This window comes from Mesorhizobium sp. PL10 (assembly GCF_053714315.1).
This window is the reverse complement of record NZ_JBSKBR010000010.1, coordinates 1-111,019: the sequence shown is the minus strand read 5'-3', so window position 1 is coordinate 111,019 and position 111,019 is coordinate 1. Positions and strand designations below refer to the sequence as shown.

Sequence of the window (111,019 nt, the reverse complement as noted above, 5' to 3'; positions counted from 1 at the left end):
GCGTCGGCTGCCGGTTGCAGATGGGCGGCTCGGACCAGTGGGGCAACATTGTCAACGGCATCGACCTCGGGCACCGCATGGAGGGCGTGCAGCTCTTCGCCATGACGACGCCGCTGCTCACCACCTCGTCCGGCGCCAAGATGGGCAAATCCGCCTCGGGCGCGATCTGGCTCGATAGCGACATGCTCTCGCCTTACGAGTTCTGGCAGTACTGGCGCAACACCGAGGACGCCGATGTCGGCCGCTTCCTGAAACTCTACACGACGCTGCCTCTGGACGAGGTGGCGCGCCTGGCGAAGCTCGGCGGCTCGGAGATCAACGAGGCGAAGAAGATCCTCGCCACCGAGATCACCGCCATGCTGCATGGCCGCGGCGCGGCCGAGACTGCCAGCGAGACGGCGCGCAAGACGTTCGAGGAGGGCGTGACCGCCGAAACCCTGCCGACAGTCGAGGTGGACGGCGCGGCGCTGGAGACCGGCATCGGCATTCTGTCGCTGCTGGTCACCGCAGGCCTTGCCGGGTCCAACGGCGAGGCGCGCCGGCACATACAGGGTGGCGCCGTGCGCCTCAACGATCAGCCGGTTGCGGACGACCGGCGGATGGTGACGCCTCAGGATCTGAGTCCGGAAAACGTCGCAAAGCTGTCATTGGGCAAGAAAAAGCACGTTCTGGTGCGCCCGGCCTGACCGGACAACATCAGGCGGAAACATAAGGTCGGCCGTAACGACATTTGGCTGAAACACATCTCTTGCTACTTCCTGCCGCCGAAGCGCGACCGGATCGCGCGCAGGAGGCATCCTCATGGATCAGACGGCCGTTGTCATTCGTCGCGCGACGGAGCGGGACCACCAGGCAATTCGTGCCTTGGTGCGCTCCGAACGCCTGAACCCAACCGGCATCAATTGGCCAAACTTTATGGTAGCGGTAGCCAAGGACCGTGTCATTGGTGCGGTGCAGATCCGCAAACATACCGATGGCTCGCGCGAACTCGGCTCGCTCGTCGTCACCAAGGAAGCGCGAAGCCATGGGATCGCTTCGCGGCTGATCGATACGCTGCTTGCCGACGATCAGAAGCCCATTTGGCTGATCACGGCCGTGCCCAACGCCAACGCCTATTCACGATGGGGGTTTGAGCAAATCCAGGTACGGGAGGCCCCAGCGAAGATACGACGCAACCATCTGATGGGAAGCATGGCGCGCATCATCTCCTTCTTCAAGCGGCGACCGATGCAACAACTGGTGATCCTGGAACGTCGCCCGATAGACGGACGGATGACTGCGCGAAAATCCGCACCGGGCCTCAGGCGCGAACGCGGTCAGGGCGAACGTGCACCCGCCTAGAATCTAGTTCGGTCTTTCGGCGACTGTTCGTGCTAGCGATATTCGAAGATCGACCGGAAAATGCCCGGGGCGATCACCGATAGCGGGTTGATGTCCAGAACCGGCTTGTTGGCGTTGCCCTTGAGCCGGTAGGTGACGCCGATCAGGCCGCGGTCGCGGCCATTGCCGAGCAGAGCGCCGACCAGCGGCAATTCACCGAAGATGCGGTTGAGGCCATAGGCCGGCATGAACGTGCCGGTCATGTCCATATTGTTGTTCTGATCGTAGAGCGTGCCCTGGAAAGTGGTGCCGATGCGCGGGCCGCGCAGTACACCATTGGCCAGCTTCAGGTAACCGGGTCCCTTGTCGATCTCGGTAAAGCCGCGCTCGAATTTCACGCGCGAGGTGTCGATCTTGCCTTTGACCGCTTCGTTCAGGCTGCGGCTGTCGCCCACCGGCGTGGTGGAGACGATCGAGGCGAGCTTCGGTTCATTGACGATGAAGAAGTTGCTGGAATCGACCTGACCCCGCATCGGCCCGTCGGCCGCGCCGCTGAGCGCCAGCGTGATCGAGCCGCCTTCCATGTGTTCGTAGATGTTGAGGAAGCGCAATATGGCGCCAGCGTCTGCCGACTTCATGTTGAGCGCCCGTGCGCCGTTGCCCGCGGTGTTGCTGATGGTGATGGCAGCACCTGAACTTGCCGTCGCGCTGACCTTGAGCCCGTTCACCCTGGACCCGGCGGCGCTGTAGTCGAGCTTCAGATTGGACAGGACCTCGTCGTGGAACCCGGTCAGCGAATTGATATCGGCGCTGACCGAAACCGCATCCGTGCCGGTGGTCTTGGTGGCGGTGTCGACGTCGGAGGTGAACTGCTTGATCAGCGCGCGGGCATCGAGCGCATTGCCGCTGACGTCGACGGCAAAGCCCTTGCCCGACCGCTTCACCGTCACGGCAACGTCGTCGCCCCGGTTCAAAGCGACCTTGCTGAAGCGGGCCGAGGACAGCGCGCCCTTGACCAGGACGACATCGCCGTTGACCGAAAAACTCTTTCCATCGAGGTCGAAGTCGGACAGCGTTGTCGTATCGCCGGACTTGGCCATGGTGAAAGTGGCTTTGGCAGGGATGCCCGACCCCTTGCTCCAGCCGGCCCAGGGAATGTCGAGCCTGGCGCTGGTCAGGTCGACCGCGACGTTCTGGCTGCCGCCTTCACCGCTCTTGTCGATCGCCACCTTGATGGTGCCGGAAATCAGCGGCGACAGGCCGGGCATGGCGACGGCACGCGTCTTGTCGTCAAGCACAAGCGCCACTTTGCGGCTGCGCGGCGGTCCGTCATCCCTGAGCGGCTCGACCAGATCGAGCTCGGCCGGAATGCCGTTCAGCTTCGCGTCGGCCGAGATCACCGCCTTGTCGGGCCCGACCTCGATCGAGCCGTCGGCATCGGTCACTGTCTGGTCCTCAAAGGGCTTGGCGAGCGACAGGTTTTGATAGTCGAGCGACACCAGCCAATCGAGCTTCGAAGTGTCTACGCCAGACTGCAGCGGGATGTCGGCCTTGACGTGGCCGGTCACCGTGCCGGACAGGTCGTCAGGCGCAATGCCGACATGGCGCATGGCGTTGATCGGCTCATAGGAAGCGAGCTCGGCGATGGCCGGCGCTTCGCCGGCGACGTCGATTTCGAGCGCGCCGATCACCGGCGGGTGGTTCGCCGCCTTCACCGCCAGCGTGCCATTGCTTGCCGCCACGGTGCGGCCGCTCGGCATATAGACGCTGCCCGAGGACAGCGCGATGTCGACATCGTTGCCGTGGAAGGAGACCACGCCAATGGCATCGCGGATCGGCGGGATGCGCCCGGCGGTGTCGAAGCGCGAGCCCTCGACCTGGAACCTGCCGAAGACCTCGTCAGCCGAAAGCGGCACGCCGTTGCCGAGCCGCCCCGGCGCGACCTGGAACTGCAGGTTGGCGTCGACGACGCGGCCGCCAAACAGGTTCCGCAACACCCACAGCCGGGCATTCTTGGCTGAAAACCAGGGCCACAATTGCTTGACATGCGAGACCGGCATGTCGTGGACATTGAGCGACAGCGAAATGCCCGGCGGCCCGTTGTCGATGAAGGCAAGTGCGGCTGTGCCCAGCACCTCGCTGCCCGATCCCGACCTGACGCCGATCTGCTCGGCGACGAGCTTGCGGCTTTTGACCTGATAGACGCCGGCGATGCGGGCGAAGAAATTCAGCGCCGGCTCGGGCGATTCCGCCGGCGCCATCGTCGAGCCGTCGCTGGTGAGGTCGTAGCGGTAAGAAGGCTCCTCACCGGCCGCACCGGTCGGCGGCTTTGGCCCGATCGAGCCGGCGAAATTGAAAGTTGAGCGCCCGGTCTTCAAAACCAGCCTGCCGACATCGATCTTGTTGGAGCCGGAGACAAGCGTGGCGTCGACATCGACATCGGCCGGCAACAGCCCGCGTGTGCCGAGGTCGAGCACCGAGCCGGTTAGCGACAATGAGGCCGTCAGTCGGGAATCGCTCTCGCCCGAGCCTTCTGTCCCCGTCAGCCTCAAAGCGATCGCGCCGGTTTTCCCACCGGCCTCTGGCGTTGTCTCTGGGATGGCCGCCATGTCGATGGCCGCATTCAACGCAGTGACCCGCAGGGAGGTCGTATCGCGGGTAGCGGTGGCGGTGACCGTGAGTGCCCGGCCATCGATATCCGCGTTGGACGAGAACTCCATCCTGCCCGGGCCCGACTGCAGCACGGTGGCATTGGCAATGTTGACCAGCTTGACCGAGCCAGCCTCGGGCAGTTCGAACTGGACATTTTTGAGGTCGATGCGGCGCATCGAATCCTCGCGCACGGCATCGAGCGCATGGTTGACGTGGCCGAAGACAGCGGCGGCCAGCTTTTCCGGATCGATGAGGCCGTCTTGATTGCGCAGCGCGGCCGTCCAGTCGCCGCCCGACGGCATTGCCGCGGTGACAATATGGGCATCGGAAATCCTGGCGCTGGTCAGCCGCACCTCGCCCGAAAACAACGGGATCAGCCGGATGCCGAAACGGACGCGCCCGGCATCGGCCATTGGCTTGCCGTCGGCGGTCTTGACGCTGACGTCCTTGACCTGCAGCGCAATGAAGCTCGACCCGTCCAGTGTCAGGCGGGCCGGGCCGACGGCGACATTGACGTCGAAACCGGCGAGTTTCTCGATCGCCGTTTCGGCTTCCGCCCGCAGCCGCTCGCTGCCGATGCCGGTGGCGCCGATGACATAGACGACGGCGGCGGCCAGCAGCACCAGGGCCGCGACGCCGGCAAACAGGCGGGCAAGGATGCGAAAGCCGCGGCCGATGCGTGCCTTGCCCAGCGGCGGCACGCGGCAGGCAGACGGGAAAGTCCCCAGGTCGGTGATCTCGTCACGCCTGAACCGGATTTTCTCGTGCTGCGGTTCTTCCTGATCCACGCAATTTTCCGTTGTACGAATTCGATCGTGGACGAGTCCCCGCTCGACACTATAACGATGCAGCCTAGAGCATGATGCCGAAAAGTGTGATGCGGTTTTCTCGGACAAACGGTTTCCGTTTGTCCAGGCATCATGCTCTATCTCTTTGATTCAGGGCCGCGTAACCTCAAACAAGGGCATCGATATGGCTGATCTCGACATTGGCGACGCTGCTCCGCAATTCGACCTTCCGCGCGATGGCGGCGGCTCGCTCAGCCTTGCCGCGTTGCGCGGAAAACCCGTCGTACTTTACTTCTATCCGCAGGACGACACCACAAGTTGCACCAACGAGGCGATCAGCTTTTCGCAGCTGAAGCCGGAGTTCGAGAAGGCCGGCGCCGTCGTGATCGGCCTGTCGCCGGACAGCGTCAAAAAACACGACAAGTTCAAAACCAAATACGATCTCACGGTCGACCTGGTTGCTGACGAGGAGCGCAAGGTGATCGAGGCCTACAGTCTGTGGGTCGAGAAAACGATGTATGGCCGCAACTATATGGGCGTCGAACGGGCAACGTTCCTGATCGGCAAGGACGGCCGGATTGCCGGCATCTGGCGCAAGGTCCGCGTGAAGGGCCACGCCGAAGCGGTGCTGGAGGCGGTGCGCGCGCTCTGATGCACCGCGATCTCGCCGCTCGTCTTACGCAATCCCTGCCGGCCCGACGCCCACGGCAAAACTTTGTTAACCCTAATAATGTGTAATCGGGCTTCGTTGGTGTCGTAACGAAAGCTTGGTCCCGTGAACCCAACCGGTCAGTCAGCGGTCTTCGGCAGGCGCAAGGAGCCCCACACCGTCATCATTGCGCGGGGCAATGAAATACGACATTTCACCATCCGTCCGTGGCTTGTCGCGTTTCTCGGCTCGGCACTGGCGGCAATCGCCATCGGCTACCTGATGGCGACCTCCTATCTGGTGCTGCGCGACGATCTGATCGGCGCCACCACGGCCAGACAGGCGCGCATGCAGCAGGCCTATGAGGATCGCATCTCGGCATTGCGAGCGCAGGTCGACCGGATCACCAGCCGCCAGCTTCTCGATCAGAAACTGATGGAAACCAAGGTCAGCGAATTGCTCGAGCGACAGAGCCAGCTCAGCCAGCGCCATGGCCGCCTCGGCCCGATTCTGGAACGGGCCGAAAATGAAGTCGGGACGCCGCCCGCCGCGGATGTGGCGGCAAAGCCCGACGAGCATGCCGAACTGACCGGCGGCGAGCCTCTGGCCTATTCGGTCGCCAGCCTCGGCTCAGGCGACACCAGGCCGTTCTCGCTGTGGTCGACCCGCTCCGATCCGCAGCCCAGCGAAACGGCGGCCGACCGTGCCGACAAACTGTTCGTCTCGATCAACGAATCGCTGAAGAATATCGAGACACAGCAGCTCACCCGCATCGCCACGCTTGCCGACAATGCCTACAAGAACGCCGATGCCATCACCCAGGCGCTTGAGGCGGCCGGCCTGCCGGTCGACAGCGATTTCGGCAAAAACGAAAGCGATGTCGGCGGGCCGCTGATCCCGCTGGACTCCTCGATGATGTTCGACAGCAAGGTCAAGGAACTCGACGAGGCGCTGGATACGCTCGACCAGTTGAAGAAAGAGGCACGGCGCCTGCCCCTCGCCAATCCCGCGCCCGGCCACTCCGTCACCAGCCCGTTCGGCGTGCGCACCGACCCCATTCTCGGCACCGCCGCCCTGCATTCGGGCATGGATTTCCGCGCGCCGGTCGGCATGGCGGCCAAGGTCACGGCTGCGGGTGTTGTCACCAAAGCCGGCTGGAACGGCGGCTATGGCCGCATGGTCGAGGTCGACCACGGCAACGGCTTTGCCACCCGCTATGGGCATTTGAGCGAAATCGATGTGGCCGTCGGCCAGAAGCTCGCGGCCGGAGAGATCGTCGGCAAGACCGGCAGCAGCGGCCGCTCGACAGGTCCGCATCTGCACTACGAAGTCCGCCACAATGGCGAAGCCATCGACCCGCTGCGCTTCCTGACGGTCGGCAAGAAGGTCGAGCAGTATCTGTAGGTTGGCACCCTATTCTCACCTGAAACGTTCCCGTCCCGACTGATTCCTGCGACCCGGCTTATCCCTGCGCCAGACGGACCACCCGTGGTGAATGCACACACGAGCGTAACGCGCCCGCAACCACTCCCCTCTGAACTGCCCACCGCTCGCGGCAGAGCCTCATTGATTCTCATATAGTTGTAGGATGATATGTATCACCCTATAGCCCTACCTCGTTTGACGGCCACTAATGACTATCCACGCCCTTTCGCCAGACATTCTCAGCGCTCTGCAAGGTGCTGTCGGAACGAATGGCGTCACCGTCGATGCCGCCGGCATGGCGAAATATCTCGGCGACTGGTCGGGCGATCATCATGGCGCAGCGCTTGCCGTGCTGAGGCCGGCTTCGGTGACCGAGGTTCAGGCGGTGGTGCGGCTGTGCGCCTCGCTGGGACTCGGCATCATCCCGCAAGGCGGCAATACCGGCCTGGTGGCCGGCGCGATCGACATCGACACCGCGAACTCCGTGGTCGTCAGCCTCGAGCGGCTGAACACCATCCGTCGGATCGACACCGACAATTTCGTGCTGCAGGCCGATGCCGGCTGCATTCTGCAAACCATCAAGGATGCAGCCGACGCGCAGGATTGCCTGTTCCCTCTGGCGCTCGGCGCGCAAGGCAGCTGCCAGATCGGCGGCAATGCGGCGAGCAACGCCGGCGGCATCAATGTGCTGCGCTATGGCATGGCGCGCGACCTCATGCTCGGCCTCGAAGTGGTGCTGCCGGACGGCGAGTTGTGGAACGGCTTTTCCGGCCTGCGCAAGAACAACACCGGCTATGATCTGAAGCAGATCTTCATCGGCTCGGAAGGCACGCTCGGCATCATCACCGGCGTCGAACTAAAGCTGTTTCCAAAACCCGTGCGGACCGAGACGGCCTATATCGGCGTTGCCTCGTTTGAGGCGGCGATTGCGCTGTTTCGGCAGGCGCGCCGCGCCTCGGCCGATCTGATGTCGGCCTTCGAGATCATCGGGTCGGAATGCATGGCATTGGCCCGTCTGATCGACGCCAACACGGTGTCGCCGGTCGAGGCTCCCGTGCATGTGCTGATCGAACTATCGGCCAGCGCGGCGATCGACCTGCGCACCCATCTGGTCGATTTCCTCGCCGAGGCCATCGGGAGCGGCCAGGTCATCGATGCCGTGCTTGCCGAAAGCAGCGCGCAAGCAAAATCCTTCTGGGCCATCCGCGAAGGGCTGGTTGAGGGCCAGGCCAAGCGCGGCTACCATGTACGCACCGATCTTTCGGTGCGGATTTCGGACATCCCTGCCCTCATCGATCGGGCGCGCCGCTTTGTCGCGCAGGAGTATCAAGGATGGCTGCCGCTGGCCTATGGCCACGCCGGTGATGGCAACATTCATTTCAACGTGTTGCCGCCGCAAGGGCTCGACGAGCGCGAGCACCGCACCCGGGGCACAGAGATCACCGCCGGGCTCTACCGGATTGCCAATTCGCTCGGCGGCTCGATCAGCGCCGAGCATGGCATCGGCCGCACCCGCCACCGCACCTTCATGGCAGGTCTGGCGCCTGCCCATCGCCGGCTCATCGGCACGTTGAAGAATGCCCTCGACCCGCAGGGCCTGATGAACCCCGGCTGCCTTCTGCCGGCAACGGAGACCGCTCCATGAAGCAAAGATTGGCCGCCATCGGCACTGTCGAAACGCTGCCGCACCGTGTCGCGACCTTCCTCGGCCGCGAGATCGAATCGGGCGATCTCAGCCCTGGCACGCGGCTGCCGACGGAACAGGAGCTGTCCGAAAAATTCGGCGTCAGCCGCAATGTGGTGCGCGAGGCGATCGCGCAGCTGCGGGCCGACGGCATGATCGAGGCGCGGCAGGGCATCGGCGCCTTCGTGCTGGCGCCGGAGCAGCGGGCCTCGATCCGCATCGACGGCGAGGCGCTCCGGGAAGGCCAGAACATGGAGCGGCTGTTCGAGTTGCGCTGCATCCTCGAAGCCGAGTCCGCCGCGCTTGCCGCCGTACGGCGCGACCAGGACCATCTCGACGCCATCAAGGCCGCACTCGACCGCATGAGCGGCGAGGAGCGCTGGGAGGAAGGCAGCATCGACGCCGATCTCCTATTCCACCGCGAGATCGCGCGCGCCACCGGCAACAGCTACATCCACACCTTCATCTCCTTCGTCTGCGAGCAGATCCGCCGCTCGATCTATTACGCGCGGCAGACCAACCCGCTGCACGATCTGGTTGAGATCAATGTCGGCGAGCATGTGCGCATCTACGAGGCGCTGGTCGCCGGCGATGCCGCAGCCGCAGAGGCGGCGATGCGCGCCCACATCATCGGCGCGGCCGAGCGCGTCGGCGTCAAGCTGCCGGCGGCGCGGCGCATGCCGGCCAGCAAAGGAATATAACCATGCCGCTCGGTGGCGCCTACGCGATTTCGGATGTCTGCCTGCTGGTCAAGGACATCGGACGGACCATCGATTTCTATGTCGACAAACTCGGCTTCCGGCTGCGCCGCCGCGCCGAAGGCTTTGCCGATTTCCATGGCGAGGGCGTGACGCTGGCAGCGTGGGAGATCGATCACATCAACCAGCATACCGGTGTGTCGAAGCTCAGATCGCCACGCCATGCGCACAAGGTCTGCGTGGCAGTAAGGCTCGACAAGCCGGCTGACATCGACCGTCTGCATGGCGAGCTCAGCGCCAGGGGCGTGCCGTTCTACGGGCCGCCGGATAACTATGTCTGGAACGCGCGTTGCGCCTATTTCACCGACCCGGACGACACACTCTGGGAATTATACGCCTGGCTCGACGGCGGCCCCGGCGACTACCACGACGAACAGCCGTAGACGACCCGCGCCGTCGGGAGCGGCGCGCAATGAACAGAGAAACTCTTGCAACAGGAGCGAACAATGAGTGGGAATTTCGATATGAACCGCCGCAGCTTTGTGAAATCCGGCATCGCCGCCGTGGCAGCTGCATCCACTGGCATGCAGTTGGTGCTGACGCCGGGCGCCAAGGCAGCCGGCAAGGTCGTCATCCAATATGACTGGCTGATGTCGAACGGCCAGATCGGCGACATTGCCGCTGTCGCCAATGGCTACTTCAAGGATGCCGGCCTCGAGGTGGAGTTCAGCCCCGGCGGGCCGAATTCCGCCACCGTGCCGCCGGTCGTCTCGGGTTCGGCGCAGCTCGGCCAGTTCTCCGAGACACCGCAGCTTTATGCGGCGCGGGCCAGCGGCGTGCCGGTGAAAATCATTGCCTGCGGTTTCCGCACCGGCCCCTATGCCTTCACCTCCAAGCCGGCCAAGCCGATCCGAAGCGCAGCCGACCTCAAGGGCAAGAAGATCGGCATCCAGCCGACGGCGCGTTTCGTCATCGACGAAATCCTGTCGAAGAACGGCATCGATCCAGCAGATGTCACCGTCGTCAATGTCGGTTTCGACAAGGCGCCGCTGGTGCGTGGCGACGTCGACGCCATTGGCGGTTGGATCACCAATACGCAGGCGTTGAGCGTCGTCGGCGACGACCGCATCGACCTTCTGGTGCGCGATCTCGGGCTGAATTCCTATGCCGATGTCTATTTCGCCACCGATGCGGCGATCGAGAAGGATGCGGACACGCTGGCAAAATTCATCGGCGCTGTCGGCAAGGGCTGGGGTTGGGTGCATGCCAACCCGCAGGAAGCAGTGAAGAAAATGGTCGCCGCCTACCCCGAAATGGACCAGGGCTGGGAAGAAAAGACCGTCAATCTGATCCTGAAACTGTCCTTCGACGGCGCAACGGCCAAGGACGGCTGGGGAACCTTCGACCCGGCGTCGATCGAAGAGCAGCTGGCGCTGCTCGACAAGGTCGGCCAGTACCCCAATGGACGGCCGGCCGCGGCTGACGTCTACACGACGAAAATCCTCGAACTGTCGGCCGCCGACCGGCCGAAGCTCGACGCGCCCGCCGCCTAGAGCATGATCCCAAAAAGTGGGAACCGGTTTTTGGAAAAGATCATGCTCCAGCAAAAAGTTAGATCAACATGACGATCAAACGTCATGCTGATCTGATGGCGAACGCGATCGAGGCAAACAGGCTCGATGTCGGCTATGGCGGCCGGCATCAGGCCGTCAAGGTGCTTGCGGGCCTCGACCTCACCGTCGCGGCCGGCTCGTTCCTGTCGATCCTTGGACCGTCGGGCTGCGGCAAGTCGACCTTGCTCCGGGTGGTGGCCGATCTGCTGGACCCGCTCGGCGGTACGATCAGCGTGCTCGGTGACACGCCGCATGCGGTGCGCTCGCGCCGCGATGTCGGTTTCGTCTTCCAGGATTCGACGCTGCTGCCCTGGCGTACGGTGCGCGACAATGTGCGGCTGCCGCTCGGCGTCGGGCAAGGCAGCCTGACGCGCCAGATCGAAGACCGCTCGGAAGAATTGCTGGAACTGATGGGGCTTGGCGGTTTTGGCGAGCGACTGCCGCACCAGCTTTCCGGCGGCCAGCGGCAGCGCGTGGCGATCGCCCGCGCGCTGCTCGGACAGCCGAAGCTGCTGTTGATGGACGAGCCGTTCGGCGCCCTGGACGAAATCACCCGCGACCGCCTCAATGACGAGCTTCTGGCGCTGTGGCGACGCACCGGCACCACCATCCTGTTCGTCACCCATTCCATCGCCGAGGCCGCCTATCTCGGCGAGCGCGTGATCGTGCTCGCCGCCAACCCGGGACGGCTGGTCAAGGATCTCGACATGCGGCCGTTCAAGCAGGACAGCAACCGCTGCAAGCGCGAGGACCCGGCAATCGTGGCCGCCATGGCGGAACTGCGTATTGCGCTGGAGCAGGCTTCATGAGACAGGCGCCCTTGCCGCCAATGCTCGCGATCGCGTTGCCCATTCTGGGCGCGGCCTCGATCGTGGTGACCTGGCAGTTCCTGCTTCCATGGCTCGGCGTGCCGGCCTATATCGTGCCGACGCCGACCGCGATTTTTGGCGTGTTCCAGAAAAGCTTCTCGCTGCTGCTCGGCAATCTCTGGCCGACGCTGATCGAGGCGCTGTCGGGCTTCGTCATCGGCAATCTTGCCGGCGTGCTTCTGGCGGTGCTGTTCGTGCACAACCGCGTGCTGCAGGCTGCCTATTTCCCGATCGTGCTGTTCTTCAACACCATTCCGATCCTGGCGCTGTCGCCGATCATCATGCTGATCTTCGGGCTGGGCATGACGCCGAAGATCGTCATTGCCGCCGTGATCTGTTTCTTCCCGACGCTGGTCAACATGATCCGCGGCCTGGATTCGGCCAACAGCAACGAGCACGAGCTGTTTCGCGTGCTGTCGGCGACGCGCTGGGAGGTGTTCTGGAGCCTGCGCCTGCCGCGCGCGCTGCCGATGCTGTTCTCTTCGCTGCGCATCGCCTCGGCCACCGCCGTCATCGGCGCCATTGTCGGCGAATGGATCGGCTCCGACAAAGGGCTCGGCGCGCTGATCATCCAGGCGAGCTTCAACTACCAGTCGGACCGGCTCTATGCGGCGATCGTGCTGTCGTCGGGCCTGTCGATCGCCCTGTTCTGCGTCGTGGTGCTGATCGAACGGCGGATCATCAAGTACTGAGCGTTTCGAAGCTCGGGATGGCGGGGCTGATGGCGGCGGATCTCGATTATCCGGTTGAGAGTGCCGGCACCAATATCGGTCGCGGCAGTCACGGCTGACCAGTCAGGATTTGACATGGATGTCTCGCGGGAATTTCGTCAGCGTCTCGTTGCCGGTCTCGGTCACCAGGATGGTCTCGCTGACCTCGATGCCCCAGCCGTCCATCCACATGCCGAGAATGGAATGGACGACATTGCCTGATAGCAGCACCGTCTTGTCGCCGGGTCTCAGGCTAATCGTATGCTCGCCCCAATCCGGCGGATAGGCGACGCCGATGGAATAGCCGATGCGCGATTCCTTCTTCAGCCCATAGCGCTGGATGACCTTGCGCCAGGCGGCTTCGACCGCTTCGGCAGTGGTGCCTGGCCGGACCGCATCGAGCACCGCATCCATGCCTTCGATGACCGCCTTTGCGGTGTCGGCGACACGCGTCGGCGTCTTGCCGAGCTGCATGGTCCTGGCGAGGCCGGCGGCATAGCGGCGGCAGACGCCGGCGAGTTCGAGCGCGATCGTCTCGTCCTTGCCGAAGCGGCGGTCGCTCCACATGATGTGTGGCGCGGACGCGTTTTCACCGCCAAGGATTGTCGGCGGCAGCGCCGTGATATCGCCGGCAAAGTCCGGGCTGCCGGCGATCTGCGCCGCCTGGATGGCGGCGATCGCATCGCATTCGCGCACCCCAGGCGCGATGACTTCGAAGGCCCGTGCGACAGCCGCTTCTGCCAAGGTCGACGCCTTGCGCAGATAGGCGATCTCGGGCGCAGATTTGACCGCACGGATCCAGTTCACCAACAGATCGGCATCGTGCCATCTCGCATTGGGCAGGCCGGTGACGAGCCGCGCATGGGCCTTCGGCGAGAAATAGTACGCTTCAAGCTCGATGCCGATATGTCGGGCACCCCAGCCCTTGGCGACGATCCAGGCCGCGATCCAGTCCATCGGATGACGGTCCGCACGCTGGACATGGTCTTCCGGGAAGCCGACGACATTCTCCGGCTTCATCCAGGCGGTCAGCAGACCGCCGGCGGCGTCCATGGCGCGGCCGATCCAGACCGGCTCGGCCTCCTGCTCAATCGCAACCAGCACCATCTGCGGCGTGTAGAACGACCAGCCGTCATAGCCGGTGATGTAGTGCTGGTTGGCGACGTCGTTGACGACAAGCAGTTCGAGCCCACGCTTGCCCATCTCGGCGCGAATTTTCTTGAGCCGCTGCTGGTACTCGTCGCGCGCAAAAGGCAGTTCGATCATCGTTTTTCCCTGCTGAACTGTCGGCCGGGCGAGCCTCGCGCCCGCCTGATGTCATGCACCATTGCGGTGGTTTCAGCTCGACCGCAATCGGCCAGCGCGGCGCATGGGACAGGTCCTGCACCGCGGTCCGGAACCGTCACAAATTATTTTTGAATTCCATTTGACTGAATAAATTGCCTATGCAAGTCTCACCTCTCCCAGGGAGAGGGAAATGGCACTGCGAGGGACCAATCAGGAGTTCGGGCGGCCTTACAATCGGCGCATCGTGCTGGAGTCCATCCGTCTGCACGGGCCTATTGCCCGCGGCGACATTGCCAGCCGCGTCGGCCTCACCGTCCAGACCGTGTCGACCATCGTTCGCGAGTTGGAAGAACACGGCTATGTGCTGTCGCTGCGCGAAGAGCCGCGCGGGCGCGGCCTGCCACCGGCGACGCTCCGGATCAATCCTGAAGGCGGCTATGCCGTCGGGATCCACCTCACCCCGCTCGGCATCGACGCTGCGCTGATCAATCTTAGCGGCGACGTCATCGAGAGCACGCACCGCGAGGCGCCGCACGCGACGCCCGACCATGCCTTCGAGCTGATCGGCGCCATCGTGCCGGAATTGACCGCGTTGCGTCCCGGCGGCCGCGTGCTCGGCATCGGCATGGCGCTGCCTGGGCCGTTCGGCGTGGAATCGATGAGTTTTGTTGGCCCCACGACCATGGCCGGCTGGAAGGATGTGGCGCTGCCGGAACGGCTGACGGCATCGACCGGGCTGCCGGCCTTCTTCGAAACCGACATGGCGGCGGCCGCCATGGGCGAGCGCCTCTATGGTCTCGGCGCCGGCTATTCCGAATATTACTACCTCTATTTCGGCGTCGGCCTTGGCGGCGTCATCGTCCATGACGGCGCAGTGATGCGCGGTGCATGGGGCAATGCAGGCGAAATCGGACACATCCCAGCTGTCCCCGGCGGCGAACTCTGTCCCTGCGGCAATCATGGTTGCCTCGAACGCTATCTTTCACTTGAAGCGCTGCGCCGCCGCAACATCGGCGAAGCGGCCTGGGTGGCCGAAGTCGCGCCGATCTTCCGCAACGCCATCGTCACCATCGAGAATATGTTCGACCCCGAAACCGTCGTCCTCGGCGGGCTCGCCCCTACCGACCTCCTTGAAAGACTGGTCGGCGCGGCGGCGCAGCTTCCCAATTCGATCTCGGCGCGGCGCGACCGCAAGACCCCGCGCGTGATGGTAGCAACCGGTGGCCAGCATTCGGTGCTGCGCGGTGCCGCCGCATTGGCCGTGTCCGGTGTGCTGTCGCCGCGCTTCGGCCAGATGTTCATCGCCGAGCGCGAGCGCCGGTCAGATCTCATGCAGAGCAAAGGAGTGGCGGCATGACCGAACCGCTGCTGGTACTCGAAAACGTCACCAAGAATTACGGCGCCATCCAGGCGTTGCGCGGCATCAGCTTCTCGATCGGCAAGGGCGAGGTCGTGGCGCTGCTCGGAGACAATGGCGCCGGCAAGTCGACGCTGGTCAAGATCATTGCCGGCGGCCTCGAGCCGAGCTCGGGCCGCATGCTGTTCGAGGGCAAGGAGTTTCTGGCGAAATCGCCGGCCGAGGCCAAGGCGGCGGGGATCGAGACCGTCTACCAGGACCTGTCGCTGTGCACCAATGTCGACGTCGTCGCCAATTTCTTCATGGGCCGCGAGATCACCAGGAAAGTGCTCGGCATTCCGATCCTCGATGAGCGCGCCATGGAAGCCGTCGTCGGCAAGGCGCTGGCAAGCGCGGGCACCCGCATCCCGTCGCTGCGCACCAATGTCGAGCACCTCTCGGGCGGCCAGCGCCAGGCGATCGAGCTCAACCGCTTCGTGCATTGGGGCGGCAAGCTCGTCCTGCTCGACGAGCCGTTCGCGGCCCTTGGCGTCGAGCAGACCAGGCGTGGTCTCGATATGATCCGCCAGGTCGCCAACCAGGGCATTGGCGTCGTCATCATCACCCACATCATGCAACAGGCTTTTCAGGTCGCCGACAGGATCGTGGTGATCCGCCACGGCGTCGTGGCCGGCGATGTCGCGCGCAACAAAACAAGTCCCGATGCGGTGATCAACATGATCACCGGTGAGACGCTTGCCGGTGCCGGACCGGCAAGTTGAGGGACAAAAGAGGGGTCCGGTATAAAAGAGGAGCGAACGACATGAAGCGAATACTAGTTCTTGTCTTCGGTATCCTGGCACTGGCCTTTGCCTCGCTCGCGCCGGCATGGGCCCAGACCAAGGGCACCGTCTATTATATGGTCCCTACCCTGCTCGATGAATTCCAGACCGGCTCGGTGAGCGCGCTGGAGCTGTTCCTCAAGCAGGTCGGCTATGAGGTGAAGACACTCAACGCCGACAACAAGACCGATGCGCAGCAATCGCAGATGAACGACGTCATTGCGCTGAAGCCTGCGGCGATCATCCTGGCCGCCGTCGATTTCAACGCGCTGAAGCCGTCCATCGAAGCCGCTCGCGCCGCCGGCATTCCGGTGGTGGAGTTCGACCGCCAGATCACCTCGACCCCGTCGGACTTCACCTCGGTGGCAGGCACCGTCGAGATCGGCTACGTCGCCGCCGACCAGGCTGAAAAGCTTCTGAAAGCCAAGAACGGTTCGGTGAAGGGCAAGGTGCTGCAGGTGCTGGGCGATCCCGGCGACCCCTACACGCTCGACATCCAGAAGGGTTTCGAGGAGAAGATGAAGGCGTTTCCGGACGTCAAGATCATCTCGCTGCCGGCCATGCAATGGGCGGCGGATGCAGCCGGGACCATCGTCAACGACCAGATACTTGCGAACCCCGACATCGACCTGATCTTCAGCCATGCAGCGCACCTCTCGGTTGCCGCCGTCGCCTCGCTCGAGGCCGCCGGCAAGAAGCCGGGCGACGTCATGCTGATGAGCTCGAACGGCGCTCCGGTCGGTCTCGACCTGATCCGCAAGGGCTGGCTCAACGTCGAAGTCGAGCAACCGCTCTACGCGCAAGCCGCGGCCGTCGCCATGTTCATGGACAAGGTCGTCAAGAAGGAAGAAATCAAGCCCGGCGAGTATGACGTGCTCGGCTTGAAGTCGACCGTGACCAAGGAAGCCTGGGGCCCCAACATCAAGATCCCCGGCGCGGCCATCACCAAGGAAAACGTCGACAATCCGGCCTTCTGGGGCAACCAGAAGCCGCCGACGGACACGATCAAGTCTGTCGAATAGTCGCTTGGCGAAGCGCTCCGGGCCATTGCGGCCCGGAGCCTGACCTTCACAACGCCGCGTCCGACAAGGACGCCTTGGCGAATTTAGAACCGCGCCTGAACCCGACGAAATCGAGTTGATTTCGCAGGGGGCGCCAACCGGATCAGCCCATGAACCCGCGCACCCGCAAAGCCCTGGAGTTCGTCCTCGACAACCTCGTCTGGTTCATGCTGGTCTTTGTGTTGATCGTCTTTTCCATCTTCGTCCCGAACTATTTCCAGCTCGGTATCTTCGCCAACATCATCGAGGCCTCGAGCGTGCTCGGCGTGATGTCGATCGGCCTGTCGCTGGTCATCATTGCCGGCCATATGGACCTGTCGGTGGAATCGGTGGCCGCACTCAGCGCCATGACAGTCGGCATCCTGTTCTGCTCATCGGGCATCGGCATGGGCATTCAGCTCAATCCACAATGGTTGATGGTTCCGGTTTCGCTGCTGATCGCTCTGGCCGTCGGCGGCATCATCGGTGCCTTCAACGGCTATCTCGTGGTCAAGGTGAAGATGAGCGCCTTCATCATAACGCTGGCGTCCTACATCTGGGTGCGCGGCCTGGTGCTGGTGATCTCCGGCGGCCGCTCGGCGCAGGATCTGGCGCCGGCCATCCGCTGGTTCGGCATCCAGCGCCTCGCCGGTCTGCCGCTGACCGCCTGGATCGCCGTCGCCTGTTTCGTCCTGTTCTCGCTGATCATGGCCAAGACGCCGTTCGGCCGGCACTTGATCATGATCGGCGGCAATGAAACCGCGACTTTCCGTGCCGGCATCCGCGTCAACCGCAATTTGATCATTGCCTTTGTGCTTGCCGGCGCTATTGCCGGCCTCGCCGGCTGGCTGCTCGCCATCCGCACTTCGGGCGCAACCGCCAATCTCGGCGTCGGGCTGCTGTTCAACGCCTTTGCCGCCGTCGTCATTGGCGGCGTCAGCCTGAAAGGCGGCGTCGGCACCCTGCCCGGCGTCTATGCCGGCGTGCTCCTGCTCTCCTCCATCAACACCGCGATCAATCTGATGGGCCTGCCGGCCAATTTCACCCAGGTGATCCACGGCCTGCTGGTGTTGGCCGCCGTGCTGCTCGACGCCTTCAAGCAAACCATTCGCCAAAGACTCGCATGAGAGGACGACTCGCATGACCGGACGGCTGCAAGACAAGGTCGCGCTGATCGTCGGCAGCGCACGCGGCATCGGTAAAGGCATTGCGCAGCGCTTTGCCGAAGAAGGTGCAAGGCTGGTGCTGGCCGACAGCGAAACCGAGGCCGGACAAGCGACCGCGGAAGAGTTTGGCGCTGCCTTCATCCGCACCGACATCTCGCAAATGGCGGACGCCGAGGCCGCGGTGGCGCTGGCGCTGAGCCGCCACGGCCGCCTCGACATCGTCGTGCAGAATGCCGGCATCTATCCCTGGCAACTGATCGAAAACACCAGCCCGGACGACTGGGACCGGGTGATGGCGGTCAATCTGCGCGGCACCTTCAACGCCACGCTGGCGGCACTCGCGCCGATGAAGGCGCAGGGTTACGGGCGCATGCTCTACACCTCGTCGATCACCGGCCCGCGCGTCTCAAGCCCCGGCCACGGCCATTACAGCGCCAGCAAGGCCGGCATCAACGGCTTCATCCGCTCGGCAGCGCTCGAATTTTCCGGCTACGGCATTACCGTCAACGGCGTCGAGCCGGGCAACATCCTGACCGAAGCGATCGAGCTGCATCGGGGTGCGGCCTATATCAAGAACATGGAGGATTCGATCCCGCTCGGCCGCCTCGGCAGCCCGCGCGACGTGGCCAACGCCTTTCTGTTCCTGGCCTCCGACGATGCCAGCTACATCACCGGCACCACCATTGTCGTCGACGGCGGGCAATTGCTGCCCGAAGGCAAGGATTTCCGGCTGCTGCCACCTTGAGCCTGCGGTCAGCGCCGATCAGCCGGACTTCTTGTATAGCAGGAGTTCGGGCCGATATTCGAAGTGCATGGTGTCGTAGTGGTACCAGCGCCCGCCCCAGATGAAGCCGTTTTTCTCAAACAGTTCGACCACCTCGAGCGGGATCCGGTTCTTGAATGGTATGTTTGCCTTCGGGTTGGTCTTGTTTCTGTTGTTGTACCAATAGTCGGAGAAACCGACATTGATATCGAAGGCCGCTCCAAAAGAGTGCACGCTCAACCGGTCCGTGCCGGCGATGGGTCGCCAGACAAAGCCGCCGCCGGGCTTGAGCCCGTAACGGCTCAACTCCGCGGGCATCGCCTCCAGGGCATCGGAGACTTTGGCCAGCCGGTCGTTGATGCCGAAAACCCTGGTGACCTGCGCGGTTTTCTTGCCGAGTTTCGGCAGCCATTTGACGTTGGCGATGTGCTTGCCGACCTCCGCGGCACTTGCCCCGTAAAGCTTCTCGAAGAAGGCTTCGTTGCGGATACGGCCGGGATCGAAATCCTCCGCCGGGATCAAAACGCCTTCCGCTGCCGTCGGGTAGACGTAGCGAAACATGTCTTCGATGTCTGGGCTCTCCAGCAGCGCTTCGGCGTCGCGTAGCTTGCCGTCGTCCCACACCATGGTGGTGCCGTCGCTCCAGGTCAGGACATTGCCCTTGATGGTGAAAAGTCCGGGATAGGCCTTGAGCAGGGCCGCTTTAGCCGCCGGCTGGTCGACGCCATCGCCGGCGTCCGTCGCATAGGCGAAACGCCCAGCGCCGCAGATTGCCAGCAAGATTGCCAGCGGCAACAGCCAGCGCCCTGAATGGTCGATCATTTCTTGCCTCTCCCCAAGAGCCCAGTACGACGTTGCTACCGAAGACCCTTATCAAATCCAAATGGTGGCAGCAGCTCCCTGCCCCATGTCTGGATCTCGTCCCCGTCATGGTGCCTGCCTTGCGATGGCTTTCATTCATCGTGCATTTAGCCAGGCTGCTATAGGATAGCTCGCGTGAATCATAAGGGAGACAAATCGTGTCAAAAACCTCCAACGCCCTGATCCGGATGGCGCTCACAGTCATCTGCCTGGTTGGCCTGGCCTCGGCCGCTTCCGTTCTTTTCCCCGCCACGGCGTCAGCTCAGCGCATGCAGCGATGCGCTGATGAAGGCGGCATCTGCCGCCTGCCCTATCCAGCCGAAGTGGTCTATGGCGCGCGCGGACAGACCACCTCGCGCTTTTTCGATCGTCCTGCCGTGCCCTGCTCGAACCGTGTCTTCGGCGATCCCGCGCCCGGCCGTGACAAGGCTTGCTATATCGTGAGGCGCGGCGGCGGTAACGATTATGGCGACAATGACGACAACTACGGCGACGACAATTACGGCGATGACGACTACGGCCAGGGTCGCGGCAGATGGGTGGCCTGCGCCAGGGAGAATCAGTACTGCGATTTCCGTGGACGCAAAATGGTGAGATACGGTGCGCGGGGCCGGTTCACACAAGGCGTTTTCCGGAATGGCGTGCGTTGCAACAACGACTCCTTCGACGAGGATCCCGCTCCTCGTGCCAAGAAGACCTGCTTCGTCAGGCAGTAAACTGGTGCCGGTATGAAAGTCGGGTGCGGCCGGTCATGGCCGCGCCCGGCATTCCGGGATCTTGGTGGGCCGGGATCTTGGTGGGCCGGGATCTTGGTGGGCGATGACGGGCTCGAACCGCCGACATCTTCGGTGTAAACGAAGCGCTCTACCAACTGAGCTAATCGCCCGCTCCGGCCGGACCTTTAAGCGGTCGCAACCGGCTTCGCAAGGCCAAATGATCAGGGATGAGTTTAGCCGCATACCGGTTTTCGGGGCCAAATTGCCGCCGGTCAAAAAACCTTCTCCTGTTTGCGTTTAAGCTGCGCAGCTGCGCTTGACACCCGGTGGCGAACCCCTTATCCACCGCCCCAACGACGAACACGGCTGACACGTGCTCGTCAATGCGCGGGTGTAGCTCAGTTGGTTAGAGTGCCGGCCTGTCACGCCGGAGGTCGCGGGTTCGAGCCCCGTCACTCGCGCCATTTCTCTTCAAGGGTCACGATCCTTGGTGCTGGAGAAATGTCGACGTTGATGTCAAAGATGTCTCCTTGAATGCGTTAGTTCAGATCGATCCCTTGCAGCGATCAATGCTGCGCCGGGTGTAGATCAGCCGGCTAGAGTGCAGGCTTGTCACGCCGGAGGTCGCCGGCTCGAGCCCCACTCGCACCATTTCCCTCGATGCCTTCCGATTCCCGCCTGTAGATCAGGCGGACGACGAGGCCGAGGTATCCAAGCTGAAGAATAACCATTGCAAGAACAGTCCAGCCGAGCGCCTTCCAGATGGATCCAGTTGCCATTTCGGCCCAGATCGCAACGATGAACGACGTTGCGAACATGCCCACCAGAAACTGCGGAAAATACATAATGGCCCAGCACCCAATGTTTCGGCTATTCAGGCGGCAGCTAAGAGCCCGCCGCTTCATTTTTAGAAGCGACGGGCCCCAATCGCCCCCCGGCTTGCCAGGAGCGACCGATGCCCCCGGCATTGCTGACAATGCAATTGCGGTGCCAGACGCGGCGGCCCATTACGGGACACCTATGCCAAAGGCGCAAGACCGGATCGCCGATTAACATTATCTGTTGCTAATGTGCCACCTTGGTCGGGAAGGGACCAAGGCGGCGAGGTTTTTGACAGGCTTGTAGGCAGCGACGCTGGTGGCGTCGGCAGGCCGATGCTGGTCCAACGGCACCAACAAGCAGATCTCCGAAGACGCATTGAGAACGATCAGCGCCCAGATGTATTCCGGCATCCTGAGCCAGGAATGCATGCACGGACGGCGCTACCCGCAAAGCCGCATCGAGAACGGTTTCAAAAGGCACTTCGAGGAAATGAGGCTGCGGTTGATCGCGGATGGGTACACGATCGTGCCCAATGTGACAGAGAGCGCCTCACAGTGGGCTCATTCGGAGATGGCTTTTTAACGCCAAACGGCGGCTTGGCATCCCACGCCGATTCGGTTGCCTTCGTGCATATTGGCCCGACAACGATCCAGACTGGTAAGGTTCCAATGGGACGTGGTCGAGATCAAACCTTCGCCAGCAGCGCCTCGACCTCTTGCAGCGTCGGCATGGATGGCGCCGTGCCTGGCCGCGTCACCGAAATGCCGGCGACGGCGCAGGCGAAGCGCACGGCTTGCAGCGGCTCCACGCCCTTGGCAAGTGCGGCGGCCAGGCCGCCATTGAAGGCATCGCCCGCACCGGTGGTTTCGACCACGGGGCCGGCACTGACCACGGGAACATGATCGGACCGATCCGCCGTGTGCAGAAGCGCACCTTTTTCGCCAAGCGTGATGATGACCGAACCGACACCTTTCCCGAGCAGGCTGTCGGCGGCGCGGCGGGCGTCGTCGATGGAGGTAACCTTGATATCGGTCAGTTCCTCGGCCTCGGTCTCGTTGGGGGTGACATAGTCGCAAAGCGCGTAGATGCGATCCGGCAGTTTTGCCGCCGGCGCCGGATTGAGGATGGTGGTCACCCCTGCCCCGCGCGCGATCTCGAGGGCGCGTAGCGCCGCATCGATCGGCTGCTCGAGCTGGGTGACGAAGACGCCGGCCGAACCGATCAGGCCGGCATTGGCCTCGATGTCTTCAGGCGAGATCAGCATCGCTGCACCCGGGCTGACGATGATGGCGTTGTTGCCGGTGGTTTCCTCGATGAAGATATAGGCGGCACCCGTATAGCTCTCGGGCGTATCGATGACGGCTGATTTCACGCCAGCATCTTTCCAGGTCGCCTTGGCCATATCGGCAAAAGCATCCACGCCGAGCCGGGTCAGGAAGGTGACGTCGGCGCCAAGCTTGCCGGCCGCCACCGCCTGGTTCGAGCCCTTGCCGCCCGGCCCCAGCTTGAAGGAATTGCCAAGGATGGTCTCGCCCATGCGCGGCTGCCGATCGGCACGATAGGCGGTGTCGGCGACAAAGACGCCCAATATGACGACAGGCTTGCCGGATGCCATTGTGCTACTCCGCATCCGGCGGCACCACGCCCTTGCGGAAGGCAAAGCAGCCATAGAAGCGAAGCTCGCCAGTCTGGATGACGCAATAGGCTTTCTTGGCGCGCTCGTAGAAGGCGTAGCGCTCGACCGAGATCATCGGCCAGGCTTTGCCCTCGGCCTTATCAATCTGTTTTTGCACCTCTTTTTGTACCGGCGGAATGTCGGCCGGCTTGCCGACGATCTCCATGCGGGCGGCAGCGTCATCGACGAACGTGTCCAGCGGATAGAGCGACAGCACCGCCTTGACCACATCGGCCGCCGGCGCGTCGATGCGCAGGAGCTTGCCGAGCACGGTCTGCTTTGCAACCGAATCGGCCGGGAAATTGGTGTCACAGATGATCAGGTCGTCGCCGTGTCCCATTGCCCGCAACGCCTGAAGCACATCGGCGTTGAGCAATGGGTTGATCCCTTTGAGCATGGCAGTCCTCGTCAAACAGGTTTGGTCAAAAGTCGGTTGGAGAATCAGAGCCGGTTGCCGGTCTCCGCGTCGAAGAGATGGACTTGGTCGAGACGCGGCTTCAGATGCAGCGTGTCACCCGGCTTGAAGTCGTGACGTTCGCGAAACAGCGCCACCATTTCGCCGTCGCCGAAGCGCAGGAAGACCAGCGTTTCGGAACCGGTCGGCTCGACCACCGAGATTTTCGCCGGCACGCCGTCGGCGTGGATTTCGAGGTGCTCGGGCCGCACGCCGTAGACCACTGCCTGGCCCTCCCTGGCGGCGCTGCCGGCAGCGATCGGGAACAGCGTGCCCGCTATCTCGACCTTGTCGCCCTTCCGCACCACGCCCTTGAGCAGGTTCATCGACGGCGAGCCGATGAAGCCGGCGACAAACAGGTTGGCCGGCCGGTCGAACAGTTCCAGCGGCGCGCCGACCTGCTCGATACGGCCATCGCGCATGACGACGATCTTGTCAGCCATGGTCATGGCCTCGATCTGGTCGTGGGTGACGTAGATGGTGGTGGTCTTCAGCCGCTGGTGCAGTTCCTTGATCTCGGTGCGCATCTGCACACGCAACTTGGCATCGAGATTGGACAGTGGCTCGTCGAACAGGAACACTTGCGGATTGCGCACAATGGCGCGGCCCATGGCGACGCGCTGGCGCTGGCCGCCGGAGAGCTGGCGCGGATAGCGCTTGAGGTAGGGATTGAGGTCGAGGATGTCGGCGGCGCGCTTGACCCGTTCGGCGACCACGGCCGGGTCGGTGCCGCGCAGCTTCAGCGCGAATGCCATGTTCTGCTCCACCGTCTTGTGCGGATAGAGCGCATAGTTCTGGAACACCATGGCGATGTCGCGTTTGGCCGGCGGCAGATTGTTGACGATGCGCTCACCGATGGCGATCGTGCCGCCCGAAACGGTTTCCAGCCCGGCCACCATTCTGAGCAGCGTGGACTTGCCGCAGCCCGACGGGCCGACCAGCACCACGAACTGGCCATCGGCGATTTCGACGCTGACATCGTGCAGGACCTTGACGGTTCCGAACGCCTTGGCCACATTGGTGATCGCGACTTGAGCCATCGTCCCCCCTTTTCTCGCGGTGAAGCTAGCCATTGCCAACGGCAAGGGCAAGTCAGTATCTTATAGATAAAAAGCCATTCGTGTTGACAAGGTAATCGATTACGCGAATAGTGGCGAGTGCCAATCCGACAGTCGGATTTTTTCCCGAAAATCGGAGCTCCAGGCGACGCAGGGTGGGGTCCCACGTCCCCGTATGATAAAGGAGAACTGCCGACGTTTCGGCGTCCTAGTGATTGGCATTTCAATTCACGACTGTGTTCTGGGAGGAATAGATGAGAGTCGGTCTGTACGAAAAACTCGTCCGCGCGGGTGCGACCCGGCGTGACATACTCAAAGGCGCGGCCTCGATGGCCGCACTCTCGGCGGCATCCGGCACCGGGCTTGGCGCATTGACGCGCCCGGCGTTCGCCGCCGATGATCTGCGCGCGCAGATTCTGCAGGTCCCAGGCGTCGGCAAGGGTCAGCCGACAGACGCCGACTTCCAGAAGGTCGGCGAGATGTGCCTTGGCGCTACCAAGGCCAGTGTCAAGCAAGGCGAGTTCGCCGGCGTCGAACTCACCTTCATGGGTCTCAACAACCAGAACCTGCACAATGTGCTGTACCGCGGCTTCCTGAAGGCGTGGGAGGACTATACCGGGGCCAAGTTCACCTGGATCGATCTGGCACAGGCCGATTACGGCGCCCGTCTGCAACAGTCGATCGCCACCGGTACCGTCGACTTCGACGTTATCGAAATGGGTGCGCCGTTCGAAGGTGACGTTTGCGGCAAGGGGCTGGCCTCCGAGATGCCGGACTGGGTCAAGAAGCAAATCGAAATGGACGACCTGGTCAACTATCTCAAGCCGCCTGTCGGCACCTGGGACGGCAAGCAGTATCGGGTGACCGTCGACGGCGACGCGCACAACTTCAACTATCGCACCGATGTCTTCTCCGACAAGGGTCTTGCCGACGCCTGGAAAGCCGCCGGCAATGCAACGCCATGGGGCGTGCCGACGACCTGGCAGCAGGTGCAGGCCGTGACCAAATTCCTCAAGGGCCAGAAGTTCAACGGCCAGGACGTCTACGGTTATCTCGACGCGCCCAAGGCCTGGGGCGGTTTCGGCTTCTACTTCCTTGGCAGCCGCGCCACCGGCTATGCCAAGCATCCCGACGACAAGGCCTGGCTCTTCGACGCCGACACGATGAAGCCGCGCATCAACAATCCGGCCTGGGTGCGTGCCATCCAGGATGTGATCGACGCGCTGCCTTTCGAACCGGCCGACCAGATCAACGCCGATCCCAACACCACCGGCTTCAGCCAGTTCCTCGCTGGCACCGGCTCGATGATCCCGTGGTGGGGCGACATCGGCTCCAACGCCAAGACCAACGATTCCTCGGTCATCGGCGACACCGTCGGCTTCTCGATCCTGCCCGGCTCGGACGATGTCTACAATTCCAAAACCGGCAAGTGGGACACACTTGCGAGCGGCCCGAACTTTTCGCCGAACTGCGCCTATCTCGGCTGGGGCGTCTATGTGATGTCCCGCGTCGATAGCGACGAAAAGAAGAAGAAGGCGGCCTGGTCTGCCGCCGCCCATCTCGGCGGCAAGGACCTTTCGCTCTGGTGCGCGGCGTATCCGTCGGGCTTCCAGCCCTACCGCAACAGCCATTTCAACATTCCGGAATGGGTGGCGGCCGGCTACGACGAGGCGTTCATCACCTCGTACCTCAAGTCGGAAGCCGACAGCTACAACCATCCGAATGCGGCGATCGAGCCGCGCATCCCCGGCATCTTCCAGTATTACAGCGCGGCCGAGGATATTCTGGCCAACACCTTCGCCGGCAAGATGAAGGCGCAGGAAGGCGCCGATGCCATCGCCGCCGCCTGGGAGAAGCTGACCGACCAGCTCGGCCGCGAGAACCAGATCAAGCTCTACAAGGCCTCGCTTGGCATGTAGGCTGTTACCGTGAAATGGGTCCGGCGGCGCAAAGCCGCCGGGCCTGACCGGCTCGGGCCGGTCGCAGGCATAGTTTTGAACGGACGGGACGCGTGGCTGACCAGACCACCAATGCATGGCCGGCAAACGCCGGTCCAGCCGATCTGATCTCGCCGGGCCGCAAGCAGCTCGGCCTTGCCCTGCTGGCCCTGGCCACGCTTGGCCTGCTGGCCGTGATCGCGCTGCAGATCCTCTACAAGAGTGAAGTCACCACGCTCGGTTTCGAGACCTGGCGCCCCATCGTCTATGCCTATGTGTTGTGGGGCGTGGCGCTCGGCGTCGGCCAGGTGCTGACACGCGGCGAGGACGGTCAGCGCGCGCTGTTTTTGCTGCCGGCACTGTTGTTCACCATCGCCATGGTGATCTTTCCGACGCTGTTCGGCTTCTACATCGCGCTGACCGACTGGAACCTCAGTTCCATCACGGGCCGGAAATTCAATGGGCTCGACAATTTCTGGCAGATGCTGGCCGACCCGTACTACCGCAACGCGCTGTTCAACATGGTGCTCTACGTGCTCGCCGTGCTGGTCGAATATGCCATCGCCTTTGGCCTGGCGCTGCTGCTCAACGCGCAGATCCGGGCACGCAAATTCTTCCGCGTCGTCTTCCTGATGCCGTTGATGCTGTCGCCGGTCGCGGTGTCGTGGATGGTCGGCAAATCGATAATGGAATACCGGTTCGGGCCGGCAGCGACACTGGCGCGCTATCTCGGCTGGGAAAACCCGGCCTTCTTCTCCAACCCGATCACCGCCCGCATCTCGATCATGGTGCTCGATGCCTGGACCTTCATCCCGTTCATGATGATCATGCTGCTCGCCGGCCTGCAGGCAATGTCGCGCGAGGTGCTTGAGGCGGCGCGTGTCGATGGCGCCACGACCTGGCAGACCTTCTGGCAGGTTACCTTCCCGCTGATGCTGCCGGTCTCGGTGACGGCGGTGATCCTGCGCATCATCTTCAAGCTGAAGCTTGCCGACATCATCATCACCGTCACCTCGGGCGGCCCCGGCGGCGCCACGGATTCAGTGTCGAGCTTCATCTACCGCGAATACCGCGATCGTTCGAATGTCGGCTACGGCACGATGCTGGCGATGGCCTATCTCGTCATCATCGTCGTGTTCGTGACCTGGCTGTTGAAATTCGCCAACCGCTTCGTGCGCAATGTGAACTGACGGGGGAGCATGAGCGTCCAGACCACCGATTATGTCGCTTCGGAAATCCGCTCGCCGGTGGGCTTTTTGGCCAATCGTGTGTTCATCTATGGCGCGCTGGCGTTCTGGGCCTTCATCTGCCTGTTCCCGATCTACTGGACGATCTCGACCTCGTTCAAGACGGCCGTCGACGTCACCCAGGGCCATCTGATCCCGTTCGTCGACTTCCAGCCGGACTGGAAGGGCTGGCGCTCGCTCGGCCTGTCGCCGGACTCGATCTTCCGGACCTCGACGGTGCGCGACGAATTCCTCAAGCGCTTCATGAACTCGGTCATCACCTCCGTCGGCGCATCGAGCCTAGCCATCATCATCGGCAGCCTCGCCGCCTACGGGCTGACCCGCTATCGCTACCAGTTCGCCTGGTTCAAGAACGAGGACATCTCCTTCTTCTTCCTGTCGCAGCTGATCCTGCCGCCGGTGGTGCTGGCCCTGCCCTTCCTGGTGCTCTACCGCGAGGTCGGCCTGCTCGACACACGCATCGGGCTGATCCTGCTCTACACGCTGATGGTGCTGCCGATCGTCATCTGGATCATGCGCGACCAGTTCAACTCGATTCCCGTCGAGCTCGAGGAGGCCGCGCTGGTCGACGGCCTGTCGATCTGGGGCGCCTTTTTCCGCATAGTCATGCCGATTGCGCTCCCCGGCATGGTCGCCGCCTTCATCCTGGCGATGGTGCTGTGCTGGAACGAATACTTTTTCGCCGCGCTGCTGACCTCGACCGACGCCAAGACCATCCCGGTCATGGTCGCCAGCCAGACCGGCTCGCAAGGCATCAACTGGTGGTCGATGGCAGCGCTGGCCACCGCCGCGATCGCCCCGCTGGCGGTGATCGGGATTGCCTTGGAGCGCTATCTCATCATGGGCATGACGGCGGGCGCGGTTAAATAGGATTCAATACAGGGCAGCGCGGCAAGGCCGCTTATTTCCCCATGAGAACCGACTTTATCCGGTCGCGGAACATTTCCGCGGTCTTGGCGCTATCGAAGTCCCGTGTCTCAAACCGTTAGCCCTTCACCGTCGTCAGGACGACCGTGTAGGTCGGACCTCCACTGTCCCACTCGATCGTCCTCAGACTGAAGTCGGCTATGTCTCCCGGCAGCACATGATGCCTGCGCAGAAAGATCGGGTTGCGCAGCACGATGTCGATTCGCCCGCGGCGGACGATCCAGCGCACCGCCGGGCTGAAGATGGCTGCATAGACAAACGGGATGCCGACGGCATAGGCGCCGAGAATGATGAACAGAAAGAACGGGCTGGCGATGCTCAACGGCCAGACGCCGCGATAGAGCTCCCATGTCGGCATGACAAGGCAGAACAGGCCGGCAAGCCCGAAAAACAGGCGCTTGGCGACATGCATCGGAATGTCGTGCCGCAACCGCCCGTCCCTGCTGATCTCGTCCATGCCACGCCCCCAAGCCGACGATGGCGGCGGAAGGTGAAAAAGCCGTAACGATGCGAAGCCTGAACGCGCGGCTGGTGGTCAGGGTTTCAAAATGGCGCGCAGATGATCGAGGATCATGGCGACACCTTTTTGCCCGAGTTCGGCGGACGCCTCCGGCGCGCTTGCCGTGTACCAGCTTGTGTTGTCTGCGAAATGTCCGGCATCCACCGCTTCCGGGCACAGCGCCAGCATCAGCGACGTCTCTCCGATACCGGCATGGTCGAACGGGTACTTGCCGTTCATGGCCGCCGACATCAGCGGATGCACCTGCACCCAGTTGAAGAAATTCTCGCCGGCGGCGTGCCCGGCATAATAGTCGGCCATCTCGTTCGAGCCCCACCAGCCCTCGCCGCGCTGCTTTTCAAGGAAGCGGAAGATCGCCTGGCGGCCGGCAGCCTTGAAGGCGAGATCGGTCGGCATCCCGGCGACGAAATTCTCGGTCTGGTGGTGGATGAAGGCGTGGATGTTGCGGAAGCCGATGCGCAGCAGGCTGTAGAACAGCTCCTCGCCAAACGGCGCCAGCTGATTGCCGCCGACCTGCACCGAACCGCTGCCTTCGGGTGCTGCCACCGCATAGCTCGCCGCGCCATAGTAGAAAGCCGGCAGGATGACGATGTCGGCCTCCTTTTCGTAGAGCTCCAGCGTCTTGATGACGGCCAGCGTGTCCATGCCGACGGCCATGTGCTCGCCGTGATATTCGAGCACGCCGAGCGGCAGGACGACCGGCCAGTTCTCGGCGATTGCCTTGCGGATCTGGTGCGGTAGCATCAATTCGTAGCGCATCCCTCCTACTCCATGTTGGTGTGACGGGCGCGCATGGCCTCGGACGACTGGCCGGTCAGCCCCTTGAGCTTCAGCACCATCACTTCGAACAGCAGGAACAGCGCGCCTTCGAAGAGCGAGCCCATTGGCAATACCGACGTCTTTTGCGGTCCCTGGTCGCGCGCCATGGTCTGCGCCGCAATAAGCAAGGTGAAGTCGGCAAGTGCGGCAGCACTGCCGCCAGCCTCGGCGGTGAGCAGCAGCACCGTCGCGCCGGCCTGGCGGGCGACCTGCATCAAGGTGAGCACCGTCGTGGTCTCGCCCGGGCCGGAACTGACCAGGAAGACGTCACCGGGGCCAAGGGGTGGGGTGTTCATGTCGCCGACCACCGACACCTCAAGCCCGAGGTGATAGAGCCGCATGGCGAAACCCTTGAGCTGCAAGGCTTCGCGGCCGCAGCCATAGACGACGATCTTCTGCGCGCGGGCAAGCGTTTCGCAAGCAGTGTCGATGCCGGCTTCTTCGACGCGCGCCAGCACGACGCCCAGCTCCTGCAGGGCGGCGGCAAACATATCCGAGCCGGCATTCGTCATCGGGGCCTCAGGGTTGTGGCCGGGGATTTCCGGTTGCGCATTTGCGGCGAAAGGCTTGTTTTTGTTGATGCTATCACCGCGAAAATGCGTGTCCAACCGCTGCCGCGGCTTTTGCTGTGCCAGCGGCGTGATAGTGTCATGTCAGACAAATCAATCCAGGACATCTTAAGCGACATGAAGACACGGCATTTCGACCGCATCGGCAATGGCGGCCTCGACTTCACCGAGCTTGGCTTCGGCAGCGCGCCGCTCGGCAACCTCTATCGCGCCGTCCCCGACGAGGATGCCAATGCGACGCTGGAGGCCGCGTGGGCCACCGGCTGCCGCTACTACGATACGGCGCCGCTCTATGGCTTAGGCCTCGCGGAAACCCGGCTCAATGCCTTCCTGCGCGGAAAAAGCCGTGACGATTATGTACTGTCGAGCAAGGTCGGCCGCCTGCTGCGCGCCTGCCCGCCGGAGGAGCGAACCGGCATCGGCAAGTTCTTCGACACGCCTACGCGCCGCGAGGTCTACGACTACAGCTATGACGGCGTCATGCGCTCGTTCGAGGCCTCGCTGGAGCGCCTGGGCGTCGACCGCATCGACATTCTCTTTGTTCATGACCTCGACATCTTTACCCATGGCAGCAAGGAAGCGTCAGACCAGCGTATCGAGGAGTTCATGGCCTCAGGCTACAACGGACTGCTTGCGTTGCGCGACCAGGGCGTGGTCAAGGCCTTCGGCGGCGGCATCAACGAATGGGAGGTTTGCCAGACGCTGGCGGAGCGCGGCGATTTCGACCTGTTCCTGCTGGCCGGGCGCTACACGCTGCTGGAGCAGGAGGCGCTTGCCACCTTCCTGCCGCTCTGTGAGAAGCGCGGCATCGGCATTGTGCTCGGCGGCCCCTACAATTCCGGCATACTGGCGACCGGGCCGAAGCCAGGCGCATATTACAATTACTCCGAGGCGCCACAGGACATCATGGATCGCGTCGGGCGCATCGAGGCGGTCTGCAAGCGCCATGGCGTGCAGTTGATCGAGGCGGCGCTGAAGTTCCCGCTCCTGCACCCCTGCGTGGTGTCGGTCATCCCAGGCGGTCAGCGACCAGGCGAGGTGGAAAGCAACCGTGCGCTGCTCGATGCAAAGCTGCCGACAGCGCTATGGGCGGATCTCAAGCAGGAAGGCCTGATGCGCGCCGATGCTCCGGTGGGCTGAAGGCTCGCCTCAGCGGGCTGATGGCCTGCCGCCTCCCCTTTCGCAGGGCAAAAGAAAAGCCGGGCAAGCCCGGCTTTTCAACATTCTCTGAAAAGAAAAAATGGTCTTAGTTGACCGCGTCCTTGAGGCCCTTGCCGGCCGAGAACTTCGGCACGGTACGCGCCGGAATCTTCACTTCCGCGCCAGTCTGTGGGTTGCGGCCAGTCGACGCCGCGCGCTTGGAGACGGTGAAATTTCCGAAGCCGACGAGCCGTACATCGCCGCCCTTCTTCAGTTCGCCAGTGATGACGGAGAACACCGCATCGACCGCCGACTGTGCGTCACCCTTCGAAATGCTCGCGGATTCAGCGACAGCGGAAACCAGTTCGTTCTTGTTCATAAAAATTCCCTTCCATGAGAAAAACCGGAACTCTTCGACTCATCCGGCAGGAAAGGGACTGTAGAAAGAAGCGTTCCCGCAACCAAGTCGAAAAGCGGGAAAAAAGTTGGAAAAAGCCCGGAAAAGGTGGGTTTTTCACATGAAAGAGCCGGGCGCGGGGCCCGGCTCTCTCTTTGTGCACTGCAACTTTAGTATTTTCTAACGCATAGCCCCGAAAACCGTAGTCGGTTTTCGGAAAGGACCATGCGCCAGTCTAGAGTGCTAGAGCGTCCTTTGCGCGTCCAACTGGACGCGCGGCGCTCTAGTGTGCAAGCGACTTTCCAGCATCGTCAACGGTATCGGCCGCAGCCGGCGGATTGACCGGCTCGACCCACTCGATCGGCTCCGGCATACGCACCAGCGCATGCCTCAGAACCTCGCCAACGCGCGAGACCGGAATAATCTCCATGCCGTTCTTCACATTGTCCGGAATCTCCGCCAGATCCTTGGCGTTGTCTTCCGGGATCAGCACCTTCTTGATGCCGCCGCGCAGTGCGGCGAGCAGCTTTTCCTTGAGGCCGCCGATCGGCAAGATGCGGCCGCGAAGCGTTATCTCGCCAGTCATCGCCACATCGGCCCGCACCGGGATACCCGTCAGGACCGATATGATTGCCGTTGCCATGGCTGCACCCGCAGACGGGCCATCCTTCGGCGTAGCGCCTTCCGGCAGGTGGACGTGGATGTCGCGCTTGTCGAACAAAGGCGGCTCAATGCCGAAATCGATGGCTCGCGAGCGGACGTAAGACGCCGCCGCCGAGATCGATTCCTTCATCACGTCGCGCAGATTGCCGGTCACCGTCATGCGGCCCTTGCCGGGCATCATGACGCCTTCGACGGTCAGCAGCTCGCCGCCGACTTCCGTCCAGGCAAGACCGGTCACGACACCGACCTGATCGTCAGCCTCGACCTGACCGAAGCGGTAACGCTGAACACCCAGATAGTCGGCGAGGTTCGCCGCCGTGATGCTCACCGTCTTCTTCTTCGTCTTCAGGATCTCGGTCACCGCCTTGCGCCCGAGCTTCATCAGCTCGCGCTCCAGGCTTCTGACGCCCGCCTCGCGGGTGTAGGTCTGGATGATGCCGCGGATCGCGTCCTCACTCACCGCAAATTCCTTCGGCTGCAGCGCGTGGTCGCGGACCACCTTAGGCATCAAATGCCGCTTGGCGATCTCGATCTTCTCGTCCTCGGTGTAGCCGGCGATACGGATGATCTCCATGCGGTCCATCAAGGGCGCAGGGATGTTCAGCGTGTTCGCCGTCGTCACGAACATCACGCTCGACAGGTCGTATTCGACCTCGAGGTAATGGTCCATGAACGTCGAGTTCTGCTCCGGATCGAGCACCTCGAGCAAGGCCGACGACGGATCGCCACGGAAGTCTTGGCCCATCTTGTCGATTTCGTCGAGCAGGAAGAGCGGGTTGGACTTCTTGGCCTTCTTCATCGACTGGATGACCTTGCCGGGCATCGAACCGATATAGGTGCGGCGGTGACCACGGATCTCGGCCTCGTCACGCACGCCGCCCAGCGCCATGCGGATGAATTCGCGACCGGTCGCCTTGGCGATCGACTTGCCGAGCGAGGTCTTGCCGACGCCGGGAGGGCCGACGAGGCACAGGATCGGCCCCTTCAGCTTCTTCTGGCGGCTTTGCACGGCGAGATACTCGACGATGCGGTCCTTGACCTTGTCGAGGCCGAAATGATCGGTGTCGAGCACGTTCTGCGCGAAGGCCAGGTCCTGCTTGACCTTGGAGTTCCTGCCCCACGGGATCGACAGGATCCAGTCGAGATAGTTGCGCACGACGGTCGATTCAGCCGACATCGGCGACATCGTCCGCAGCTTCTTCAGTTCGGCTTCCGCCTTTTCGCGGGCTTCCTTGGAGAGCTTGGTCTTCTTGATGCGCGCCTCGATCTCGGCGGCCTCGTCGCGGCCGTCCTCGCCTTCGCCGAGTTCCTTCTGGATCGCCTTCATCTGCTCGTTGAGGTAGTATTCGCGCTGCGTCTTCTCCATCTGGCGCTTGACGCGCGAGCGGATGCGCTTCTCCACCTGCAGGACGGAGATTTCGGCTTCCATGAAGCCCATCGCCTTTTCCAGCCGCTCCTTGACGGAAAGCGTGGCCAGCATCTCCTGCTTTTCAGGGATCTTGATTGCGAGGTGCGAAGCAACTGTATCGGCGAGCTTGGAATAGTCGTCGATCTGGCTGGCAGCGCCCACCACTTCGGGCGAGATCTTCTTGTTCAGCTTGACGTAGTTTTCGAAGTCGGTGACGACCGAACGGGCGAGCGCCTCGACCTCAACCTCTTCCTCCTCCGGCTCGACCAGCGCGGCAGCGCGGGCTTCGTGGAAGTCCGGACGGTCGGTGAACGAGACGATTTTTGCGCGCGAAGCGCCTTCGACCAGTACCTTGACGGTGCCGTCGGGCAGCTTCAGCAATTGCAGCACATTGGCGAGCGTGCCGATGTCGAAGATGGCATCGGGCTCGGGATCGTCATCGGCGGCATTCATCTGGGTGGCAAGCAGGATCTGCTTTTCCTGACCCATAACCTCTTCCAGCGCCTTGATCGACTTTTCACGCCCGACAAAGAGCGGAACGATCATGTGCGGGAACACCACGATGTCGCGCAGTGGGAGGACTGCGAAGACGCCGTCGCTGGGAGCCTTGGATATTTTGGCCATTGTCCAACCTTTCATGTCGCGGCCGCTAATTGAGCCAACCGCGAATCTCATATTAACGACCGTGGGTCGTTCCGCCTACCACCGTTTGTGACGGGAGTTTTACAGCACAGAATTCGGCACCACGGCCTTCCAGTGTTAGTTGGATGCACGAGGGGCAAAGATCAAGGGTTAACACGGTCCGTTCATCCACTCCGGCGCAAGGCTTGGTACCTCACCACAGCAAAACGGCGCCCAAGGGGCGCCGTTCCATAAAAAGGTTGGGCCAGATGCCATATCAGGCGCTGACGTTGCCCTTCTTTTCCTTCTGCTCGGAGTAGATGTAGAGCGGCCGGGCGCTGCCGGTCACCACCTCTTCCGAAATCACCACTTCGCGCACGCCTTCCAGAGCGGGCAGTTCGAACATGGTGTCGAGCAGGATCGCTTCCATGATCGAGCGCAGGCCGCGGGCGCCGGTCTTGCGCTCGATGGCGCGCTTGGCGATCGCCGAAAGCGCATTCTCGTGGAAGGTCAGGTCGACACTCTCCATCTCGAACAGCCGCTGATACTGCTTGACCAGCGCGTTCTTCGGCTCGGTCAGGATCTGGATCAGCGCCGGCTCGTCGAGGTCTTCCAGCGTCGCCAGGACAGGCAGACGGCCGACAAACTCGGGAATGAGGCCGAATTTCAAGAGATCCTCGGGCTCGACCAGGCGGAACACGTCGCCCGTGCGACGATCCTCGGGCGAAGCGACGATGGCGCCGAAGCCGATGGACGTCTTCCTGCCGCGATCCGAGATGATCTTGTCCAGCCCGGCGAAGGCGCCGCCGCAGATGAACAGGATGTTGGCGGTGTCGACCTGCAGGAATTCCTGCTGCGGATGCTTCCTGCCGCCCTGCGGCGGCACGGAGGCGACAGTGCCTTCCATGATCTTCAGCAGCGCCTGCTGCACGCCCTCGCCCGACACGTCGCGGGTGATGGAGGGATTGTCCGACTTGCGCGAAATCTTGTCGATTTCGTCGATGTAGACGATGCCGCGCTGGGCGCGTTCGACATTGTAGTCCGCCGACTGCAAGAGCTTCAGGATGATGTTTTCAACGTCCTCGCCGACATAACCGGCTTCGGTCAGGGTCGTTGCGTCGGCCATGGTGAAGGGCACGTCGATGATGCGGGCCAGCGTCTGGGCCAGCAGCGTCTTGCCGCAGCCGGTCGGGCCGATCAGCAGGATGTTGGACTTCGCCAGTTCGACGTCGTTGTTCTTGCCGGCATGCGCCAGGCGCTTGTAGTGGTTGTGCACGGCCACCGACAGCACGCGCTTAGCGTAGGGCTGGCCGATGACATAGTCGTCCAGGACCTTCAGGATCTCCTGCGGGGTCGGCACGCCCTCGCGCGACTTCACCATCGAGGTCTTGTTCTCCTCGCGGATGATGTCCATGCAGAGCTCGACGCACTCGTCGCAGATGAACACCGTCGGGCCGGCGATCAGCTTGCGCACCTCGTGCTGGCTTTTGCCGCAAAACGAGCAATAAAGCGTGTTCTTGGAATCACCGCCGTTGTTGCCGACTTTGCTCATTTTCCTGTCCTTTCATCGCCGCCCGCCGATGGTCTGGCTGACAGGGCGCATATTCTATCTATCGCGGGAATTCGCCGCCGCCAGTGTCCCGGCTCCCGCAACGCAATCCGTACGAAACACAAATCAGAAAGCGTAGCAATGATTCGCGCCAACCCCGCACAAAGCTAAGCCGTCGAAAATCAACATAGCATTAACGTAGGCAATCCCATCCGCCGAGGGAACAGCCAATTGTGGCCGAAATGCCGCAAATCCCAGCAAAAGCGCGTTATCCCGCCATCCAACTGCCATGCAGCCTTATGCGGCAGCGCCTTCGACCGGCTCGCGCGACGAAATGACCTTGTCGATGAGGCCGAAATCCCTGGCTTCGTCGGCGGTCATGAAATGGTCGCGGTCGAGAGTCCGCTCGATCTCCTCGTAGCTCTTGCCGGTGTGCTTGACATAAACCTCGTTGAGGCGGCGCTTCAGCTTGACGATGTCCATGGCGTGACGCTCGATGTCGGAAGCCTGGCCCTGGAAGCCGCCGGACGGCTGGTGAACCATGATGCGGGCGTTCGGCGTGGCAAAGCGCATGTCCTTGTGGCCGGCGGTCAGAAGCAGCGAGCCCATCGAGGCCGCCTGGCCAATGCACAGCGTCGACACGGCTGGCTTGATGAACTGCATGGTGTCGTAGATCGCCATGCCCGACGTCACCACGCCACCTGGCGAGTTGATGTAGAGGTTGATCTCTTTCTTCGGGTTCTCGGCCTCGAGGAACAAAAGCTGTGCACAAACCAGCGTCGCCATGCCGTCTTCGACCGGGCCGGTGATGAAAATGATGCGCTCCTTCAGGAGGCGCGAGAAAATGTCGTAAGCCCGCTCGCCGCGATTGGTCTGCTCGACCACCATCGGAACGAGGTTCATGTAGGTTTCGACGGGGTTCTTCATGGACTATCCCTTTTTGGAGATGGGGATTCCGGCGCCGGGAACATTAGCAATCGGGCAGAATCGGTTCTGGAAGGTCAGGATGTAAATAGGATGCCGGCTCACCCTAGTGCAAGGCCGCCTTCTCCTAGCCATCTGGTTAAGTCGAATCAAGGTTTCCGCGCAAGGGGAAGCCCGAACGCGGCCGCCCCATGTTTTCGGGTGTAGCAATTCCTTAACCGCATCGCTTAACGAAATGCGGCGAAACCGCTTTCCCCTGCAGAACCATACCCTACAATTCAACGTTGAACCTGCGTTTTCGCGTTCAAACAGAGGGAGTGCCATGATCAGGAAAACAGCTTCCTTGGCCATTGCCGGCCTTGCCGGTCTCGGCATGGTGTCCGAAGCGGTCGCCGGCGGCCGCGCCGTCGAATGTTATGAGCCGGTGCACAGGCCGGCGCTCTATGACACCGTCTATGAAGACGTGATGGTCAGCCCAGGCGGGCAGTTGGTCGACTACGACCCGCCGATCTACGGCACTATGGCGCGCGTCGAGCAGATCGCGCCGCCTCGCGTCACCTATGAGGTCGTGCCGGCCAGAACCCGCACGGTCTACCGCACGGTTCAGGTCGACAATGGCGGCTATGCGTGGGAATGGCGCGTCATCCACGGCCGCAAGGTGTTGTGCAAGGTCTGGCGCAAGGCTCGCTATGCGCGAGTCGCAGAAACGGTAGAGATTGAGCCTGCGCGTACCCGCCAGGTCGTGCTGCCGGCCGAATATGAGAGCGTCGCCCATGAAGTGCTGGTGCGGCCCGAACAGCGGCACGTCACCGAGATTGCCCCGTCATACCAAAGGGTGGCGCGCCGGGTCGTGGTGCAGGAAGGCTCGACCAGCTGGCGCCGCGTGCATATTGCGAGGCACTGCCAGGATTAGAGTTCGGGACTTCGTCGAGGGCTATTGAGGAGCTGACTTCGCGTTGGCCGCCATGACAACGTTGTTCCAGAACCGCACATATTCAAAATGCTGGTCGCGCGTCAGCCAGACCCTGTTGGCCGGATCGACCGGGTCTCCGCAAAGCAAGACCGGACTAAGTTCCGCAAGTTGCATTCCGGTGTGGGAGCTATTGACGTGCAGGGGCTTCAGTGTTCTGCGCCAATCGCCAAAATCCTGTGCAACATCAATTGCAAGTTCCCAACTCATGCCGACGAATGGAATGAGAACCACGGGCATGGCCGGGGAGCGCATGTCAAATCCATAGGCCTCCGCACTGCCGTCGGAGCCAAACAGAAGCAGTCCAGGCGCAAACGTCTGAGCGCGGTATTCGCTGTTGAACGGCACCAATTGCTCCGCGCCCCAGGTAACGACAAGGTCTTCACCGCAAAGCCATTCGCCTCCGTCATGATGATTGAGAAAATCAGCGTAAGACGAGGGAAGCGACCGTTTTAACTTAGCGAGTGACGTCTCTGCTGAAATGTCCGGCATAGTACCTGTCAGGTGGTTCAATTTTTTGATGCAGCCAAGGCCAACATACGGTCTGGCATTCCGCTAGCAAGCCGCGCTAGTGATCGGCATGACCGATTTGCCACCTTATCTCACCTTCGATCCCGCCAACCGCCGCCTGCGCCTCGATCCACACGAGCCGGCGTTTTTCCAGAACCCTTATGACGCCTACGCCTTCCTGCATTGCGCCTCGAACGCCTTCTTCTGGGAGGAATTCGGCTTCTGGTGTTTTGGCGGCTTCGACGACGTCAACCGGCTGCTGCGCGACCGCCGCTTCGGCCGGCAGAGCCCGACCGGCGTTCCCGACCGGCGCGGCGTCGGCATGGATCGCTCGCATCTCAGCGCCTTCGATGGCATCGAGACCAATTCGATGCTGGAGCTGGAACCACCCGTGCACACCAGGCTGCGGACACTGGTCAACCGCGCCTTCGTCTCGCGCCAGGTCGAACGGTTGAGGCCGCGGGTCGAAGCGCTGGCCAATGAGCTGATCGCCCGGTTCGAACCGGACCAGGTCGATCTGCTGCCGGCCTTCGCCTCGCCCCTGCCGATCACCATCATTGCCGAAATGCTTGGCGTGCCGGTGGAGATGGGGCCGCAGCTGCTCGACTGGTCGCACCAGATGGTTGCCATGTACATGCACAGCCGCACGCGCGAGATCGAGGAGACGGCCAATCGTGCCGCGCGTGATTTTTCCGACTTTTTGCGCGGCTATGTCACTGAGAGGCGCAAGCAACCCGGCGACGATCTGTTGTCTTTGCTGATCGCGGCGCAGGAGGATGGCCAGAGGCTCTCCGAAGATGAGCTGGTGTCGTCCGCCATCCTTTTGCTCAATGCCGGCCACGAAGCAACGGTGCACCAGACCGGCAACGCCGTGCGCACGATGCTGGCGCAAGGCGGCGACCCCGGCCGCTTCTTCACCTCGCCGGAGGCTACCGCGGCCACTGTCGAGGAATGCCTGCGGTTCGATGCGCCGCTGCACATGTTCACGCGCTATGCCTATCAGGAAATCGAGGTGACGCCGGGGGTTGTCGTACAACCGGGCGAGACGATCGGCCTATTGCTCGGCATGGCCAACCATGACCCCATCGCCTTTGCCGAACCCGGCGCCTTCCGGCCCGGCCGCGACGACCAGAAGAACGTCTCGTTCGGCGCCGGCATCCATTTCTGCATCGGTGCGCCGCTGGCGCGGCTGGAATTGCAGGTGTCGCTGAAAACCCTGTTCGAGCGGCGGCCGCAACTCCATCTTGCGGAGGAGCCGCGCTTCCGCGACACTTACCACTTCCATGGGCTGGAAAGGCTCGCCGTCGGGTTCTGACGCGAGGCTGGGGTGCTAAAATGAGACTGTTTTCGACATGGGCGACAGCGTTCGCCCTTGCTTTGCTGTGCGCCGGCATCTGCGGCGCGGCCGCCCAGCAGCAGCCTAAAAACATCCCCTGGGAAAACTCGATTGCCATTGCCAAAAAAATGGCGGTCAGCCTGCTTGACCGGCAGACCGGTGTGAAGGGCTTGCCGCTGACGTCCTTCGCCATCGACGTCGATCTCAATCTCGATGGTTTTCCCGAAATCTTCGCCTATCGCGATCAGCCGGGCTGCGATGGCACGACTTGCGGCAATTTTCTGTTCGTGCTGGAAGGCGACAGCTACCGCGAGGTGCTGGGCGACATACCCGGCGCCCGGCTGGTGCCGCAGGACAAGATCAGCCTTGGCACCTTCAAGCGAAACCGCTATTTCGACATCCACTCCGACCAGCTGACTATCGGCTGGAACGGCGAACGCTACGCCGACATTTCGACTCTGCCCACCACATCGCTGAACGGCGACACCTTCATTGCCGCCTGCCGGACATCAAGAACCAGTGAACCGCCGGAGGATGGCGAAGCCGAGCGCGCGGCAACCGATTGCCAATGCCAGTTCAACCGATTCCAGGCGGTGGGCTTCTCGCAGGCCGATCTCGACCTTTACGTGGCGTCACTCGGCAAGAATTTCGTCTATCCCAGCGGCGACAAGGAGCCCGCCTGGCAAGCGCTTTCAGGCAATGCCTCCGACGTCGCAATCGGCTGCGAGGTTGCCAGCGGCGGAAGCCAGTGGCCGCAGGCCTATATGAACCATGGCGACCAGCCACCGCAAAAGCTCGACTTCTATGCTTTTCTCGACGCCTGTCCGGCCAGGGATTTCATCCTGGGCAACCGCAAGGTCGGGACGCCCGACCGGGCCCTTGGCCTGTGCGGCTGCCTTGCCCGCGAAATGCCGACACAAGGGATGACGCAAGCGGGGCTCGACCTCGTGACGCGCTACTACCGCGACGAAATATCGGATAGCGATGCCGAGACCGAAGATGCGCTGGCGATGCACGACAAGGCGTCGGAAGCCTGTCTCAGCGGATTTCCGGCAAAATAGGATTGCCGAAATAGATGACGGAAATGAAATTCGCCTTCCTGGAAGAGCCGCCATTCTGCTTTACGAGTGCATCGGGCGAGGTTTCGGGGTGTGACGTCGAGCTTGCGCGCAAAATCGTCGCCATGCTGGGGCTGGCGCGCTTCATACCGGTCGGGACGGAATTCGCCGACTTGCTGCCCGGGTTGGTCGAAGACCGCTGGACCATGACCACTGGCCTGTTCGTCTCGCATGAACGCAAGCACCTTGTCGACTTCACCCGGCCAATCTGGGCGTTGGCAGACGGACTGCTGGTCGCGAAGGGGAACCCGCGCGGCTTTTTCGGCTATCGGTCGATCGCGCAGGATCCAACCGCCTTGCTCGGTGTCATCACCGGCCAGGTCCAGCATGCCACTGCTTTGCAGAACGGAATTTCGCCCGAGCAAATCAGACTGTTCGCGACACAGGCCGATGCCGCGAAAGCCATCGCCGACGGAGTCGTGCATGCCTATGCCAGCGTGGCCATGGCGCACCGGGGCTATCTGACCAGCCGGCCGGACATGGCGGTTGGCCTTGTCGAGGTGCCCTCCGTTGAAAAGCAGCCATCGGCTGGCGCCTTCGCAATGGCCAAAGACAATGCAGCCCTTCTACGGAGCATCAATGCCTGTCTCGGCGAATTGCTCGGCAGCGATTGGCACCGGCAGATGATGGCGCGCTATGGATTCGCGGATAGCGATATCGACCGCATCATCTGACCCGGCGCCTACAGCTTGATCACATACTCCTTGCGAGTCGTTTCAAGCACTTCCCAACTGCCCTTGAAGCCGGGCCTGAGCACGAAACTGTCGCCGGTGCGCACCGTGCGCGCCTCGCCGCCGTCCTCAGCTATCACTGAAACGCCGGACAGGATGTGGCAGAACTCCCATTCGTCATAGACGATGCGCCATTTACCCGGTGTCGCTTCCCAGATGCCGGCGTAAAGGCCGCCGTCGCGCTCCTCGACATTCCAGGTGCGGAATTTCGTATCGCCCGCAATCAGGCGATCCGGCGCCGGCGCGCCATGCTCGGCGTCGACGCTGTCGACGCCGATGGACAGGAATTTTGGTTGGGCCATGATCAAACCTTGGCCAGAGCCTGTTCGAGATCGGCGACGATGTCGTTGACATCCTCGATGCCGATGGAGAGCCGCACCGTGTCCGGTCCCGCGCCGGCCTTGACCTTCTGCTCGTCCGAAAGCTGGCGGTGCGTGGTCGAGGCCGGGTGGATGACCAATGACTTGGTGTCGCCGACATTGGCCAGATGCGAGAACAGTTCGAGCGCCTCGACGAATTTGACGCCCGCCTCATAGCTACCCTTCAGGCCGAAGGTGAAGACGGCGCCGGCGCCCTGCGGCGAGTATTTCTTCTGCAGCGCGTTGTTCTTGTCAGAAGGCAGGCCGGGATAGTTCACCCAGGCGACCTTGGGGTGGTTTGACAGCCAGCCGGCGACGGTGACGGCATTGTCGCAATGGCGCTGCATCCTGAGCGGCAGAGTTTCCAGACCGGTCAGGATCAGGAAGGCGTTGAAGGGCGAGATCGCCGGGCCGAGATCGCGCAGGCCGAGCACGCGGGCGGCGATGGCGAAGGCGAAATTGCCGAAGGTTTCGTGCAGGACGAGGCCGCCATATTCGGGGCGCGGCTCCGACAGCATCGGGTATTTGCCCGATTTCGACCAGTCGAAAGTCCCGCCATCGACAATGGCGCCACCGATCGAATTGCCGTGGCCACCGATGAATTTCGTCAGCGAATGGACGACGATGTCGGCGCCGTGCTCGATCGGCCGCACCAGATAGGGCGAGGCCAGCGTGTTGTCGACGATCAGCGGCAGGCCGTGCTTGCGGGCGATGTCGCCGATCTTCTCGATGTCGACGAAGGTGCCGCCCGGATTGGCCAGGCTCTCGATGAAGATCGCCTTGGTCTTGTCGTCGATCTGGCTCTCGAAGGTTGAGATGTCGTTGGTGTCGACCCAGCGGACTTCCCAGCCATAATTCTTGAAGGCATGGCCGAACTGGTTGATGGAGCCGCCATAAAGCCTTGTGGCGGCGACGAAATTATCGCCGGGCCGCATCAGATTGTGGAACACGATCACCTGCGCGGCATGGCCGGAAGCGACGGCGAGCGCGGCGGTGCCGCCTTCCAGCGCTGCGATCCGCTCCTCCAGCACCGCCTGGGTCGGGTTCATGATGCGGGTGTAGATGTTGCCGAACGCCTTCAGCCCGAACAGCGAAGCGGCATGGTCGGCATCGTCGAAGACGAAGGAGGTAGTCTGGTAGATCGGCGTGGCGCGCGCGCCCGTAGCCGGGTCGGGCTTGGCGCCGGCATGGACGGCGAGCGTATTGAAACCGGGCGTACGGGTCATCTAAACCTCCCTCTCCTGAAACCTTTTGATATCGCCGGGCATTCTTGGCGAAGCCGGGTGACGAATGCAAAGAAGAAAATACCTTTCGGCAGGCGATCCGGGACGAACGCCTCGGAATATCCGTTTCTTCCCGGAAAAATATTGCGCCAACGGCTGGCCGTTTACTTCTGGCGCACGCCAAAGCTCTGGAAGCCCTGGCGCATAAGCGGCTTCTTCGACGACAGGACGCCGGAGTTGACGCCGGTCCAGCCGATCTCGCCCGACAGCTTGCCGTATTCAATCTTCGGGCAGCGGTTCATAACCACCTTGATACCGGCCGCCTCGGCGCGCGCGGCCGCCTCGTCATTTCGCACGCCAAGCTGCATCCATAGTACTTTTGGCAAAGGTTTCATCTTCAGCACCTCATCGACAATGCCAGGCACCGCAGCGGAGGCCCGGAAAATGTCGACCATGTCGACCGGCTCCGGCAGATCGGCAAGGCTGGCATAGGTCATGCGGCCGAGGATCTCCTTGCCGGCCTGTCCGGGATTGATCGGGAACACCAAAAAGCCCTTGGCCAGCAGATATTTCAGCACGAAAAAGCTCGGCCTGACGTCGTTGGCCGACGCACCGACCATGGCGATGGTCTTCACAGAATTGAGGATGCCGCCGATATAGGCATTGTCGTAGGCGTCGTGGTTCATGCGGCTTTCCTGCGGTAGTGATAGCGGTAGAGTTCACGGTTGAACCCAAGCGAGGCATAGAGCGCGCGGCCCGGCGTGTTGTCGGCGACGACCTGCAGGCAGGCCGCCGAGGCCCCTGCCCGCCGCGCCCAGCCGATCAGGCCGCCAACCGTCTTGCGGCCGAGGCCTTGCTGCCGGAAGCGGCCGTCGGTTTCAACCGACTCCACCACAAGCAGCCCATTGCGGATGACGCCATAGGCCAGGGCGGCAATTTCGCTGTCGCGCTCGCAGGACACGAACGCCTTGTCGCCCACGATCAGCCCGGGCATCTCGCGAAAGGCGCGGCGATCGGTGTCGTCATAGGCGCCCATGAGGAACCGCGCCGCGAACCAGTCCTCATCAGGCGTCGGCGAAACGCTGACGTGCTCGTCGCTGATATCAGCCAGCTCCTCGATCGCGCCATAGAGATGAATGGTCCCGCCTTCGAGATCGTAGCCTTGGCGGTCGAGGAGCGTGTCCATCTCTGCAGCGATGCTGGGAACCCGAAACAGCGGCGTCTGGCCATGGCTGGTGTAGAACGCCTCGGCCGTGGCAAGCACACTCTCAGGCGCGCCGCGGTTGCCATGTAAGGGATTGACCGAGTTGCTGCGCCGGGTCCGGCCGCCCGAACGCCTGAGCAGCCAACCGTCGACGACGGTTTCGACAGCCGCCGGCCAGGCTTCGCGACAAGCCTGTTCGCTCTGCCAGTTGAGGTCGTCGTCGCTCATCGTCATTCGTCGTCTTCCCGCAGCGCCTCTTCCATAAACACCTGCGGGTCGGTGCAGAAGTCGCGCATCATGCGAAAATGATCGGTATCGCTGAAATCGGTCGGGTCGAGGCCGAAGCGGCTGATGCGAAACAGCCGCGCACCGGGACAAGCCATCAGCAACGGCGAATGCGTGGCCATGATCACCTGCGCCGTACCCGACTGGTCCATGCGCCGCAGCATCTTCAGCAGCTCGATCTGGCGCGAGGGCGACAGCGCGCTTTCGGGCTCGTCGAGGATGTAGATGCCTTGCCGGCGGCAGCGCTCCTCGAAAAAGCGGATGAACCCCTCGCCATGCGACCAGGACAGGAAATCGGGCGGCGTCCCGCCGGATTCGCGCGCCGCCTCGTCGAGGTAGCGGGCGACCGAATAGAAGGATTCGGCGCGGAAGAACCAGCCGGCGGTAACCTTCGGCAGCCAGTGGCAGCGAAAAGCATCCGCCAGCCCGCCGCCGCTTTTGTCAATGGCACGAGAATGGTCGACGGGCATGTAACCCTTGCCGCCGCCGGCCTCGTCGTAACCGGCCAGCGCCCCGATCGCTTCGAGCAGCGTCGATTTGCCGGTACCGTTCTCGCCGACGATGATGGTGATCGGCGTGGTGAATCCCAGTTCGAACTCACCGCGACGAAACAGCGGCAGGTTCCAGGGATATTTCTCCCAGTCCTCCACCTTTGCGGGATCGAGCAGGATGCGCTTGAGATAAGGCGCCTTCAGCCGCGTCAGTTGCTTGCGATAGGCCATGCGGACCGATCAGCCCGGCAGCGAGATGGTGCCATCATCCGCGATCGGAAAGGCCGGATTGTGCGCGACTTCCCAGACATGGCCGTCTGCATCGGCGAAATAACCGTACCAGCCGCCCCAGAAGGCTCGCCCGGCAGGCTTGACGATTTTGCCGCCGGCCTTCTCGGCGGCGGCAAGCACCGCGTCGACCTCGGCGTCGGAGCGGGTGTTGTAGGCGAGGTAGACCGCCGACGGCGCCCTGGCGAAGGTGATGCCTGAATCTTCTTCTGCGCTTTCGCGCGGAAACAGGCCGAGAATGGCGCCACCCATCTGGAAGAAAGCGACACCGTCGGTGATGCCGGCATGACGCTTGAGGCCCATGCCCTCATAAAAGCGCACGGCGCGGTCGAGATCGTCGGTGGCGATGGTAATGATGGAGATGCGCGGTTCCATGGTTTAGTCGTCCGTCCATTCCGGCTTGCGCTTGCCGATGAAGGCGCCGATGCCCTCCTCGGCGTCGCGCGCCAGCATGTTCTCGACCATGGTGCGGCCGGTAAAGGCATAGGCGTCGGCCAAGCCCATTTCGGCCTGCGCGTAAAAGGCTTCCTTGCCGGTCTTGACCACCAAAGATGATTTGGAAGCAATGGTTTGCGCGTATTTGGTGACGATCTGATTCAGGTATTCACGCGGCACGACGCGGTTGACCAGGCCGAACTCCTTGGCGGTTGCCGCGTCGATGGTCTCGCCGGTCAAAAGCATTTCCATGGCGTGCTTGCGCGAGACGTTGCGCGACAGCGCCACCATCGGTGTCGAACAGAACAGGCCGATGTTGACGCCCGGCGTGCAGAAGGTGGCCTCATGCGAGGCAATGGCGAGATCGCAGCTGGCGACCATTTGCAGCCCGGCGGCGGTGGCGAGGCCGTCGACCTCGGCGATTATCGGCAGAGGATGGCGAACGATTGCCTGCATCAACGCCCCGCAGGCCGAAAATGTCTGCTCGAAGAACGCCTTGCCCTTATCCGCATCGGCACGGCGCGCGGTCATTTCCTTGAGGTCATGGCCGGCACAAAAAACCTTTCCGGCCGCTGCCAAGACGATGACACGAACGGATTTGTTGGCCTTGGCCTGATCGAGTTCGGCACTCAGCGCCGCCATAACGGAAAGCGACAATGCATTGGCGGGCGGGTTGGCGAGCGTCAGGCGCAGCACGCCCTTGTCCAGCCTTGCGATGACCGGCCCATCTATGGCAGCAGGTTTGATGGCAAGGATTTCGGCCATGACAAGGTCTCCGCGATTCCGCTGGCGCCGACAGACTATCTAATATCGGATCGGGTTTCATCAACACCCATCGCTTGCGCCAGAAGGGTGAAGGTGTTGCCAGAAACGCGCCATTGCGGTCATACAGGCCCGGAATAGAACGAGAGACCGACATGCCCGCCCAGGACAATCTCAAGCCGGTGCTGACGGCAACCGAAGTCAATGCGCTGATGGCCAGCGTTTACCCGCAGCTCAACGACGAATTCGCGTCGTACGAGGCGCTGGACGTTTTCCCTGGCGGCTGTACTGTGCGGCTCAACGCCAACGAGCGGCATCTGCGCCCCGGCGGCACAGTGTCCGGCCCCTGCCTGTTCACGCTGGCCGACATTGGCGGCTATGTCTGCGTGCTCAGCCACGCCGGACCGGATGCCCTATCGGTGACCACCAACCTCAACATCAATTTCATGCGCAAGGCCGAGGCCGGGCCGATCGACGGCCATTGCCGCATCCTTAAGCTGGGCAAGAGCCTGATGGTGTTCGATATCGACATTGTTGCCCGATCGGAGGGGCACACGGTAGCCCATGCCACGGGCACCTATTCGATCCCGCCGAAGCGGATCGGCGATGTGGTAAAATAATACCTTTTTGCCAAGTATTTGTTTTTATTACTCTTTGCGCACTATCGAGCTTTTCCCGCGCCTTGACGTGCAAAGTCCCCTCGCCTATAAGCCCTCCCGAAGCAGCGGCCCGCAAAGGCCGCCGTTTTGTTATTGGCGGCGGGCAAGTGCCTTGTCACCAATTCAAGCAACAAGAAACGCTTTCTCGATCGTTCGGAGAAGGTCCAAACCGAAAGTGACAAAATCCATGGCAACCTTTTCGCAGAAGCCTGCGGATGTGGTGAAGAAGTGGGTGCTGATCGACGCCGAGGGTCTCGTCGTCGGCCGTCTCGCCACTGTCATCGCCAATCATCTTCGCGGCAAGCACAAGCCCACCTTCACCCCTCATGTCGACGATGGTGACAATGTCATCGTCATCAATGCCGACAAGGTGGTGTTCACCGGCAAGAAATTCACCGACAAGGTCTATTACTGGCACACCGGCCACCCCGGCGGCATCAAGGAGCGCACCGCGCGCCAGCTGCTCGAGGGCCGTTTCCCCGAGCGTGTCGTCGAGAAGGCCGTTGAGCGCATGGTCCCGCGTGGCCCGCTCGGCCGTCGCCAGATGAAGAACCTGCGCGTCTATGCAGGCGCAGAGCATCCGCACGTCGCCCAGCAGCCCGAGATCCTCGACGTGGCCAAGCTGAATTCCAAGAACAAGAAGGTCGCATAAGATGGCTGAGCTTTCCTCGCTCGCAGAACTGGGCGCCGCCACCGGCAACGCCAACACGCAGGCCGCGGCCCCCGTCCATGTCCAGAAGCTCGACAAGTCGGGCCGCGCCTATGCCACCGGCAAGCGCAAGAACGCCATTGCGCGCGTCTGGGTGAAGCCGGGCTCCGGCAAGATCGTCGTCAACGACAAGGAATTCGCAGCCTATTTCGCGCGTCCGGTCCTGCAGATGATCCTCAACCAGCCGATCATCGCCTCCAACCGCGCCGGCCAGTACGATATCGTCGCCACCGTCATCGGCGGCGGCCTGTCCGGCCAGGCCGGTGCCGTTCGTCACGGCATCTCGAAGGCGCTGACCTACTACGAGCCGGCGCTGCGCGCGGTGCTCAAAAAGGGCGGCTTCCTGACGCGCGACAGCCGCGTCGTCGAGCGCAAGAAGTACGGCAAGGCGAAGGCCCGTCGTTCCTTCCAGTTCTCGAAGCGCTAAGCGCCACGCAGTTTGGATTATCGAAAAGGCCGCCTTCGGGCGGCCTTTTTGTTTGAGGTCTCGGCAATCACCCCGCCCGCGCCTTCGGCGCGACCTCCCCATCGAGGGGAGGTAGGGGCCACGGCAGGTTCACCGTCGAACAATCCACTAAGGCAGGCAGTCCCATGGCGCGGCGACCTACCTCCCCTCGATAGGGAGGTCGGCGCGCAGCGCCGGGTGGGGTGATGGCGCCGAACACAGTTATTGGCCGCGTCCGGCTGGCGTCTTGATGTAGTCGATGAAGGCGCGCAACGGCGCCGGCACCAGACGCCGCCCGGGATAATAGAGAAACGGTCCCGGAAAACTTTGCCACCACGGTTCCAGTATGGGTTCCAGGACGCCGCTGTCGAAATGTGGGCGCACCCAATCTTCGAAGAGCCAAAGGATGCCTACGCCGGCAATCGCGGCATGGATATTGAGATCGACGCCTCCACCGATGCCGACGATCAACGGCCCCGACGTATCGACCCGCACCACCTCGCCATCGCGCTCGAATTCCCAAGGCGTCATGGCTCCACTGGGGAAGCGGCCGCGCAGGCAGGCATGGCCAAGCAGTTCGCTGGGGTGTTGCGGCCGGCCCTTACGATCGAGGTAGGCTGGCGCGGCAGAGGTGGTGAAGCGCTGGACGCGCGGTCCTATCGGCACCGCGATCATGTCCTGCTCCAGCCGTTCGTCGTAACGGATGCCGGCGTCGCAGCCGGCGGCAAGCAGATCGACAAAGCTCTCCTCCACGACCACCTCCAGCCGGATCGCCGGATAGGCGGCAAGAAACCCCGGCACGATCTTGGGCAGCACCAGCCGTGACGCGCTGACGGGAACATTGAGCCGCAAGGTTCCCGCCGGCCGGTCGCGAAAACCATTCACCACGTCGAGCGCCGCCTCGACTTCACCCAGCGCCGGGCCGAGCCGCGCCAGCAGGCCGCCACCGGCTTCGGTGAGCGCGACGCTGCGCGTGGTGCGGTTGAAGAGCCGCACACCCAGCTGGGTTTCCAGACGGCGAACGGCTTCGCTAAGCGCGGAGGCACTGCCTGCGGTCGATCGTGCGGCCTCGCGAAAACCGCCGGCGCGCGCCACGGCGAGGAATGCCTGGAGATCGTTGAGGTCAGCCGCCATTGTTCGCAAATCCGCACAAGTTGTTTCGATTATATCCGGTTATCGAGACAGCGGCCATGCTCTATCTCCATCGCCGAGACACAAGGAGAAGCAGCAATGTCCAATATCGACAAATCCGGCGCCTATGGGCTCGGCGACCGCACGGTCCGTCGCCTCGGCTATGGCGCCATGCAACTTGCCGGGCCCCACGTGTTTGGCCCGCCCAAGGATCGCGACGCCGCGCTGGCAGTGCTGCGCGAGGCGGTGTCATCGGGCGTGGACCATATCGACACCTGCGACTATTACGGCCCGCACGTCACCAACCAGATTATTCGCGAAGCGCTGTCGCCTTATCCCGAAGATCTCGTCATCGTCACCAAGATCGGCGCCCGCCGCGGCAGCGATGCGTCCTGGCTGCCGGCTTCCTCGCCCAAGGAACTCACCCAGGCCGTGCACGACAACCTCATGAATCTCGGACTTGAAGTGCTGGACGTCGTCAATCTGCGCATCATGTTCGGGATGGGGCCGACTGAGGGCTCGATCGAGGCGCAGCTGACTGCGCTTGCCGAGTTGCAGCGCAAGGGACTGGTGCGCCATATCGGCCTGAGCAACGTCACCCCTGCGCAGGTCGAGGAAGGCCGCCGGATCGCCGAGATCGTCTGCGTGCAGAACCAGTACAATCTGGCGCATCGGGACGACGATGCCCTGATCGACAATCTTGCCCGCGACGGCATCGCCTATGTGCCGTTCTTCCCACTCGGCGGCTTCAACCCGTTGCAGTCGTCGACTTTGTCGGATGTCGCCGCGCGCCTTGGCGCCACGCCGTTGCAGGTCGCGCTGGCCTGGTTGCTCAAGCGCGCGCCGAACATCCTGCTGATTCCGGGGACATCGTCGGTCGGGCATCTCAGAGAGAATTTGGCGGTGGCGGAGCTGGAGCTGCCGGCGGATGTGATGAGGGAACTCGATGGGGTTGCGGAGGCGGCTTGAGGCCTATCTTCAGGGGCTCGGCAGTCACCCCACCCGCGCCTTCGGCGCGACCTCCCCATCGAGGGGAGGTAGGGGCGTCGCGCTATTCGGCGCTCCGATTCTTGCAGCCAAGACACACCACCGCCGAACGAAGGTCTGCCGTGAGGCCCTACCTCCCGTCGATGGGGAGGTCGGCGCGCAGCGCCGGGTGGGGTGATGGCGCCAACGTCAAACGGTTAATTGATACTCGCCGTACTCGCCGGCTCGGCCGGCTTTGCCTCATCGGCATAAGGCACGCGAAACCCATTTGCCGCCAGCCAGTCAATCGCAACCTTCGGTTCGTCGGTTTGGATGATGGTGGCGCCGCGCTCGGCCCAGAAACCCCAGGTCTCGGCCGGCAGGCTGGCCGCGACCGCCAGTTCGTCACCGCGGCCGCCGGAGAGGAAGCCGCCCCGCTTGTTGACGATGGCGTAGGTGTCGGCCCAGATGTGCCAGCCGCCGCGCACCGACACCGCCCGCATGCGGGTGCTGAACAGCGGTCCCCCGGTCTGCGTCAGCGTCTCAGCCCCTGCCCGCCAGTTGATCAACTCGATCGCGCCGGGCGCAAAAGCCTTGCCGACCTGCTCGGCGAAGGCAGCGTCGTGCACCGCATCGTCGGCGATGATCGGCATGAACTGGAAGCCACCGCCGGCCGCATCGAGCGTCGCCTTGACCGTGTCGATCCGCTGGTGGCTCCACAGGTTTTCCTTGACGATCACCTGTTCGGCCATGCCGAGGTCGCGGGCAACAGCGATCATGCCGGGCAGCGCCTGGACATCGAGTTTGTTATCGAGGTTGATCAGGATGCGATCCTTGGTCGCCAGCAGCATTTCGCGCAGCGTCGACACGGCTTCATCGGTGACAGCACCGGTGCCTTCGACCACCAGCCTGCAGCGTTTGAGTTCGGCCAGCGTGTAGTTGACCACCTCGCCCTTGCAATTCGTGGTGCGGTCGAGCCAGCTGTCATGCATGACGACGAATTCGCCATCCTTCGAGCGCCTGATGTCGACCTCGACGATCTCAGCACCAATGGTAATCGCGCCTTCGACGGCGGCGAGCGAGTTTTCGGCATAGAGCGTCTTGCCGGCCTGCATGCTGCCGGCGCGATGCGCGGCAATCATGACGTGGTCGCGCCACTGGTTGGCATGTTCGAAGCGGTCGAGGATCTGCCGGGCGCGGGTTTCGCCCGCCAATGCCTGGCCGGTGAAGGCCACAAGCGCTGTCGAGAGCAGAACGCTCAGCCATATGGTCCGCATCGAGAATCGCTCCTTGCAGGATCGACCCGGGGATAGGCGACGTCAGTGACAGGCCGGTGAACGAAGCCGGCTAGTGGATTGTCGCGCCGCTGCAACAAAGTCGTGCTGAAACCATGCCGGCAGCGCGCCGAAGCGGAATTGAGAAGGCAGCCTGTAGAACGCTACGGCGTTTCGCCACGCTGCGACTGGTATCTTGCGTGCCGGTTCTGTAGTTGTGGCAGCCCGATGAACAAAGAGGACCCATAATGGCGAACCAGACCATCGATAACGCCTTCACCGCCCGCTCCAAGACGGGGGCATCCTTCGAGCCGACCTATGCCGGCGCGCTGTCGTTCATGCGGCGCAAATACACCAAAGATGTAAAGGGCGCGGACGCGGTGGTATGGGGCATTCCCTTTGATGCCGCCGTCACCAACCGGCCGGGCGCGCGCTTTGGGCCGCAAGCGATCCGCCGCGCCTCGGCGATCCTCGACAACGACCCGCAATATCCATTCTCGCGCGACCTGTTCGAGCATCTGGCCGTTGTCGATTGCGGCGATTGCCTGCTCGATTCGGGCAATCACCAGAAGACGCCAGGCACGATCGAGCGCGAGGCGGGGAAGATCCTGAAATCGGGCGCTTTCCTTTTGTCGCTCGGCGGCGACCATTTCGTCACCTGGCCGCTGCTCAAGGCGCATGCCGCCATCCACGGGCCGCTGGCGCTGGTGCAGTTCGACGCCCACCAGGACACCTGGCCGGATGACGGCAAGCGCATCGACCACGGCTCCTTCGTCGGCCGCGCCGTCATTGAAGGCATCATCGATCCCGACCGCTCGATCCAGATCGGCATCCGCACCCATGCGCCCGACACGTTCGGCATCAAGATCCTCTACGGCCACGAGATCGAGGAGATGCGGGCGTCAGACATCGCCTATGCCATTGTCGACCGCACCGGCGGCAGGAAGACCTATCTGACCTTCGACATCGATTGCCTCGATCCGGCCTTTGCGCCCGGCACCGGCACGCCGGTCGCCGGCGGACCGTCCTCGGCAAAAATCCTGTCAACGCTGCGCCAGCTCGGCCAGGTCGATATTGTCGGCGCCGATGTCGTTGAGGTTGCGCCGGCCTATGATCACGCCGATATAACGGCGATCGCCGGCTCGATGGTGGCTATGCACTATCTCGGTCTGGTGGCCGAACGAAAGGCGCGGGCCTTCGAGTTGAACAATGGCAATCATGGCGCGGCGAACCACGGCCAAGGCATATAGGTTTGAATTAGCAGGGAACTTTGCAGGAACATGAAACCGAAAATCTTCATCGATGGCGAACACGGTACCACCGGCCTGCAGATCAGGGCGCTGCTGGCCGAGCGCGGCGATCTCGAGATCATCTCGATCCCGACCGAGCGCCGCAAGGAAACGGCGGCGCGCGCCGAATTCCTCAATGCCGCCGATGTCGCGATCCTGTGCCTGCCGGATGCCGCCGCCAAGGAAAGCGTGTCGCTGATTGCTAACGACACCACCAAGGTGATCGACGCCTCGACGGCGCATCGCGTCGCCGAGGGCTGGGAATACGGCTTCGCTGAACTGGACAAGGGACAGGCCAGGACCATTGCCAACGCCAGGCGCGTCGCCAATCCCGGCTGCTGGCCGCAAGGACCGATCGCGACGCTGCGGCCGCTGGTGACGGCAGGCCTGCTGCCGCCGGATTTCCCTGTCACGGTCAACGGCATTTCGGGCTATTCGGGCGGCGGTCGGCCGATGATCGAGGAGTATGTCGCCCAGGGCGAGGATGCCTCGGAATTCCTGCCCTATGGGCTGACCCTGCAGCACAAGCACGTGCCGGAGCTCAGGACCTACGCAAAGCTGTCGCACGATCCGATCATGCAGCCGGCGGTCGGCAATTTCGCCCAAGGCATGATCACGGTGGTGCCGCTGCAGCTCGGCGGTCTCGACCATGTGCCGACCGGTGCTGAACTGCACGCTGCGATCGCCGACCATTTTGCCGCCATCCAAGGCGGCGTGGTCGAGGTGGCGCCCTACGCGCATATGGAGCGCATGCCGGAGATCAATCCGGAGGTCTATAACGGCACCAACCGCATGAAGGTCTATGTCTTTGCCAATGACGACAGGGCACAGGCGCTGCTGATTGCCGTCTATGACAATCTCGGCAAGGGTGCCTCGGGTGCGGCCGTGCAGAACATGGACCTGATGCTCGGCCTCTGAAATGGATGCGCCAGCCTTTCCCAAGCGCTGGAAGGTCGGTGCGTCCGATGACAACCTCGTGAAGTCCAGGTAGCCACCTGTTCACCATGAATGGCCTAGACACGGACAGCGTCCACGAGGGGATTCGGATCATGGTCAGCGCGGTTTCAAGCTCGTCTCAGGCAAAGGCGTCCGAGCAGCAGCAGCAATCGACCCCGTCCAGCGCCGCCGCCCGCCAGGCCGAGTTCGACGGCGCCAAGACGAAGGGCTCGACCCTCTTCTGGATGTAGCGGGCAGTCAGTTCGCCACCCTAGGGAAACTACACCGGCGGCAGGGATAGACGTATCCCAGCCGCAACCAACGAGACGCCAACACCGACAAGGAGCACGTACCTGCGCTTCATCGGCGGTCTCGTTGGTAGCGGATAGGCGCCCTTGGTGCCGCGCCAGTGCGCGGCGGCAAAACCCAGCAGGACAAGCGCGAACGCCTGATGAGTCAGCGCCATGTGCAGCGGCACCTGCATCAACAGGGTGCCGATGCCGATCGAGGCCTGAACCAGCACCAGCAGAAACAGCAGCATCGCGCGCCTTGCATGGGTCGTTCCCGGCTGGCGCATGCGGGTCGCGATCATATGCCAGAGCGCAACGGCGAAGACTGTATAGGCGCCGAGCCGATGGACGAACTGCACCGTCTTCGGGTTCTCGAAGAAATTGCGCCAGGCCGGTTCAAGCAGCAGCAGGTCACTGGGGATGATCTTGCCGTCCATCAGCGGCCAGGTGTTGTAGCTCAGCCCGGCGTCGAGCCCGGCGACCAGGCCGCCGAGATAGATCTGGACCAGCGCCAGCAGCACAATGAAGCCGGCGAGCCTTTGCGTCGACCGGTCGGCGGCGGGCTCGGAATGCGGCGCCAGGCCGCGCGCCACCACCATGCTGGCGGTGAATATCAGTGCTGCCAGCGTCAGATGCGTGGCCAGCCGGTATTGGCTTACGGAGACGCGGTCGACAAGGCCGGAGGCCACCATCCACCAGCCGATGGCGCCTTGCAGACCACCGAGCAGGAGAATGCCGAGCAGTTTTGGCCCAAGGCCGCGTTCGATGCGGCGCGTCGCCCAGAAAGCCAGCAGCGGCAGGCCAAAGACGAGTCCGACGCTGCGCGCGAGAATGCGGTGCGCCCATTCCCACCAGAAGATCGACTTGAAGGCGTCGAGGCTCATGCCCTGGTTGAGCTCGGCATATTGCGGGATCTTCTGGTAGAGCTGAAATTCCTCCTGCCACTCGGCGTCGTTGAGCGGCGGTATCACGCCGTGGATCGGCTTCCATTCGGTGATCGACAGGCCGGAATTGGTGAGCCTGGTGGCGCCGCCAACGAGCACCAGCGCAAACAACACCAAGATCACGACATAGAGCCAGCCGCGCACCAGCGCCCGGTTGTTGAGGTCGCGGTCGCGGGCCGTGTAAGGCGCGGCAGCTGATATGGCAGCCATAGGCTAAGTCCCGGCAGGTTTAAGTAGCGGAGTGGTGAACCATCGCAACCCGGCTGACAAGACCGGACGGCGCGGCACGCCGTCGCGCCGCAACTGGCGGGTTGCGCGCGCCCCCGGTTAAGCCTAAGCGAAGGCGATCAACGAGAACGCCTCATGCCCATCCGCCTGAAAAAGCTGATCGGAACCTTCCTGCTGGTCGCGCTGGTCATCATCTATGCGCTGGTCGCGTCGATCATAGCGGTGGCGCAGCTGTCGGAATCCGGCCCGCTGGTGCACTTCCTGTTCTTCCTGTTCAGCGGCCTGTTCTGGGTGCTGCCGGCAATGGGTATCATCAAATGGCTGATCCTGGAGCCGCCGGTGAAGCGCTGAGGCAACCGTTTGCAGGCCGGCCTCACCTGAATATCGGCATAGCCTAGATCGTCACCACCATCTCAGATGGTCACCATCTCAGATGGTCACCACCATCTTGCCGGCATTGGCCAGCGGCGTCGTCACACCCGACAACATGGTGCGGATATGGGCGACGCTCTGGTAGCGGCCATTGACCGAAATGCGCGGCAGCGCGTGCAGGAAGCCGGCATGCTCGGCATGCAGCACCCCATGTCGGGTGGTCACCGCCGAGGCGTAGCCGGCGTCGCGGGCGAAGCCCACTTCGCGGCAGCCGACAGCGCTGGCATAGCCATAGGGGTAGGCGAGATGGCGCGGCTCTTCGCCGAGCTGCGCCTGCAGCTGGCGCCTGACGTCGCCGATCTCTTGGCGCGCATCCGCTTCGTCAAGCCGCTTCAGATTGCGATGGTTGACCGTGTGCGCGCCGATGGTCACCAGCCTGTGCCCGGCCATGGCGCGTATGTCATCCCAGGTCATCAGCGTGCTTGAACGCAGGGCATCGAGTTCGATGCCGTTCGAGCGCGCGAGATCGCGCAGCGCGGCGCGCTGATCCTCCTCGCGCACCTCAAGCGTCAGGTAACCGTGCAAGCGCGCATTGGCCTGGAGCTTCTTGCCGTGGGTCGAGCAGTCGATCGAAACCGGCCCCTTCGGCGTCGCCAGCGTCAGCCGGTCGCGCGCGTTGACGATATCCTCGACGACGTCCCACCACAAATCGGCGCTGCCGTCGATCAAGCCCGGCGCGACATAGATGGTGATCGGCGCGTCGTGCTTTTCCAACACCGGCAGCGCTTCGGTCATGTTGTCGCGGTAGGCGTCGTCGGCGGTGATGGTGGCGAACTGGCCATCCTTGCCGCCGGCCTTGATGCGCTCGATCGCCTCGTCAAGCGTGACGAAGGCGTAGCCCCTCGCCTTCATGTCGCCGACCAAGGCGTCGAGGAAACGCGGGGCAATGTTGAGGTGGCGGTTGACACCGTCGGGCTTCTCCGGTGTGGCGGTGACCCGGTGCAGCATAAGGATGGCGCCGATGCCGCCGACGAACGGTTTGGCCAGCGGTGCAAGGCCGGTAAAGCGGGCGATGTTAAGCGCCAGTTTCCGAACTGCCTCCCCGCCGTCGATCATTCATTCACCTTTTGCGCCTAGGCTCAATCCAAGCACGGAACGCGCCGACGCGAACTCCCTGATCGCGACGAATACGCCTTAAGGATTGAGGTATGGTTGACGCCACCGCGTCATTTGACGGCAATCGGCTCGCCGCAAGCAAGGCGTCTGCGCGAGCGACGGCTGCCGACCAGACCAGCCTGTCGGTGTCGATCGCCGACGCCGCGGCGCTCGCCTATTACGGGGAATTCTGCCGTTCGGCGCTGTTCGCGCCGGCGCAGAGCGCGGCCTGGGCCTGCGCATGGACAGCGCAAGCCAATCCCGATGCCATCGTCGCAACGCTGAAAATCGAGGACAAGCCGGTCTTCTCGCTGGCACTGGAAATCACGCGATCCGGTCCATTCCGTGTCGCCCGTTTTTTGGGCGGGCGTCACGCCAACGGCAATTTCGCCGCCGCTGATAAAGCATGGCTAGCAAAGGCCGATGCCCCGGCCGTCCGCACCCTTTTGACGGCAATCGCCAAGGCGCGTCCCGATATCGATCTTGTTGCGCTGGAAAGGCTGCTGCCTGACCTTGATGGCATTGCCAATCCATTGGCGGCATTCGCACATTTCCCCAGCCCCAATTTGTCGCTCGCCATCGACCTCGATGGTGGCTTCGATGCGCTGCTGTCGCGTGCGAGTGGCAAGCGCAAGCGCAAGAAGCACCGTTCGCAGACGCGCAAGTTCGAGGCTGTCGGCAGCCATCGCCGCATCGAAGCGCGGACACCGGAAGAGGTGGACAGGCTGCTCGATGCCTTCTTCGCCATGAAGGAGTTCCGCTTCGCCAAGATGGGCATCGCAAATGTCTTCGGCGAACCGGAGGTGCGTGCCTTCTTCCGCGCACTGTTCGTCGACGCACTTGCCGAGGAAAAACCATCCTTCCTGCTGCATGGGCTTGAGGTCGCCGGCAAGCTGCGCGCCATCACCGGCTCGAGCCGCTCAGGCAAACGCCTGATCTGCGAATTCGGCGCCATTGCCGAGGACGATCTCGGCCACACCAGCCCCGGCGACTTCCTGTTCTTCGACAACATCCAGGAAGCCTGCCAGACAGGTTTCGAAGTCTATGACTTCTCGGTCGGCGATGAACCCTACAAGCGGCTTTGGTGCGATATCGAGACCCGGCATTTCGAGGTGCTGGTGCCCTTGACACTGAAGGGACGCGCCCTCGCGTCGGCGCTGCGACAGGGGGCGCGGGCCAAAGCCTACATCAAGAACAATCCGACGGTCTGGAAGCTGACCAAGTTGCTGCGCCGCAAGGCTGCCGGACAGGCAGTGCCCGCCGCTGCCGACGACGAAAACTAGCGTCAAAAATTGAGAGCTTCGCGTAGCGCCGGACCGGCCCTGACTCGCAGGTCGAGATCAGCTTCTATGTGGTCGATATGGTGCAGCATCAGTCGGCTCACCAATCCGCAATCGCCGCTCTCCAGCGCGCCGACAATTTCCGTGTGCTCGCTGTGCCCGCAGGCCGAAACGCCGGACCGTCCGTAAAGGGCGATGACCAGCGACGAACGCGCCACCAGTTCCTCCATGAAACGCTGCAGGATGGCATTGCCGGCGACGGAGGCGAGCAGCAGGTGGAAATCGCCCGATGCCTTGATTTCTGAGCGCCGAGCGGTCGGGCCGCGTTCGGCGATGAAGCGACCTTCCTCATCGAGTTGCGCCCTGAACGCAGCGAGGTTGGCCGCGGTTATGCGCCCGCAAGCAGCGATCGCGATGCCAGGCTCGATCAGCCGGCGGGAGGCGAACACCTGGCGCGCTTCCTCGGGCGAAGGGTTGGCAACGAAGGCACCTCGGTTTCGCTCAGTACGCACCAACCCCTCGAAGGACAGCATCTGCAGCGCTGCGCGCGCGACGGTGCGCGAGACATCAAACAGCGTGCCGACCTCGCCTTCCGACAGCTTGGTGCCGGGCGCCAGCCGACGGTCGACGATGGCGTCGCGCAGATTGTCGCGGATCGCCTGGGCGCGATCCTGATTGGCGCTATCGGCTGCGGAATAGATCTGATCGGCAATGTTCATGGCGATGATGTTCCTGGCCTCTTCTAGCGCGACTCGTCCTCGCCGCACGAGAGGCAAGGTGGACACGAACGCAAAAAAGATTGCATACGATTTTTGTGCAGATCGAGCACAATCGCTCATAATTTGTGCAATGCACAAGGCGGCCCCCCAGATAGGCAGCAATTCGGAATCCTGATTTTTCAGACAATTCAATCGCTTGGCCGAGCGCCACCGAACTGGCACGCATGATGCTTTGGTTAATGCGACCAAACGGGAAAGCGTGAATGTCCAAAGCCGCCGAGATCGACATAGTGTCCGTTTCGAAAGTTTACGGAATGACGACCGCTGTCGAACAGATCAGCCTGAAGATACCGGCAGGCACTTATTGCTGCCTGCTCGGGCCCTCCGGCTGCGGCAAGACCTCGACACTGCGCATGATCGCCGGGCACGAAAGCATTTCGTCGGGGGATGTGCGGCTCGGCAACACCGTCGTCACCGACCTGCCGCCGGCCAAGCGCGGCACCGCGATGATGTTCCAGTCCTACGCACTGTTCCCGCATCTCGACCTTGTCGACAATGTCGCCTTCAGCCTGAAGATGATGGGCATCGACAAGGAGCAGCGCCGCGCCAAGGCGCTCGACATGCTCAAGCTGATGCAGATGGAGACCTATGCGACGCGCAAGCCGGCGCAGCTTTCCGGCGGCCAGCAGCAGCGCGTGGCGTTGGCGCGGGCGCTGATCACCGATCCCGAGGCGCTGCTGCTCGACGAGCCGCTGTCGGCGCTCGACCCGTTCCTGAAGATACGCATGCGCGCCGAACTGAAGAAATTGCAGACCTCGCTTGGCATCACCTTTGTCCACGTCACCCACAGCCAGGAGGAAGCCATGGCCTTGGCGGACCTGATCGTGGTGATGAATGACGGCCGCATCGAACAGGCCGCGCCCCCGCGCGAGGTGTTCGAGCGGCCGGCCACGGCCTTCGTCGCTCGCTTCATGGGCGACCATAACGTCATCTCGGGCCGCGTCACCGGCGCACGCGACGGCATGGTGGTCTTCGACGTCAATGGCGGCGGCTCCCTTGCCGCAAGCGGCCAGGGCCAGGATGCGGGCGCACCGATCGACATCGCCATCCGCACCGACCATGTGCGCATCGGTGAAGCGCCCTCACCCGGCCTCGGCTTCACTGGCATCGTCTCAAACATCGAGTATCGCGGCCATTCCGTAAAGCTGTCGGTCAACGGCGCCGGCATCGACGACTTCACGGTGATCGTCGACGATTCTGATTTCTTCGCAAAACCGGTCGCCGTCGGCGATGCCGTGCCGCTCGCCTGGGACCGGCAGGACGCGGTCGTTCTTGGCCGTCTCAATTGATGACCGCCTTCATTCAACACTCAGTGACGCACCAAACCAAAACAAGACAGGGGAATGAACATGACAAAGACAACTGAAACAAAAACGGGAATTTCGCGCCGCTCTCTGCTCAAGACGGGGGCCGCTGCCGTCGGCCTCGCCGCGGGCTCGGGCGCCATCACAGGCTTCCCGACCATCTGGGCGCAGTCCAACATCACGCTGCGCCAATTCGGCACCGGCGTGTCGAACCTGAATGCCATTGCCGACAAGTGCAAGGCCGACCTCGGTATCACGCTGGAAATGACGGCGACCGATTCCGATGCCGCAGCTCAGCGCGCCGTGACCCAGCCCGACAGCTACGACATTGCCGACATCGAATACTGGATCTGCAAGAAGGTGTTCCCGAGCGGCGTGCTTCAGCCGATGGATGTCAGCAAGTTGAAATATTACGACGAGCTGGTGCCGCTGTTCAAAACCGGCAAGCTCACTCCGGATAGCGTCATCGCCCAGGGCACCGCGCCGCACACCGTCGGCTATGTCGAGGCGCAGGATTCAAAGACCTTCGCCAAGGCGCCGACCAACTGGTTCACCATGGTGCCGACCATCTACAACGCCGATACGTTGGGCATCCGGCCCGACCTCGTCGGCCGCGACATCACCACCTGGGCCGACATCATGGACCCGGCCTTCAAGGGCAAGACCGCGATTCTCAACATCCCATCCATCGGCATCATGGATGCGGCCATGATCATGGAGGCCACCGGCAACATCAAATATGCCGACAAGGGCAACATGACCAAGGAAGAAATCGACAAGACCATCGACTTCCTGATCAAAGCCAAGCAGGCCGGCCAGTTCCGTGCCTTCTGGAAGTCGTTCGACGAGAGCGTCAACCTGATGGCATCGGGCGAAGTGGTCATCCAGTCCATGTGGTCGCCGGCGGTCGCTGCCGTGCGCTCGAAGGGCATCGCCTGCCGCTTCCAGCCGCTCAAGGAAGGCTACCGCTCATGGGGCGGCGGCCTTGGCCTTGCCGCGCATCTCAAGGGTGCCGAGCTCGACGCGGCCTACGAATACATCAACTGGTATACGTCGGGCTGGGTCGGCGGCTATCTCAATCGCCAAGGCTACTACTCGGCCAATATGGTCTCGGCCAAGAAGTTCATGTCCGAGGACGAATGGGGCTACTGGATCGAGGGCAAGCCTGCCAAGGGCGAGATCAAGGCACCGGATGGCACCGTCATGGAAAAGGCCGGCGCCGTGCGCGACGGCGGCTCGTTCGAAGAGCGCATGGGCAAGGTCGCCTGCTGGAACTCGGTCATGGACGAGGACCGCTACATGGTGAAGCGCTGGAACGAGTTTATCGCGGCGTAAGGGAACAAGCAGCATCCCTCCTCTACCCCTTCTCCCACTTCCGGGAGAAGGGAACGCGGTTCCGGCCGCATCGCCAAACCCGAGAGCATGGATGACAGTCGCGCTCGAACGCCCCGCCATCGCCGCCGCCAGTCCCAGCAAGCGCCGCCGCTTCTCGCTCGGTGCCGTCGCGCCCTATTTGCAGTCAGCGCCGCTGGCACTCATCCTCGGTGCGTTCCTGCTGCTGCCCATCATCATGATCGCCGTCGTGTCTTTCTGGGATTACGACTTCGCTGCCATGTATCCGGATTTCCTGACGACGAACTATTCCGACGTGCTTGGCTCCTGGGTGACGTGGAAGACCTATCTCAACACCATCAAGTTCGCCGCCATCGTCTGGGCGCTGACTTTGTTCATAGGCTTCTGGGTCGCCTATTTCCTTGCCTTCCACATCCGCACCACGGCCATGCAAATGGTGCTGTTCCTGGTCTGCACGGTGCCGTTCCTGACCTCCAACATCATCCGCATGATCTCGTGGATCCCGGTGCTTGGCCGCAACGGGCTGATCAATTCGACGCTGGTGCACATGGGGCTGGTGCCGAAGCCGATCGAGTGGCTGCTCTATTCCGAATTCGCGGTCGTGCTGGCCATGGTGCATCTCTATACGCTGTTCATGGTGACGCCGATCTTCAATACGTTGATGCGTATCGACCGCTCGCTGTTCGAGGCGGCGCGTGATGCCGGCGCTTCTGGCTGGCAGGTGCTGTGGAACGTCGTGATCCCGCTGGCCAAGCCCGGCATGGCGATCGGCACGATCTTCGTCGTCACGCTGGTGATGGCCGATTTCTCCACCGTGCAGGTGATGTCGGGCGGCCAGAGCGCATCGGTCGCACTGATGATGAAGAACCAGATGTCGCTGCTGCAGTATCCCGCAGCCGCCGCCAACGCGGTCGTGCTCCTGGTGCTGGTGCTGTTGATGGTCGCCGGCGTCCTGCGCATCGTCGACATCCGCAAGGAGCTTTGAGGTGAGCCACGAAAAACGCACCCTCGAATTCTATGTGCTTGCCGCCTTCTTCACTCTGTTCGTCCTGTTCCTCTATGGCCCGCTGTCGGCGATCCTGATCCTTTCTTTCCAAGGCGAGACCGGCGGCCTCACCTTCCCGCTCAATGGCGTATCGCTGCACTGGTTCGCCAATCTGTTCGAACGCCAGGCGGTCGGCGATTTCGGCGGCAGCTTCAAGCGCTCGCTGGTGCTCGGCCTGATGGTGATGACCGTCACCGTCGTCGTGTCGCTGCTGGCAGGGCTCGCTTTCCGGCAAAAATTTCGTGGCGCCACCGCGCTGTTCTACCTGGCGGTCGCCAGCCTCGTCGTACCCTCGATCATCATTTCATTGGGCATCGGCGTCGTCTTCCAGCAGGTCGGCTTTCGCCCGGCCTGGTACACGTCAGCCTTCGGCGCGCACCTCACCTGGACCTTGCCCTTCGGCGTGCTCATCATGTTCGCCGTCTTCAACCGCTTCTCGCCCGCCTATGAGGAAGCCGCGCGTGACCTGGGCGCCAACTCCTGGCAGACCTTCGCCCATGTCGTGCTGCCAATGATCGCGCCGAGCCTCATTGGCGTCGGCCTGTTCGGCTTCACGCTGTCCTATGACGAGTTCGCCCGCACGCTGATGACGTCGGGCACCTTCAACACGCTACCGCTCGAGATCTACGCCATGACCACCAATGTCACGACGCCGGTGCTCTACGCACTGGGCACGGTGACCACCGTGTTCTCCTTCCTGGTGATCCTGGCCACACTGGGCGCCATCCTCTATGTCGGCCGCAGGCGGGCCAGGGCTTGATTGTGCAGATACTGGTGGTGAACCCCAACACGACGGCGAGCATGACCGAGACGATCGCCGCGGCGGCGCGCGGCGTTGCCGGCGCGCGGACAGAGGTGATCGCGGTCACCTCCTCGATGGGGCCGGCCTCGATCGAGGGCTATTATGACGAAGCATTGGCCGTGCCCGGCCTTTTGCTGGAGATCGCCGCCGGCGAACGTGCCGGTGCGCAGGCGGCCATCATCGCCTGCTTCGACGATACCGGCCTGGACGCCGCACGCGCCATGGCCTCCATTCCGGTCATCGGCATCTGTGAGGCCGCACTCAGTGTCGCCTCGTACATTGCCCAGCGCTTCACAGTCGTAACGACGACCGAACGCTCGCGTGTCCCTGTCGAGGGGCTGGTGCAGCGCTACGGCATGTCCGGGCGCGCCCGTGTACGCGCCGCCGACATTGCGGTCCTTGCCCTTGAGGATCCGGCGTCGGGCGCCGTCGAGAAACTGCGCGGCGAGATTGCCCGTGCCATTGAGGAGGACCGAGCGGAGGCCATCGTACTGGGCTGCGCCGGCATGGCCGACCTGGCCTACCAATTGAAGGAGGAGTTCGACCTGCCGGTCATCGACGGCGTCGGCGCGGCGATCAAGCAGGCCGAGGTGCTGATCGCATTGGGGCTGTCGACCTCGAAGCGCGGTGCCTATGCCAGCCCGCTGGCCAAGTCCTATCGCGGTATGCTGAAATTCTTCTCGCCTGGACTATCGCCGCAGAGTGAGCCATGAAGCCGACCATCCGTGCGTTGTCACTACAAGAACTGGCCGTTCTCATCGACTGGGCGGCAGCTGAAGGGTGGAACCCTGGCCTTGACGATGCCGCCGCATTTCAGCCGACCGACCCTGAAGGCTTCATCGGCGCCTTTGTCGGCAACGAGATGATCGCCGCCATCTCGGCTGTCGCCTATGGCGGCAATTTCGGTTTCATCGGTCTCTACATCTGCCGACCAGACATGCGCGGCCAAGGCCATGGCAAAGCGGTCTGGAGCGCCGGCATGGCCAGGCTGGCCGGCCGAACAGTCGGGCTCGACGGCGTCGCGGCGCAGTTGGCCAACTACCGGCGTAGGGGATTCAGGCCAGCTTACGAAACCATCCGCTTCAGCGGCCGTATCGCGACCCCGCCCGTCCGAAGCGAAGGGGTGCGCACGATAACCACACAACTCATGCCCGACATCATCGCCTACGACGCCCGCTGTTTTCCCGCACCTCGGCGAGCCTTCCTACACCGTTGGGCGCAACCACCGCATTGCGGGTTCGCCGCAATCAGTTCACTCGGCACCAAAGGTTACGCCGTGGTTCGTCCGTGCCGTTCAGGTTACAAGATCGGCCCGCTGTTTGCCGACGATACCGAGACCGCGATGCAACTCCTGGACGGCCTGGCTGGAGCCTGCGAAGGCGGTGACCTGCATATCGACGTTCCAGCCGACAATATGGATTTCACTACGGCGCTTGCAGCGATTGGTTTCAGGCCGACCTTCACCACCACCCGCATGTACAAAGGCCCGCCTCCGAAGGTCGACCCTCGCCGAATATTTGGTGTGACGACCCTGGAGTTGGGGTAGATCGGCGCAGCCTGACATGCTTGGCCAGGCGTTTGCGTTTCTTCAAGACGTGCGACTGAGAGCTCGGTTTTGTGAACCGACGCGCGATGGTCGATCGACTCTGCAAGAAACTGGTGGGCGCCGCCTAAGTAGAAGTGTCTGATGTCTCAGGCGGCGCTACGTCGTCCCGGCACGGGGTTTCCCGGCGTCTCATGGCCTACCGGCGTCACCAGAGTGAGATCGGGATAGCCGCTTTCGATCAGCTTGACGGCGGCCTGCGCCACCTCATCGTCCGCTTGCAGCATGGAGAGGAAGACCTCGGTGCTGTCGCCGACGAGTCGGCCGATGCCGTGCGCATCGGCTGGTCCGCATTCGACAATCACCAGATCATAGGCCGTGGTCAGCGACTGCATGATGATCGGCAGCCGGTCGGAGGCGCGCATGGCGCGGACCGGATCGGCGGTGCCGACGGGAACGACATGGCAGTCGGAATAGAGGTCGGCGTGGATGACTTCGCTGAACTGCGCTTCCGAAGCCAGCAGATTGGTGATGCCGGGGAACAGCCCGCTGTCCAGCATCGGTCGCGAGGCAGCGCCCGATGCAGTCAGGTCGAGCAACAGCACGCGCAGGCCGGCGTCGGAGACTTCGCGCGCCACCAGCACGGCCGAGGCCGCGGCCTCGTCGCCTTCAGGCGACACGAAGATGGCGCGCGCAGCGCCGCTGGCGATCAGCTTTTCCGCCGCCTTCTCGACATCGATCTCGCCAAGGCTGGAGCGTACCGGTTCGGGTTCGGCGTCAGCGACCACAGCTTCTTCCAGCGCTGTGGGAGTCGACCCGGGAGCCGCCTTCGGCTCCAGTTCGGCTTCCATGTCCGCCGGCCGATCTTCCGCCTCTTCGACCGCAACCGTCGCCGGCTCAACAGCCGGCACCGACGCGGCTGGCATCGCAACCTGTTCGATGCGCTCCAAGCGGGCGCCGGGGGCCGGACGCATGGCGCGGCCCGAAAACAGCTCCTGCAGAAGCGTGATGATCGACATCAGCAGCAGCGAGCCGACGAAGGCGGCGCCGACGATCGGGACGAGTTTGGGGAAATAGGGTTCGGACGGCACGCGCGCCTCGGAAAACACGCTGGCATCGACCGGCAGATAATTCTTGCGCGAGGACACTTCGCGGAAACTCGCCATATAGGATTCAAGCTGCTGGCGCCGGACATTCGCCTCGCGCTGCAGCGCATCCAGCTGGACCTGTTCCTCGCCGGCCCGCGACGCCGCCGCCTTAAGCTTGTTGACGTCCGAGATGAGCTGGTTTTCGCGCGCCTGGGCGGTCTGCGCCTGCGTCAGCAACCCGCGCATGATCTTTTGCGCCTCGACGCGGATCTGACCGTCGAGATCGGCAAGCTGCGACCTCAGCGCCCGCAGGCGCGGATGGTTGTCGAGCAAGGTTGTGGAAAGATCGGCGATGTTGGTTCTGAGCTCGATCTGACGCTCGCGCAGCCGCTGAATCAGATCGGAAGACAGAACTTCCGGTACGGCGTCCAGCGAGCCGCCATTCTGCAAGGCCTGGCGCACCCTTTCAGCCGTAGCCTCGGCCGAAGCGCGGTTGGCGCGCACGCGCGACAGTTCGGTCGACAGTTCGGACAATTGCTGTGTCGCCAGCACCGAATTGTTGCCGCCCATCAACAGGTCCGACTGGGCGGAACGGAAGGCCGCGACCTTGGCCTCGGCATCCCTCACCTGCTTCTGCAGATCCTCTATCTCCGGTCCCAGGAAGGCGGTCGCGGCGGCGTTCGACTTGGTCTTTGCATCCGCCTGGTAGGCCAGGTAGCGGGCGGCAATGGCATTCGGAATGTCGGCGGCAAGCTTGGGATCTTCCGAGGAAAATTCGACGGCGATGGCACGCGTCTTTTCCACGCCATAGACGTTGAGCTTGTCGCGCAACTTCATCAGCACGCGCTCTTCGAGCGGAATCTCTTGCGGGTCGCTCTTCAGCCCGGCAATGACCAGAAGCCGGCTTACCGGCGACATGCCAAGCGCATCGTTGAACTCCGGCTTGTCGCCCAGATCCAGATCTTCAGCCACCTTATTGAGAATGTCGGACGAGGAAATGACCTGAACCTCTGTTGCCACGCCTTCCGCGTCGAGCACAGGTTTGTCGTCTTCATTAGTTCCGGCAGGCCGCGTATAGGCCGATTCGTTCAACTGGATTTTCAGCTGCGTCGTCGCCTTGTAGTGCGGCGTGGCAAGCCAGGCGAAGGCGAAGGCGAGACCGGTGACGACGAGCGTGACCACAAGGATGCGCAGCCAGTTCCTCGCCAGGCTGGCGAAGAGCTGTCTCAGGTCGACATCGACATCTGCGGCCGCGGACTGAACGGACATGCATTCCTGCTCCGGAACATGAGTCTAAGAGTACCGTAAACAACTATGGTAACTCAGGCGTTAAGATGGCGGTAAGCACCCGTTAGGGTTTGCTGACATCAGGCAAACAAAAGCCATGAAACTACTCGGCTTTTGTCGATTGCCACCAAATCGGCCGCGTCCCTTTACCGGCCATTAACCCTAACAGGATGATAACGAACCCATATCCTTAAGGTTTGCCGCCGCGTCATGGCGGCCACAGCGACGAAGGTGTGTGTCCGATCATGAAAAGCGCTGCTGGTCTGTTTCGCGCTCTGCTGGCCGTGTCGATGCTCGCCGGCTGCTCCAGCTACCGGCCGACGCCGGCGGCTTTCCACGAAGTGCTCGACCAGCCCTACCGGCTCGGCGCCGGCGACCGTGTCCGCGTCACCGTGTTCGAGCAGGATGGGCTGACCAACACCTACAGCGTCGACCAGTCCGGCTACATGTCCTTCCCGCTGGTCGGCGCCGTGCCGGCACGTGGTCACACGGCCCAGCAGCTGGAAAAAGAGATCGCCGACAAACTGCGACAGGGCTATCTGCGCGACCCCGATGTGTCGGTCGAGATCGACCGCTACCGGCCGATCTTCGTCATGGGCGAAGTGGGCGCGGCCGGCCAGTATTCCTATGTGCCGGGCCTGACCGTGCAGAAGGCGATCGCGATTGCCGGCGGCTTCTCGCCACGCGCCAACCAGGAAAGCGTCGACATCACCCGCGACATCAACGGCAAGGTGATGACCGGCAGGGTGGTCACCTCCGACCCCTTGCTGCCCGGCGATACGGTTTACGTTCGCGAACGCCTGTTCTGACACCAACGTGGCGGACCAGCTCAGGATCGTCCACTGCTTTCGCTCACCCGTCGGCGGGATCTTCCGGCATGTGCGCGACCTGACGGAGGCACAGCTCGCCGCCGGGCACGTCGTCGGCATCGTCTGCGATTCGACCACAGGCGGCGAATTCGAGGAACGCCTGTTCGGCCAGATGAAGGACAGCCTGGCGCTGGGTATCCATCGCACGCCAATGCAGCGCCATGTCGGGCCGGGCGACCTCGCCTCCGCCTGGCGTACCTATCGAATCATCAAGGAATTGCGGCCGGACGTGTTGCATGGGCACGGCGCCAAAGGTGGCGCCTATGCCCGTCTGTTCGGCTCATTGTTGCGGGTATCAAGGTCTCGCGTAGCCCGCCTTTATTCGCCGCATGGTGGCTCCCTCCACTATGACGAAACGACGACCACCGGGAAGCTGTTCTTCGCGCTGGAGCGCTTCATGGCGCGCTTCACCGACTGCCTGCTGTTTGTCTCCGACTATGAGCGGCGCACCTATCGCAGGAAGGTCGGCGAGCCGCCGATCCCCAACACGCTGGTCTATAACGGGCTGCGCGCCGCCGAGTTCGAGCCGGTGACCACGCTGCCCGATGCGGCTGACCTGCTCTACATCGGCATGATGCGCGACCTCAAAGGCCCGGACATCTTCATCGACGCACTGGCGCTGGCCGGCACGCAGATCGAGCGTCGCTTGACCGCAGTCATGGTCGGCGACGGCGACGACCTGCCACGTTACCACACGCAGGTGAAACGGCTGGGGCTCGAAAAACAGGTTCGCTTTCTGCCACCAATGCCGGCCAGGGACGCCTTTGCACTGGCCGACCTGGTGGTCGTGCCGTCGCGCGCGGAAGCCATGCCCTATATCGTGCTGGAGACACTGGCCGCCGGCAGGCTGATGATCGCCACCGCCGTCGGCGGCATACCCGAAATCTTCGGCGAGGAATCCCCTGCCCTGATCCGTCCTGACGCCCGCCAACTCGGCGACAAGATGGGCGCGGCGCTACGCGATCTCGACGCCTATCGGCGCGCCATGCCCGATACCGCCACCCTCAAGGCGCGATTCGGCGCCGATGTGATGGCTGCCGACATCGAAAAGGCCTATTTCGCCGCGCTCAGCAAATAGGCTACCTACCAAAACCACAGGTTGTCTCAAGATTTTTTTAGCTGTATTCCGCTATGGTCATGGCGGAAGCTTGTGGGAAACGCGATGAACGAGACCGACCCCACGCGCCGCTTTTCGGCCGATGCGGTGCGCAAATTCGACGGTCCTGCCGAGAGCCCCACGCCCGGCGGCATGAACAGTGTTGCCCGCCAGGTCGCCTCGCAATACCGCCGCGATACGATGTCGCCGGTCATGGTCAGCGGCGTGCTGCGCATCGTCGAATTCGCCTTGCTGTTCCTGTCGGGGCTTGCGCTCTACATCTATTTTGTCGGCTTCTTCAACTACCTCGCCTGGCAATATCCGGTGACCATCGCCGCGGCCTCGTTCCTGGCCGTGATGCTGCTCGACGTCTCCGATTGCTACCAGATCTCGGCCCTGATGCGGCCGGTCTCCAGTTTCGGCCGCGTGCTGATGGTATGGGCAGGCACGTTCGCGCTGATGGCGCTGACGGCCTTCATCATGAAGATGTCGGAGGACTATTCGCGCCTGCTGTTCGGCACATGGTTCGTTGTCGGCCTGCTTCTGCTGTTTGGCCTCAGGCTGGTGATGTCGATGCTGATCCGGCGCTGGGCGCGCGATGGCCGCATGGAACGCCGCGCCGTCATCGTCGGCGGAGGCAAGGCGGCCGAAATGCTGATCCGCTCGGTCGAAAAACAGCCCTACAACGACATCCGCATCTGCGGCATCTTCGATGACCGCGGCGACAAGCGCTCGCCGCCGATCGTGGCCGGCTATCCCAAGCTCGGCACCATTTCGGAGCTGATGGAATTCGCCCGTATCGCACGCATCGACATGCTGATCGTGTCATTGCCGCTGACTGCTGAAACGCGCGTTCTGCAGCTGCTCAAGAAGCTCTGGGTGCTGCCGGTCGACATCCGGCTCTCAGCGCATTCGAATGCACTGCAGTTTCGCCCGCGCGCCTATTCCTACATCGGCTCGGTGCCGATGCTCGACATCTTCGACAGGCCGATCAACGACTGGGATTCGGTCGCCAAGCGCGCTTTCGACATCGTCTTCTCGCTGATCGGCATCATCCTGTTTTCACCGGTGATGCTGGCGACAGCCATCGCCATCAAGCTCGACAGCAAGGGGCCTGTGCTGTTCAAGCAGAAGCGCCACGGCTTCAACAACGAGATTGTCGAAGTCTATAAATTCCGCTCCATGTACACCGACCGCTCGGACCCGAGCGCCAAGCAGACGGTGACCAAGAACGATCCACGAGTCACCCGCGTCGGCCGCTTCATCCGCAAGAGCTCGATCGACGAACTGCCGCAGTTCTTCAACTCGCTGTTCGGCACGCTGTCGCTGGTCGGTCCGCGCCCGCACGCGATCGCCGCGCAGTCGCACAACCTTCTCTACAATGAGGTGGTGGACGGCTATTTCGCCCGCCACAAGGTCAAGCCCGGCGTCACCGGCTGGGCGCAGATCAATGGCTGGCGCGGCGAGATGGACACCAATGAAAAGATCCGCATGCGCACGGAGTACGACCTCTACTACATCGAGAACTGGTCGATGCTGTTCGATTTGCGCATCCTGATCCTGACGCCGCTGCGGCTGCTCAATACGGAAAACGCCTATTGAGCGCGATTTCCCATGAGGCGCCGCATTCGGCGGTCAACCCGCTGCCGCGGGCCGCGGTCAGCGCGTTGCCGCCTTCGATGGTCAACGCCAAGCTGATCGCACTGATATCCTCAGGCGCAGTGTTTTTTGGCGTCTTCCTCTCGGGCTTCGTCATCGACGAGCCGGCGCCCTACGATCTCTTCATGGTCGGGCTGATCGGCGTGTGGGCGCTGTTTGGCCTGCGCATTTCGCGCGCTGCCGCGCCGCTGCTGGTGCTGCTGATCACGATGAACATCGGCGGCATGATTGCGATGACGCAGATGGCCGATCTCGCCAATACACCGCTCTATCTCGCCGTGTCGCTGTTCCTCGCCTTCACCGCAGTGTTCTTCTCGTCGGTGACGGCGGTGCAACCCAGCCTGTACCGGCTCATCTTCATCGCCTATGTCTTCTCGGCGGTGGTGACGGCGCTGCTTGGCATTGCCGGCTATTTCCACGCTTTTCCCGGCGCAGACATCTTCACCAGATACGACCGCGCCCAGGGCGCCTTCCAGGATCCGAACGTGTTCGGGCCGTTCCTGGTGCTGCCCGGCATCTATCTGCTCTATCTGCTTCTGACCGGGTCGATCGCGCGCATGCCGCTGCTGGCGGTGCCGCTGCTGATCATCACCGCCGGCATCTTCTTTTCCTTCTCGCGCGGCGCCTGGGGCATGTTCGCCGTCTCGGCCATCCTGCTTACCGGCGCCCTGTTCCTGCAGAGCAACAGCGGCAAGTTCCGGCTGCGCGTCGTCATCATGACAATTGCGGCGGTCACGCTGCTGGTGGTCGCGATGATCGTCATCCTGCAGCTGCCGGGCGTCAGCGAGATGTTTTCCAGCCGCGCCCAGCTGGAACAGAGCTATGACACGGCGCGTCTTGGCCGTTTCGCCCGCTACACGATCGGCTTCCAGATGGCGCTCGAGCATCCGCTCGGCATCGGTCCGCTGGTGTTCGGCACCATCTTCGGCGAAGACACGCACGACATCTGGCTGAAGACGCTGATGGACTATGGCTGGCTCGGCTTCGTCTCATTCCTGTCGCTGACGCTGTGGACGATCGCCGCCGGCTTCCGCATCCTTTTGCGCGACCGGCCGTGGCAACCCTATCTGCTCTGCGCCTACGTCGCTTTCATCGGCAATATCGGGCTCGGAACCTTCATCGACATCGACCACTGGCGCCATGTCTACCTGCTGCTTGGCCTGATCTGGGGCGCGATCGCGCTGGAATACAGGCATCAGCGGGGATTGAGGGCGGAGGCGGCAATCCGAACCGATGGGAAAGCCGCCGAGTTCGGATGACTCCGCCCTGCCGATGGATTGCAGAAATTTTTACCTATCTCGCGATGCCGGCAACCCGCTCGGGGTATTGCACGGCAAGCATCGAATTGTCGGCGTGGCTGGCAAAAACGGCGCTGACCTTTTCGGCGTTGAATCGCGCCCTGCGTTTGCGCTTCTCGTCGTCCAGCAAAATGCCGCTGATGGCGTCGAACTTGCGTCCGAGGTTCTTCATGATGCCTCGCTTGATCGGCCAGCTGCGGCTGAAACGCCCGGCCCAGGGCGTGTCTTTCGCCAGATCGCGATAGATTGCCATGGCGTCGACCTCGACACCGATCGGTGGACGATCCCAAGGCTTGCCCCATGCGAAGTGGCGGGCGTAGCACCTGCTGAAAGGGATCTGGCTGGTATAGTTGGTCATCACGTTCCAGAACGGATGCATCGTCTGCCACCTGCCCTCGAAAGCCAGGTTCAACGCACCTTGATCCATGCCATAGACCTGCTCGGACGCCAGCTGACGGGTACGCTCCAGTAGCCTCTCTTGCCTGACCAGCGGCATGTTGAACACCAGAACGCCGGCATTGAACTTCGGCGCCCCGGGCTGCATGTGCAGATGCTGTCGATACTTTGCGTCGAAATAGGTCTGCTCGTCATGTGAGGCCAGCAGCGGAGCGTTGAGCGGGACGTTGCAGAGGTCGGCTATCGATCTGTTGAAAAGCACATCTGCGTCGGAATAGGCTATACGGTCATATGGCTCGAATTCAGGCAATTGGTCGGCGAACAGCCTGATGTAAGTTGCAAGGGTGGGATGCGTTCCACGATTGAAGTTCGTCGCTTCCATGAATTTCGTTACGTCGATGATGCCGATCCTCCCGCCGAGCAAGCGCTCGCCGACGATCCGGTCTTCGGCGGGAATAATACCCGTGTGCAGAATAAAGCCGTCGACGGGGGCGGAGACATCCAGAACGCGGCGTGCCGCCAGACAGGCAAAGGGGAAGAATTTCTGGTCGGCGGCGAAAAAGAAACACGATTTCTGTGACATATCACACCACTCGATGCCTGATTCCCTAGCCGTCAATGTTCGTTCCAGCTCTCAGTCGAATCCGCCGAGTCTTTCTGAAAACTGCACAGCCATCGCCCCCGTATCGGCATGCTCGGCATACATCTTATGCACCTTGCTGCCATCGTAGCGGGCGCGCCGCCGATATCGGTCCTTGTTCGGCAGCATCCCCATGATGCCGTCGAACCTGCGGGCGAACCGCCTCATGACGCCGCGCTCGAACGGAATGCGCTGCCGGAAGGGCTGGACCCAGGGCGTATCCCTTGCCAGACCGCGCCAGACGGCAAGCGCCTCCGGCTCCACGTCGACCTGGCTCCCCCACGGCTTGCCACCCGCGAAATGCCGCGCATAGGCTTGGGCGAACCGAAACTCCTTCGTATCGTTGGACATCAAATTCCAGTTCGGATGCATCGTCTGCCACTTGCCCTCGAAGACGATGTTCAGCGCGTTCTGATCGTTCATCTGCCCGGCGATGGCCACGTCCCTGGCGCGGTGCAAAAGGCCCTGTTCACGCACCGCCGGCATATTGAAGACGATGATCCCCGCATTGAAGTAGGGCGCTCCCGGCTGCATCGACAACTTCTGCCGGTAGCCCGGGCGGAAGTACATATAATCGTCATGGGCGGCCAACAGCGGGGCATGCAAAATCTGGCCCACCAGGTCACCGATATCCCGATTGAAGAGAACATCGCAATCGATATGGGCGATGCGGTCATAGTCCGCGAACTGAGGCAGCTGGTCGGCGAAAAGCCGAACAAAGGTGCCGACATTGCTTGGCCGGAAGGTATGCCCGGCCTGCGCAAACAACGCCGATACGTCCATTATACGAAGGCGGTTCTTCAGCAGGCGGTCAGCAACACGCATATCGGAATCACGTGCGCCGACATGCAGGATGAAGCCTGGCGTTGCGTCTCCCGAAACGTCCAGAATTCTGCGCGCCGCCAAGCATGCATACGGGAAATACTTGGCGTCAGCCGCTAGAAAAAAACAGGAACTTGCCACGCGCAATCCTTCTTATCGGTATTGGGCGAGCCATACCGTCTTGGCGTTGCCCCGACAAGGCTGGATGCCTGGCGACTTTTCCGGTCCAACGCGCCGTTTTAGCGCTTGCACCATAACCCTTGAAAATATATGGCTTTGCGCGGTCCGGAGTGTAGCGCAGCCCGGTAGCGCACTTGACTGGGGGTCAAGGGGTCGTCGGTTCGAATCCGGCCACTCCGACCAAACAACACAGGCGGTTAGCTGCTTCCCCCAAAGTGGCCACGTGATTTCTCAGCCGCATTGCAGCCACTCGCGAACAAGGTTCGTTTCTTACGAGGTCACGCTGCGTGTCGCTCCAGGAAAGGCTCGATGGGCCCCGTGAGAAAAGCAGCCTCCTGCTTGATCTTCTCGTCGCTCCATTCCCACCACCGGATCGCCAGCAATTTCGCAATGACGTCCTGCGAAAACCGATAGCGGATAAGCCTGGCTGGGACCCCGCCGACGATCGCATATGGCGGCACATCCTTGGTGACAACGGCGCCGGCCGCAACAATAGCACCATCCGCGATGTGGACGCCTGGCATGATCAGTGCCTCGCGGCCGATCCAGACATCGTTGGCGATGGTAATGCCGACGGGTTTGCCGCCATGCGCATTGGGATCGGTCGAGTCCATCATGCGGCTGTGGATCGGAAAAGTGGTTGCAGCCCAAGGCACGTGACTTCCCCCGGAACATTCAAAGCTGACGTTGCCGGCGACCGAACAGAACGCCCCAAGGGTCAACGGAGTGGCGTCAGACGCTCCAAGCACCTTCTTCCGGCTCACCCCATAGGTGTGACGTCCGACGGTCACGCTTGATGGCAGCCTGGATCGAAACGGGTTTTTCAGCCGTAGCCAGCCGGTCACAGTGGCCACCTCTGCCTCTGGTACCAAAGATCTGCAGGGGTTCGCCACAGACGGTAGCGAGCAGTCCTTGCAACCGGTATCGCGCCGCGATGGCAAGGCTCGTTCTCACCATGGGCGATGTGGCCAAAAACGTCGTTCATTCCGTCACGTATAGTGAGTCGCCCAATCTTCTGCCAGCCGACGATTCGCTACTGGCACACATCCACCCACTCGGCGTTGACGATCTCTGCCATGCGCTGCGGGCTGAGCCGCACGGCGGCGTTGGTGGCGCCGGCCGCGGGCACCACCTCATCGAAGGCACGCAGCGAGACGTCGCAATAGACCGGCACCGGCGCCGGCAGGCCGAACGGACAGACGCCGCCGACGGGGTGGCTTGTGGCGGCGACAACCTCGTCGGCGTCAAGCATGCGCGGCTTGCCGCCGAAGCGGTCCTTGAATTTGCGGTTGTCGAGCCTCGACAAGCCGCCGGCCACGATCAACATTGTCTGCTCGCCGACGCGCAGGCAGATGGTCTTGGCGATCTGCGCCGGTTGCACGCCATGCGCCGCTGCAGCCAGCGCCACGGTCGCCGAACTGGCTTCGGTGACTAAAACTTCGACGTCAGGCGCATGGGCAGCCAGAAAGGCACGCACGGATTCAAGGCTCATTTCCAGTGTCTCTCCTCCATTCGATCCGGCGGGCAATCACCTACCAAACCACTCGACCATGAAAAAGCTCGCCAGGGCAAACCATGGCGAGCTTGTGTTGAGAGACGCCTTGGCGTCGCTATTTATGAAACGGACCGATTTTCCACAGGCGCTGTCGGCGCTGGGGCATCGATCAAGGCCGTTTCAGGCAATTGCAATGCTGCGGCGATCCGACGAAGTTTCGACGGATCGATGTCCTTGCCGCTTTCTATGTCGGCAATCTCGCTGGTCGACAGACCGCAGGTCAGGGAAAGCTCTTCAATACTGTATCCCTTTGTTTCCCGGATGGCTTTGAGGCCGGGATGCTCAAGCGCAACATCGGCCGCCAGCCTGGAAAAGGGTTCGTGTTTTGCATTTTGGGGCATTGGCAACTCCATGGGGCTAAAGAGTTTTGGATCAAAATGGTAGGGTGTTGCCTGAGAGCCGGGACAATGCCCGCTCAAGGGCGATTTGCCAAGACCCAAACCGACCGTCACGGCATCGTGAACCGGCGTCAACACCGCTGGCGCCCGGCACATATGGGGTCTCCACCCCGATCTCCCAATCAAGTTCTTTTGAAGGACTGCACGCCGAAATATTGAGCGGTTTCGGCCCGTTCGCGCGTTAGCCTGATGTCGCTGGCAACTGCATCTGGCCAGCTTTCCCCAAAAGGATCAGATCCCATGACATTGAAGACATCAGCCATCCTGCTCGCCACGATCTCAAGCCTCGCCGGCGGCAGCCTGGTCGAGGCGCAAGCAGCCGACGCCGTGCGCATTCGCGGCACTGTTACCGCCTTTGCCGGATCGACGCTGACGGTGAAGACCCGTGAAGGCGGCATCGACGCCATCGCGTTGGCTGAAGGCTGGAAGATTTCCGGCGTCACCAAGGCGGACGCCGGGGATATCAAGCAAGGCGATTTCCTCGGAATTGCCTCGGTTTCAAAGGTCGATGGCGGCAGCGGCGCGCTGGAAGTGGTGATCTTCCCGGCTGCGCTCAAAGGCACCGGCGAAGGCGACCGTCCGTGGGATCTCGAGCCCAACAGCCGGATGACGAACGGCACGGTTGCCGATGTTACCGAGATTGCGGGCCGCACCGTGACGCTGACCTACGACAATGGCCAGAAAAAGCAGATCGCGATCCCGCAGACGACACCGGTGGTGACCTTCGCCCCAGCGACGCCGGCCGACCTTCAGCCTGGCGCTGTGGTGTTCGTCAACGCCGAGCGTGGCAGCGACGGCACGCTGACCGCAGGCCGGGTCGTGGTCGGCAACAACGGCATCGTTCCGCCGATGTGAAGGCGGTTCCTGCACCTGCGCAGACGCCAGACACAATCCAGAAACAAAATTCTACAGTCCGGAAAAACTGTCGAAAAATTCGGAGGCGATAGTCACGGCTGCGGGGTTCACGTCACCGATCTTGCTCGGTGGCGATCAAATTCAGCCCGCGCAGAAAAGGAAACGAAGTCATGAAGAAGTCCCTCCTGTCGGCTCTCGGGCTGGCTTTCGCCCTTGCTGTCTCGCTGCCGATCATCGGCGCCAGCAGCGCGGACGCAGCTCCGATGGCGAAGAAGCATCATCACCATCGTCATCACCACAAGCACCACAAGAAGCATCACCGCCATCATCATCACCACCACCATCACCACAAGAAGATGGAAGCCAAGAAGGCCTGAGCCGGCTGACTTGCCCGATGGGAAGGCTGGCCCTGGAGTCCTCGCCAAGGCCGCCTTCCCATTGGTTTTTCCCATGCGGGGTGTGGCAAGGTGAAGGCAGGATTCGATGGCGCCCATGCGCCAGAAGGCGAGCAACCACAGCGCAGCCCAACGGACGTAGCAGGCGCAAGGCCGAGGCAGCACAGCGGTTGCCACCTGCAGGACACCGCGGGTGCCTCAGTGTTGCCGGAACCCGCTAGGATGGCGCTGCGACCGCGAGCACTATCGCGATCAAAATCAAGAGCGGTCCCATCCATTTGAAATGCTTCGCCACCTGCAGCCACCACGGCTGCTGACCCGGCTGAGCCTGAAAAGGACTTTGGAGCACTCCAAAGCCAACGCCTGTCACCCACAGCCCAACGCAGAACATGATGAACTCGTCGATGTAGTTTGCGACCACGCCCCGCCTCCTCCGCCGGTATCTTTGGATTGGCGTTATAGCCGCAGCGGGGTGGGGCAGAAAGCGCGGCGCCAAGATGGCGACAATGACTGCTGCCGCCACCTGACAGATCCATCGTCTCTACGCCGGCGAGATCGTCGTCTAACCCGGCGCCGGCTATGGCACCGCCACCAATCCCGCGTTCGCCCGCGAAATCGAGCGGCTGCATGATCGATGCCAGCCGTTCCCACCAGGCGCGGGCTGTTGGCGGGGCTAAAAATCGACGCCGCGAAAAGACGCGAAGAAAATTCGAACCACGCATGAACCTTTGGTCTGGAAGCCGCACTAACCCTGCATGGACGCCAGGAAGGCGATCCCCAACCAGAAGGACGCCATGACGGCGATCCCATCCAGATAAGGAAATGCTCCAATGACCAACTTCAAGCGCATCACGCTCGCCGCGGCTTTCGTCGTCTCGGCCTTCGGTTCAGCCTCGGTTTCGACCTCGGCTTTCGCCAACGGCACACATCCCACCGGCGACGGCGGCGCAGTTTGCAAGGGCTCCGGCCATTGCCTGGTGCTCTCCATCGAGTGCAAGGGCACCTATACCGACGCCACCGACAAGAATGGCACGGTCTATGGCAAGTGCAGCCAGACCGCGCAGGTTTCGCCGCAGGGCAAGATCAAGCTCGCCAAGTAATCGGCCCCTGATCAAGGAAATGGCGACCGTCTATGGGACGGTCGCCATTTTCTCTCGTGCGACGTCTAGCGCCGGCTGAGCAACAGGCTGGCGACGAGACCGACCACCACCAGGCCCACGGCAGCCGCCGTTGCCGGATGGTCGCGCGCCGTCCTTTCGATCGCCCTGCCCTGCTTCCTGATTGCGGGCATGGCATCACTGATGCGGTCGGCAAGCTGCCCATAGTAATCCGCAGCGGCCTCGCGCCCATCCTCGTAGTAACCGCCGCCGCGTTTGGCCACGACTTTGCGCAAGGCGGCGAGCTCCCTGGAAAGGGTCGCGACCTGCTTTTCGAGATCGACATCGGAGAGGGTCGAAAACGATACCATGATTGTTTTCCTTCTTCTCAGAGAAGGCCAAACGCATGGCCGCAGAACCGGTTCCGATTTTGCTTGCCTCTGGCAATTGCCTGGAGGCTTAGCGCACCTGATCGAGCAGACGCTTGCATTCGAGGAGGTCGAACAGCGCCTCCTGCAGCAAGGCGCGGTTGTCGCGTGACAGTTTCGATGCGCCGGGCTGGACCGGACCTTCCTCCTCGGTCTTGCCCAGGCCGAAAAAGCGGCGGCTGGGCTTTACCTTGGGCTGGCCGACCAGCATCTCGTCATCCATGCCGCGCGGCTGGGCGGCCGGCGTCAGCGGCACCTGATCGGCCTGCTTGCGCTGCGAGATCGCCTCGACGGCCGCCATGTCGCCATTGCCGATGGCGACCAGGAAGTGGTTGCCGTTCTCGCGCAGCAGTTTTTGCACGCCCTTGATCGTGTACCCCTGGTCATAAAGCATGTGGCGGATGCCCTTGATCAGTTCGACATCCTGCGGCCGGTAGTAGCGGCGGCCGCCGCCGCGCTTCATCGGCTTGATCTGGTTGAAACGGGTTTCCCAGAAGCGCAGCACGTGCTGCGGCAGATCGAGATCCTCCGCAACCTCGCTGATGGTGCGGAAAGCGTCGGGGCTCTTGTCCATGGGCGAAATCCTCACGCTGGACGGCGATCCAGCCTAGTCTGCCGAATCGGGTATTATTTCAGCGGTTTATGAAACAACATTCAAGCCCGGCGTCAAACCGGGGGCCGTTTTCAACCGAAGGTTTGGGTGACAAGCCTCTTTCCGATCAACAGCGGGCCAGGCTGGAGAAGTCGGACGGGCAGAAGAAAGACCCGGCAGTGCCTGCCAAGCAACAGCACGCGAAAGGGTCAATTCTCATGGAAGGCGAACGGATTTTGCAGGACGGGATTTTGTCGCGCGACGCGACCTATCGCATCATCGTCAGTAGCAGGATCGGCGCTCGGGACATTGAGCGCCTGATAGCCAAACTGGAACTGGACAAGGAAATTCTCGTGGAAGTGGACGAGCCGACTACTTGCCCACCGCTTCGCAGCTGCCTTCTTAGCAATCTCGGCGCGCCGCTCTGGTGACATATTGGCGGCGCACTTCTGACCGCCCTTCCAGCCAAGCTCTTTGGCGGCGACGCTCTTGCCGTCGTCCTGTGCGTCGTCGGTTTCCTCGCCAGTGGCAATACGCATGAAGCGGACGGCGTTGCCGATTACGTCGGCGGGCGCTTCTGGCCTTTAGGTCCGGCGGGCATGATTATCTCTTTGCGTTGGGAGGGGGAGCCATCATTCCCGGAACAATGTCCGTGTTCTGAGCCACCTTTATTCGCCAGCCCGTCCGTTCTTCCTTCACAATCAGAAGCAGGATGCCTTTTCGGATTCCAGCGGGCGAGCCGTCCGGGGCGGATGCGCCGGTCAGGGTCCATGTGTAGTGAACGGCATTGAGACCAGGCGCTAATTCAACAACCGACGAGACGTCGCCGTCCAATTGGCTATCACGAAACATACTTTCGTGCGTCGCGCGGTGCGCGCCTTCGATCTCGGCGCGGTTCTTCCACCACATACCTACGACATTGACGAAGTTTGCATCGTCGGCGAATAACTCTGCGAAATCGTCCATATCGTGCCGATTCCAAGCATCGGCAAAGGCAGTCGCGGCATCCTCAGGTTTGCTGACCGTCGACCTCACGACCAATTTCCTCCATGCTTTTCGCTAAGCGTATAGGAGTTCGAGCCGGACGGCGACAAGCGCGGGCTCAGATTTCAAACCGAGACACTACCAAGCTTTGTGTATCCTTGACGAAATTCCCTGGGGAAGCGCTGCGCACTTTCGCGGGAAAACCGCGTCACACTTTTCTTGGAATTGCTGCAGAAGACTTATTTGCCGCCCTTGGCCTTGCTGTTCTGATGCGAGCGCAGGATGCGACTCTTGAGCACATTCGACGACTTGAAGGTCATCACCCGGCGCGGCAGGATCGGCACTTCCTCGCCGGTCTTGGGATTGCGGCCGATGCGTTCATTCTTGGAACGGACATGGAAGGTGGCGAAGGACGACAGCTTCACCGTCTCGCCGCGTACGATGGCCTCGCAGATTTCGTCCAGTACCGCTTCGACGAGTTCTGCCGATTCAGTGCGCGACAGGCCGACCTTCCGGTAAACAGCTTCGGCAAGGTCGGCGCGCGTAAGTGTCTTTCCCCCCATGCGACCGTCCCATCAGCTCTAAAAACATAAATCTGTACAAGCAAAGGCAGAGCCTAAGTAATTGATCCGTCAAGGTCAAGGACCGAACCGGACCGTTCGGCACTTACCAGCGAACGAGAACCGCGCCCCAGGTGAAGCCGCCGCCCATCGCTTCCAGGAGCACGAGGTCGCCCTTCTTGATACGGCCGTCGGCGACCGCCACCGAAAGCGCCAACGGCACGGAAGCAGCCGAGGTGTTACCGTGCAAATCGACGGTGACCACCACCTTTTGTTCGGCAATCCCGAGCTTCTTGGCCGAAGCGTCAATAATGCGTTTATTGGCCTGATGTGGCACGAACCAGTCGAGGTCGTCGGCTGTGATGCCAGCCTGCGAGAACGTCGCCTCGATGACGTCGGTGATCATGCCGACGGCATGCTTGAACACTTCGCGGCCTTCCATCCTGAGATGGCCGACCGTGCCGGTGGTCGAGGGGCCGCCATCGACGAAAAGCTTTTCCTTGTGGGCGCCGTCGGAGCGCAGGCTCATCGCCAGCACGCCACGGTCGGCAATGCCGCCGGCGCCTTCATCCGCTTCCAGCACCAACGCACCCGCGCCGTCGCCGAACAAGACACACGTCGAGCGGTCGCTCCAGTCGAGGATGCGCGAAAACGTCTCGGCGCCGATAACCAGCACGCGCTTGGCCAGACCGCCTCTGATGTAGAGGTCGGCGGTGGTGACCGCATAGACGAAGCCCGAGCACACCGCCTGCATGTCGAAGGCAAAGCCGTGATGCATGCCGAGCCGGTTCTGGATCTCGACGGCGGTCGCCGGAAAGGTGTTGTTGGGTGTCGAGGTCGCCAACACGATGATGTCGATGTCGGCGGGCGTCAGGCCGGCGCTGTCGAGGGCGGCGCGCGCGGCGGCCTCGCCCAGCGACGCGGTCGTCTCGTCGTCAGCCGCAATATGGCGCTGGCGGATGCCGGTGCGCTGGGCGATCCACTCGTCGGAGGTCTCGACCATGCCTTCGAAATCGGCATTCTTCATGATGCGGCGGGGCAGCGCGGCACCAGTGCCGCGCACGACTGATCTGATCAAAGTTCTTTCCTATTCCTTTGCGTCGACGACGGCGTCGGCTTTCCTGTTTGCCTGGGCATGCGGATTGCGCGCATGGAACAGATCGAGATCGGCCTCGATGCGGTCGATCAGATTGTTACGGACCATATCATAGCCAAGCTCGATCGCTGCCGCAAAACCGTCCGAATCGGCGCCGCCATGGCTTTTCACCACGATGCCGTTCAGACCCAGGAAGACACCGCCATTGGAGCGGCCCGGATCGAGCTTTTGGCGCAGGCGGTCAAAGGCGCCCTTGGCGAAGACATAGCCGATCCTGGCCATCAACGTGCGGCTCATCGCGGCGCGCAGATAGCCTGAGATCTGGCGCACCGTGCCTTCCGCCGTCTTGAGCGCGATGTTGCCGGCAAATCCTTCGGTGACGACCACGTCGACCGTGCCCTTGCCGATGTCGTCACCTTCGACGAAGCCGTGGTAGTTCATCGAAGCCATATTGGCCTCGCGCAGCATGCGCCCGGCTTCCTTGACCTCTTCCTGGCCCTTGATCTCCTCGACGCCGACATTGAGCAGGCCGACTTTCGGCCGATCGATGCCGAACACCGAACGCGCCATGCCGGTGCCGAGAATGGCAAAATCGATCAGCTGATGCGCATCGGCGCCGATCGTGGCGCCGACGTCCAGCACAACGCTCTCGCCACGCATTGTCGGCCAGATCGCCGCGATCGCCGGCCGGTCGATGGTGGCCATGGTGCGCAGGCAGAATTTCGACATCGCCATCAGCGCGCCGGTGTTGCCAGCCGAAATACAGGCCTGCGCGGTGCCTGATTTGACCGCTTCGACCGCCTTCCACATCGACGACTTCCAGCGGCCATGGCGCAGCGCCTGGCTCGGCTTGTCGTCCATCCTGACCGCGATCTCGCAATGGTGGAACTCGCTGACCTCGGCCAGTTTGGGGAATTTGGCGAGCTCGGGGCGCACCATCTCTTCGCGACCATAGATGATGAAGCGAATGTCGGGACGCCTGACAGCGACCGTCATGAGTGCCGGGATGACCACGTTTGGCCCGTGATCGCCACCCATGGCATCGATGGAAATCCTGATCACGCGGTCTTTATCTCACTAGCTTGGGTCAGGGCACGTGGCCCGCGAAACACGAGGGTTCGCGAAATAAGGGGGCTCGCGAAGGTTCGGCGAAAATAGCGGTTTTGGGCTGCCGCACAACCGACTTTTCTCCGATCGCATCGTGTTTTAGGATTTTCCAAGCAAGGATCGCAGCTTTTGCTGGAATTCATTCTCGACCGGCTCGTCCGGGCTGGCGGCATCCAGCGAGGCGCCGGACTTGCGTGGATAGGGATCGATCGCCAGCCCGAAGAACTGTTCGGCGAGCGCGCCGACATCGATCGTGTCGCCGGAGAATGTTTCAGGGCTGTCCGGCCCTTCGGCGTCGATCAGGATCTCGCCGCCGCCTTCGAAACCCTGGCGTCCGAGCTTGGATTGCTCCGGCAGGAACAGCGCCTCGACCTCCTCGTCGATATGGGCCGAGACCGGCTCGAGGGTAACGATACACGCCTGGGTGATATCGGCCTCGACGCGGCCACTGACCTTGACGCCGTTGCGCTTCCATGGCGCCACCAGCAATTCGGCGCGGTAGTTTTCGACCGAGAGCAGCTCGTGCTCTGCGGCAAGGGCGGCGCGCTGCGCCGGGTCGGCATCGATCACGACCGGGAGGCCTTTTTGCGGCAGGCGACCGACATTGGCCTTGAATGACACCGGGCTCGGCGTGTCCGCATGTTTCATCTCAGCCTCCTCCTGATTTCCTTCATTGCGCCTTGGCGACGGGAAACGCCACCGTGCCGGAGAGGATCGATCCGGACGGCTGTGCTTCAAGCTGCCTTGCGGCATCGATCACATAGGACGCCAGCGGCAGGGCCTGCGGCCAGGCGCCGGCGTCGGGCCTGACATTGCGTGCCAGGGCTGCAGCAAGCGCATCGCCATCACGGCGTTCCAGCGCGTCGTCATAGGCGGCGGTACGGCCGTAGAACATTTTCGCCAGCCTCTTCATGCGCTTCGGCACGCCGACATCGCCAACACCCAGCTCCCGCAGCGAATGCTCGACATCGAGAAAGAACTCGTCGATCAAGACCTGCGCGACCTCTTGCGCGACGCCCTCTTCGCCTCGCAGCCGGTGCTGAAACAGGAACATGTGCAGCGACAGCATCTCGAAACGGCCGAGCGGCGTGTCCGGCACATTCCAGTCGGAATAAAACACTGTCTGCCGCGCCGCTGCCACGATTTGTGCGTAAAGCGCCTCGGTGATAGCGCGGTTGGCGTTGCGTTCGCGGCCAAAAAGGCGCTGGAACATTGAGGGTGGTCTCCTGGGGACCTTTGTTTGAATTGGCCTTGTTGCATCGGCAAGCAAGCTGGTTTACCGGTTTTGCCGCCCAGCGCAAGTTGCGGTCAGCTAATGGAGTTGTTGTTGCGCGCGCTGAAATTCAAGTCGACTTTGCTGCCCGGGGCTACCGCGGCGGTTTCTCTGGTGTTGGTGGCTTCCGCGCTGTCAGGCTGCAATTCGTCCAAGATGTTCGGCGACCTTACCCCGGGCGAGACGTTGACGCAGGGCTATGTCATCGACCAGCAGGCGGTCGACTCGGTCCCGGTAGGCTCCAGCCGCGAACAGGTGCTTCTGGCGCTCGGCACGCCGTCGACGACGGCAACTTTCGACAATGAGGCCTTCTATTACATCTCGCAGACGCGCAAGCGCTATGTCGCCTTCGACAAGCCGCACCTGGTCGACCAGAAAGTACTGGCGGTCTATTTCGGCGATGACGGGCGTGTCACCCAGATCGCCAATTATGGCCTGAAGGACGGCAAGATCTTCGACTTCATCTCGCGCACCACGCCAACCGGCGGCAAGGACCAGAATTTCCTCAGCCAGATCATCAACGGCGCAAGCAAGCTGGCGCCCGGCATTCCCGGCGGCGGCGGCGCCTAAGAAGCGGCCACGCTTCCTCAAGATTTTTCACTTTGCTTCGTTCGAAGCAAACACCATCTCAGGCGACCAAAAGCCCGCGGGAGCGATCCCGCGGGCTTTTGTTTTGAGGTCATGCCGCTTCATCCGTCGCAGTTTGCCGCGCGTGGCCGGTTCGGCCGCCGGGCTCCAATGAGGCGTGTTGCACAGCCCGCTCTGCTGTGCTTCCGACGGCGTCATGCCGACATGGCATCGGAAGGCGTGACGCATACTTGCCAGCGACCGGTCAAATTCGTATCAGACGATGCTGGCCAATTGGGGCATCACGCTGAATTGGGAGCACCCCGTGCAGGACAAAAACCGGACAATACCGACCGGCTGGATGGCGACTGGAACGGCCGACGGCCAGGTGGTCACGCCCGACTGGATGCCCATCGAGCCGGTGGCGATCGATGGCGTGAGGGTCAAGGAGATCAGGCCGGTCGCTACGTCCACCGGCTATCTGACCGAGATTTTCCGCGAGGAATGGGAACTCGATTCCGAACCGGTCGGCCAGGTCTTCCAACGCACCTTGTATCCCGGTGCGGTGACAGGCTGGCATGCCCATGCAGAGACCATCGACCGGCTGTTCTGCTGCGTCGGCAGCGTTCGCATTTCGCTTTTCGATGGGCGCAAGGCCTCGCCGACCTTCGGCGCCGTCTGGCACAAGATCCTTGGCCCGCTGCGCCCGGCGGTGGTCATCATTCCGCCCGGCATATGGCACGGCATTGTTTCGCTTGGAGCGGAAACGGCAGTGGTGCTCAATCTCGTCGACAAGGCCTACGCCTATGATCAGCCCGATCACTGGCGCCTGCCGCCGGATACCGACCACATCCCCTACAAGCTGGTGTAGCGTGGAGGCATCCGGGCAGCGCGATCAGACCGGCCGCGAACCGCTGGTCTCGGTCGTGATCGCGACGCACAACCGGCCGGCAGCACTGCGGCAGGCGCTGACCAGCGTCATGCACCAGACGCTGCGGGACTGGGAAGCCCTGGTCATCGGCGATGGCTGCAAGCCGGATACGGCGGCCGTCGTCGCTGAATTTCGCGATGTCCGCATCGCCTATGTCGATCTCCCGGTCAATTTCGGCGAACAGTCGGGACCCAACAATATCGGCTTTGCCAGGGCGCGTGGCCGCTTCGTCGCTTTGCTCAACCATGACGATCTGTGGTTTCCCGACCATCTGGCGGCGATGACCGGCTGGATAGACGCGACGGGCGCCGACGTGGTGCTGGCGCGCGGCGCGGTCATTCGGCCGCCATCGGTCCCCAGCGACGCCGGCGACTTGATCTTCGGGCTCGGCAAGGACGGCTTCTACGACCCTGTTACCACGGAAGCGTTTGGTTCGGCGCAAATGTTCCGCCGGGCTTCCTTCGGCCTGCTCGGGCCCTGGCGGCCGGCCAGCCAGTGTTTTTGCGAAAGTTCGCAGGACTGGCTGTTTCGGGCGTGGTGGAAAGGCGCGGTGATCGCGACGATGCCGCACCTGACCGTGATCAAGCTGCATTCCGGCATCCGCAAGGGGTCCTATCTCGACGACAATGCGCAGGAGCAGGAGGACCTTCTCAACGCCATGCAGGCGCCGGATGCCTTGCGCGTGAAAATCCTGGGCGGCGCGCGCGATCCTGCGAGGCTGAAGGCATCAAGCTATCTGCGGCGCAGGCTGATGGCGGCGTTCGGCATCCATCCCCGCGCCCGCTCCTTCCGCCGCAAGCACAAGCGGGGCGCCTTCGTCGCCATGCTGCGTCGCGGGCGCGGCCTTGCGCCGATGCCGGAACGCGAGCCGAACGCGGGTGAATTGCTCGACCGCTACAGCAAGCGCGGCGATTGCGAGACTGGACCGGAAGAAAACTGAAGCAAACAAAAACCCGCGGGATCGCTCCCGCGGGGTTTTTCTGAAGCAGCTGAATTGCCTCAGCCGTGCGCGAGCACGGCCAGCAGCAGCAGCGCGACGATGTTGGTGATCTTGATCGCCGGGTTGACCGCCGGACCGGCGGTGTCCTTGTAGGGATCGCCGACCGTGTCGCCGGTGACAGAAGCCTTGTGGGCTTCGGAGCCCTTGAGGTGCTTGACGCCGTCCTTGTCGACGAAACCATCTTCGAACGATTTTTTCGCGTTGTCCCAGGCGCCGCCGCCTGAAGTCATCGAGATGGCGACGAACAGGCCGTTGACGATGACGCCGAGCAGCGAGGCGCCGAGCGCGGCAAAGGCGGACGCCTTCGAGCCCGAGATCAGCAGCACGCCGAAATAGACGACGAGCGGCGCCAGCACCGGCAGCAGCGAGGGGATGATCATTTCCCGGATCGCCGCCTTGGTCAGCAGATCGACGGCACGCGCATAGTTCGGCTTGGAGGTTCCGGCCATGATGCCCGGATCCTCGCGGAACTGCTTGCGCACCTCTTCGACGATGGCGCCCGCCGCACGGCCGACAGCCGTCATGGCAATGCCGCCGAACAGATACGGGATGAGGCCGCCGAAGATCAGGCCGGCGACGACGTAGGGGTTGGAAAGATCGAAGGAGATGTCGCCCATGCCCTGGAAGTAGGGATATTTGTCGCCGTTGGCGGCAAAGAACTTCAGGTCATTCGAGTAGGCGGCAAACAGCACCAGCGCACCGAGGCCGGCCGAACCGATGGCATAGCCCTTGGTCACCGCCTTGGTGGTGTTGCCGACCGCGTCGAGCGCGTCGGTGGAGTGGCGCACTTCCTTGGGCAGGCCGGCCATTTCGGCAATGCCGCCGGCATTGTCGGTGACCGGGCCGAAGGCGTCGAGCGCGACGATCATGCCGGCCAGGCCGAGCATGGTGGTGACTGCGATCGCCGTGCCATAAAGTCCGGCAAGCTGGTAGGTCGAGATGATGCCGCCGACGATGACGATGGCCGGAAGTGCGGTCGATTCCAGCGAAACCGCGAGGCCTTGGATGACGTTGGTACCGTGACCGGTCACGGATGCCTGGGCAATCGAGTTGACCGGGCGCTTGCTGGTGCCGGTGTAGTATTCGGTGATCACCACGATCAAACCGGTCACCACGAGGCCGATCAGGCCGCAGATGAACAGGTTCTTGCCGGTGATGGCCATGCCGGCAACGATGCCGATTTCACCCCAGCCGAGGCATACCGAAGTAGCCACGGCGAGGCCCGCGATCGACAGCAGGCCGGTGACGATCAGGCCCTTGTAGAGCGCGCCCATGATCGAGCCGTTGGAACCGAGCTTGACGAAGAAGGTGCCGACGATCGATGTCAGGATGCAGGCGCCGCAGATGGCCAGCGGATAGAGCATCGCAGCGCCCAGGATCGCGGTGCCGCCGAAGAAGATGGCGCCGAGCACCATGGTGGCGACGACCGTCACCGCATAGGTCTCGAACAGGTCGGCGGCCATGCCGGCGCAGTCGCCGACATTGTCGCCGACATTATCGGCGATGGTGGCCGGGTTGCGCGGATCGTCTTCAGGGATACCGGCTTCGACCTTGCCGACGAGATCGCCGCCGACGTCGGCGCCCTTAGTAAAGATGCCGCCGCCGAGACGGGCGAAGATCGAGATCAGCGAGGCGCCGAAGCCGAGCGAGACCAGCGAGTCGATGACGCTGCGGTCATTGGGCTGCAGGCCCATCGGGCCGGTCAGGATCAGGTAGTAGATCGAGACGCCGAGCAGAGCCAGGCCCGCCACCAGCATGCCGGTGATGGCGCCCGACTTGAAGGCGATGTCGAGGCCGGCGGCAAGGCTGTTGGACGCTGCCTGCGCGGTACGGACATTGGCGCGCACCGAGACGTGCATGCCGATGAAGCCGGCAGCGCCCGAGAGCACGGCGCCGATCAGGAAGCCGATCGCGGCGGTGATGGAAAGCAGCCACCAGGCGAGCAGCAGCACGACCACGCCGACAACGGCGATGGTGGTGTACTGGCGCGCCAGATAGGCCTGCGCGCCTTCGCGGATGGCGGCGGAGATTTCCTGCATGCGCTGATTGCCCTGATCGGACGCGAGGACCGATCGTGTCGCCCAAATGGCGTAGAGGACAGAAAGCAAACCGCAGGCGATGACGGCGGAAATGATGGTCATTGCCGAATTTTCCTCGATTGATGGCCCAAAAGAACCCCTCCCTGGGCCGTTGAGACGGGAAACAGATGCCGGCAGGCGGAATCCGCTCCTTCGCTGGCGTGTATGCGAAACAGGGGTTGGAACGTCAAGATATTGTTCGGTTTTTGCCCGGCTTTCAGCCGAAAGGGGTTAGACCAGGACAGTCCCGTAACCGCCGCCGTCCTATTAGATCGATTGAAATGACGCTACGTCAGTCAGTCGTGGCGCGCGGTCCGGCCGAAGATCAGCGGCCGGTCTCCTGCCCCATGCGGCGCGCGGTGTAGCGTTCGATCGCCGACAGCCCGTCATAGATCAGCACCGCAAGGGCGGCGACGATCAGGCCGCCTTGCAGGACGAAGGCAAGATTGTTGGACAGCAGGCCGGCGATGATCACTTCGCCCAGTGTCTTGGCGGCAACCGTCGAGCCGATTGTGGCGGTGGCCAGGCTGATCACCACCGACAGCCTGATGCCGCCCAGGATGATCGGTGCGCTGAGCGGCAATTCGACCTTGATCAGCCTCTGCCATCCGGTCATGCCGGCGCCGCGCGCGGCCTCCATGACATTGCCCGGCAGCGTCGTCAGACCGGTCAGCGCGTTCTCGAAGATCGGCAGCAGGCCGTAGAGGAACAGCGCAATCAGCGTCGGCTTCTCGCCGAAACCGAAGGCGGGCACCGCCAGCGCGAGTACCGCCACTGGCGGGAAGGTTTGGCCGATATTGACCAGGCTGCGCGACAGCTGCAGGAACTCGGCCCCGGCCGGCCGGGTGACGAGGATGGCAAGCGCGACCGCGACGATGGTGGCGGCCAATGTGGCGATCAGCACGGTCCTCAGATGCAGCAGTGTCAGCGTCAGCACGCTGCCCTGATTGTAGATCGCCGGCGCGTTGTTTTCCGTCAACGGCTTCAACAGGGGCTCGAACCAGCTGGGGTTGGTGACGAAGGCAACAAGCACCACCACCAGGGCAAGCCTGAGCAGCGAAGGCAGCCAGGCTTTCATGCCGGCCTCGCCGCACGCTTGACCAGGCCATCGACGGTGACGCGGCCGAGCTGCTTGCCGTCTTCGCCTTTGACGGGCAACGCCGGCCGGCCCGACCACAGGAGTTCCGCTAGAGCGTCACGTTGGCTGGCATCGCCGGGGATGGCCTCGCCGTCCGCTGTCCCCTTCTCCACGGCGTCGCGCACGCGGCCGAGCGACAAAAGCCGGAACGGCTTTTCGCTGGCACCGACCAGGGTTTCGACGAAGGCGCTTGCCGGCCGCGCCAGGATCTCTTCCGGCTTGGCATATTGCACCAGCTTTCCGGCATTCATGACGGCGATCTTGTCGCCCATATGAACCGCCTCTTCCATGTCGTGGGTGACGAGGATGATGGTGGTGCCGAAGCGTTTCTGGATCGCCAGCAAATCTTCCTGGGCCTTGGTGCGGATGATCGGATCGAGCGCGCCGAACGGCTCGTCCATGAGAAGCACGTTGGGTTCAGCGGCGAGCGCGCGGGCGACGCCGACGCGCTGCTGCTGGCCGCCGGACAGCTCGTGCGGATAGCGCGGGCCATAAGCCTGAGGGTCGAGCTGGTAGAGTATCATCAGCTCATCGACACGAGCCTTGATGCGGTCCTTGTCCCAGCCGAGCAGCACCGGCACGGTGGCGATGTTCTGCGCCACCGTGCGATGCGGGAACAGGCCATGGCCCTGGATCGCGTAGCCGATGCTGCGGCGCAGCTCATAGCCGGGCAGCGAGCGGTTGTCTTTGCCGTCGAGCTTGATCACACCAGCGGTCGGCTCGACCAGCCGGTTGATCATCCGCAGAAGCGTCGTCTTGCCGGAGCCGGAGGTGCCGACGATGACGCAGACCGTGCGCGGCTCGATGACCATCGATACATCGTCGACCACGGTCGTCTGGTCGTAGCGCTTGGTAATGCCTTCGATCTCGATCATACCGTTTCAACCCTGCGCTCAGATCATGATGCCGAAAAGTGTGAAGCAGATTTCGGACGACATCATGCTCTATCTCTCTGATTTAGAGGCGGTCATTTCGATGATGGCGTCGAGGATGATGGCCGCGGCGAAGGCCAGCGCCACCGTCGGCACGGCGCCAAGCAGCACCAGGTCCATCGCCGTCTGCCCGACGCCCTGGAACACGAACACGCCAAAGCCGCCGCCGCCGATCAGGGCAGCGATGGTGGCCAGGCCGATGTTCTGCACCAGGACGATGCGAATGCCGGTGAGGATCACCGGGAAGGCCAGCGGAAACTCGACGCCGAACAGGCGCTGGCGGTCGGTCATGCCCATGCCGCGCGCGGCATCGTTGGCCGCGCGCGGCACGCCGGCAAGGCCAACCACCGTGTTGGCAACAACCGGCAGCAGCGAATAGAGGAACAGAGCGACGAAAGCCGGGGCGGTGCCGATGCCCCTGATACCGAGCGATGCAGCACCCGGAACATGCGCGGCCACCCAGCCGAGCGGCGCGATGAGCAGGCCGAACAGTGCGATCGAGGGAATGGTCTGGACAATGTTGAGCACGTTGAGCACGCCGGCCCGCAACCGCTCGACGCGATGGCAAAGGATTCCGAGCGGCAGGCCTACGATCACCGCCGCCGCCAGCGAACCCAGCGCCAGCGTGATGTGCTTGGAGCCTTCGGCCCAGAAACTGTCGGCGCGGTTGGCATATTCCTTGAGGATCGAAAGGCTGTCCCACTGCCCCGAGACCAACAGGACGCCAATGGCCAATGCTGCGATGACAAGCACGCCGACACGGGCCAGTGGTGACAGGTTGAGCCTGGTCAGCACATCGGCGAGCAGCAGCGTGAAGGCGAAGATCAGCAGCCAGAAGCCGGAAGCCGGCGAGATGCGCGCGAAGGTGTTGCCCGCCGGCGTGAGGAAGGTACCGGCAACACCGATCAAAATGGCAAGGGCAGCGAGCGCCACCACGCTTGCGGCAAGGCGCAGGACCAGCGGGGTCTTCAGCAAGGCAATGATTGCGGCCACGACGGCGATCGCCAGCAGCAACGGCCCGACAATAGCGGGCAACGCCTCGAGGATCGAACGCGCCTCGCCGGGCACGATGCGGTTGGCGCGGAAGGTGGCGAACGAGGCGAAGAACGCCGCATAGGCAACGATCGCCGCGATGACGACGCCGAGCTTGTCGAAACGGATATTCACGCGCTGCCCCGTCAGTCGATCCGGCGCGCCACGCGAGCGCCGCGCCGGAATCGCCTTACTTCAAAAACCCGTTCTTCTTCAGGAAGTCCTCGGCGACGCCCTTGACCGGCTCGCCGCCGACCTGGACGCGGCCGTTGAGCTCCTGCAGGGTGACGAGGTCGAGCTTGGCGAAGACCGGCTTCAACAGCGTCTCGATTTCGGGATGCTCCTTCAGCACCGCCTCGCGGATGATCGGCGCCGGCTGATAGACCGGCTGCACGCCCTTGTCGTCATCGAGCACGACCAGGCCGGACGGCGCTATGCCGCCATCGGTGCCGTAGACCATGGCGGCGTTGGCGCCGTTGGTCTGGTTGGCGGCCGCGCCGATGGTCGCCGCGGTGTCGCCACCCGAAAGCGTGATCAGCTGGTCCGGCTTCAACGTGAAGCCGTAAGTGGTCTGGAAGGCCGGCAGGGCCGCCGCCGAATTGACGAACTCGGCCGAAGCCGCGAGCACCACCGTGCCGCCGCCGGCGACGTATTTGCCGAAGTCGGAGAGCGTCGCCAGCTTGTTGGTCTCGGCAACCTCCTTGCGCAGCGCGATCGCCCATGTGTTGTTGGCCGGAGACGGCGACAGCCAGACAATCTTGTTGGCGTCGTAGTCGAGCTTCTTGGCGGTCTCATAGGCCTTGGCGGCATCCTTCCAGATCGGATCGTCGGCCTTCTCGAAGAAGAAGGCGGCGTTGCCGGTGTATTCGGGATAGATGTCGATCTCGCCGGCGGTGATCGCCTTGCGCACCACGGGCGTACCGCCGAGCTGGATGCGATCGGTGGTCTTGATGTTGTTGGCGTTCAGCACAAGCTGGATGATGTTGCCGAGCACGCCACCCTCGGTGTCGATCTTCGAGGAGACGACGACCTGGGCATTGGCGAAAGCCGCTGACATGCCAAGCGCCAATGCCGCGCTGGCCAGAACCTTGACTGAAAACATTATGAAAACCTCTCGCTTTGAACCGGAATGCGGCGGCCGCATATGAGCATGGCTTCAACGCCCCGTCGGGGCACACGGTTTCATAACAAGTGGCACAGACGCAATAATGTTGTGCGGTCGCCGCGATTCCGGCCGGCGACATGCTGACAGGCCGTGTCAGGTAGAGCAATTCCAGGAAAAGTGTCGGGCGGTTTTCCGTCCGGAATTGCGTCAAAAATAGAGTCGCATCAGGCGTGGGCTTTGCGCATACCCGTCATCTTGAGCGCGCCAAGCGCGACGAAGCACAGCGCGACGACCGGGAAGACCAGCCAGTTCAGCATCTCCCAGCCCCAGGTATTGTAGATTGCACCCGACATCAGCGAGGCGAACGCGACGGAGCCGAACAGGACGAAGTCGTGGAAGCCCTGCACCTTGCTCTTTTCGGACGGAAGGTAGCTGTCGGCGACCATGGAAGTGGCGCCGATGAAGGCGAAATTCCAGCCGAGACCAAGCAGGATCAGCGCCGTCCAGAACTGCCACAGATGCAGGCCCGACAACGCCACCACGGCGCAGCCGATCAGCAGCGCAAGGCCCGTGGCGACGATGCGTTCGGCGCCGAAGCGATGGATCAGCGATCCGGTGAAGAAGCTTGGGGCAAACATCGCCATCACATGCCAGGAAATGCCAAGCGTGGCGTCGTCCGTCGACAGGCCGCAGCCGACCATGGCCAGCGGCGCGCCGGTCATGACGAAGCTCATCAGCGCATAGCTGCCGACGGCGCAAAACAGTGCCGCGACGAAGCGCGGCCGGGTGACGATTTCTGACAGCGGCCGCGCTTCGCTCGAAGCGATTTCCGCGTGGCCCGCGGCCTTGGCCGAGATGCGCAGGAACGACAGGATGATGGCGCCGACCGCGGCCAGGACCGGAATGGCTGCAAACGAGCCGGCAAACATCACCGGCGCCAGCAATTCGCGGGTGAAGATGACGATCTGCGGCCCGAGAATGGCGGTGATGATTCCGCCGGCCAGCACGAAGGAAATGGCGCGCGCCTTGAATTCCGGCGGCGCATTGTCGGCGGCGGCGAAGCGGAACTGCTGAACGAAGGCGCCGCCGACGCCGATCACCAAAAGGGCGAAAGCAAACAGCCAGAAGCTCGCCTGGAACAGCGCCAGCGTCGATATGACGCCGCCAAGCGCGGTGACGATAGTCCCGGTCATGAAGCCGCCGCGCTGGCCAAGCCAGCGGATGATGGCGGCGGCTGGCAGCGCGCCAAGCGCCACGCCGACGTTGAAGCCGGTGATCGGCGCCGTCGCCAGCGACTTGTCAGGGCCAAGCAAATATTGCCCGGCCAGCCCGCCCATGGAAATGGCGATCGGCGCGGCAGACCCAATGATCGCCTGCGACGCGGCCAGGATGATCGCCGTGCGGCGACCCTCTCTTGCTGCTGCTGCAGCGGTCACGACGCGTCCTTGCCGCGCCCCTCGCCGCGCACCCGCCGCGACACGCGATCGAGCACGGCGTTGGTCAGCTTGGGCTCGTCTTCCTCATAGAAGGCCTTGGCAATATCGACATATTCCGAAACGATGACGGCCACCGGCACGTCGTCGCGCTTCATCAGTTCATAGACGCCGGCGCGCAGGATGGCGCGCAGCGTCGAATCCAGCCGCGACAGCGGCCAGTCCTCGGTCAGCGCCTGGCGGATGATCGGATCGATGGTCTTCTGGTTCTCCACGACGCCAGTCAGGATGGCGCGAAACCATTGCGCGTCGGCCTCGCGGTAAAGCGCGCCGTCGACTTCCTTGCCGAGCCGGAAGGCTTCGTATTCAGCGGTGATCTCGAAGACGCCGCTGCCGGCCAAGTCCATCTGGTAAAGCGCCTGCACGGCGGCCAGACGGGCAGCGCCACGCTTGTTGGCGTGGCGCGGACCGGGTGAAGCGGGTTCGCTCACGATTGCGCTCCCAGTTGCTCTTTGAGCGCGATCATGGTGAGTGCTGCGCGCGCGGCAAAGCCGCCCTTGTCGCCTTCCGAGCGCTTGGCGCGCGTCCAGGCCTGCGCGTCATTCTCGGTCGTCAGGATGCCGTTGCCGATCGCAATCGCCTCCTGCACCGACAGATCCATCAGCGCCCGGCTCGATTCATTGGCGACGATATCGAAGTGATAGGTGTCACCACGGATGATGGTGCCAAGCGCGACAAACCCATCATAGTCCTTGCCGCCTTCGCCCATGCCGTCGAGTGCGAAAGTGATCACGGCTGGAATTTCCAGCGAACCAGGAACGGTGACGACGTCATAGGTCGCGCCGGCTTCGTCGAGTGCATTCGTCGCGCCGTCGAGAAGCGCGTCGGCAAGATCGTCATGGAAACGTGCCTCGATGATCAGAAGGTGGGCCTTCTTCTTCGGGCGGATGAGCGCTTTGCCGTGTTGGGATGTGCCAGCCATAAATGTCTCCGGGGGTCGCCGGTGACTTAGGCCGAAGCCGGTTTGATCGCAAGCGGAAGATTGTTGAGGCGACGTTCAGACGCCTGCTGCCTCGCGATATAGACGCACTGTGTCGCGCAGTCGGTCATTGACCGGCCGCGGATTGATCAGGGCATCAACGAAGGCCTTGCGATCGGCGGTCGACAGCTCGAAACCCTCCTGGCCTCGATGCCAGGCTTTTGTCCCTTGGCGTAACCAGTTGCGTTGTTTGCCATCAAAGTCCTTCTTTCGCCGCCTGGACCAGCCGCGCGGCGTAGCGGGCCATGGTGTCGATCTCGAGGTTGACGCGATCGCCGACTTTGCGTTCGCCCCAGGTGGTTACGGTCAGCGAATGGTGGATCAACAGCACGTCGAAGCGGGTGCCCTCGACCTTGTTGACGGTGAGTGAGGTGCCGTCGAGCGCGACCGAACCCTTGGGCGCTATGAATTTCGCCAGTTCGCGCGGCGCCTCGAGCGTAAAGCGCACCGCATCGCCCTCGTCCTTGCGCTCGACGATCTCGGCCATGCCGTCGACATGGCCGGAGACGATGTGACCGCCGAGTTCGTCGCCGATCTTCAGCGCCCGCTCCAGATTGATCCGGGTACCGGATTTCCAGCCCATCGCTGTCGTCAGCCGCAGCGCCTCTTCCCAGGCTTCGACCTCGAACCAGCGCGCATTCGACCCGCTGTCCGGCAGCGCCGTTACCGTCAGGCAGACGCCGCCACAGGAAATCGAGGCGCCGATGGCGATGCTGTCAGGATCATAGGCGGTGCCGATGCGCAGGCCGACGCCTTCCCTCAGCGGCCGCACGGTCGCTACTGTGCCGACGTCTGTGACAATTCCCGTAAACATCAGAAATCCCTTATCCATTCGGCGTACCCGTCTTCGCCAAAGCGCATCTCGCGCAACTTGCGGAAGCCTGCCGGGATATGGTCGGTGTCTATGGGCGATGCAATGCCGCCCTCGCCGATCGCTTCCGGCCCCTGGAACAGCACGATGCGGTCGACCAGCCCTTCGGCGAGGAAGGCGCTCGCCACTTTGGCGCCGCCCTCGACCAGAATGCTGGCCATGCCAAGCGCGCCGAGATCCTCGAGCAGTTCCGGCAAGGCTACGCCGCCTTCATGGGTCTCGGTGCCGATGAAGCGCACGCCGGCACGCTCCAGCACCGACCGCCGCAGCGGGTCGGCCTCCAGGCAGGCGGCGATATAGAGCGGCACCCTGTCGATCCCGGAGACCAGCTTCGAGGCTTCCGGCAGCCTGATCTGGCGGTCGAGCACGATGCGCGCCGGCGAGCGGTTCTCCAGCCCCGGCAGCCGCACGGTAAGCGCCGGATCATCCTCCAGCGCCGTGCCGATGCCGACCAGTATGCCGTCGGCCTCTGCCCGCATCAGATAGACTTCGCGGCGCGCAATGTCGCCGGTGATCGCGACCTGGCCGGAGCCTTCCACCCCGATCCGGCCGTCGCTTGAAAGCGCAAGCTTCAGAATCACTTCCGGGCGCTTTTTCAGAGATCTGATCAGATAGCCTGCCATCTGCTCGGCGGCTTCCGCGACCAGCACCTTTTCGACCACGTCGATGCCGGCGGCGCGCAGGATGGCGTAGCCCTGGCCGGAGACACGCGGATCGGGATCGCTGGCAGCTCCGACGACTCGCGCCACGCCGGCATTGACCAGCGCATTGGCGCAAGGCGGGGTGCGGCCGTGATGTGCGCAGGGTTCGAGAGTGACGTAAGCTGTGGCACCACGCGCGAGATCGCCGGCTTCAGCCAGCGCCTCGGTCTCGGCATGCGGCCGGCCGCCGACGGCGGTGACGCCTGTGCCGACGATCATCGGTCCGGCGCCGTCATCGCGAACGATGATCGTGCCGACGGAAGGATTGGTCGAGGTGCGGCCGGCGTTTTTGCGCGACAGCCGCAGCGCGGCCGCCATGAAACGGCGATCGAGAGCTTCCTGTTCGGCTTTGCCAGGCGCTGCCATGCTCAGCCGGCGTCCTCTTCGCTCTTCGGCTCGTCGCCTTTGAGCTCGTCGCCTTTGAGTTCACCCAGCAGTTCATGAAAATCCTTGGCCTCGCGGAAATTGCGGTAGACCGAGGCGAAGCGGACATAGGCGACGTCGTCGAGCGATTTCAGCGCTTCCATGACCAGACGGCCGACCTCACCTGAGGCCACTTCCGTCTCGCCGGAGCTTTCGAGCTGGCGCACGATGCCGGTGACGGCGCGGTCGATGCGCTCGGGATCGACATTGCGCTTGCGCACCGCGATCTCCACCGAACGCAACAGCTTGTCGCGGTCGAACGGCACTTTGCGGCCGGACTTCTTCACCACCACGAGATCGCGCAGCTGGACGCGCTCGAAAGTGGTGAAGCGGCCACCGCAATCGGGGCAGACGCGCCGCCGGCGGATCGCCGCGCCGTCCTCGGCGGGGCGCGAATCCTTCACCTGCGTATCTTCGGACTGGCAATAGGGACAGCGCATGGAGGGCCTTCGGGTTGGCGAATCTGGCGGAACGAGAGGCTTAGAGGTTTTTGCCGGGACGGGCAAAGGTTCGGCAACGGCCGCTCGCGCCCTCAGAGATAGCGAGGCGCGAGGAAAATTGCCAGTCGCGCCAGATATGTCAGGGCGCGACGTCCTTGGTCGGGAAGCCGCAGGACGTTCCGAGGTTGCGGTATGCCTTGGTGAAGCCATCCATCGGGATGCTGGCGACAGTTTGCTTGCCGAACGTCACATCGAGCGAGATGACCTGACGCATGGCACGCAGCAGCGCGAGGCTGATCTTGGCCTGGTTGTCGACCGTCCAGCTCGGGCGGCCGGCAGCATCATTGGAATAGACAGTCGCGGAAACCTTGACGCCGGGATCACCGAAGGTCGCCGCGACCTTCTTGCCGGTCGGCAGGTCCTTGTTGGCGACAGCGATCATGATGGCCGGATAGGCGTCGGGCGGCAGAGCGTCGCCGGTCGAGATCGAAAGCGTCAGCGTGCCGGCATTGCCATTGCCATCGAGAAAGGCCGTGGAGGCGGCGCAGGTCTTGTGCGAATCCTGGCCGGTGTCGAGCGCATCGATGATGGTGGTCCACCTGCCAAAAGTCTTGGTCGCCGGCATCTCCGTGCTCGGCTGCGCCTGCTCCTGGCCAGTCGCGCCCGACACTGTGAAGGCGGCAAACGAGCCAAAGAGGGCCAGGGTGGCAGGACGGAACATGCGCATCATCAAATCTCCAGCAAGCCGCGCCGCCCGAACAGGAGCGGCGCAGAGCGCGGGATAAAAGACGAAGCGCCGCTGGCGGTCAACCGAGATAGGGATAAAGCGGGAACCGATCCGTCAGCGCCACGACCTTGGCCTTCACAGCTGCCTCGACGGCCGCATTGCCTTCGTCGGAATTGGCAACCTTCAATCCGTCCAGCACTTCGGCGATCAGCTTGCCGATCTCGCGGAATTCGGCCTGGCCGAAGCCGCGCGTGGTGCCGGCCGGCGTGCCTAGACGAACACCGGAGGTGACAAAGGGCTTTTCCGGATCGAAGGGGATGCCGTTCTTGTTGCAGGTGATGTTGGCACGGCCGAGTGCTGCCTCGGCGCGCTTGCCGGTGGCGTTCTTGGGCCTGAGATCGACCAGCATCAGATGGTTGTCGGTGCCGCCGGAGACGATGTCGAGGCCGGTTTCCTGGAGGCTCGACACCAGCGCCTTGGCATTGGCAGCGACGCTCTCGGCATAGAGTTTGAAGCTCGGCTTCAACGCCTCGCCGAAGGCCACCGCCTTGGCGGCGATGACATGCATCAGCGGGCCGCCCTGCAGGCCGGGGAACACCGCCGAGTTCATCTTCTTGGCGATGTCCTCGTCATTGCACAGGATCATGCCGCCGCGCGGGCCGCGCAGCGACTTATGCGTGGTGGTCGTGACGACATGTGCATGCGGCAGCGGCGATGGATGCACGCCGCCGGCGACGAGGCCGGCAATATGGGCCATGTCGACCATCAGATAGGCGCCGACCGCGTCGGCGATCTCGCGAAAACGCTTCCAGTCCCAGATGCGCGAATAGGCGGTGCCGCCGGCCAGGATCAGCTTCGGCTTGGTCTCATGCGCGGTCTTCTCGATCGCATCCATGTCGAGCAGATGGTCTTCCTTGCGCACGCCGTAGGAGACGACCTTGAACCATTTGCCGCTCATATTGACGGGCGAGCCGTGGGTCAGGTGGCCACCCGAATTCAGATCGAGGCCCATGAAGGTGTCGCCGGGCTGCAGCAGCGCCAGGAAGACCGCCTGGTTCATCTGGCTGCCGGAATTAGGCTGGACGTTGGCGAAATTGCAGCCGAACAGCTTTTTGGCACGCTCGATGGCGAGTTCCTCGGCGACATCGACGAACTGGCAGCCGCCATAGTAGCGCTTGCCCGGATAGCCCTCGGCATACTTGTTGGTCATGATCGAGCCCTGCGCCTCGAGCACGGCGCGCGAAACGATGTTTTCCGAGGCGATCAGCTCGATCTCATGGCGCTGGCGGCCGAGTTCGTTGCGGATGGCGCCGAAAATCTCCGGATCGGCATCGGCAAGCGTGGTCTCGAAGAAGGATTCGAATTTGTTCGACGCTGCCGCTGCAGTTGCCATGGCCTGAAATCCTCCGGTTCGGGGCAATTTACCTATGCATATCGTCGCACCAAAACCGCTGCGCAGTTCGGAGCGACATGCATTGCCGCGCCATTAACACAGTTGTTTTGGCCTCGCCACGTTTGCGGCGCGAAATTTGCTGGCCGGTTTGCGCCAAGGGGGACCCGGCACCGCTATTTCCGCTCCTGCCGCCCCTCCAGCAAGGCTTCGGTGAGCGTGATCTCAGTAAACAGCGCCCGCGCGGTGTGGTCGTTGATCGCGCCGCTGCGGAACATGTCGCGCACGGCGTTGCGTTCGGCCTCGATGCCGGCAAGCCGCATCTCCAGCCGCCCGTCGTTTCAAGACCTGAGTGAGGCGCCGGCGCCGCATATCACCTGGATAGCTCGCCTTGGAGCCGTTCCGGGATACGCGACGCTGCCGTTCCTGCAACCTCCCCAAGATTGATCCAGGCCGCGACCAGTGCCGGAACAAAAAAAGCCGCCTTGGCGGCGGCTTTTTCCAAATGAGATCAGCTGCTTAGAGCGCAGATGTGATCTGCAGTTCTTGGGCGCCATCGAGTGCGTAGACATCGTCGCGGAACTGCACAACGCCCGGACCCGTCGACCATGCCGACAGATAGAGGAAGTGCACCGGCACCGGGTTGACGACCTGCACTGGCGTGTTCTCACCGGTCTTGATGGTCGCCTCGAAATGCTGGCGGTCCCAACCGGGGGTGTCGCGCAGGATCCAGGTCACGAGGTCGCGCACGTTCTGCACGCGCACGCAGCCGGAGGAATCGAAGCGCATCAGCTTGCCGAAAAGGCTCTGCTGCGGCGTGTCGTGCATATAGACGCCGTCCGGGCTCGGGAAGTTGATCTTGACCGAGGCCATGGCGTTGCCGGCGCCCGGATCCTGGCGGAAGCGGTACTTTTCCGCGTCGTCGGTCGACCAGTCGACCGTCATCGGATCGACTTCGCTGCCATCCGGCGCGAACAGGCGGATGTGGCTGTCCTTGAGATAGTTGGGATCCTTCCGCATCAGCGGAATGATGTCCTTGCGCACGATCGAGACCGGCGCGTTCCAGTATGGGTTGACGATGATCTCGTTGATCTTGGAATTGACGATCGGCGTCTGGCGGTCGATCTTGCCGACGATTGCGGTGTGACGCAGCACGACGCGGTCGTTCTCGACCGCCTCGATCTGTGCCGCCGGGATGTCGACCAGCACATAGCGGCTGCCCAGCGTGCCGGCCTTTTCGCGCAGACGCTCGAGATTGGTTTGCAGCTGGCCGAGCCGGATCTGCGCCGAAACATTCATTGCGGCATAGGTGTACTTGCCCATGGCGCCGTCGGCCGGCAGGCCATGGCGGCTCTGGAAGCGCTTGACCGCGGCGTCGACATAGGAATCGAACGACGTCGAAATGCCGGCGCTCTGCGCCAGGTCGCCCGCAATAATCAGCCGCTTGCGCAGCGGCACGACATCCGGATCGTCGACGCCGAGCTGCAGCTTCTTGGTCGCCGGCACCTCTTCCCAACCGCCTTGGGCGACAATGTTCTGGTACTGCGCCACGGCCTGCTCCGTGAAGGCAACCGTCTGCAGGCTGAAGATCGGCAGTGTCGAGGCGACCTTGCCGCCTTCCGAGGCGCGGGCGTCGAACTGGTCATCCCAATTGCCGCGGCCTGAGGATTTCAGGATATCGTCGATAACATCCTGGGCGCTGGCGGCATTGGCAACCATGGCGACGGCGAGCGCGGAGGCTCCGGAAAGGAAAAAGCGGCGGCTGGTTCTCATGGACGTTCCAGACATTCTTGTAGCACTTGGCTTGTAGCGTTTGGCGCGTAGCGTTCGGCTAGTTGCCCAATCAATGGACGATATCGCCCGCACTCTAGAGTTGGCACTGTTAACAATTAGCCAACCATGACCTGCATCACCTGGCCGTGAAAAGCGAACCGCGATGCGACGTTACAGGCGCCCCAACGGCTTTCGCCGCAGCACCACCCGCAGCCCTCGCTTCCACCGCGAATATGGCGGCAACGTGGCTTCGCGCCGAATTTGGAGCCGACGACGATCTGAAATGGAGCGACCGGTGCTTTTCGGCACCGTTCCCTGACTGTTCCCTCAAAGCCGGGTCTCGCTGGCCGGTTTAAGGCTTTGCTTTGCCTTCCAGCTCCGAACAGCGTTGCAGCACCTGGTTTTCCGGATATCGCAACACCTTGTTGTCATCGAGCTTGAGCAACAGCGTTCGTTTTTTTGAGATGCTCTGCTCATCGTCCGAGCAGGACATATCCAGAATGATGGCGTCCAGGCCTTTGAGCTTCTGGACTTTTTGGACGCTACAGCCGACTTCCCACATATCGGCCGATTTGTCTGTGAACGTCACGATGGAATCATTGTTGTCGCACGGGCTCGAGCCTTCATTGGCGAAGGCGCCTTGCCACCACTCCTCCGCAAACGCCATTTGCGGCGTCAGCAAAAGCAGCATTGCGACCGGATAGATTCTGAAATTGATGCCTGAACGCATGTCGTCCCCCTGCCCGGCGAGATTAGGCATTGCGGAAGCGAAAGCAAACCGCAGCCAGGCGCGGCGGCATGGCCAATCGCGGGCATAGCCGTGACCATAAAAAAGGACCGGCGCCCCGCGACACCGGTCCTTGATTTCCCTCTCCGGCCGCGCTTCTTCTGGCGCAGCTGCTGTTCAATGGCCTGCGGATTACATCCGGTAGGCGATGGTGTCATTCCAGAAGCGGTCGAGGCGCTGCAGCGCGCGGTTCATCTGCTTGAACTCTTCGCTGTTGATGCCGCCGACCTGTTCGATCGAACCGACATGACGCTCATAGAGACCGGCGACGACGTCGGCCACTTCATTGCCCTTCGGCGTCAGCGACACGCGGACCGAACGGCGGTCGATGCGCGAGCGCTGGTGGTTGATGAAGCCGAGATCGACCAGCTTCTTCAGATTGTAGGAGACGTTCGAGCCGAGATAGTAGCCACGCGAGCGCAGTTCGCCGGCGGTCAGCTCGGAGTTGCCGATGTTGAACAGAAGCAGCGCCTGGATGGCGTTGATGTCGGAACGGCCGTTGCGGTCGAACTCGTCCTTGATCACATCAAGCAGACGGCGATGCAGACGCTCCACCAGCTGCAGCGATTCCATGTAAAGCGAACGGATAGCCTCGCGGCGATCGTCGGATACGTTGGCGGTCTTCGCCGCCGGACGCGAATTGATCATTGTCTTTGCCTCTCGTTTGTCGCCCTGGTGATTTTTTGTTTTTCACCTTGATCGCGACACTATCGAATACTCATAAAATTCGACTTAAACGCTAGGGCTAACAAGAGCTTACCGGTAATAGGTTTCGGAAGACGCTTAACGAACGGTCACCCGAGCAAGGATAATTAACCTAAAGATTTAGCCAATGGCGGCGGGGCGGCGTTTCAGGCGCGCGCGGGGCGCTTCTGCATCCAGATCACGACGCGGAAGACGATGTAGAGCAGCGCCACCGCAAAGTGCGAAAAGAGGATAAGCGGCCGGTGGCCGAACAGATCGGGAAAGCCGGCATACATGGTGATTTCGGTGACAGCGCAGATGAACCATATCACCGGGCCCCAGGATGCCAGCATCCACAGGCCGGCTGCGGCGAAGGGAAAGAACACCGCCAGCATCACCGCCGCGACCTGCCAGTGCACCGGCATCAGGTCGAAGCGCCAAAGCGGGCCGGGATAAAAGCCGATCAGCCGGATCCAGTACAGGACGCCGAACAAGAGGCAGTAGCCTGCTATGACGCGCTGGAACCAGGCGAAGATGATTTCGACGCCCGAGGGCTGTAGCACGATGCGCCTTGAGGTGACCTCGCTCACAGCTCGAGCTCCCGTTCGAGCGGCGCGAAATAGGCGTCCACCGCCGCGGCGTCGACTTCGGCGAGGCTTGCTGGCTGCCATCTCGGCGTCGAGCCCTTGTCGACGATGACGGCGCGGATGCCTTCGTAGAAATCATGGCCGGCCAGCATGCGGTTGAGGATGCGGAACTCCATCTTCATGCAGGCCTCCATCGACAAAGTCAGCCCGGCGCTGATCTGGCGCCAGGCGACGTTGAGGCTGGTGGGCGAGCGGGTGCGGATTGTGTCCAGCGTCCTGGCGGCAAATTCGTCGGCGCCGGCCGCCCGTTCCAGGCTGGCAATGATATCGGCAAGCGAGGATTGGGCGAAATGGCTGGCGATGGCTTCCAGCACCGGCTGGCCGGTCTCGCGCTTGGCCGGCACGAAGAAGCCGCGCAGCACCGATTCCGGATCGCCATTGGCGCAGAGCCGGTCCAGGAACGCAGATTGGTCATAAGCCTTGATGGTGTGGGTGGCCAGGCCCGACCACAGCGCATCGCCATAGCGGATGCGGTTGCCGGTCAGCGCCAGATACATGCCGAAGCTGCCGCCGAGGTCCGGCAGAAGATGGCTGCCGCCGACATCGGGGAAAAAACCGATGCCGACCTCCGGCATGGCGAACTGGGCATTCTCGGTCAGCACGCGCTGCGAACCGTGGAACGAGATGCCGACTCCGCCACCCATGACGATGCCGTCGATCAGCGCGACATAGGGCTTTTTGAAACTGTTGATGCGGGCATTGAGCCGGTATTCGTCGGCGAAGAAGTCGACCGGCGGCTTTCCGACCCGCGCCTCATAGACATGCATGATGTCGCCGCCGGCGGAAAACGCCCTGCCCTCGGCCTTGACGATGACGACATCGACGCCAGTATCGCGCTCAAAAGCGTCGAGCGCCTTGTCCAGAGCCTTGATCATGCGGTGCGTCAGCGCATTGAGCGCCTGCGGCCGCGTCAGCGTGATGACGCCTGCCTTGCCCAACCGTTCGAAGCGGATCTCGTCGCCGCCGCCAAAATCCATCGTCAGAGATTCCCTCCCCGCGCCTGCGGGATTGAAGTGCTAAAGGTGGCGCATGGGTGCGTCAACCAGCGGACGATGGTTTGAATTTCGCAAGGGAACGCGACCGTGCCTTGCCCCAGGCAAAAATGCGCGCAAAATTCCCGGCGAAACACCATCTTGGTAACAGCCTGTCTTGTGACCCAGGGGCGAACGATGACGCTTGAAACCGCAGCGCCGGGCCATGGCTGGGAAATGCCAAAAAAGTTCGATCCGGACGATGTGCTGAGCCGCCCGCTGATGGCCAATCTGGCGACCGTGGCCGCCGATGGTGCGCCGCGCAACGCGCCGATGTGGTTCATCTGGGAGGATGACGCGATCTGGCTGCTCGGCTCAACCGGGGCCAGCGCGGTCAAGCGCCTTGAACGCGACCCGCGCTGCGCGGTGGAAATCGTGCATTTCGACAATGAGGCCGGAATCCTGCTGCATCTCGGCCTGCGCGGCGCGGCCACCATCGAACCGATGTCGCCCGACCGCTTCAAACGACTGCTGCACAAATATCTCGGCCCGGAGGTGAACTGGAACCGCTGGTTCATCGACACCGTGGCCGATATCGACCATCCGAACGGGCGCCTCATCCGGCTCGCACCGGAGAGCATCTTCACCAACAATGTGTCATTCTTCAAAACCGGGCCGGAGCTGGCGTGGCCGCCGAAGGCGTAGATGGCGCAGCATCTGCTGGCACAATCGTGTCGCATTGGTCAGCGGCAGAGGCTCGTGGTAAAAGCCGCCGGATCCGGAGTTATGGCGATGAACAAATTCACCCCCGCAAAGCCCGCCGGCGCGCGCAGCGTCGGCGAGATCACCGGCAGCCGCCGCTTGCGGCGCATGCGCAAGGCCGACTGGTCGCGCCGCCTCGTCCAGGAGAACCGGCTTTCGGTCGACGACCTGATCTGGCCGATCTTCGTCATCGACGGCAAGAACACGCGCGAACCGATCGCTGCCATGCCCGGCGTCTTCCGCCTGTCGCTCGACCTTGCCGTCAAGGAGGCCGAGCGCGCCGCAAAGCTTGGCATTCCGGCGATCGCCACCTTCCCCAATGTCGAACTTGCGCTGCGCGACCAGACGGGATCGCACATCCTCGACCCCGAAAATGTCATCAACCGCGCCACCCGCACCATCAAGGACGCGGTGCCGGAGATTGGCATCATCACCGATGCCGCGCTCGACCCGTTCACCTCGCACGGCCATGACGGCATTTTGCGCGACGGCATCATCGTCAACGACGAGACGGTGGAACAGGTGGCGGCCGCAGCCGTCATCCAAGCGGCGGCCGGCGCCGACATCATCGCGCCGTCCGACATGATGGACGGCCGCATCGGCGCCATTCGTGATGCGCTCGACGCCAATGGGTTCTCGGATGTGGCGATCATGTCCTATGCGACGAAATTCGCCTCCGCCTTCTACGGCCCCTACCGCGAAGCGGTCGGCACCGCCGGCCTGCTCAAGGGCGACAAGAAGACCTACTATATCGACCACGCCAATTCCGACGAGGCGGTGCGCGAGGCCGAGCAGGACATCGCGGAGGGCGCCGACATGCTGATGGTCAAGCCCGGCCTGCCCTATCTCGACATCATCCGCAGGCTGAAGGATGAATTGCAGATGCCGACCTTCGCCTACCAGGTGTCGGGCGAATATTCGATGATCAAGGCGGCCGCCGCCAATGGCTGGATCGACGGCGAGAAGGCAATGCTGGAATCGCTGCTCGCCTTCAAACGCGCCGGCTGCGACGGCATTCTCACCTATTTCGCGCCCGAGGTGGCGCAGATGCTGAAGGGCTAGGCTCCAGTGCTGCGGGGGCTGGGCCAGCGTTTCAAATCATTGTTTGGCCCCGCTCCACGCGGCGATACCACGACGCTCGGCTATCATGCCTACGTCACACACCATGACCGGATCGTGCCGAGCGCAAAATTGTCCAGCGCTATCGGGAAGCTTTCGGATAAATCAGCGCTCGATGCTATCTGGGCCGAGTTAGAGAGCGGCCTTGCCGGCTGGCGGACAAAGCACCTGATCCTGGCGGCCCATGTCGCCACTCAAGTCCGAGATAGCGTACCAGCGCCCGACCTCTCCGACACGATCATCTCCATTCTCGTCGACCAGTCCGGATCGATGCGCGGTCAGAAAATGCGTGTATGCGGCGGCCTCCGCCGACATTGTGCAGGAGTTCCTGCGGACGCTCGGCGTAAAGGTCGAAGTTCTCGGGTTCACAACGCGCGCTTGGCGCGGGGGTGCATCCCGGCTCATCTGGGATGCAGATGACCGACCCCACAATCCGGGAAGGCTGAACGACCTGCTGCATATTATCTACCGGGAGGCCGACGACGGGCGCCACAGCAGCATAGGTCATGCCCTCAAGCCGATGTTACGGCCGGACTTGCCCAAGGAGAACATCGACGGCGAAGCCATCGAATGGGCCGCTGGACGGCTGCGAGACCGCCCCGAGGGGCGCAAGATATTGCTCGTCATCTCAGATGGTGCGCCCGTTGACGATTCCACGCTCGCGGCAAATGGACCAGACTATCTCCAGGACCATATCTTGCATGTGATTGGACAGATCGAGGCAGCCGGGGACATCGAACTCCTGGCCATTGGTCTGGGCTTTGCTGTCAAGCGCTACTATCGAGTCTCGGTGGATTGCAAAATTCCCGACGATCTCGCCGGTACGATGCTCGCCTTCTTGCGCGATCAATTGATCGCCAAGCATGGACCAACGTCAACAGAAGCTGACGCTACACCGAGTTTCTGAGGGATGGCCGGAACCCGAGCACGCCCGGGTTCCGGCTACTCCTCACGCCTTCGGCAGATAAGGAATCGTTCCGGCGAGATCAGTGTTGTCAATCAGCTGGAAGCGGCTGTCCGAGCCCTGCTGGCGTGCATTGGCGAACTGAGCGTATTGCGGGTCGGTGGTGAAGGCCTCTGCGGCTTCGGCCGAGGGGAACGCCATGATGGCGATCAGGCTGGTGTCGAGCGGCTTGCCCTCGAGCGTCTTCACGTTGCCGCTGCGGGCGAGATATTTGCCGCCATGCTTGTGCACGAGGTCGTGCACCGAAGCGGCATAGGCCGGCACCCATTTGTCGTCCTTCACCTTGATGTCTGCGATCACGTAAGCGGTCATTGTCCAACTCCTGATAAATCGGCGCCGGACTGCCCGGCGACGTGACCGCTGCCTCGCATGATGCCGCCGCACCGCTCCAGTCACCAAACTGTACCAGGCAGGCCCGTACAGCTTCTGTACTGGCTGATTTCAGGTTTTCTGAATAAGGTCCGGCAACATCTTTTGGAGGTCACCACATGACACAAGCCGGATACAAGCAGTTCTGCCCGCTCTCCATGGCGGCGGAGTTGCTGTGCACACGCTGGACCATGGTGCTGCTGCGCGAATTGGTGGCGGGATCGACCCGCTTCAACGATCTCCGCCGCGGCGTGCCGAAAATGTCGCCAACCCTTCTGTCGCAACGGTTGAAGGAGCTTGAGGCCGGCGGCATTGTCGAGCGCACCGAGATCGCGACCGAGAAAGGCGTGTTCGAATACCGGCTGACCGAGGCGGGCAAGGATTTGCGCCCGGTGGTCGAGGCGATGGGGTTTTGGGGGCAGAAATGGGTGGAGGCCAGGCTCTCCCTCAAGAACCTCGACCCCTCGCTGTTGATGTGGGACATGCGCCGCAATCTCAACCCCTCTCCGCTGCCGGGCGGGCGCACCGTGATACAATTCCTGTACCATGACCTGCCGGCGTCGAAACGCTCGTGGTGGCTGATCGTCGAGAAGCGAGGCGATGTCGATCTGTGCTGGTACGATCCGGGCTTTGACGTCGATCTCTATGTCTCGACGGACCTCTGCACCATGACCTCGATCTGGATGGGGCTGACGACGGTGCACAAGGAACGCGACAAGATCAGCCTGACCGGCGATCTCGACATTGCCGGCAAGATGCAGACCTGGCTCGGCCTCAGCCCATTTGCGGTGATGCCGAAGCGCGTCGCGGCCTGAGGCCGGTTTTGCCGTCATAGGCACCGCAAATTTGCCGACCTATCGCGCCAGTGCTCTGTATTCGTAGGTGCTGGGGCGACGCCGCGTCGGGACCCTGTCTGTCAGGTCAACCACGCGGATCCATTTACCGGCGTCGCCTCGCAAGGTGACCTTGCGGCCGATCACCTTTTCGGCTGCTCCAAACGGTGTACTGGCCTGCGTTTCCTGACTCTCCTGGACGACGTCTCCGTCCATCGTCTCGACCCGATACGCCTTCATCTCGTGCGCTCCCCGGCTCTTTGCTGGAAGTTAACGCAGCGGCCTTCGCCGTCAAGTATTAGCATAACCTAAAGTTGAGTAGTCCCCCACAAAAACCGCTTGCAAATCGCAACCAGTGCAGGTAAGAGCCAACCACTTGCAAATACGACCGTTACCTCGGAGGCTCTCATGTCCAAACTTCGTGTGAATGCATTCACCCTGTCGCTCGACGGCTACGGCGCCGGTCCCGACCAGACTCTGCAAAATCCGCTCGGCGTCGGTGGCGAAGATCTGCATAAATGGATGATCGGCACCCGCACCTTTCGCAAGATGGTGATGGGCAAGGAAGGCGGCACCACCGACACCGACGATGACTTTGCCGTCCGCAGCTTCGACAATGTTGGCGCCTGGATCCTCGGCCGCAACATGTTCGGGCCGATCCGCGGCGAGTGGCCGGACGAGAACTGGAAAGGCTGGTGGGGCGACAACCCGCCCTACCATGTGCCGACTTTCGTGCTGACCCATTACAAGCGCGATCCGATCGAAATGGAAGGCGGAACGGTGTTCCACTTCGTCACCGACGGTATCCACTCGGCGCTCGAACAAGCCAAGGCCGCAGCTAACGGCAAGGATGTGCGCGTGGGCGGCGGCGTGTCGACTATCCGGCAGTATCTCCAGGAGAAGCTGATCGACGAGATGCACCTGGCGATCTCGCCGGTGCTGCTCGGGACGGGCGAGAACCTGTTTGCCGGCCTGGATATGCTGAAGCTTGGCTATCGGTGCACCGAGCAGGTGGCGACGGAGCTTGCCACGCATGTGACGATCAAACGGGGGTAGTGCAGGCTCCCCCTTCTCCCCCTGTGGGAGAAGGTGGCCGAGCGAAGCTCGGTCGGATGAGGGGTGTTCCAGCTTGGCAAGGGTGGCGATCCGTCACGCACCCCTCATCCGTCTCGGCGCTGCGCGCCGATCCACCTTCTCCCACAGGGGGCCTGTTGCGTAATTGGCTGGTTGTGATTCTGTGAGTGGGAAGCTCGGAGGGAATCG

119 protein-coding genes and 3 tRNA genes (1 of these 122 cut by a window edge) are annotated in these 111,019 nt (G+C 62.6%); 57 read left to right on the top strand and 65 right to left on the bottom strand.

Going from position 1 to position 111,019, the window contains the following annotated elements; all coding sequences use genetic code 11:
* Together tyrS and ACWGTO_RS17865 are read left to right on the top strand one after the other, a co-directional pair.
* A protein-coding gene (gene tyrS / locus ACWGTO_RS17870) for a tyrosine--tRNA ligase (RefSeq protein WP_454576130.1) crosses the window boundary here: on the top strand, positions 1-686 show its 3' portion. It extends 568 nt beyond the left edge of the window; only the last 686 of its 1,254 coding nucleotides appear in the window; its start codon lies off the left edge, out of view; it ends in the stop codon at positions 684-686.
* Between the two features lie 115 nt (positions 687-801).
* Positions 802-1,341: a GNAT family N-acetyltransferase gene (locus ACWGTO_RS17865; RefSeq protein WP_454576129.1), complete on the top strand. Its 540-nt coding sequence runs from the start codon at positions 802-804 to the stop codon at positions 1,339-1,341.
* A gap of 32 nt (positions 1,342-1,373) precedes the next feature.
* On the opposite strand, the gene ACWGTO_RS17860 is transcribed toward ACWGTO_RS17865, so the two are convergent.
* Positions 1,374-4,760, bottom strand: a complete 3,387-nt coding sequence (locus ACWGTO_RS17860; protein WP_454576128.1) for a hypothetical protein — start codon at positions 4,758-4,760, stop codon at positions 1,374-1,376.
* Positions 4,761-4,944: 184 nt separating this feature from the next.
* Here ACWGTO_RS17860 and ACWGTO_RS17855 point away from each other — a divergent pair, with 184 nt between their 5' ends.
* The 8 genes from ACWGTO_RS17855 (at position 4,945) to ACWGTO_RS17820 (ending at position 12,390) form a co-directional block, all read left to right on the top strand.
* On the top strand, positions 4,945-5,412 hold the full coding sequence (locus ACWGTO_RS17855) for a peroxiredoxin (RefSeq protein WP_454576127.1): 468 nt from the start codon (positions 4,945-4,947) through the stop codon (positions 5,410-5,412).
* 123 nt (positions 5,413-5,535) lie between these two features.
* Positions 5,536-6,813, top strand: a complete 1,278-nt coding sequence (locus tag ACWGTO_RS17850; protein ID WP_454576126.1) for a peptidoglycan DD-metalloendopeptidase family protein — start codon at positions 5,536-5,538, stop codon at positions 6,811-6,813.
* Between the two features lie 229 nt (positions 6,814-7,042).
* Positions 7,043-8,479, top strand: coding sequence for an FAD-binding oxidoreductase (locus ACWGTO_RS17845; protein WP_454576125.1), 1,437 nt, complete (start codon positions 7,043-7,045; stop codon positions 8,477-8,479).
* On the top strand, positions 8,476-9,219 hold the full coding sequence (locus ACWGTO_RS17840; RefSeq protein ID WP_454576124.1) for a FadR/GntR family transcriptional regulator: 744 nt from the start codon (positions 8,476-8,478) through the stop codon (positions 9,217-9,219). The genes ACWGTO_RS17845 and ACWGTO_RS17840 overlap by 4 nt, the downstream gene beginning before the upstream one ends.
* 2 nt (positions 9,220-9,221) lie before the next feature.
* Entirely contained in the window at positions 9,222-9,659 is a 438-nt protein-coding gene (locus tag ACWGTO_RS17835) for a VOC family protein (RefSeq protein ID WP_454576123.1), read from the top strand.
* An 81-nt stretch (positions 9,660-9,740) separates the two neighbouring features.
* Positions 9,741-10,769, top strand: a complete 1,029-nt coding sequence (locus ACWGTO_RS17830) for an ABC transporter substrate-binding protein (protein WP_454576272.1) — start codon at positions 9,741-9,743, stop codon at positions 10,767-10,769.
* Positions 10,770-10,864: 95 nt separating this feature from the next.
* Entirely contained in the window at positions 10,865-11,638 is a 774-nt protein-coding gene (locus tag ACWGTO_RS17825; RefSeq protein WP_454576271.1) for an ABC transporter ATP-binding protein, read from the top strand.
* Positions 11,635-12,390 carry an ABC transporter permease gene (locus ACWGTO_RS17820; protein ID WP_454576122.1) on the top strand — a complete coding sequence of 252 codons (756 nt, stop codon included), beginning with the start codon at positions 11,635-11,637 and terminating at the stop codon, positions 12,388-12,390. Before ACWGTO_RS17825 ends, ACWGTO_RS17820 begins: the two co-directional genes overlap by 4 nt.
* A gap of 102 nt (positions 12,391-12,492) precedes the next feature.
* On the opposite strand, the gene ACWGTO_RS17815 is transcribed toward ACWGTO_RS17820, so the two are convergent.
* The gene (locus ACWGTO_RS17815) at positions 12,493-13,674 is read right to left on the bottom strand and encodes a M24 family metallopeptidase (protein WP_454576121.1); all 1,182 of its coding nucleotides are present in this window, start codon (positions 13,672-13,674) and stop codon (positions 12,493-12,495) included.
* A gap of 211 nt (positions 13,675-13,885) precedes the next feature.
* Here ACWGTO_RS17815 and ACWGTO_RS17810 point away from each other — a divergent pair, with 211 nt between their 5' ends.
* The 5 genes from ACWGTO_RS17810 (at position 13,886) to ACWGTO_RS17790 (ending at position 18,824) form a co-directional block, all read left to right on the top strand.
* Positions 13,886-15,052, top strand: coding sequence for an ROK family transcriptional regulator (locus ACWGTO_RS17810; protein ID WP_454576120.1), 1,167 nt, complete (start codon positions 13,886-13,888; stop codon positions 15,050-15,052).
* The gene (locus ACWGTO_RS17805) at positions 15,049-15,813 is read left to right on the top strand and encodes an ATP-binding cassette domain-containing protein (protein ID WP_454576119.1); all 765 of its coding nucleotides are present in this window, start codon (positions 15,049-15,051) and stop codon (positions 15,811-15,813) included. Before ACWGTO_RS17810 ends, ACWGTO_RS17805 begins: the two co-directional genes overlap by 4 nt.
* Before the next feature lie 41 nt (positions 15,814-15,854).
* Positions 15,855-16,895 carry a sugar ABC transporter substrate-binding protein gene (locus tag ACWGTO_RS17800; protein WP_454576118.1) on the top strand — a complete coding sequence of 347 codons (1,041 nt, stop codon included), beginning with the start codon at positions 15,855-15,857 and terminating at the stop codon, positions 16,893-16,895.
* 149 nt (positions 16,896-17,044) lie between these two features.
* Positions 17,045-18,040, top strand: a complete 996-nt coding sequence (locus ACWGTO_RS17795) for an ABC transporter permease (RefSeq protein WP_454576117.1) — start codon at positions 17,045-17,047, stop codon at positions 18,038-18,040.
* A gap of 13 nt (positions 18,041-18,053) precedes the next feature.
* Entirely contained in the window at positions 18,054-18,824 is a 771-nt protein-coding gene (locus tag ACWGTO_RS17790; protein ID WP_454576116.1) for an SDR family oxidoreductase, read from the top strand.
* Positions 18,825-18,842: 18 nt separating this feature from the next.
* On the opposite strand, the gene ACWGTO_RS17785 is transcribed toward ACWGTO_RS17790, so the two are convergent.
* A complete protein-coding gene (locus tag ACWGTO_RS17785) occupies positions 18,843-19,664 on the bottom strand; it encodes a M15 family metallopeptidase (RefSeq protein ID WP_454576115.1) in 822 nt (273 codons plus the stop codon).
* Positions 19,665-19,861: 197 nt separating this feature from the next.
* Here ACWGTO_RS17785 and ACWGTO_RS17780 point away from each other — a divergent pair, with 197 nt between their 5' ends.
* Complete coding sequence (locus ACWGTO_RS17780) at positions 19,862-20,419, top strand: hypothetical protein (protein WP_454576114.1); 558 nt, start codon at positions 19,862-19,864, stop codon at positions 20,417-20,419.
* 94 nt (positions 20,420-20,513) lie between these two features.
* Here the strand turns inward: ACWGTO_RS17780 and ACWGTO_RS17775 are convergent.
* A tRNA-Val gene (locus ACWGTO_RS17775) sits at positions 20,514-20,589 on the bottom strand.
* 217 nt (positions 20,590-20,806) lie between these two features.
* Here ACWGTO_RS17775 and ACWGTO_RS17770 point away from each other — a divergent pair.
* Positions 20,807-20,883, top strand: a tRNA-Asp gene (locus ACWGTO_RS17770).
* Positions 20,884-21,015: 132 nt separating this feature from the next.
* Here ACWGTO_RS17770 and ACWGTO_RS17765 read toward each other — a convergent pair.
* Complete coding sequence (locus ACWGTO_RS17765) at positions 21,016-21,264, bottom strand: hypothetical protein (protein WP_454576113.1); 249 nt, start codon at positions 21,262-21,264, stop codon at positions 21,016-21,018.
* A gap of 292 nt (positions 21,265-21,556) precedes the next feature.
* Here ACWGTO_RS17765 and ACWGTO_RS17760 point away from each other — a divergent pair, with 292 nt between their 5' ends.
* A complete protein-coding gene (locus tag ACWGTO_RS17760) occupies positions 21,557-21,823 on the top strand; it encodes a hypothetical protein (RefSeq protein WP_454576112.1) in 267 nt (88 codons plus the stop codon).
* A 103-nt stretch (positions 21,824-21,926) separates the two neighbouring features.
* Here the strand turns inward: ACWGTO_RS17760 and rbsK are convergent, their stop codons facing one another.
* Genes rbsK through ACWGTO_RS17745 form a run of 3 tightly spaced genes read right to left on the bottom strand, consistent with a single transcriptional unit; the run spans position 21,927 to position 24,410 of the window.
* Complete coding sequence (gene rbsK / locus ACWGTO_RS17755; RefSeq protein ID WP_454576111.1) at positions 21,927-22,856, bottom strand: ribokinase; 930 nt, start codon at positions 22,854-22,856, stop codon at positions 21,927-21,929.
* Between the two features lie 4 nt (positions 22,857-22,860).
* On the bottom strand, positions 22,861-23,313 hold the full coding sequence (locus ACWGTO_RS17750) for an RbsD/FucU family protein (RefSeq protein ID WP_454576110.1): 453 nt from the start codon (positions 23,311-23,313) through the stop codon (positions 22,861-22,863).
* A 44-nt stretch (positions 23,314-23,357) separates the two neighbouring features.
* The gene (locus tag ACWGTO_RS17745) at positions 23,358-24,410 is read right to left on the bottom strand and encodes an ABC transporter ATP-binding protein (protein ID WP_454576109.1); all 1,053 of its coding nucleotides are present in this window, start codon (positions 24,408-24,410) and stop codon (positions 23,358-23,360) included.
* Positions 24,411-24,682: 272 nt separating this feature from the next.
* Here ACWGTO_RS17745 and ACWGTO_RS17740 point away from each other — a divergent pair, with 272 nt between their 5' ends.
* The 3 genes from ACWGTO_RS17740 (at position 24,683) to ACWGTO_RS17730 (ending at position 28,482) form a co-directional block, all read left to right on the top strand.
* Positions 24,683-26,347: an ABC transporter substrate-binding protein gene (locus tag ACWGTO_RS17740; protein WP_454576108.1), complete on the top strand. Its 1,665-nt coding sequence runs from the start codon at positions 24,683-24,685 to the stop codon at positions 26,345-26,347.
* 92 nt (positions 26,348-26,439) lie between these two features.
* The gene (locus ACWGTO_RS17735; RefSeq protein ID WP_454576107.1) at positions 26,440-27,555 is read left to right on the top strand and encodes a carbohydrate ABC transporter permease; all 1,116 of its coding nucleotides are present in this window, start codon (positions 26,440-26,442) and stop codon (positions 27,553-27,555) included.
* Between the two features lie 9 nt (positions 27,556-27,564).
* Positions 27,565-28,482, top strand: coding sequence for a carbohydrate ABC transporter permease (locus ACWGTO_RS17730; RefSeq protein WP_112561378.1), 918 nt, complete (start codon positions 27,565-27,567; stop codon positions 28,480-28,482).
* Positions 28,483-28,597: 115 nt separating this feature from the next.
* On the opposite strand, the gene ACWGTO_RS17725 is transcribed toward ACWGTO_RS17730, so the two are convergent.
* The 3 genes from ACWGTO_RS17725 to ACWGTO_RS17715 form a co-directional block, all read right to left on the bottom strand.
* Positions 28,598-28,996, bottom strand: coding sequence for a hypothetical protein (locus ACWGTO_RS17725; RefSeq protein WP_454576106.1), 399 nt, complete (start codon positions 28,994-28,996; stop codon positions 28,598-28,600).
* A gap of 78 nt (positions 28,997-29,074) precedes the next feature.
* Entirely contained in the window at positions 29,075-29,818 is a 744-nt protein-coding gene (locus ACWGTO_RS17720) for a creatininase family protein (protein WP_454576105.1), read from the bottom strand.
* 5 nt (positions 29,819-29,823) lie between these two features.
* Complete coding sequence (locus ACWGTO_RS17715; protein ID WP_454576104.1) at positions 29,824-30,390, bottom strand: SIS domain-containing protein; 567 nt, start codon at positions 30,388-30,390, stop codon at positions 29,824-29,826.
* A 174-nt stretch (positions 30,391-30,564) separates the two neighbouring features.
* On the opposite strand from ACWGTO_RS17715, the gene ACWGTO_RS17710 reads away from it, so the two are divergent.
* On the top strand, positions 30,565-31,587 hold the full coding sequence (locus tag ACWGTO_RS17710; RefSeq protein ID WP_454576270.1) for an aldo/keto reductase: 1,023 nt from the start codon (positions 30,565-30,567) through the stop codon (positions 31,585-31,587).
* Positions 31,588-31,693: 106 nt separating this feature from the next.
* Here the strand turns inward: ACWGTO_RS17710 and ACWGTO_RS17705 are convergent, their stop codons facing one another.
* The 4 genes from ACWGTO_RS17705 to ACWGTO_RS17690 form a co-directional block, all read right to left on the bottom strand.
* The gene (locus tag ACWGTO_RS17705; RefSeq protein ID WP_112392385.1) at positions 31,694-31,966 is read right to left on the bottom strand and encodes an HU family DNA-binding protein; all 273 of its coding nucleotides are present in this window, start codon (positions 31,964-31,966) and stop codon (positions 31,694-31,696) included.
* Between the two features lie 301 nt (positions 31,967-32,267).
* Positions 32,268-34,679 carry an endopeptidase La gene (gene lon / locus ACWGTO_RS17700; protein ID WP_454576103.1) on the bottom strand — a complete coding sequence of 804 codons (2,412 nt, stop codon included), beginning with the start codon at positions 34,677-34,679 and terminating at the stop codon, positions 32,268-32,270.
* A 274-nt stretch (positions 34,680-34,953) separates the two neighbouring features.
* Positions 34,954-36,228: an ATP-dependent Clp protease ATP-binding subunit ClpX gene (gene clpX / locus ACWGTO_RS17695; protein ID WP_454576102.1), complete on the bottom strand. Its 1,275-nt coding sequence runs from the start codon at positions 36,226-36,228 to the stop codon at positions 34,954-34,956.
* A 294-nt stretch (positions 36,229-36,522) separates the two neighbouring features.
* Complete coding sequence (locus tag ACWGTO_RS17690) at positions 36,523-37,152, bottom strand: ATP-dependent Clp protease proteolytic subunit (protein ID WP_454576101.1); 630 nt, start codon at positions 37,150-37,152, stop codon at positions 36,523-36,525.
* Positions 37,153-37,471: 319 nt separating this feature from the next.
* On the opposite strand from ACWGTO_RS17690, the gene ACWGTO_RS17685 reads away from it, so the two are divergent.
* A complete protein-coding gene (locus tag ACWGTO_RS17685; RefSeq protein WP_454576100.1) occupies positions 37,472-38,062 on the top strand; it encodes a hypothetical protein in 591 nt (196 codons plus the stop codon).
* Positions 38,063-38,083: 21 nt separating this feature from the next.
* Here ACWGTO_RS17685 and ACWGTO_RS17680 read toward each other — a convergent pair whose 3' ends face one another.
* On the bottom strand, positions 38,084-38,632 hold the full coding sequence (locus ACWGTO_RS17680) for an SMI1/KNR4 family protein (RefSeq protein ID WP_454576099.1): 549 nt from the start codon (positions 38,630-38,632) through the stop codon (positions 38,084-38,086).
* A gap of 67 nt (positions 38,633-38,699) precedes the next feature.
* Between ACWGTO_RS17680 and ACWGTO_RS17675 the strand changes: the two genes are divergently transcribed.
* The 3 genes from ACWGTO_RS17675 to ACWGTO_RS17665 are packed head-to-tail and all read left to right on the top strand — an operon-like array spanning position 38,700 to position 41,757.
* Positions 38,700-39,944: a cytochrome P450 gene (locus ACWGTO_RS17675; RefSeq protein ID WP_454576098.1), complete on the top strand. Its 1,245-nt coding sequence runs from the start codon at positions 38,700-38,702 to the stop codon at positions 39,942-39,944.
* Between the two features lie 20 nt (positions 39,945-39,964).
* Positions 39,965-41,026: a hypothetical protein gene (locus ACWGTO_RS17670; RefSeq protein WP_454576097.1), complete on the top strand. Its 1,062-nt coding sequence runs from the start codon at positions 39,965-39,967 to the stop codon at positions 41,024-41,026.
* A gap of 14 nt (positions 41,027-41,040) precedes the next feature.
* Positions 41,041-41,757: a transporter substrate-binding domain-containing protein gene (locus tag ACWGTO_RS17665; protein WP_454576096.1), complete on the top strand. Its 717-nt coding sequence runs from the start codon at positions 41,041-41,043 to the stop codon at positions 41,755-41,757.
* Positions 41,758-41,765: 8 nt separating this feature from the next.
* Here the strand turns inward: ACWGTO_RS17665 and ACWGTO_RS17660 are convergent, their stop codons facing one another.
* The 7 genes from ACWGTO_RS17660 to ACWGTO_RS17630 form a co-directional block, all read right to left on the bottom strand.
* The gene (locus ACWGTO_RS17660) at positions 41,766-42,116 is read right to left on the bottom strand and encodes a cupin domain-containing protein (RefSeq protein WP_454576095.1); all 351 of its coding nucleotides are present in this window, start codon (positions 42,114-42,116) and stop codon (positions 41,766-41,768) included.
* A 2-nt stretch (positions 42,117-42,118) separates the two neighbouring features.
* Entirely contained in the window at positions 42,119-43,399 is a 1,281-nt protein-coding gene (locus tag ACWGTO_RS17655; RefSeq protein ID WP_454576094.1) for an O-acetylhomoserine aminocarboxypropyltransferase, read from the bottom strand.
* Positions 43,400-43,560: 161 nt separating this feature from the next.
* On the bottom strand, positions 43,561-44,082 hold the full coding sequence (locus tag ACWGTO_RS17650; RefSeq protein ID WP_454576093.1) for a CoA-binding protein: 522 nt from the start codon (positions 44,080-44,082) through the stop codon (positions 43,561-43,563).
* A complete protein-coding gene (locus ACWGTO_RS17645) occupies positions 44,079-44,834 on the bottom strand; it encodes a GNAT family N-acetyltransferase (RefSeq protein WP_454576092.1) in 756 nt (251 codons plus the stop codon). Before ACWGTO_RS17645 ends, ACWGTO_RS17650 begins: the two co-directional genes overlap by 4 nt.
* The gene (locus ACWGTO_RS17640; protein ID WP_454576091.1) at positions 44,831-45,607 is read right to left on the bottom strand and encodes an AAA family ATPase; all 777 of its coding nucleotides are present in this window, start codon (positions 45,605-45,607) and stop codon (positions 44,831-44,833) included. The genes ACWGTO_RS17645 and ACWGTO_RS17640 overlap by 4 nt, the downstream gene beginning before the upstream one ends.
* 9 nt (positions 45,608-45,616) lie before the next feature.
* Positions 45,617-46,039 (bottom strand): VOC family protein, encoded by a 423-nt coding sequence (locus ACWGTO_RS17635; protein WP_454576090.1) that lies wholly within the window; start codon positions 46,037-46,039, stop codon positions 45,617-45,619.
* A 3-nt stretch (positions 46,040-46,042) separates the two neighbouring features.
* Positions 46,043-46,864: an enoyl-CoA hydratase gene (locus ACWGTO_RS17630; RefSeq protein WP_454576089.1), complete on the bottom strand. Its 822-nt coding sequence runs from the start codon at positions 46,862-46,864 to the stop codon at positions 46,043-46,045.
* A 152-nt stretch (positions 46,865-47,016) separates the two neighbouring features.
* Here ACWGTO_RS17630 and ACWGTO_RS17625 point away from each other — a divergent pair, with 152 nt between their 5' ends.
* From ACWGTO_RS17625 to rpsI, 3 genes are all read left to right on the top strand, one after another.
* Complete coding sequence (locus tag ACWGTO_RS17625) at positions 47,017-47,481, top strand: PaaI family thioesterase (RefSeq protein ID WP_454576088.1); 465 nt, start codon at positions 47,017-47,019, stop codon at positions 47,479-47,481.
* A gap of 226 nt (positions 47,482-47,707) precedes the next feature.
* Entirely contained in the window at positions 47,708-48,172 is a 465-nt protein-coding gene (gene rplM, locus ACWGTO_RS17620) for a 50S ribosomal protein L13 (protein WP_135900798.1), read from the top strand.
* A gap of 1 nt (position 48,173) precedes the next feature.
* The gene (gene rpsI, locus ACWGTO_RS17615; protein WP_454576087.1) at positions 48,174-48,656 is read left to right on the top strand and encodes a 30S ribosomal protein S9; all 483 of its coding nucleotides are present in this window, start codon (positions 48,174-48,176) and stop codon (positions 48,654-48,656) included.
* Positions 48,657-48,896: 240 nt separating this feature from the next.
* On the opposite strand, the gene ACWGTO_RS17610 is transcribed toward rpsI, so the two are convergent.
* Positions 48,897-49,808, bottom strand: a complete 912-nt coding sequence (locus ACWGTO_RS17610) for a LysR family transcriptional regulator (protein WP_454576086.1) — start codon at positions 49,806-49,808, stop codon at positions 48,897-48,899.
* Positions 49,809-49,904: 96 nt separating this feature from the next.
* Between ACWGTO_RS17610 and ACWGTO_RS17605 the strand changes: the two genes are divergently transcribed.
* Positions 49,905-50,774 (top strand): aldo/keto reductase family oxidoreductase, encoded by an 870-nt coding sequence (locus ACWGTO_RS17605; RefSeq protein WP_454576085.1) that lies wholly within the window; start codon positions 49,905-49,907, stop codon positions 50,772-50,774.
* A 215-nt stretch (positions 50,775-50,989) separates the two neighbouring features.
* Here the strand turns inward: ACWGTO_RS17605 and ACWGTO_RS17600 are convergent, their stop codons facing one another.
* Complete coding sequence (locus ACWGTO_RS17600) at positions 50,990-52,048, bottom strand: glycerophosphodiester phosphodiesterase family protein (RefSeq protein ID WP_454576084.1); 1,059 nt, start codon at positions 52,046-52,048, stop codon at positions 50,990-50,992.
* 245 nt (positions 52,049-52,293) lie between these two features.
* On the opposite strand from ACWGTO_RS17600, the gene speB reads away from it, so the two are divergent.
* From speB to ACWGTO_RS17585, 3 genes are all read left to right on the top strand, one after another.
* Positions 52,294-53,295 carry an agmatinase gene (gene speB / locus ACWGTO_RS17595; protein ID WP_454576083.1) on the top strand — a complete coding sequence of 334 codons (1,002 nt, stop codon included), beginning with the start codon at positions 52,294-52,296 and terminating at the stop codon, positions 53,293-53,295.
* A gap of 30 nt (positions 53,296-53,325) precedes the next feature.
* A complete protein-coding gene (argC, locus tag ACWGTO_RS17590; protein ID WP_454576082.1) occupies positions 53,326-54,252 on the top strand; it encodes an N-acetyl-gamma-glutamyl-phosphate reductase in 927 nt (308 codons plus the stop codon).
* A 131-nt stretch (positions 54,253-54,383) separates the two neighbouring features.
* The gene (locus ACWGTO_RS17585; RefSeq protein ID WP_454576081.1) at positions 54,384-54,521 is read left to right on the top strand and encodes a hypothetical protein; all 138 of its coding nucleotides are present in this window, start codon (positions 54,384-54,386) and stop codon (positions 54,519-54,521) included.
* 29 nt (positions 54,522-54,550) lie between these two features.
* Here the strand turns inward: ACWGTO_RS17585 and ACWGTO_RS17580 are convergent, their stop codons facing one another.
* Positions 54,551-55,714: a COX15/CtaA family protein gene (locus tag ACWGTO_RS17580; RefSeq protein WP_454576080.1), complete on the bottom strand. Its 1,164-nt coding sequence runs from the start codon at positions 55,712-55,714 to the stop codon at positions 54,551-54,553.
* Between the two features lie 153 nt (positions 55,715-55,867).
* Between ACWGTO_RS17580 and ACWGTO_RS17575 the strand changes: the two genes are divergently transcribed.
* Positions 55,868-56,083 carry a DUF2842 domain-containing protein gene (locus ACWGTO_RS17575; RefSeq protein ID WP_454576079.1) on the top strand — a complete coding sequence of 72 codons (216 nt, stop codon included), beginning with the start codon at positions 55,868-55,870 and terminating at the stop codon, positions 56,081-56,083.
* Between the two features lie 78 nt (positions 56,084-56,161).
* Here the strand turns inward: ACWGTO_RS17575 and ACWGTO_RS17570 are convergent, their stop codons facing one another.
* The gene (locus tag ACWGTO_RS17570) at positions 56,162-57,220 is read right to left on the bottom strand and encodes a polysaccharide deacetylase family protein (RefSeq protein WP_454576078.1); all 1,059 of its coding nucleotides are present in this window, start codon (positions 57,218-57,220) and stop codon (positions 56,162-56,164) included.
* 92 nt (positions 57,221-57,312) lie between these two features.
* Here ACWGTO_RS17570 and ACWGTO_RS17565 point away from each other — a divergent pair, with 92 nt between their 5' ends.
* Positions 57,313-58,542, top strand: a complete 1,230-nt coding sequence (locus tag ACWGTO_RS17565) for a GNAT family N-acetyltransferase (RefSeq protein ID WP_454576077.1) — start codon at positions 57,313-57,315, stop codon at positions 58,540-58,542.
* A gap of 2 nt (positions 58,543-58,544) precedes the next feature.
* Here ACWGTO_RS17565 and ACWGTO_RS17560 read toward each other — a convergent pair whose 3' ends face one another.
* A complete protein-coding gene (locus tag ACWGTO_RS17560; RefSeq protein WP_454576076.1) occupies positions 58,545-59,258 on the bottom strand; it encodes a GntR family transcriptional regulator in 714 nt (237 codons plus the stop codon).
* A 263-nt stretch (positions 59,259-59,521) separates the two neighbouring features.
* Here ACWGTO_RS17560 and ACWGTO_RS17555 point away from each other — a divergent pair, with 263 nt between their 5' ends.
* From ACWGTO_RS17555 to ACWGTO_RS17530, 6 genes are all read left to right on the top strand, one after another.
* Positions 59,522-60,607, top strand: a complete 1,086-nt coding sequence (locus ACWGTO_RS17555) for an ABC transporter ATP-binding protein (RefSeq protein WP_454576075.1) — start codon at positions 59,522-59,524, stop codon at positions 60,605-60,607.
* Between the two features lie 60 nt (positions 60,608-60,667).
* A complete protein-coding gene (locus ACWGTO_RS17550) occupies positions 60,668-61,957 on the top strand; it encodes an ABC transporter substrate-binding protein (protein WP_454576074.1) in 1,290 nt (429 codons plus the stop codon).
* Between the two features lie 91 nt (positions 61,958-62,048).
* On the top strand, positions 62,049-62,960 hold the full coding sequence (locus ACWGTO_RS17545; protein ID WP_454576073.1) for an ABC transporter permease: 912 nt from the start codon (positions 62,049-62,051) through the stop codon (positions 62,958-62,960).
* A gap of 1 nt (position 62,961) precedes the next feature.
* Complete coding sequence (locus tag ACWGTO_RS17540; RefSeq protein ID WP_454576072.1) at positions 62,962-63,780, top strand: ABC transporter permease; 819 nt, start codon at positions 62,962-62,964, stop codon at positions 63,778-63,780.
* Between the two features lie 2 nt (positions 63,781-63,782).
* Positions 63,783-64,535 carry an aspartate/glutamate racemase family protein gene (locus tag ACWGTO_RS17535; protein ID WP_454576269.1) on the top strand — a complete coding sequence of 251 codons (753 nt, stop codon included), beginning with the start codon at positions 63,783-63,785 and terminating at the stop codon, positions 64,533-64,535.
* Positions 64,532-65,368, top strand: a complete 837-nt coding sequence (locus ACWGTO_RS17530; RefSeq protein WP_454576071.1) for a GNAT family N-acetyltransferase — start codon at positions 64,532-64,534, stop codon at positions 65,366-65,368. Before ACWGTO_RS17535 ends, ACWGTO_RS17530 begins: the two co-directional genes overlap by 4 nt.
* 146 nt (positions 65,369-65,514) lie before the next feature.
* On the opposite strand, the gene ACWGTO_RS17525 is transcribed toward ACWGTO_RS17530, so the two are convergent.
* The gene (locus ACWGTO_RS17525; protein ID WP_454576070.1) at positions 65,515-67,722 is read right to left on the bottom strand and encodes a GumC family protein; all 2,208 of its coding nucleotides are present in this window, start codon (positions 67,720-67,722) and stop codon (positions 65,515-65,517) included.
* 263 nt (positions 67,723-67,985) lie between these two features.
* Between ACWGTO_RS17525 and ACWGTO_RS17520 the strand changes: the two genes are divergently transcribed.
* The 4 genes from ACWGTO_RS17520 to ACWGTO_RS17505 all read left to right on the top strand — a co-directional run bounded on the left by ACWGTO_RS17520 (position 67,986) and on the right by ACWGTO_RS17505 (position 72,623).
* Entirely contained in the window at positions 67,986-68,549 is a 564-nt protein-coding gene (locus tag ACWGTO_RS17520) for a polysaccharide biosynthesis/export family protein (protein WP_112561792.1), read from the top strand.
* A gap of 7 nt (positions 68,550-68,556) precedes the next feature.
* Positions 68,557-69,687, top strand: a complete 1,131-nt coding sequence (locus ACWGTO_RS17515) for a glycosyltransferase (RefSeq protein WP_454576069.1) — start codon at positions 68,557-68,559, stop codon at positions 69,685-69,687.
* Positions 69,688-69,771: 84 nt separating this feature from the next.
* Positions 69,772-71,307 carry an undecaprenyl-phosphate glucose phosphotransferase gene (locus ACWGTO_RS17510; protein WP_454576068.1) on the top strand — a complete coding sequence of 512 codons (1,536 nt, stop codon included), beginning with the start codon at positions 69,772-69,774 and terminating at the stop codon, positions 71,305-71,307.
* 77 nt (positions 71,308-71,384) lie between these two features.
* Entirely contained in the window at positions 71,385-72,623 is a 1,239-nt protein-coding gene (locus ACWGTO_RS17505; RefSeq protein WP_454576268.1) for an O-antigen ligase family protein, read from the top strand.
* Positions 72,624-72,657: 34 nt separating this feature from the next.
* On the opposite strand, the gene ACWGTO_RS17500 is transcribed toward ACWGTO_RS17505, so the two are convergent.
* Complete coding sequence (locus ACWGTO_RS17500; RefSeq protein ID WP_454576067.1) at positions 72,658-73,641, bottom strand: glycosyltransferase family 8 protein; 984 nt, start codon at positions 73,639-73,641, stop codon at positions 72,658-72,660.
* Positions 73,642-73,692: 51 nt separating this feature from the next.
* A complete protein-coding gene (locus tag ACWGTO_RS17495) occupies positions 73,693-74,661 on the bottom strand; it encodes a glycosyltransferase family 8 protein (protein WP_454576066.1) in 969 nt (322 codons plus the stop codon).
* A 145-nt stretch (positions 74,662-74,806) separates the two neighbouring features.
* Here ACWGTO_RS17495 and ACWGTO_RS17490 point away from each other — a divergent pair.
* Positions 74,807-74,883 (top strand) — tRNA-Pro (locus ACWGTO_RS17490).
* 95 nt (positions 74,884-74,978) lie between these two features.
* On the opposite strand, the gene ACWGTO_RS17485 is transcribed toward ACWGTO_RS17490, so the two are convergent.
* The 3 genes from ACWGTO_RS17485 to ACWGTO_RS17475 form a co-directional block, all read right to left on the bottom strand.
* The gene (locus ACWGTO_RS17485; protein WP_454576065.1) at positions 74,979-75,356 is read right to left on the bottom strand and encodes a CatB-related O-acetyltransferase; all 378 of its coding nucleotides are present in this window, start codon (positions 75,354-75,356) and stop codon (positions 74,979-74,981) included.
* Positions 75,357-75,733: 377 nt separating this feature from the next.
* Positions 75,734-76,192 carry a YbaK/EbsC family protein gene (locus ACWGTO_RS17480; protein ID WP_454576064.1) on the bottom strand — a complete coding sequence of 153 codons (459 nt, stop codon included), beginning with the start codon at positions 76,190-76,192 and terminating at the stop codon, positions 75,734-75,736.
* A 122-nt stretch (positions 76,193-76,314) separates the two neighbouring features.
* On the bottom strand, positions 76,315-76,749 hold the full coding sequence (locus tag ACWGTO_RS17475) for a helix-turn-helix domain-containing protein (RefSeq protein ID WP_454576063.1): 435 nt from the start codon (positions 76,747-76,749) through the stop codon (positions 76,315-76,317).
* 144 nt (positions 76,750-76,893) lie between these two features.
* Between ACWGTO_RS17475 and ACWGTO_RS17470 the strand changes: the two genes are divergently transcribed.
* A complete protein-coding gene (locus ACWGTO_RS17470; protein ID WP_454576062.1) occupies positions 76,894-77,508 on the top strand; it encodes a hypothetical protein in 615 nt (204 codons plus the stop codon).
* 170 nt (positions 77,509-77,678) lie between these two features.
* Positions 77,679-77,885 (top strand): hypothetical protein, encoded by a 207-nt coding sequence (locus ACWGTO_RS17465; protein ID WP_454576061.1) that lies wholly within the window; start codon positions 77,679-77,681, stop codon positions 77,883-77,885.
* A gap of 235 nt (positions 77,886-78,120) precedes the next feature.
* On the opposite strand, the gene ACWGTO_RS17460 is transcribed toward ACWGTO_RS17465, so the two are convergent.
* Positions 78,121-78,324, bottom strand: coding sequence for a hypothetical protein (locus ACWGTO_RS17460; protein WP_454576060.1), 204 nt, complete (start codon positions 78,322-78,324; stop codon positions 78,121-78,123).
* Between the two features lie 409 nt (positions 78,325-78,733).
* On the opposite strand from ACWGTO_RS17460, the gene ACWGTO_RS17455 reads away from it, so the two are divergent.
* Complete coding sequence (locus ACWGTO_RS17455; RefSeq protein ID WP_235984482.1) at positions 78,734-79,003, top strand: hypothetical protein; 270 nt, start codon at positions 78,734-78,736, stop codon at positions 79,001-79,003.
* A gap of 65 nt (positions 79,004-79,068) precedes the next feature.
* On the opposite strand, the gene ACWGTO_RS17450 is transcribed toward ACWGTO_RS17455, so the two are convergent.
* From ACWGTO_RS17450 to ACWGTO_RS17410, 9 genes are all read right to left on the bottom strand, one after another.
* Positions 79,069-79,371, bottom strand: a complete 303-nt coding sequence (locus tag ACWGTO_RS17450) for a hypothetical protein (RefSeq protein WP_454576059.1) — start codon at positions 79,369-79,371, stop codon at positions 79,069-79,071.
* A gap of 88 nt (positions 79,372-79,459) precedes the next feature.
* A complete protein-coding gene (locus ACWGTO_RS17445; protein WP_142868005.1) occupies positions 79,460-80,002 on the bottom strand; it encodes a MerR family transcriptional regulator in 543 nt (180 codons plus the stop codon).
* A gap of 227 nt (positions 80,003-80,229) precedes the next feature.
* Positions 80,230-80,559, bottom strand: coding sequence for a hypothetical protein (locus ACWGTO_RS17440; protein WP_454576058.1), 330 nt, complete (start codon positions 80,557-80,559; stop codon positions 80,230-80,232).
* 64 nt (positions 80,560-80,623) lie between these two features.
* A complete protein-coding gene (locus ACWGTO_RS17435) occupies positions 80,624-81,055 on the bottom strand; it encodes an SgcJ/EcaC family oxidoreductase (RefSeq protein WP_454576057.1) in 432 nt (143 codons plus the stop codon).
* Between the two features lie 188 nt (positions 81,056-81,243).
* Positions 81,244-81,567, bottom strand: coding sequence for an integration host factor subunit alpha (locus ACWGTO_RS17430; protein WP_006201891.1), 324 nt, complete (start codon positions 81,565-81,567; stop codon positions 81,244-81,246).
* Positions 81,568-81,670: 103 nt separating this feature from the next.
* Positions 81,671-82,642 (bottom strand): beta-ketoacyl-ACP synthase III, encoded by a 972-nt coding sequence (locus ACWGTO_RS17425; protein ID WP_454576056.1) that lies wholly within the window; start codon positions 82,640-82,642, stop codon positions 81,671-81,673.
* A gap of 9 nt (positions 82,643-82,651) precedes the next feature.
* Positions 82,652-83,722, bottom strand: coding sequence for a phosphate acyltransferase PlsX (gene plsX / locus ACWGTO_RS17420; protein WP_454576055.1), 1,071 nt, complete (start codon positions 83,720-83,722; stop codon positions 82,652-82,654).
* Positions 83,723-83,866: 144 nt separating this feature from the next.
* Positions 83,867-84,415 carry a YceD family protein gene (locus tag ACWGTO_RS17415; RefSeq protein WP_454576054.1) on the bottom strand — a complete coding sequence of 183 codons (549 nt, stop codon included), beginning with the start codon at positions 84,413-84,415 and terminating at the stop codon, positions 83,867-83,869.
* Between the two features lie 22 nt (positions 84,416-84,437).
* Positions 84,438-84,980: a ubiquinol-cytochrome C chaperone family protein gene (locus ACWGTO_RS17410; protein ID WP_454576053.1), complete on the bottom strand. Its 543-nt coding sequence runs from the start codon at positions 84,978-84,980 to the stop codon at positions 84,438-84,440.
* 114 nt (positions 84,981-85,094) lie between these two features.
* On the opposite strand from ACWGTO_RS17410, the gene ACWGTO_RS17405 reads away from it, so the two are divergent.
* From ACWGTO_RS17405 to ACWGTO_RS17395, 3 genes are all read left to right on the top strand, one after another.
* Positions 85,095-85,610 carry an outer membrane protein assembly factor BamE gene (locus ACWGTO_RS17405; protein WP_454576052.1) on the top strand — a complete coding sequence of 172 codons (516 nt, stop codon included), beginning with the start codon at positions 85,095-85,097 and terminating at the stop codon, positions 85,608-85,610.
* A gap of 322 nt (positions 85,611-85,932) precedes the next feature.
* Positions 85,933-86,478: a dTDP-4-dehydrorhamnose 3,5-epimerase family protein gene (locus tag ACWGTO_RS17400; protein ID WP_454576051.1), complete on the top strand. Its 546-nt coding sequence runs from the start codon at positions 85,933-85,935 to the stop codon at positions 86,476-86,478.
* Between the two features lies 1 nt (position 86,479).
* The gene (locus ACWGTO_RS17395) at positions 86,480-87,478 is read left to right on the top strand and encodes a glycosyltransferase family 2 protein (RefSeq protein ID WP_454576050.1); all 999 of its coding nucleotides are present in this window, start codon (positions 86,480-86,482) and stop codon (positions 87,476-87,478) included.
* Between the two features lie 59 nt (positions 87,479-87,537).
* Here ACWGTO_RS17395 and ACWGTO_RS17390 read toward each other — a convergent pair whose 3' ends face one another.
* From ACWGTO_RS17390 to ACWGTO_RS17300, 19 genes are all read right to left on the bottom strand, one after another.
* Positions 87,538-89,679, bottom strand: coding sequence for a sodium-translocating pyrophosphatase (locus ACWGTO_RS17390; RefSeq protein ID WP_454576049.1), 2,142 nt, complete (start codon positions 89,677-89,679; stop codon positions 87,538-87,540).
* Positions 89,680-89,941: 262 nt separating this feature from the next.
* A complete protein-coding gene (locus ACWGTO_RS17385; protein WP_454576048.1) occupies positions 89,942-90,694 on the bottom strand; it encodes an ABC transporter permease in 753 nt (250 codons plus the stop codon).
* Entirely contained in the window at positions 90,691-91,629 is a 939-nt protein-coding gene (locus tag ACWGTO_RS17380) for an ABC transporter ATP-binding protein (RefSeq protein ID WP_454576047.1), read from the bottom strand. Before ACWGTO_RS17380 ends, ACWGTO_RS17385 begins: the two co-directional genes overlap by 4 nt.
* Positions 91,630-91,698: 69 nt before the next feature.
* A complete protein-coding gene (locus tag ACWGTO_RS17375; protein ID WP_454576046.1) occupies positions 91,699-92,853 on the bottom strand; it encodes an ABC transporter permease in 1,155 nt (384 codons plus the stop codon).
* Positions 92,854-92,908: 55 nt separating this feature from the next.
* Positions 92,909-93,820 (bottom strand): glycine betaine ABC transporter substrate-binding protein OsmF, encoded by a 912-nt coding sequence (osmF, locus tag ACWGTO_RS17370; protein ID WP_454576045.1) that lies wholly within the window; start codon positions 93,818-93,820, stop codon positions 92,909-92,911.
* A 227-nt stretch (positions 93,821-94,047) separates the two neighbouring features.
* Complete coding sequence (locus ACWGTO_RS17365; RefSeq protein WP_454576044.1) at positions 94,048-95,259, bottom strand: MFS transporter; 1,212 nt, start codon at positions 95,257-95,259, stop codon at positions 94,048-94,050.
* Positions 95,256-95,747 carry a transcription antitermination factor NusB gene (gene nusB, locus ACWGTO_RS17360; protein ID WP_181060737.1) on the bottom strand — a complete coding sequence of 164 codons (492 nt, stop codon included), beginning with the start codon at positions 95,745-95,747 and terminating at the stop codon, positions 95,256-95,258. Before nusB ends, ACWGTO_RS17365 begins: the two co-directional genes overlap by 4 nt.
* Entirely contained in the window at positions 95,744-96,238 is a 495-nt protein-coding gene (ribH, locus tag ACWGTO_RS17355) for a 6,7-dimethyl-8-ribityllumazine synthase (RefSeq protein WP_454576043.1), read from the bottom strand. Before ribH ends, nusB begins: the two co-directional genes overlap by 4 nt.
* Positions 96,239-96,491: 253 nt before the next feature.
* Positions 96,492-97,109 carry a riboflavin synthase gene (locus tag ACWGTO_RS17350; protein ID WP_454576267.1) on the bottom strand — a complete coding sequence of 206 codons (618 nt, stop codon included), beginning with the start codon at positions 97,107-97,109 and terminating at the stop codon, positions 96,492-96,494.
* The gene (gene ribD, locus ACWGTO_RS17345; RefSeq protein ID WP_454576042.1) at positions 97,109-98,233 is read right to left on the bottom strand and encodes a bifunctional diaminohydroxyphosphoribosylaminopyrimidine deaminase/5-amino-6-(5-phosphoribosylamino)uracil reductase RibD; all 1,125 of its coding nucleotides are present in this window, start codon (positions 98,231-98,233) and stop codon (positions 97,109-97,111) included. The genes ACWGTO_RS17350 and ribD overlap by 1 nt, the downstream gene beginning before the upstream one ends.
* 2 nt (positions 98,234-98,235) lie before the next feature.
* Positions 98,236-98,730 (bottom strand): transcriptional regulator NrdR, encoded by a 495-nt coding sequence (nrdR, locus tag ACWGTO_RS17340; protein ID WP_454576041.1) that lies wholly within the window; start codon positions 98,728-98,730, stop codon positions 98,236-98,238.
* Between the two features lie 139 nt (positions 98,731-98,869).
* Entirely contained in the window at positions 98,870-99,457 is a 588-nt protein-coding gene (locus tag ACWGTO_RS17335) for a hypothetical protein (protein WP_454576266.1), read from the bottom strand.
* 79 nt (positions 99,458-99,536) lie between these two features.
* Positions 99,537-100,850 (bottom strand): serine hydroxymethyltransferase, encoded by a 1,314-nt coding sequence (glyA, locus tag ACWGTO_RS17330; RefSeq protein ID WP_454576040.1) that lies wholly within the window; start codon positions 100,848-100,850, stop codon positions 99,537-99,539.
* 173 nt (positions 100,851-101,023) lie between these two features.
* Complete coding sequence (locus ACWGTO_RS17325; protein WP_454576039.1) at positions 101,024-101,170, bottom strand: hypothetical protein; 147 nt, start codon at positions 101,168-101,170, stop codon at positions 101,024-101,026.
* A 196-nt stretch (positions 101,171-101,366) separates the two neighbouring features.
* A complete protein-coding gene (locus tag ACWGTO_RS17320; RefSeq protein ID WP_454576038.1) occupies positions 101,367-102,620 on the bottom strand; it encodes a L,D-transpeptidase family protein in 1,254 nt (417 codons plus the stop codon).
* Between the two features lie 352 nt (positions 102,621-102,972).
* The gene (locus ACWGTO_RS17315) at positions 102,973-103,350 is read right to left on the bottom strand and encodes a hypothetical protein (protein ID WP_454576037.1); all 378 of its coding nucleotides are present in this window, start codon (positions 103,348-103,350) and stop codon (positions 102,973-102,975) included.
* A gap of 189 nt (positions 103,351-103,539) precedes the next feature.
* Complete coding sequence (gene ldtR / locus ACWGTO_RS17310) at positions 103,540-104,055, bottom strand: transcriptional regulator LdtR (RefSeq protein WP_142869475.1); 516 nt, start codon at positions 104,053-104,055, stop codon at positions 103,540-103,542.
* Between the two features lie 203 nt (positions 104,056-104,258).
* On the bottom strand, positions 104,259-104,681 hold the full coding sequence (locus ACWGTO_RS17305) for a DUF6163 family protein (protein ID WP_454576036.1): 423 nt from the start codon (positions 104,679-104,681) through the stop codon (positions 104,259-104,261).
* On the bottom strand, positions 104,678-105,715 hold the full coding sequence (locus ACWGTO_RS17300) for an enoyl-CoA hydratase/isomerase family protein (protein WP_454576035.1): 1,038 nt from the start codon (positions 105,713-105,715) through the stop codon (positions 104,678-104,680). The genes ACWGTO_RS17305 and ACWGTO_RS17300 overlap by 4 nt, the downstream gene beginning before the upstream one ends.
* 192 nt (positions 105,716-105,907) lie before the next feature.
* Between ACWGTO_RS17300 and ACWGTO_RS17295 the strand changes: the two genes are divergently transcribed.
* The 3 genes from ACWGTO_RS17295 to ACWGTO_RS17285 all read left to right on the top strand — a co-directional run bounded on the left by ACWGTO_RS17295 (position 105,908) and on the right by ACWGTO_RS17285 (position 108,497).
* Positions 105,908-106,414, top strand: coding sequence for a pyridoxamine 5'-phosphate oxidase family protein (locus ACWGTO_RS17295; protein WP_454576034.1), 507 nt, complete (start codon positions 105,908-105,910; stop codon positions 106,412-106,414).
* Between the two features lie 87 nt (positions 106,415-106,501).
* Positions 106,502-107,533 (top strand): porphobilinogen synthase, encoded by a 1,032-nt coding sequence (gene hemB, locus ACWGTO_RS17290; RefSeq protein WP_454576033.1) that lies wholly within the window; start codon positions 106,502-106,504, stop codon positions 107,531-107,533.
* A 346-nt stretch (positions 107,534-107,879) separates the two neighbouring features.
* Positions 107,880-108,497, top strand: coding sequence for a cobaltochelatase CobT-related protein (locus tag ACWGTO_RS17285; protein ID WP_454576032.1), 618 nt, complete (start codon positions 107,880-107,882; stop codon positions 108,495-108,497).
* Positions 108,498-108,539: 42 nt separating this feature from the next.
* Here the strand turns inward: ACWGTO_RS17285 and ACWGTO_RS17280 are convergent, their stop codons facing one another.
* Positions 108,540-108,866 (bottom strand): DUF1330 domain-containing protein, encoded by a 327-nt coding sequence (locus ACWGTO_RS17280; protein WP_454576031.1) that lies wholly within the window; start codon positions 108,864-108,866, stop codon positions 108,540-108,542.
* Between the two features lie 176 nt (positions 108,867-109,042).
* Here ACWGTO_RS17280 and ACWGTO_RS17275 point away from each other — a divergent pair, with 176 nt between their 5' ends.
* Entirely contained in the window at positions 109,043-109,738 is a 696-nt protein-coding gene (locus ACWGTO_RS17275) for a winged helix-turn-helix transcriptional regulator (protein WP_454576030.1), read from the top strand.
* 39 nt (positions 109,739-109,777) lie between these two features.
* Here the strand turns inward: ACWGTO_RS17275 and ACWGTO_RS17270 are convergent, their stop codons facing one another.
* Positions 109,778-109,996 carry a hypothetical protein gene (locus ACWGTO_RS17270; RefSeq protein WP_454576029.1) on the bottom strand — a complete coding sequence of 73 codons (219 nt, stop codon included), beginning with the start codon at positions 109,994-109,996 and terminating at the stop codon, positions 109,778-109,780.
* Positions 109,997-110,164: 168 nt separating this feature from the next.
* Between ACWGTO_RS17270 and ACWGTO_RS17265 the strand changes: the two genes are divergently transcribed.
* Positions 110,165-110,812 (top strand): dihydrofolate reductase family protein, encoded by a 648-nt coding sequence (locus ACWGTO_RS17265; protein ID WP_454576028.1) that lies wholly within the window; start codon positions 110,165-110,167, stop codon positions 110,810-110,812.
* Positions 110,813-111,019 lie beyond the last annotated feature (207 nt).

Bases quoted from the DNA above. Each gene is read 5' to 3' on its own strand.
- ACWGTO_RS17705 (WP_112392385.1), bottom strand. From the start codon at position 31,966: ATGAACAAGAACGAACTGGTTTCCGCTGTCGCTGAATCCGCGAGCATT.
- ACWGTO_RS17730 (WP_112561378.1), top strand. From the start codon at position 27,565: ATGAGCGTCCAGACCACCGATTATGTCGCTTCGGAAATCCGCTCGCCG.
- rbsK (WP_454576111.1), bottom strand. From the start codon at position 22,856: ATGGCATCCGGCAAGCCTGTCGTCATATTGGGCGTCTTTGTCGCCGAC.
- ribD (WP_454576042.1), bottom strand. From the start codon at position 98,233: ATGGCAGCGCCTGGCAAAGCCGAACAGGAAGCTCTCGATCGCCGTTTC.
- ldtR (WP_142869475.1), bottom strand. From the start codon at position 104,055: ATGATCAATTCGCGTCCGGCGGCGAAGACCGCCAACGTATCCGACGAT.
- ACWGTO_RS17570 (WP_454576078.1), bottom strand. From the start codon at position 57,220: ATGATCGACGGCGGGGAGGCAGTTCGGAAACTGGCGCTTAACATCGCC.
- ACWGTO_RS17445 (WP_142868005.1), bottom strand. From the start codon at position 80,002: ATGGACAAGAGCCCCGACGCTTTCCGCACCATCAGCGAGGTTGCGGAG.
- ACWGTO_RS17415 (WP_454576054.1), bottom strand. From the start codon at position 84,415: ATGAAACATGCGGACACGCCGAGCCCGGTGTCATTCAAGGCCAATGTC.
- ACWGTO_RS17865 (WP_454576129.1), top strand. From the start codon at position 802: ATGGATCAGACGGCCGTTGTCATTCGTCGCGCGACGGAGCGGGACCAC.
- ACWGTO_RS17545 (WP_454576073.1), top strand. From the start codon at position 62,049: ATGACAGTCGCGCTCGAACGCCCCGCCATCGCCGCCGCCAGTCCCAGC.
- ACWGTO_RS17335 (WP_454576266.1), bottom strand. From the start codon at position 99,457: ATGCGCATGTTCCGTCCTGCCACCCTGGCCCTCTTTGGCTCGTTTGCC.
- ACWGTO_RS17380 (WP_454576047.1), bottom strand. From the start codon at position 91,629: ATGATCGAGATCGAAGGCATTACCAAGCGCTACGACCAGACGACCGTG.
- osmF (WP_454576045.1), bottom strand. From the start codon at position 93,820: ATGTTTTCAGTCAAGGTTCTGGCCAGCGCGGCATTGGCGCTTGGCATG.
- hemB (WP_454576033.1), top strand. From the start codon at position 106,502: ATGAACAAATTCACCCCCGCAAAGCCCGCCGGCGCGCGCAGCGTCGGC.
- ACWGTO_RS17605 (WP_454576085.1), top strand. From the start codon at position 49,905: ATGTCCAATATCGACAAATCCGGCGCCTATGGGCTCGGCGACCGCACG.
- ACWGTO_RS17555 (WP_454576075.1), top strand. From the start codon at position 59,522: ATGTCCAAAGCCGCCGAGATCGACATAGTGTCCGTTTCGAAAGTTTAC.
- ACWGTO_RS17830 (WP_454576272.1), top strand. From the start codon at position 9,741: ATGAACCGCCGCAGCTTTGTGAAATCCGGCATCGCCGCCGTGGCAGCT.
- ribH (WP_454576043.1), bottom strand. From the start codon at position 96,238: ATGGCTGGCACATCCCAACACGGCAAAGCGCTCATCCGCCCGAAGAAG.
- ACWGTO_RS17320 (WP_454576038.1), bottom strand. From the start codon at position 102,620: ATGAGAACCAGCCGCCGCTTTTTCCTTTCCGGAGCCTCCGCGCTCGCC.
- ACWGTO_RS17800 (WP_454576118.1), top strand. From the start codon at position 15,855: ATGAAGCGAATACTAGTTCTTGTCTTCGGTATCCTGGCACTGGCCTTT.
- ACWGTO_RS17520 (WP_112561792.1), top strand. From the start codon at position 67,986: ATGAAAAGCGCTGCTGGTCTGTTTCGCGCTCTGCTGGCCGTGTCGATG.
- speB (WP_454576083.1), top strand. From the start codon at position 52,294: ATGGCGAACCAGACCATCGATAACGCCTTCACCGCCCGCTCCAAGACG.
- ACWGTO_RS17740 (WP_454576108.1), top strand. From the start codon at position 24,683: ATGAGAGTCGGTCTGTACGAAAAACTCGTCCGCGCGGGTGCGACCCGG.
- ACWGTO_RS17720 (WP_454576105.1), bottom strand. From the start codon at position 29,818: ATGCGCTACGAATTGATGCTACCGCACCAGATCCGCAAGGCAATCGCC.
- ACWGTO_RS17810 (WP_454576120.1), top strand. From the start codon at position 13,886: ATGGCACTGCGAGGGACCAATCAGGAGTTCGGGCGGCCTTACAATCGG.
- ACWGTO_RS17825 (WP_454576271.1), top strand. From the start codon at position 10,865: ATGGCGAACGCGATCGAGGCAAACAGGCTCGATGTCGGCTATGGCGGC.
- ACWGTO_RS17505 (WP_454576268.1), top strand. From the start codon at position 71,385: ATGGTCAACGCCAAGCTGATCGCACTGATATCCTCAGGCGCAGTGTTT.
- ACWGTO_RS17785 (WP_454576115.1), bottom strand. From the start codon at position 19,664: ATGATCGACCATTCAGGGCGCTGGCTGTTGCCGCTGGCAATCTTGCTG.
- ACWGTO_RS17565 (WP_454576077.1), top strand. From the start codon at position 57,313: ATGGTTGACGCCACCGCGTCATTTGACGGCAATCGGCTCGCCGCAAGC.
- ACWGTO_RS17665 (WP_454576096.1), top strand. From the start codon at position 41,041: ATGACGGAAATGAAATTCGCCTTCCTGGAAGAGCCGCCATTCTGCTTT.
- ACWGTO_RS17815 (WP_454576121.1), bottom strand. From the start codon at position 13,674: ATGATCGAACTGCCTTTTGCGCGCGACGAGTACCAGCAGCGGCTCAAG.
- ACWGTO_RS17300 (WP_454576035.1), bottom strand. From the start codon at position 105,715: ATGGATTTTGGCGGCGGCGACGAGATCCGCTTCGAACGGTTGGGCAAG.
- ACWGTO_RS17635 (WP_454576090.1), bottom strand. From the start codon at position 46,039: ATGGAACCGCGCATCTCCATCATTACCATCGCCACCGACGATCTCGAC.
- ACWGTO_RS17655 (WP_454576094.1), bottom strand. From the start codon at position 43,399: ATGACCCGTACGCCCGGTTTCAATACGCTCGCCGTCCATGCCGGCGCC.
- ACWGTO_RS17625 (WP_454576088.1), top strand. From the start codon at position 47,017: ATGCCCGCCCAGGACAATCTCAAGCCGGTGCTGACGGCAACCGAAGTC.
- ACWGTO_RS17670 (WP_454576097.1), top strand. From the start codon at position 39,965: ATGAGACTGTTTTCGACATGGGCGACAGCGTTCGCCCTTGCTTTGCTG.
- ACWGTO_RS17650 (WP_454576093.1), bottom strand. From the start codon at position 44,082: ATGAACCACGACGCCTACGACAATGCCTATATCGGCGGCATCCTCAAT.
- nrdR (WP_454576041.1), bottom strand. From the start codon at position 98,730: ATGCGCTGTCCCTATTGCCAGTCCGAAGATACGCAGGTGAAGGATTCG.
- rpsI (WP_454576087.1), top strand. From the start codon at position 48,174: ATGGCTGAGCTTTCCTCGCTCGCAGAACTGGGCGCCGCCACCGGCAAC.
- ACWGTO_RS17820 (WP_454576122.1), top strand. From the start codon at position 11,635: ATGAGACAGGCGCCCTTGCCGCCAATGCTCGCGATCGCGTTGCCCATT.
- ACWGTO_RS17795 (WP_454576117.1), top strand. From the start codon at position 17,045: ATGAACCCGCGCACCCGCAAAGCCCTGGAGTTCGTCCTCGACAACCTC.
- ACWGTO_RS17805 (WP_454576119.1), top strand. From the start codon at position 15,049: ATGACCGAACCGCTGCTGGTACTCGAAAACGTCACCAAGAATTACGGC.
- ACWGTO_RS17660 (WP_454576095.1), bottom strand. From the start codon at position 42,116: ATGGCCCAACCAAAATTCCTGTCCATCGGCGTCGACAGCGTCGACGCC.
- ACWGTO_RS17725 (WP_454576106.1), bottom strand. From the start codon at position 28,996: ATGGACGAGATCAGCAGGGACGGGCGGTTGCGGCACGACATTCCGATG.
- ACWGTO_RS17530 (WP_454576071.1), top strand. From the start codon at position 64,532: ATGAAGCCGACCATCCGTGCGTTGTCACTACAAGAACTGGCCGTTCTC.
- ACWGTO_RS17560 (WP_454576076.1), bottom strand. From the start codon at position 59,258: ATGAACATTGCCGATCAGATCTATTCCGCAGCCGATAGCGCCAATCAG.
- ACWGTO_RS17600 (WP_454576084.1), bottom strand. From the start codon at position 52,048: ATGCGGACCATATGGCTGAGCGTTCTGCTCTCGACAGCGCTTGTGGCC.
- ACWGTO_RS17455 (WP_235984482.1), top strand. From the start codon at position 78,734: ATGACCAACTTCAAGCGCATCACGCTCGCCGCGGCTTTCGTCGTCTCG.
- ACWGTO_RS17475 (WP_454576063.1), bottom strand. From the start codon at position 76,749: ATGTGCCGGGCGCCAGCGGTGTTGACGCCGGTTCACGATGCCGTGACG.
- ACWGTO_RS17630 (WP_454576089.1), bottom strand. From the start codon at position 46,864: ATGGCCGAAATCCTTGCCATCAAACCTGCTGCCATAGATGGGCCGGTC.
- ACWGTO_RS17385 (WP_454576048.1), bottom strand. From the start codon at position 90,694: ATGAAAGCCTGGCTGCCTTCGCTGCTCAGGCTTGCCCTGGTGGTGGTG.
- ACWGTO_RS17510 (WP_454576068.1), top strand. From the start codon at position 69,772: ATGAACGAGACCGACCCCACGCGCCGCTTTTCGGCCGATGCGGTGCGC.
- ACWGTO_RS17280 (WP_454576031.1), bottom strand. From the start codon at position 108,866: ATGACCGCTTACGTGATCGCAGACATCAAGGTGAAGGACGACAAATGG.
- ACWGTO_RS17390 (WP_454576049.1), bottom strand. From the start codon at position 89,679: ATGACCATCATTTCCGCCGTCATCGCCTGCGGTTTGCTTTCTGTCCTC.
- ACWGTO_RS17430 (WP_006201891.1), bottom strand. From the start codon at position 81,567: ATGGGGGGAAAGACACTTACGCGCGCCGACCTTGCCGAAGCTGTTTAC.
- ACWGTO_RS17745 (WP_454576109.1), bottom strand. From the start codon at position 24,410: ATGGCTCAAGTCGCGATCACCAATGTGGCCAAGGCGTTCGGAACCGTC.
- ACWGTO_RS17465 (WP_454576061.1), top strand. From the start codon at position 77,679: ATGAAGAAGTCCCTCCTGTCGGCTCTCGGGCTGGCTTTCGCCCTTGCT.
- clpX (WP_454576102.1), bottom strand. From the start codon at position 36,228: ATGAGCAAAGTCGGCAACAACGGCGGTGATTCCAAGAACACGCTTTAT.
- ACWGTO_RS17325 (WP_454576039.1), bottom strand. From the start codon at position 101,170: ATGCGGCTTGCCGGCATCGAGGCCGAACGCAACGCCGTGCGCGACATG.
- ACWGTO_RS17295 (WP_454576034.1), top strand. From the start codon at position 105,908: ATGACGCTTGAAACCGCAGCGCCGGGCCATGGCTGGGAAATGCCAAAA.
- argC (WP_454576082.1), top strand. From the start codon at position 53,326: ATGAAACCGAAAATCTTCATCGATGGCGAACACGGTACCACCGGCCTG.
- ACWGTO_RS17575 (WP_454576079.1), top strand. From the start codon at position 55,868: ATGCCCATCCGCCTGAAAAAGCTGATCGGAACCTTCCTGCTGGTCGCG.
- ACWGTO_RS17675 (WP_454576098.1), top strand. From the start codon at position 38,700: ATGACCGATTTGCCACCTTATCTCACCTTCGATCCCGCCAACCGCCGC.
- rplM (WP_135900798.1), top strand. From the start codon at position 47,708: ATGGCAACCTTTTCGCAGAAGCCTGCGGATGTGGTGAAGAAGTGGGTG.
- ACWGTO_RS17585 (WP_454576081.1), top strand. From the start codon at position 54,384: ATGGTCAGCGCGGTTTCAAGCTCGTCTCAGGCAAAGGCGTCCGAGCAG.
- ACWGTO_RS17835 (WP_454576123.1), top strand. From the start codon at position 9,222: ATGCCGCTCGGTGGCGCCTACGCGATTTCGGATGTCTGCCTGCTGGTC.
- ACWGTO_RS17350 (WP_454576267.1), bottom strand. From the start codon at position 97,109: ATGTTTACGGGAATTGTCACAGACGTCGGCACAGTAGCGACCGTGCGG.
- ACWGTO_RS17855 (WP_454576127.1), top strand. From the start codon at position 4,945: ATGGCTGATCTCGACATTGGCGACGCTGCTCCGCAATTCGACCTTCCG.
- ACWGTO_RS17450 (WP_454576059.1), bottom strand. From the start codon at position 79,371: ATGGTATCGTTTTCGACCCTCTCCGATGTCGATCTCGAAAAGCAGGTC.
- ACWGTO_RS17685 (WP_454576100.1), top strand. From the start codon at position 37,472: ATGATCAGGAAAACAGCTTCCTTGGCCATTGCCGGCCTTGCCGGTCTC.
- ACWGTO_RS17690 (WP_454576101.1), bottom strand. From the start codon at position 37,152: ATGAAGAACCCCGTCGAAACCTACATGAACCTCGTTCCGATGGTGGTC.
- ACWGTO_RS17480 (WP_454576064.1), bottom strand. From the start codon at position 76,192: ATGAGCCTTGAATCCGTGCGTGCCTTTCTGGCTGCCCATGCGCCTGAC.
- glyA (WP_454576040.1), bottom strand. From the start codon at position 100,850: ATGGCAACTGCAGCGGCAGCGTCGAACAAATTCGAATCCTTCTTCGAG.
- ACWGTO_RS17470 (WP_454576062.1), top strand. From the start codon at position 76,894: ATGACATTGAAGACATCAGCCATCCTGCTCGCCACGATCTCAAGCCTC.
- ACWGTO_RS17640 (WP_454576091.1), bottom strand. From the start codon at position 45,607: ATGGCCTATCGCAAGCAACTGACGCGGCTGAAGGCGCCTTATCTCAAG.
- ACWGTO_RS17790 (WP_454576116.1), top strand. From the start codon at position 18,054: ATGACCGGACGGCTGCAAGACAAGGTCGCGCTGATCGTCGGCAGCGCA.
- ACWGTO_RS17500 (WP_454576067.1), bottom strand. From the start codon at position 73,641: ATGTCACAGAAATCGTGTTTCTTTTTCGCCGCCGACCAGAAATTCTTC.
- ACWGTO_RS17275 (WP_454576030.1), top strand. From the start codon at position 109,043: ATGACACAAGCCGGATACAAGCAGTTCTGCCCGCTCTCCATGGCGGCG.
- ACWGTO_RS17845 (WP_454576125.1), top strand. From the start codon at position 7,043: ATGACTATCCACGCCCTTTCGCCAGACATTCTCAGCGCTCTGCAAGGT.
- ACWGTO_RS17265 (WP_454576028.1), top strand. From the start codon at position 110,165: ATGTCCAAACTTCGTGTGAATGCATTCACCCTGTCGCTCGACGGCTAC.
- ACWGTO_RS17315 (WP_454576037.1), bottom strand. From the start codon at position 103,350: ATGCGTTCAGGCATCAATTTCAGAATCTATCCGGTCGCAATGCTGCTT.
- lon (WP_454576103.1), bottom strand. From the start codon at position 34,679: ATGGCCAAAATATCCAAGGCTCCCAGCGACGGCGTCTTCGCAGTCCTC.
- ACWGTO_RS17550 (WP_454576074.1), top strand. From the start codon at position 60,668: ATGACAAAGACAACTGAAACAAAAACGGGAATTTCGCGCCGCTCTCTG.
- ACWGTO_RS17645 (WP_454576092.1), bottom strand. From the start codon at position 44,834: ATGACGATGAGCGACGACGACCTCAACTGGCAGAGCGAACAGGCTTGT.
- ACWGTO_RS17710 (WP_454576270.1), top strand. From the start codon at position 30,565: ATGAAGACACGGCATTTCGACCGCATCGGCAATGGCGGCCTCGACTTC.
- ACWGTO_RS17750 (WP_454576110.1), bottom strand. From the start codon at position 23,313: ATGCTCAAAGGGATCAACCCATTGCTCAACGCCGATGTGCTTCAGGCG.
- ACWGTO_RS17765 (WP_454576113.1), bottom strand. From the start codon at position 21,264: ATGTATTTTCCGCAGTTTCTGGTGGGCATGTTCGCAACGTCGTTCATC.
- ACWGTO_RS17410 (WP_454576053.1), bottom strand. From the start codon at position 84,980: ATGTTCCAGCGCCTTTTTGGCCGCGAACGCAACGCCAACCGCGCTATC.
- ACWGTO_RS17840 (WP_454576124.1), top strand. From the start codon at position 8,476: ATGAAGCAAAGATTGGCCGCCATCGGCACTGTCGAAACGCTGCCGCAC.
- ACWGTO_RS17270 (WP_454576029.1), bottom strand. From the start codon at position 109,996: ATGAAGGCGTATCGGGTCGAGACGATGGACGGAGACGTCGTCCAGGAG.
- ACWGTO_RS17610 (WP_454576086.1), bottom strand. From the start codon at position 49,808: ATGGCGGCTGACCTCAACGATCTCCAGGCATTCCTCGCCGTGGCGCGC.
- ACWGTO_RS17525 (WP_454576070.1), bottom strand. From the start codon at position 67,722: ATGTCCGTTCAGTCCGCGGCCGCAGATGTCGATGTCGACCTGAGACAG.
- ACWGTO_RS17440 (WP_454576058.1), bottom strand. From the start codon at position 80,559: ATGCGTATTGCCACTGGCGAGGAAACCGACGACGCACAGGACGACGGC.
- ACWGTO_RS17580 (WP_454576080.1), bottom strand. From the start codon at position 55,714: ATGGCTGCCATATCAGCTGCCGCGCCTTACACGGCCCGCGACCGCGAC.
- ACWGTO_RS17715 (WP_454576104.1), bottom strand. From the start codon at position 30,390: ATGACGAATGCCGGCTCGGATATGTTTGCCGCCGCCCTGCAGGAGCTG.